At 37.8% G+C, this 115,343-nt stretch carries 87 protein-coding genes and 2 pseudogenes (2 of these 89 only partly in view); 12 read left to right on the plus strand and 77 right to left on the minus strand.

Going from position 1 to position 115,343, the window contains the following annotated elements; genetic code table 11:
- Nucleotides 1-2,177: the 5' portion of a hypothetical protein gene (locus EFT72_RS07510; protein ID WP_124066295.1), read on the minus strand. The gene continues 88 nt to the left of window position 1, outside the view; 2,177 of the gene's 2,265 nt are visible here — the first part of the coding sequence; the start codon lies at nt 2,175-2,177; the stop codon falls past the left edge of the window.
- Nucleotides 2,164-4,353, minus strand: coding sequence for an MMPL family transporter (locus EFT72_RS07515; protein ID WP_124066296.1), 2,190 nt, complete (start codon nt 4,351-4,353; stop codon nt 2,164-2,166). Before EFT72_RS07515 ends, EFT72_RS07510 begins: the two co-directional genes overlap by 14 nt.
- Nucleotides 4,354-4,559: 206 nt before the next feature.
- Here EFT72_RS07515 and EFT72_RS07520 point away from each other — a divergent pair, with 206 nt between their 5' ends.
- Together EFT72_RS07520 and EFT72_RS07525 are read left to right on the plus strand one after the other, a co-directional pair.
- Nucleotides 4,560-5,135 carry a TetR-like C-terminal domain-containing protein gene (locus tag EFT72_RS07520; RefSeq protein WP_243109973.1) on the plus strand — a complete coding sequence of 192 codons (576 nt, stop codon included), beginning with the start codon at nt 4,560-4,562 and terminating at the stop codon, nt 5,133-5,135.
- A gap of 128 nt (nt 5,136-5,263) precedes the next feature.
- Entirely contained in the window at nt 5,264-6,232 is a 969-nt protein-coding gene (locus tag EFT72_RS07525) for a hypothetical protein (RefSeq protein ID WP_164473113.1), read from the plus strand.
- Nucleotides 6,233-6,277: 45 nt separating this feature from the next.
- Here EFT72_RS07525 and EFT72_RS07530 read toward each other — a convergent pair whose 3' ends face one another.
- From EFT72_RS07530 to EFT72_RS07550, 5 genes are read right to left on the minus strand one after another with little or no spacing between them, the layout of a single operon-like run.
- Nucleotides 6,278-7,627 carry a GH1 family beta-glucosidase gene (locus EFT72_RS07530; protein ID WP_124066299.1) on the minus strand — a complete coding sequence of 450 codons (1,350 nt, stop codon included), beginning with the start codon at nt 7,625-7,627 and terminating at the stop codon, nt 6,278-6,280.
- Nucleotides 7,628-7,639: 12 nt separating this feature from the next.
- Nucleotides 7,640-8,476 (minus strand): carbohydrate ABC transporter permease, encoded by an 837-nt coding sequence (locus tag EFT72_RS07535; protein WP_124066300.1) that lies wholly within the window; start codon nt 8,474-8,476, stop codon nt 7,640-7,642.
- On the minus strand, nt 8,476-9,411 hold the full coding sequence (locus EFT72_RS07540) for a sugar ABC transporter permease (RefSeq protein ID WP_124066301.1): 936 nt from the start codon (nt 9,409-9,411) through the stop codon (nt 8,476-8,478). Before EFT72_RS07540 ends, EFT72_RS07535 begins: the two co-directional genes overlap by 1 nt.
- A gap of 54 nt (nt 9,412-9,465) precedes the next feature.
- Nucleotides 9,466-10,866, minus strand: coding sequence for a carbohydrate ABC transporter substrate-binding protein (locus tag EFT72_RS07545; RefSeq protein WP_124066302.1), 1,401 nt, complete (start codon nt 10,864-10,866; stop codon nt 9,466-9,468).
- Between the two features lie 28 nt (nt 10,867-10,894).
- Complete coding sequence (locus tag EFT72_RS07550; RefSeq protein WP_124066303.1) at nt 10,895-11,911, minus strand: LacI family DNA-binding transcriptional regulator; 1,017 nt, start codon at nt 11,909-11,911, stop codon at nt 10,895-10,897.
- 301 nt (nt 11,912-12,212) lie between these two features.
- Here EFT72_RS07550 and EFT72_RS07555 point away from each other — a divergent pair, with 301 nt between their 5' ends.
- Nucleotides 12,213-14,648 carry a glycosyl transferase gene (locus EFT72_RS07555; protein WP_124066304.1) on the plus strand — a complete coding sequence of 812 codons (2,436 nt, stop codon included), beginning with the start codon at nt 12,213-12,215 and terminating at the stop codon, nt 14,646-14,648.
- A gap of 76 nt (nt 14,649-14,724) precedes the next feature.
- Nucleotides 14,725-15,276 (plus strand): nitroreductase family protein, encoded by a 552-nt coding sequence (locus EFT72_RS07560; protein WP_124066305.1) that lies wholly within the window; start codon nt 14,725-14,727, stop codon nt 15,274-15,276.
- A gap of 61 nt (nt 15,277-15,337) precedes the next feature.
- Here EFT72_RS07560 and EFT72_RS07565 read toward each other — a convergent pair whose 3' ends face one another.
- From EFT72_RS07565 to EFT72_RS07615, 11 genes are all read right to left on the minus strand, one after another.
- A complete protein-coding gene (locus EFT72_RS07565; protein WP_124066306.1) occupies nt 15,338-15,874 on the minus strand; it encodes a PadR family transcriptional regulator in 537 nt (178 codons plus the stop codon).
- A 126-nt stretch (nt 15,875-16,000) separates the two neighbouring features.
- On the minus strand, nt 16,001-17,017 hold the full coding sequence (locus EFT72_RS07570; protein ID WP_347561854.1) for a winged helix-turn-helix transcriptional regulator: 1,017 nt from the start codon (nt 17,015-17,017) through the stop codon (nt 16,001-16,003).
- A gap of 31 nt (nt 17,018-17,048) precedes the next feature.
- The gene (locus tag EFT72_RS07575; protein WP_124066307.1) at nt 17,049-18,668 is read right to left on the minus strand and encodes a glycoside hydrolase family 43 protein; all 1,620 of its coding nucleotides are present in this window, start codon (nt 18,666-18,668) and stop codon (nt 17,049-17,051) included.
- Between the two features lie 4 nt (nt 18,669-18,672).
- Nucleotides 18,673-19,518, minus strand: a complete 846-nt coding sequence (locus EFT72_RS07580) for a carbohydrate ABC transporter permease (RefSeq protein WP_124066308.1) — start codon at nt 19,516-19,518, stop codon at nt 18,673-18,675.
- A gap of 2 nt (nt 19,519-19,520) precedes the next feature.
- Complete coding sequence (locus EFT72_RS07585) at nt 19,521-20,417, minus strand: sugar ABC transporter permease (RefSeq protein WP_124066309.1); 897 nt, start codon at nt 20,415-20,417, stop codon at nt 19,521-19,523.
- Nucleotides 20,418-20,443: 26 nt separating this feature from the next.
- The gene (locus EFT72_RS07590) at nt 20,444-21,808 is read right to left on the minus strand and encodes an extracellular solute-binding protein (RefSeq protein ID WP_124066310.1); all 1,365 of its coding nucleotides are present in this window, start codon (nt 21,806-21,808) and stop codon (nt 20,444-20,446) included.
- A 62-nt stretch (nt 21,809-21,870) separates the two neighbouring features.
- Nucleotides 21,871-22,836, minus strand: a complete 966-nt coding sequence (locus EFT72_RS07595; RefSeq protein WP_124066311.1) for a family 43 glycosylhydrolase — start codon at nt 22,834-22,836, stop codon at nt 21,871-21,873.
- A gap of 181 nt (nt 22,837-23,017) precedes the next feature.
- Nucleotides 23,018-23,476 (minus strand): chemotaxis protein CheX, encoded by a 459-nt coding sequence (locus EFT72_RS07600; protein WP_124066312.1) that lies wholly within the window; start codon nt 23,474-23,476, stop codon nt 23,018-23,020.
- Entirely contained in the window at nt 23,467-24,330 is an 864-nt protein-coding gene (locus EFT72_RS07605) for a response regulator (protein WP_124066313.1), read from the minus strand. The genes EFT72_RS07600 and EFT72_RS07605 overlap by 10 nt, the downstream gene beginning before the upstream one ends.
- Nucleotides 24,331-24,556: 226 nt before the next feature.
- A complete protein-coding gene (locus tag EFT72_RS07610; RefSeq protein WP_124066314.1) occupies nt 24,557-26,380 on the minus strand; it encodes a family 43 glycosylhydrolase in 1,824 nt (607 codons plus the stop codon).
- Nucleotides 26,381-26,397: 17 nt separating this feature from the next.
- Nucleotides 26,398-27,252 carry an AraC family transcriptional regulator gene (locus EFT72_RS07615; protein WP_124066315.1) on the minus strand — a complete coding sequence of 285 codons (855 nt, stop codon included), beginning with the start codon at nt 27,250-27,252 and terminating at the stop codon, nt 26,398-26,400.
- Between the two features lie 101 nt (nt 27,253-27,353).
- Here EFT72_RS07615 and EFT72_RS07620 point away from each other — a divergent pair, with 101 nt between their 5' ends.
- Complete coding sequence (locus EFT72_RS07620; RefSeq protein WP_124066316.1) at nt 27,354-28,658, plus strand: glycoside hydrolase family 27 protein; 1,305 nt, start codon at nt 27,354-27,356, stop codon at nt 28,656-28,658.
- Nucleotides 28,659-28,709: 51 nt separating this feature from the next.
- Here EFT72_RS07620 and EFT72_RS07625 read toward each other — a convergent pair whose 3' ends face one another.
- The 15 genes and pseudogenes from EFT72_RS07625 to EFT72_RS07690 all read right to left on the minus strand — a co-directional run bounded on the left by EFT72_RS07625 (nt 28,710) and on the right by EFT72_RS07690 (nt 48,371).
- A complete protein-coding gene (locus tag EFT72_RS07625; protein ID WP_124066317.1) occupies nt 28,710-30,215 on the minus strand; it encodes a glycoside hydrolase 43 family protein in 1,506 nt (501 codons plus the stop codon).
- Between the two features lie 49 nt (nt 30,216-30,264).
- Complete coding sequence (locus tag EFT72_RS07630) at nt 30,265-31,431, minus strand: Gfo/Idh/MocA family oxidoreductase (RefSeq protein WP_124066318.1); 1,167 nt, start codon at nt 31,429-31,431, stop codon at nt 30,265-30,267.
- 1 nt (nt 31,432) lies between these two features.
- Nucleotides 31,433-32,539: a Gfo/Idh/MocA family oxidoreductase gene (locus tag EFT72_RS07635; RefSeq protein WP_124066319.1), complete on the minus strand. Its 1,107-nt coding sequence runs from the start codon at nt 32,537-32,539 to the stop codon at nt 31,433-31,435.
- Nucleotides 32,523-34,535: a TIM-barrel domain-containing protein gene (locus EFT72_RS07640; protein ID WP_124066320.1), complete on the minus strand. Its 2,013-nt coding sequence runs from the start codon at nt 34,533-34,535 to the stop codon at nt 32,523-32,525. Before EFT72_RS07640 ends, EFT72_RS07635 begins: the two co-directional genes overlap by 17 nt.
- A 91-nt stretch (nt 34,536-34,626) precedes the next feature.
- Entirely contained in the window at nt 34,627-35,772 is a 1,146-nt protein-coding gene (locus EFT72_RS07645; RefSeq protein WP_124066321.1) for a glycosyl hydrolase family 8, read from the minus strand.
- A 15-nt stretch (nt 35,773-35,787) separates the two neighbouring features.
- Nucleotides 35,788-36,711 (minus strand): carbohydrate ABC transporter permease, encoded by a 924-nt coding sequence (locus EFT72_RS07650; RefSeq protein WP_124066322.1) that lies wholly within the window; start codon nt 36,709-36,711, stop codon nt 35,788-35,790.
- Nucleotides 36,712-36,725: 14 nt separating this feature from the next.
- Nucleotides 36,726-37,670 (minus strand): ABC transporter permease subunit, encoded by a 945-nt coding sequence (locus EFT72_RS07655; RefSeq protein WP_124066323.1) that lies wholly within the window; start codon nt 37,668-37,670, stop codon nt 36,726-36,728.
- 73 nt (nt 37,671-37,743) lie between these two features.
- Nucleotides 37,744-39,420, minus strand: a complete 1,677-nt coding sequence (locus EFT72_RS07660) for an extracellular solute-binding protein (RefSeq protein ID WP_124066324.1) — start codon at nt 39,418-39,420, stop codon at nt 37,744-37,746.
- A gap of 254 nt (nt 39,421-39,674) precedes the next feature.
- Complete coding sequence (locus tag EFT72_RS07665; protein ID WP_124066325.1) at nt 39,675-41,369, minus strand: endo-1,4-beta-xylanase; 1,695 nt, start codon at nt 41,367-41,369, stop codon at nt 39,675-39,677.
- A 41-nt stretch (nt 41,370-41,410) separates the two neighbouring features.
- Nucleotides 41,411-42,925, minus strand: a complete 1,515-nt coding sequence (locus EFT72_RS07670) for a glycosyl hydrolase (RefSeq protein WP_124066326.1) — start codon at nt 42,923-42,925, stop codon at nt 41,411-41,413.
- Nucleotides 42,926-42,957: 32 nt separating this feature from the next.
- Nucleotides 42,958-44,424 carry a family 43 glycosylhydrolase gene (locus EFT72_RS19465; RefSeq protein WP_206426621.1) on the minus strand — a complete coding sequence of 489 codons (1,467 nt, stop codon included), beginning with the start codon at nt 44,422-44,424 and terminating at the stop codon, nt 42,958-42,960.
- 66 nt (nt 44,425-44,490) lie between these two features.
- Nucleotides 44,491-46,212, minus strand: a pseudogene (locus EFT72_RS07675) (family 43 glycosylhydrolase); the annotation flags it as partial.
- A gap of 336 nt (nt 46,213-46,548) precedes the next feature.
- Nucleotides 46,549-46,809, minus strand: coding sequence for a hypothetical protein (locus EFT72_RS07680; RefSeq protein ID WP_124066327.1), 261 nt, complete (start codon nt 46,807-46,809; stop codon nt 46,549-46,551).
- A gap of 52 nt (nt 46,810-46,861) precedes the next feature.
- Nucleotides 46,862-47,953 (minus strand): M56 family metallopeptidase, encoded by a 1,092-nt coding sequence (locus EFT72_RS07685; protein WP_124066328.1) that lies wholly within the window; start codon nt 47,951-47,953, stop codon nt 46,862-46,864.
- Nucleotide 47,954: 1 nt separating this feature from the next.
- Nucleotides 47,955-48,371, minus strand: a complete 417-nt coding sequence (locus EFT72_RS07690; protein ID WP_124066329.1) for a BlaI/MecI/CopY family transcriptional regulator — start codon at nt 48,369-48,371, stop codon at nt 47,955-47,957.
- A 285-nt stretch (nt 48,372-48,656) separates the two neighbouring features.
- Here EFT72_RS07690 and EFT72_RS07695 point away from each other — a divergent pair, with 285 nt between their 5' ends.
- On the plus strand, nt 48,657-48,902 hold the full coding sequence (locus EFT72_RS07695) for a hypothetical protein (protein WP_124066330.1): 246 nt from the start codon (nt 48,657-48,659) through the stop codon (nt 48,900-48,902).
- A gap of 92 nt (nt 48,903-48,994) precedes the next feature.
- Here EFT72_RS07695 and EFT72_RS07700 read toward each other — a convergent pair whose 3' ends face one another.
- The 5 genes from EFT72_RS07700 to EFT72_RS07720 are packed head-to-tail and all read right to left on the minus strand — an operon-like array spanning nt 48,995 to nt 55,768.
- Nucleotides 48,995-50,755 carry a glycoside hydrolase family 13 protein gene (locus EFT72_RS07700; protein WP_124066331.1) on the minus strand — a complete coding sequence of 587 codons (1,761 nt, stop codon included), beginning with the start codon at nt 50,753-50,755 and terminating at the stop codon, nt 48,995-48,997.
- The gene (locus EFT72_RS07705) at nt 50,752-51,594 is read right to left on the minus strand and encodes a sugar ABC transporter permease (protein ID WP_124066332.1); all 843 of its coding nucleotides are present in this window, start codon (nt 51,592-51,594) and stop codon (nt 50,752-50,754) included. The genes EFT72_RS07700 and EFT72_RS07705 overlap by 4 nt, the downstream gene beginning before the upstream one ends.
- The gene (locus tag EFT72_RS07710; protein ID WP_124066333.1) at nt 51,591-52,481 is read right to left on the minus strand and encodes a sugar ABC transporter permease; all 891 of its coding nucleotides are present in this window, start codon (nt 52,479-52,481) and stop codon (nt 51,591-51,593) included. Before EFT72_RS07710 ends, EFT72_RS07705 begins: the two co-directional genes overlap by 4 nt.
- A gap of 19 nt (nt 52,482-52,500) precedes the next feature.
- A complete protein-coding gene (locus tag EFT72_RS07715; RefSeq protein WP_124066334.1) occupies nt 52,501-53,742 on the minus strand; it encodes an extracellular solute-binding protein in 1,242 nt (413 codons plus the stop codon).
- Nucleotides 53,743-53,788: 46 nt separating this feature from the next.
- Nucleotides 53,789-55,768, minus strand: a complete 1,980-nt coding sequence (locus tag EFT72_RS07720) for an alpha-amylase family glycosyl hydrolase (protein ID WP_206426617.1) — start codon at nt 55,766-55,768, stop codon at nt 53,789-53,791.
- 182 nt (nt 55,769-55,950) lie between these two features.
- Here EFT72_RS07720 and EFT72_RS07725 point away from each other — a divergent pair, with 182 nt between their 5' ends.
- Complete coding sequence (locus EFT72_RS07725) at nt 55,951-57,003, plus strand: LacI family DNA-binding transcriptional regulator (RefSeq protein ID WP_124066335.1); 1,053 nt, start codon at nt 55,951-55,953, stop codon at nt 57,001-57,003.
- A 65-nt stretch (nt 57,004-57,068) separates the two neighbouring features.
- On the opposite strand, the gene EFT72_RS07730 is transcribed toward EFT72_RS07725, so the two are convergent.
- From EFT72_RS07730 to EFT72_RS07815, 18 genes are all read right to left on the minus strand, one after another.
- A complete protein-coding gene (locus EFT72_RS07730; RefSeq protein WP_206426618.1) occupies nt 57,069-58,778 on the minus strand; it encodes a glycosidase in 1,710 nt (569 codons plus the stop codon).
- Nucleotides 58,771-59,724 carry an adenylylsulfate kinase gene (locus EFT72_RS07735; RefSeq protein ID WP_124066336.1) on the minus strand — a complete coding sequence of 318 codons (954 nt, stop codon included), beginning with the start codon at nt 59,722-59,724 and terminating at the stop codon, nt 58,771-58,773. Before EFT72_RS07735 ends, EFT72_RS07730 begins: the two co-directional genes overlap by 8 nt.
- Nucleotides 59,725-59,769: 45 nt before the next feature.
- Nucleotides 59,770-60,564, minus strand: a complete 795-nt coding sequence (locus tag EFT72_RS07740; RefSeq protein ID WP_124066337.1) for an alpha/beta hydrolase-fold protein — start codon at nt 60,562-60,564, stop codon at nt 59,770-59,772.
- A gap of 34 nt (nt 60,565-60,598) precedes the next feature.
- Complete coding sequence (locus tag EFT72_RS07745) at nt 60,599-61,453, minus strand: polysaccharide deacetylase family protein (protein ID WP_124066338.1); 855 nt, start codon at nt 61,451-61,453, stop codon at nt 60,599-60,601.
- Nucleotides 61,450-62,646 carry a GDSL-type esterase/lipase family protein gene (locus EFT72_RS07750; protein ID WP_124066339.1) on the minus strand — a complete coding sequence of 399 codons (1,197 nt, stop codon included), beginning with the start codon at nt 62,644-62,646 and terminating at the stop codon, nt 61,450-61,452. Before EFT72_RS07750 ends, EFT72_RS07745 begins: the two co-directional genes overlap by 4 nt.
- Nucleotides 62,647-62,661: 15 nt before the next feature.
- Nucleotides 62,662-63,486 (minus strand): Nif3-like dinuclear metal center hexameric protein, encoded by an 825-nt coding sequence (locus EFT72_RS07755; RefSeq protein ID WP_124066340.1) that lies wholly within the window; start codon nt 63,484-63,486, stop codon nt 62,662-62,664.
- A 68-nt stretch (nt 63,487-63,554) separates the two neighbouring features.
- Complete coding sequence (locus tag EFT72_RS07760; protein WP_124066341.1) at nt 63,555-64,445, minus strand: carbohydrate ABC transporter permease; 891 nt, start codon at nt 64,443-64,445, stop codon at nt 63,555-63,557.
- Nucleotides 64,446-64,454: 9 nt separating this feature from the next.
- The gene (locus EFT72_RS07765) at nt 64,455-65,381 is read right to left on the minus strand and encodes an ABC transporter permease subunit (protein ID WP_124066342.1); all 927 of its coding nucleotides are present in this window, start codon (nt 65,379-65,381) and stop codon (nt 64,455-64,457) included.
- 16 nt (nt 65,382-65,397) lie between these two features.
- On the minus strand, nt 65,398-66,927 hold the full coding sequence (locus EFT72_RS07770; protein ID WP_124066343.1) for an ABC transporter substrate-binding protein: 1,530 nt from the start codon (nt 66,925-66,927) through the stop codon (nt 65,398-65,400).
- A gap of 196 nt (nt 66,928-67,123) precedes the next feature.
- On the minus strand, nt 67,124-68,704 hold the full coding sequence (locus EFT72_RS07775) for a helix-turn-helix domain-containing protein (protein WP_124066344.1): 1,581 nt from the start codon (nt 68,702-68,704) through the stop codon (nt 67,124-67,126).
- 24 nt (nt 68,705-68,728) lie between these two features.
- A complete protein-coding gene (locus tag EFT72_RS07780; protein ID WP_124066345.1) occupies nt 68,729-70,438 on the minus strand; it encodes a histidine kinase in 1,710 nt (569 codons plus the stop codon).
- Nucleotides 70,439-70,629: 191 nt separating this feature from the next.
- Complete coding sequence (gene larA / locus EFT72_RS07785; protein WP_124066346.1) at nt 70,630-71,904, minus strand: nickel-dependent lactate racemase; 1,275 nt, start codon at nt 71,902-71,904, stop codon at nt 70,630-70,632.
- Nucleotides 71,905-71,930: 26 nt separating this feature from the next.
- Nucleotides 71,931-73,328, minus strand: a complete 1,398-nt coding sequence (locus tag EFT72_RS07790; RefSeq protein WP_124066347.1) for an FAD-linked oxidase C-terminal domain-containing protein — start codon at nt 73,326-73,328, stop codon at nt 71,931-71,933.
- A gap of 36 nt (nt 73,329-73,364) precedes the next feature.
- The gene (locus EFT72_RS07795; protein WP_124066348.1) at nt 73,365-74,564 is read right to left on the minus strand and encodes an electron transfer flavoprotein subunit alpha; all 1,200 of its coding nucleotides are present in this window, start codon (nt 74,562-74,564) and stop codon (nt 73,365-73,367) included.
- Between the two features lie 16 nt (nt 74,565-74,580).
- On the minus strand, nt 74,581-75,369 hold the full coding sequence (locus tag EFT72_RS07800) for an electron transfer flavoprotein subunit beta/FixA family protein (RefSeq protein ID WP_124066349.1): 789 nt from the start codon (nt 75,367-75,369) through the stop codon (nt 74,581-74,583).
- A gap of 218 nt (nt 75,370-75,587) precedes the next feature.
- Nucleotides 75,588-76,283, minus strand: a complete 696-nt coding sequence (locus EFT72_RS07805; protein ID WP_124066350.1) for a FadR/GntR family transcriptional regulator — start codon at nt 76,281-76,283, stop codon at nt 75,588-75,590.
- Between the two features lie 330 nt (nt 76,284-76,613).
- The gene (locus EFT72_RS07810) at nt 76,614-77,792 is read right to left on the minus strand and encodes a hypothetical protein (RefSeq protein ID WP_164473114.1); all 1,179 of its coding nucleotides are present in this window, start codon (nt 77,790-77,792) and stop codon (nt 76,614-76,616) included.
- Between the two features lie 32 nt (nt 77,793-77,824).
- Nucleotides 77,825-78,031, minus strand: coding sequence for a hypothetical protein (locus tag EFT72_RS07815; protein ID WP_124066352.1), 207 nt, complete (start codon nt 78,029-78,031; stop codon nt 77,825-77,827).
- 355 nt (nt 78,032-78,386) lie between these two features.
- Between EFT72_RS07815 and EFT72_RS07820 the strand changes: the two genes are divergently transcribed.
- Complete coding sequence (locus tag EFT72_RS07820) at nt 78,387-79,217, plus strand: undecaprenyl-diphosphate phosphatase (protein ID WP_124066353.1); 831 nt, start codon at nt 78,387-78,389, stop codon at nt 79,215-79,217.
- A 58-nt stretch (nt 79,218-79,275) separates the two neighbouring features.
- Here EFT72_RS07820 and EFT72_RS07825 read toward each other — a convergent pair whose 3' ends face one another.
- Together EFT72_RS07825 and EFT72_RS07830 are read right to left on the minus strand one after the other, a co-directional pair.
- Entirely contained in the window at nt 79,276-79,746 is a 471-nt protein-coding gene (locus tag EFT72_RS07825; RefSeq protein ID WP_124066354.1) for an AAA family ATPase, read from the minus strand.
- Nucleotides 79,747-79,775: 29 nt separating this feature from the next.
- Nucleotides 79,776-80,696 (minus strand): NUDIX domain-containing protein, encoded by a 921-nt coding sequence (locus tag EFT72_RS07830; RefSeq protein WP_124066355.1) that lies wholly within the window; start codon nt 80,694-80,696, stop codon nt 79,776-79,778.
- A 331-nt stretch (nt 80,697-81,027) separates the two neighbouring features.
- Between EFT72_RS07830 and EFT72_RS07835 the strand changes: the two genes are divergently transcribed.
- From EFT72_RS07835 to EFT72_RS07850, 4 genes are all read left to right on the plus strand, one after another.
- The gene (locus EFT72_RS07835) at nt 81,028-81,567 is read left to right on the plus strand and encodes a ClbS/DfsB family four-helix bundle protein (protein WP_124066356.1); all 540 of its coding nucleotides are present in this window, start codon (nt 81,028-81,030) and stop codon (nt 81,565-81,567) included.
- 152 nt (nt 81,568-81,719) lie between these two features.
- Entirely contained in the window at nt 81,720-82,046 is a 327-nt protein-coding gene (locus EFT72_RS07840) for a winged helix-turn-helix domain-containing protein (protein ID WP_124066357.1), read from the plus strand.
- Between the two features lie 99 nt (nt 82,047-82,145).
- Nucleotides 82,146-82,700, plus strand: a complete 555-nt coding sequence (locus EFT72_RS07845; protein ID WP_124066358.1) for a flavodoxin family protein — start codon at nt 82,146-82,148, stop codon at nt 82,698-82,700.
- A gap of 25 nt (nt 82,701-82,725) precedes the next feature.
- A complete protein-coding gene (locus EFT72_RS07850; RefSeq protein ID WP_124066359.1) occupies nt 82,726-83,295 on the plus strand; it encodes an NAD(P)H-dependent oxidoreductase in 570 nt (189 codons plus the stop codon).
- A gap of 289 nt (nt 83,296-83,584) precedes the next feature.
- Here EFT72_RS07850 and EFT72_RS07855 read toward each other — a convergent pair whose 3' ends face one another.
- The 19 genes and pseudogenes from EFT72_RS07855 to EFT72_RS07945 form a co-directional block, all read right to left on the minus strand.
- Nucleotides 83,585-84,040: a hypothetical protein gene (locus tag EFT72_RS07855; protein WP_124066360.1), complete on the minus strand. Its 456-nt coding sequence runs from the start codon at nt 84,038-84,040 to the stop codon at nt 83,585-83,587.
- A gap of 533 nt (nt 84,041-84,573) precedes the next feature.
- Entirely contained in the window at nt 84,574-85,470 is an 897-nt protein-coding gene (locus EFT72_RS07860) for a metallophosphoesterase family protein (RefSeq protein WP_124066361.1), read from the minus strand.
- Between the two features lie 129 nt (nt 85,471-85,599).
- Nucleotides 85,600-85,935 (minus strand): annotated as a pseudogene (locus EFT72_RS07865) (helix-turn-helix transcriptional regulator); the annotation flags it as partial.
- A gap of 107 nt (nt 85,936-86,042) precedes the next feature.
- Nucleotides 86,043-87,575: a kelch-like protein gene (locus tag EFT72_RS07870; RefSeq protein ID WP_124066362.1), complete on the minus strand. Its 1,533-nt coding sequence runs from the start codon at nt 87,573-87,575 to the stop codon at nt 86,043-86,045.
- A 723-nt stretch (nt 87,576-88,298) separates the two neighbouring features.
- Nucleotides 88,299-88,976: a hypothetical protein gene (locus EFT72_RS07875; protein ID WP_124066363.1), complete on the minus strand. Its 678-nt coding sequence runs from the start codon at nt 88,974-88,976 to the stop codon at nt 88,299-88,301.
- A 1-nt stretch (nt 88,977) separates the two neighbouring features.
- Nucleotides 88,978-89,304 (minus strand): PadR family transcriptional regulator, encoded by a 327-nt coding sequence (locus tag EFT72_RS07880; RefSeq protein ID WP_124066364.1) that lies wholly within the window; start codon nt 89,302-89,304, stop codon nt 88,978-88,980.
- A gap of 520 nt (nt 89,305-89,824) precedes the next feature.
- Nucleotides 89,825-89,980: a hypothetical protein gene (locus EFT72_RS19470; RefSeq protein WP_206426619.1), complete on the minus strand. Its 156-nt coding sequence runs from the start codon at nt 89,978-89,980 to the stop codon at nt 89,825-89,827.
- A 43-nt stretch (nt 89,981-90,023) separates the two neighbouring features.
- The gene (locus tag EFT72_RS19900; RefSeq protein WP_347561855.1) at nt 90,024-90,398 is read right to left on the minus strand and encodes a hypothetical protein; all 375 of its coding nucleotides are present in this window, start codon (nt 90,396-90,398) and stop codon (nt 90,024-90,026) included.
- 156 nt (nt 90,399-90,554) lie between these two features.
- Nucleotides 90,555-91,913, minus strand: coding sequence for a 23S rRNA (uracil(1939)-C(5))-methyltransferase RlmD (rlmD, locus tag EFT72_RS07895; protein WP_124066365.1), 1,359 nt, complete (start codon nt 91,911-91,913; stop codon nt 90,555-90,557).
- Nucleotides 91,914-92,022: 109 nt separating this feature from the next.
- Nucleotides 92,023-92,316 (minus strand): DUF4366 domain-containing protein, encoded by a 294-nt coding sequence (locus tag EFT72_RS07900; protein WP_124066366.1) that lies wholly within the window; start codon nt 92,314-92,316, stop codon nt 92,023-92,025.
- Between the two features lie 141 nt (nt 92,317-92,457).
- Nucleotides 92,458-94,749, minus strand: a complete 2,292-nt coding sequence (gene pcrA, locus EFT72_RS07905) for a DNA helicase PcrA (RefSeq protein ID WP_124066367.1) — start codon at nt 94,747-94,749, stop codon at nt 92,458-92,460.
- Nucleotides 94,750-94,777: 28 nt separating this feature from the next.
- Nucleotides 94,778-95,638 carry a patatin family protein gene (locus EFT72_RS07910; protein ID WP_124066368.1) on the minus strand — a complete coding sequence of 287 codons (861 nt, stop codon included), beginning with the start codon at nt 95,636-95,638 and terminating at the stop codon, nt 94,778-94,780.
- Nucleotides 95,639-95,697: 59 nt separating this feature from the next.
- Complete coding sequence (locus tag EFT72_RS07915; RefSeq protein ID WP_124066369.1) at nt 95,698-97,473, minus strand: ABC transporter ATP-binding protein; 1,776 nt, start codon at nt 97,471-97,473, stop codon at nt 95,698-95,700.
- Nucleotides 97,464-99,191, minus strand: a complete 1,728-nt coding sequence (locus tag EFT72_RS07920; protein WP_124066370.1) for an ABC transporter ATP-binding protein — start codon at nt 99,189-99,191, stop codon at nt 97,464-97,466. Before EFT72_RS07920 ends, EFT72_RS07915 begins: the two co-directional genes overlap by 10 nt.
- Nucleotides 99,192-99,625: 434 nt before the next feature.
- Complete coding sequence (locus EFT72_RS07925) at nt 99,626-100,840, minus strand: serine hydrolase domain-containing protein (protein WP_124066371.1); 1,215 nt, start codon at nt 100,838-100,840, stop codon at nt 99,626-99,628.
- A gap of 59 nt (nt 100,841-100,899) precedes the next feature.
- Nucleotides 100,900-101,688, minus strand: coding sequence for a class I SAM-dependent methyltransferase (locus EFT72_RS07930; protein WP_124066372.1), 789 nt, complete (start codon nt 101,686-101,688; stop codon nt 100,900-100,902).
- 34 nt (nt 101,689-101,722) lie between these two features.
- Entirely contained in the window at nt 101,723-103,687 is a 1,965-nt protein-coding gene (locus tag EFT72_RS07935; protein WP_124066373.1) for a carbamoyltransferase C-terminal domain-containing protein, read from the minus strand.
- A gap of 29 nt (nt 103,688-103,716) precedes the next feature.
- Complete coding sequence (locus tag EFT72_RS07940) at nt 103,717-108,447, minus strand: beta-ketoacyl synthase N-terminal-like domain-containing protein (protein WP_124066374.1); 4,731 nt, start codon at nt 108,445-108,447, stop codon at nt 103,717-103,719.
- A gap of 52 nt (nt 108,448-108,499) precedes the next feature.
- On the minus strand, nt 108,500-115,343 hold the 3' portion of the coding sequence (locus EFT72_RS07945) for a non-ribosomal peptide synthetase (RefSeq protein ID WP_164473115.1). Its footprint extends 3,395 nt past the window's final position; the window shows 6,844 of its 10,239 coding nt (coding positions 3,396-10,239); the start codon falls outside the window, past its right edge — the gene reads right to left on this strand; its stop codon occupies nt 108,500-108,502.

Raw genomic sequence — 115,343 nt, forward strand, 5'->3', positions numbered from 1 at the left:
TCTACTTCCTGTGTTTTAGCATTTGCATCTATTTTAATTTCTTCTGTTCTTAAAATCATCTGTATGCTTTTTGGAGCAGGGTTTTTTTCCGAGGTCATTGAGATTGGAAATGCCTTCCAATCACTATTTAATATGGTTGTATCTTCTTTGGTGTATTCATCCCATTTATCATCAAGAGTTTGTTTGATGGTGTCTTTGGCATTCTTTAGGACCTCTGTTTGATCCAATCCCTTACCCAATCCATCTAAGGAACCTGCCAGTCCATTTAAGGTTGTTTTACTGCTCTGATTCAGCGATTCCCCAACAATCTTCATCTGAATTTCCATAGAATGAAACAATACATTTAGCGAGTCTACCGTTCTAGTGGCATGATCTGTCATAGCTCCAAGATCCGTTAGGGTACCAATCATTTCCTCGTGATGTCGATTTAGTACCCCGTTTAATTCATCTACTTCACTAATTAAATTATCAGCAGTATCGCACAAGCGACCGAGTGAATCTGCAACGTCTGCTGTATCTTCAACCGTTCGGTTTACATGATCTTTCACTCCATTTAGATCGGAAAGAAGTATTTCTGTCATCTTTAGCATTTGTTCTAAGTCTCTGGTAAGACCCGCGCCACTGTTTACAAGGGGCGGCAGAAGCTGTGCCAGTGGAAGCGCTTTTTCCATCATTTCCTTTGATGCTTTTTTTGATGTAGTTCTAGATGCTGCGCTAGGCGTCGCCGTCTTGTCTGTTTCCAAAGTAGACGTCAAATAACTGGTTAAGCTCTTAATTTCTGTAACTGAATACCCTTTTTCATTAAACAAGTACGAAGAAATCTCATCTTCATCCATTAACCCCTCTTCTTGTATCTCTTCCATCAAATCTTTTAAATCAGCATCCCCACTTAGCCCATCCGCCGCAAGATCAAGCGTTTTAGTTCGCATCGACAGTTCAGGAAGCGCCTGACCCAATGTGGCAAGTCCTTTTGCCAGAATGGTTTGCTGCTGTGTCAGTGTGCCCAGCCGTTTTCGCACCTGTTCCACCTGATTAACAAACGCCTGAGCTTTTAAGTTGGCTTCCGGTCCACTCCCAAGTCGTTTCAGTTCTCTTAGTTCATCCCTCAAATCTCTGATGTCATCCTGCAAATCCCCTAAATCCGGCGAAAGGTCATCTAACGCTGTAACAATATGATTTGTTTGAGACCGCATATCATTAAGTGCGGTCTGGGCATTTTGTGCATGATTGGAAAATGGACGAATTGACTGAGACAGACCTTCTAGCTGTGCAAGTGCTTCATCTGCATTCTCATAAACTTTCCCCTTGGAATCTGCAAGAAGCTGTCTGCTCTGATTCAACCCCCTGACCCCCTCTGCCGTATCCTTTATACTTCCTTGCATCTGGTCCATCGTATCGAGAACCGCAGTCAGACTATCGTTGATTGAATCTGCGGAATCTTCCACCGTATCCCTTGCATCCCGTAGATCATTTACCTTATCAAGCTGACTTACGGTCAAAGGTACCATGGCAAAAACAAGTCCTGGAAACTGAAATTTATCGGAACCAATTCGAATGGTATAATGGCATTCTTCCCCAGGAAGTGCAAAGAAAATCATTGTTTTTAGATCCCCTACGGTCTGAATCTGGGTTCCCTCTGCCTCTAAACTTAAATTTTTGTCCATATCTACCACTACACTCGCCATGAGAGTCATATTATTTCTATAATAATCTGGGATGTCTTTGTTTGGAATCAAATCCACATTCACCTCGACCAGACCTTTTTCCCCCGCCAGTTCTTCCGCTTTCTTAATCACTCCATTTAAGCGGTAGCTCACATTAATCTCCCATGGAAGCTGATTTTTTTCCGTCTTTGTCTGACCTTCAAAATAAAACCTACCGCTTCTTTCTTCCGGTTTAAAAGTAACCGAACCATCTTTACCAGAAATCACCTTGGAATGATCCGTTAAATTGATTATTTTTTCATAGGTACCATAATCCACAAATTCATTGCTGCCATTTAATTCATATGTTTTTACAATGCTGCTCTCTTTAATATCCCCATAAGGATCCATCGTAATATATAGCGTTTCATCGCAGGTAGGGACCGTGGTTTCCGAAGCAATTGAATAAAATACAGTCTGTGTGGAAAGAGCCATTACCAATCCTACACTCATTATTTTTTTATAGTTCCTCATGATCAACGTCTCCTTTCGATCTGACCTTGATTTTTCCATATCGCAATCGCCGCTTTTCCCGTCTTTTTCCAGCTCTATTCTGCTGCTTTTGAATCAAATGATCAAAGGCACTTAAAAGTGCGGGAAGAAGAGAAAGGACCAAAATCATACTCAGCAATGCTCCTCTTCCCACCAATCTCCCCACTTGGGAAATTGCCTGAATTGAGGACGTAAAAAACAAAAGATAGCCCACTACAGTCAAGATCCCTCCTGATGTTAATATTGAAAGCATGCTTTTCGATATCGCAGCCATAGCAGCATCGGTATTTTTCATGGTTTTACGGAACCCTAGGTAATTATTCGTCATAAGGATGGAATAATCAATTGTGGCTCCTAGCTGTAAGCAGCTTACGATTATGTATCCTATGTATACCAAACTATCCCCCATTATATAAGGAAGCGTCATGTTTAAATAAATGGCAACCTCAATGGGAATAATTACTAATATAGGCACCAATATGGACTGAAATGTTATGAAAACCACGATCGCCACTCCTACTAGTGATAGAATTGACACCTTATTGTAATCATCCGTTAAAATATCCCGAATATCCATTGTAGTAGGAGTCATACCAATTACATAGGAATCATCCGGATAATATTCTTTGATCACCTGCTCCAACTTTTGACTGCAGGAAAAAGCATAAGCACTTTCCTGAACTGAGTTCACAGAAACCATAAGTCTTGCATAACGATCACTTCTAAGCTGGTCACGAATCTGGTCTGGCAAAAAGCTCTCCGGAACTCCCTTAGGAATGGTTCCTGACATGGAAATCGCATATTTTACAAAATCCAAGTCTTCCAGTGCATCTGTTAACTGTCGTTCTGTTACCACAGATCCATTGGGAACAATTCCAATTATCATATTGGATTTTCCAAATTCTTCATTAATCGCTTTGGTATCTTCATACACCCTGGTACCCGGCCCGGCTCCGATTGCGTCATCACCATAATAAAAGGCATTCATATTCTGCCCGAAGTAACAGGGGACTGCTAATATAAAAGCAATGACAAACATTGGCTTCCGAATACGATTCATCCACCTGGCAAATGGATCAAAAGAAGGCAAAAAGGACCGGTGTGCTGTTTTCTCAATTTTTTCGTTAAAATGTAATATCAATGTGGGCATTAGAAGTAGAACGGTAGCCAGACTGCAAACAATTCCCTTCGTGAGAACGAATCCCACATCCTTACCAATTGTAAAACGCATAAATGCAATTACAAGAAACCCTACAATTGTTGTGGCTCCACTTGCAAGTATAGAGCGACAGGATTCTTTGACTGCCATCTCCATTGCAATTTTAATCTCAACTCCAGTATTTTTATAATGTGTAAAGGTATGTAATAGAAAGATGGAATAATCCATAGACACTGCCAACTGTAAGATGGCTGCCGTAGAAAATGTAAAAAACGATATGGTTCCAAACATTAAATTGGAGCCCATATTTAACACAATCGCTACAATCATAACAAAGATAAATAAAAACGGTTCCATCCATGATGTTGTCGTTAATGTCAAAATCAACCAGATGATAACGAGTGCCATTCCAATTGCCATTGTGATTTCTTTGGTAATGGATTCTTCCCTCTCTTTACTTGAGATTGCACTCCCAGCAAAATATCCCCGATCCATTCCTACAATCTCATAGATATGATCGATTGCCTTTCTAGTGATAGGACTGTCATCTCCATGAACGAAGATGAGGTCCATCAAAGCGTTTCCATCTTGATAAAAATCATCCATAGATATTGAACTGTCCAATGAAAGGCCTGCGAATCCCTGATTCGCAAATGGTGTTCCCATGTACACATCCGTAGTCCGATCTGGTCCGATCACCACATCAACACCTTCCAAATCCGAAATCTTCTCGCGGATACGCTTCGCCTCCGGAAGGCTGACATCCTTCACCATAATCCTTGCCAGCCCCGGATAACCAAATTCTTCTTCCATAACATCAAGTGCCTGTTTGGTCTGAGCAAACTGGGGTAAATATTTACTCAAATCATAATTGACCTTAACAAAAGGAAAACATGCTGCGCAAAGTAACGTACCAAGGAAGAAAATAGTCTCGATTGCTTTCCCTTTATAGACAATAAGATGAACGACTTTATCAAAAAAACGATTCCCTTTTTCCATGTCCTCCTCCATGTTCCATCCCTGTTTAATAATGGATATAATATTGACTTTTCAACATGTGTTTATTATAATACAAGTGTATATAACATTCAATAATCAATCATATCAGATCATTCTACTAGTAATCGCAATTTCAATTTCAGCATAATACTCAACATTTTTTCGAGATTCGTTAATATGATGTAAAATAAACAGGGGGATTGAATATGAAAAAGCAGGATCGACGCATACGCAAAACACAGAAATTGTTAAAGCAAAGCCTACTTGGTCTTATGGAGGAGAAAGACTTTAAAAACATAACGGTAAAAGATATAACCGATCTTGCAGATCTAAACCGATGTACTTTCTACCTACACTATGCAGATACCTACAGCTTACTGCAGGAGATGGAGTCTGAAGTACTAAATGATTTTCAAGATATGGTCAGCAATTACCGTTATGTATTTGAAAGAGATTCTCTACTCCCTATTGTAATTCCCATCATTCAATATATTGAAGAAAACAAAAAGATATGTAAAATCCTATTTAAAAACAGTGTATCCAACGATTTTCTTAATCGTTTTCATACGTTGGTTCAAAAAAATGGAACGGCAATTATAAAAGAGAAATACCCCACCGCCAGTCAGGTAACACTGAATTATTTCCTGGATTTTATTACATATGGCCTGACGGGAGTACTAAAGCAGTGGTTGGATAAGGAAATTCCGGAACCCAAAGAGGAAGTGGCAGAATTCGTGGATAAAGTAATCACGGGCACTGCCATAAAGCTCCTTGTTGTTTAAACAATTCCTCATTTTGATCTATTTTGACTTTAATCCTTATTTTTCGACACATATCTACCGATATATGGTTAAGTGATACAAGCTCATAATCAATATCCAACATGAATAAACATATAAAGGTGATAAGTATGCCAATCTTTAAAAAGATACCAAAAGAAACAAAAGAGAAAACAAAGCAGAAAAAGACGAAAGCAGTCAAGACAAAGGAGAAAAAAGCAAAGCAGCCAAAGATAGCAAAGAATAAGAAAGCCTTAATCCTATTAGTGGCCGTTCTGATTATTGTTATCTTAGGTTCTGCTCTGACTATTTTTATATTAACTTTGAAAAAAAAGGATACAACAAAAGAGCAGCCCCCTAAGGCTCCAGATTATTATTTTTCCAAGGATGAGGATATCTCCTCCTTTACAACGATAGTAGGGAACCGTCATTACGCCCAGGTAACCAGCGATTCACTAGCCAGCGAGCATAACGAGGAGATAGAGAAAGGCAGTACCAAATATCAATATGAGATCAAGAAAGATTCCGATGATTTGGAGCGTTATAAGAAATATTTGGAAGATGAAAAAAACTTCATTGATGTAACTGGTCTTTCTGAAAGCACTAAGCCCTCCAAAGAATCCGATGACGATGAGAAAGAGAAAGAAGAAATGGTCTATCAACTGGCAGGTCCTTGCAAGGATTCCAGTTCCTATCTTTCCATTCTTCTAAAGACTCATAATAACAGACTTACAGTGGAAACAAGTGAGGAGAATCAACCCTATAACATGTATTTAAAAGATCAATGGGCAAAGCAAATTCAAGTAGTAAGCGATTTAAAGAGTACCTCTAAAGCTACGAATTCCATTGAACAAGCTGAAAATTCGGTTCGATCTCTTGGAGAAAAGTTAGGTCTTCCCGAAAAGCCTGACTCTTATGAATACATTGCAGCTCCTGGAATCTCCTATATTGATGGGAAAAATTATTATACAGTCCGTACCTATAAGCGTCAGCCTGATGATACACTCGCTTATATTGCTACCTACCTCTGCGATTACAGTACAAACAGTGTATCCCTCCAATACAATGAGTTTACTGGAAAAACCACTCCACTTGGATAAAAAAGAAGGCAATACCATTCTCTTTCGAACGGTATTGCCTTCTTTTTATTGATTGGATCGTATGAATTCCTGATACCAGTAAAAACTATCTTTGGGAATGCGACGTTGACTTTCATAATCAACATATACGATTCCAAATCTGTCATCGTATCCTTTCTCCCACTCAAAATTATCCATAAAACTCCAGAGAAAATACCCCTCTACCTCTGCCCCGTCCGAAATCGCTCGTCTTAGTTCATTGAGATAACGGGCAAGATAATCGATACGGCAGGGATCATGAACAAATCCATCTAAGGAAATTACATCAAGCGCAGACATGCCATTTTCTGTTATAAAAAGGGGAATGTGATAGGTGTCTGAAAAATTACGAACTGCCCAGTACATTGCCTTCGGAGTGATACCCCAGCCCATTCCAGTTTTCCCATGTCCAACTGGCAGCTTGCCAAGAACAACCGTTCCATTTTCATCGAAGCTTACCGAGGTTCCCTGATATAAATTCATACCGCAAAAATCCAGGGGCTGGCGTATTAAACTTTGTTCCTCGCAGGTAAGAACGGGAAGATCAGAACCAAACCATTCGCTGCACTGTTCCGGAAATCTCCCTCTTATGATTAATTCATTCCAAAATACAGAGGAGTAAAGCCAGCTATCTTTTTCGATTGAATTTTGCAGCTCTAATGTTTTTTCGATCAGCTCTTCTGTCTCCTGTAACGGCCAAAAAGCACTGCCGCAAGTGGGGGCATACCCCACTTTGCAATCCTCAATTACAGACCGAAGTCGTTTGACCGCCATTCCATGGGCAAGCGCTACATTCCGGCACATAGACAAAATCCTTCGTCTGGGATACTGAGTCCCTGGTGCATGGATGCACTTGTCGTAACCTAACCAAAGAAAAACCTGTGGTTCATTAAATGTGAAAAAATGTTTCACCCTTCCACCAAGAGCGTTTGCTACTACTTCCGTATAATCTGCAAACCATTCTGGACTTTTCTCATTGAGCCAGCCACCCAAAAGTTCCAGTTCATAAGGATAATCCCAGTGAAACAAAGTAACATATGGGGTAATCCCATGCGCAAGCAGTTCATCCACAAGATCGGAATAAAACTGAATTCCCTTTTCATTCACTTCTCCTATCCCCTTCGGGAAAATTCTCGTCCACGAGATAGAAAAACGGTAAGCTTTCACTCCTAGCTTTCCAAGCAGCTCCACATCCTCTTTCATATGATGGTAATGATCACAAGCAATCTCTCCCGTATGCCCTTCGAAAATTTTGTCCTTTTCCCTGGAAAAAACATCCCAGATAGAAAGCCCTTTTCCATCTTCATAAGCGGCTCCTTCAATCTGATAGGAGGAAGTTGCTGTCCCCCATATAAAGTCTGTCTTAAAGTCTCTCATAAAGTCTGTCACTTATCCTTTCACGCTGCCTGCTGTCACGCCGCCAATAATAAATTTAGATAAAAGTAAATAAATCACTGCTACTGGAACAATGGCAATTGCGATCAGCATATACACCTGCCCCATATCAAACTTCAAAAAATCAGCACTCCTTAACTGTGCAATTAAAATAGGGAGCGTTTTACTTTCATTGGATTTTAACACCAATGAGGGGATAAAGTAATTGTTCCAGGAAGCAACAAATGCAAAAATACCCTGTACGGCTAGTGCCGGTTTTACAATAGGAATTACAATGGTGTTAAATGTATAAAATTCATTGGCTCCATCGATTCTTGCCGATTCTATGATTTCCAAAGGAAGATTACTTTCAAAATAGGAAATCATAAAGTAAAAGACCACCGGAGCTGCCATAGAAGGCAAAATCAGAGGAATGAAATTATCCATAAGCCCCATCTTACCAATCAGTCTTAAAAATCCTAAAGTCGTTACTTGGTTGGGTATCATCATAATCAAAATAATAAATAGATAGACCGCTTTTTTAAACTTGAAATCATACGCATGAATGGCAAAAGCTGTGAGTGCCGATACATAAACAGACAACAACGCTGAGGTACTGGCAATAAAAAAGCTATTGAATGTTCCACGTAACACGGGTAAATTTTCATTATGAAGTACATTATTTAAGTTAGAGCCAAAAGATTTACCAGGCAGAAAGGAAAATCCTTTTGCAATTTCCGGATGAGATCTCGTCGCATTGATAATCAAACAATAAAAGAAAAAGAGACACAAAAATGACAGAAGGGAAAGTGCCACGTAAGCAACCATCTTTTTAAAATTTCTCATGTCCATTAGCGAAAGCCTCCTTTCTTTTCTCCTGTGCCAGTAAGTATAAAGAATACCACAAGGCTAAGTATAGCTGTTATTATAAATAAGATTACAGACAATGCTCCCGCCATCCCATAATTCTTGCTGTATAGATGATTATTCAAAAACATAATTAGTGTCATGCTGGTTCTGTTTGGGGTTCCTTTTCCATTGGTTAATACCTGGGGAACATCAAACATCTGTAATCCTCCGATCAATGAAGTAATTAGTACATATATAAAAATCGGCCGGATGGTCGGCATGGTTATTTTCGTAAATATCTGAAATGGCTTTGCTCCATCAATGGCGGCGGCTTCAAATAAGGAACCATCCACACCAAGAATCGCAGCCATTAACAAAATGGTGGTATTTCCAAACCACATCATAAAATTCATCAGGCCAATCAAGCCTCTGGTCCCCCATACAGTGGACAAATAACGGATTGGACTATGTATAATTCCCATATTCATAAGCAGGTGATTCATCGGCCCTTCATCTGAAAACAAAGCGAAAATCAGCATGGCGAATGAAGCGGCCATGATAACATTAGGAAGATAAATTACAGTCTTAAAGAAAGTGCTTCCTTTTAAGCGCATCCTAAAATCAGCAAACCAAACCGCTAGGATTAATGATATTACAATCTGCGGAATGAATCCAATGACCCATAAGATTATGGTATTTCCAAAATACTTTAGCAAATCACTTTGGAAAATTGAAACGTAGTTCTTCATACCTACAAAATTAGGCCCGATCTGGGTTAATCCAGATCGATAATTTTCAAACACACTATTATAAAATGTATTTACCAAGGGAATAAAGGAAAATATAAAATAAGTGGCAAAAAACGGGATCAGAAAAATATATCCCCATTTCGCATAGCTGACCTTTTTTCTTTTCTTCGCCTTTTCTTCTTTTACCATGATGAAACCTCCTGTTTCCATGCAGGGCGGTATTACCGCCCTGCCGTTTAAAAACTACTCAATCTTTAATTCTGGATATTTTTCACTGATTGATGTGTAGAAATTTTTGAGTGCTGTATCTTTGTCTACACTTCCATCAAAATAGTCATGCATTGCATTCTGGTAGCTTTCATTGATACCCTGATCATATGGAGAAATCTTACTCATATCAATTTTTTCAGCTGCATCGCAGTACATCTGAAGCGGATTCTGTCCACCTAAAAATTCTGATTTATAATCACTTTTTGCCAGAGACTCCATAACTGTCTTGTTATTTACGAAATCATTCTTCTCTTCCACGATTTTTTTCATGGTATCATCATCACAACAAATTGTTTTCATAATATCTGCTACAATATCAGCATTGTCGCTTCCTTTAGCCGCACACAGCCAAGTACCGCCCCAGTTATAAGATTCTGGTCCAGTGGTTGCAGCCCAATCTCCATAACTTCCGTTTCCAGCTTCCTGTTTCCCGCCGTCTGCTTCTGCTTTTTCCAAAGAGTTCCCTGCCATTACAAAATCAACACCCCAAGCTGGCATGAAATAACCAAATACTTTTCCTTCTGGTCCCTGTCCGGCTGCCCATTCAGATGCCCATAGAGTTGTTTTCTGATTGTATTCTTTGTCTGTATATTCTTTCGTCTGATCAACCCATCTCTCCAGATTAGGATCAATCACTACTTTATCCCCGTCTACCCAGGGAGCTTTCACATTGTTGGAAAATGTACGGTATGTATCATCATAACCAGATACCATAAAATATCCTTTTTCTTTCATCTTAGCTGCTGTTTGATCAAACGTATCCCAGTCATCGATTGACTTTTGAACTTCAGCTGGATCATCGGTTCCTAATACATCTTTTGCAATGGAACGACGGTAAATATAGAGTCCTGGACACCCCTGCCAAGAAATCCCTTTCTGCGCTCCGTTTTGATCCTGTGCGATTACTTTCGTATAGTCATACTGCTTTGAAAAGTCTTCGTCTGTGATACCAATGTCTTTTAAATCAACCGTTGCATCAGAATTAACATATTTTAAAATATAATCTGCTTCAACCAGGAACATATCTACTTTATCATCCGCTTTTGCGTTATCCTGATTTAACAGTGCCTCGTCAAGCGCATTCTGATAAGCATTGTTTTCACTGGGTGTTGTAACAAAGTTAACCGTATACCCCTCTGGAAGTTTAGATGCATAATAATCGTCGTATCTAGCCTTAAATTCGTCGTTCCAGACGTAGATATTAATAACCTTCCCTTCCCCGCTGTCTGCCTTTTTTTCTGTGTCGGCTACTTTGGCAGTGCTTTCTGGAGCGTCACTTCCACTCACATCTTCGGCTTTCTTTGTTGAGCAGCCGGCTACCATAGAAACAGCCATTGCTGCACACAATAATACACTTACTACTTTCTTCTTCATATTACCCTCTCCTTTTCTGATATTACTATCATGAAATATTAGCATTTCCAACCGATTCGCCTTCAAGCAGTTCACCTTCTACAATGATCTGTTCTACAAAAGTTGTCTTAGGCTTTTCGATGGTGCTTATCAGTTTTTTAGCGGCTTGCATACCAATATCAGCCGTATTCTGACTTATGGTAGTTAGCCTGGGGTTCAATAGCTGTGATATCCGGCTGCCATCGTAACCGGCAATGGAAATATCATCAGGCACCCGTAAGTCTCGGGCACGAATTTCATTGAGCCCTCCAATCAATGCAGTATCGTCGGGATATAAAATACAAGTAGGTGGATCTTTTCTGTCTAAAAGTTCTTTGGTGCACACCATAGCCTGCGTGACATCCAAATAATCCGCTTCCAAAACATATCCCTCCGGAATTGAAAGCTTATGGCTTTCTAAGAAACGATAAAAACTAGTCAGTCTTGCCTTTGTAACTGTAGTGCCTTGCCCATGTATGTACGCAATCTTTCTGTGCCCCTTTTCATAGATATAATCCATCAAAATCTGAATTCCTTTAATATTATCGGATAAGACGGAGGAACAGTTCTCATGGATATGATCTACCGTAACAACCGGTATCTTACTTGCCAGGAGATCAATCACTTCTGGATTATCGAAATTCACACAAGCTATGACAACTCCATCTACATTTCTATACTTGCAGTGATCCGAATAAGGAACTTTTCTTTTTCCTATCTGTCCATTGATAAACGTGATATCATACCCCTGTTTTTCCGCTTCTACTTTAAATCCTTCTAAAACTGCAGCAAAATATTCATGGGTCAACCCACTATTTGCTTCATCAATAAACAGAACGCCTATGTTGTAGCTTTTATTTGTTTTTAGGGATCTTGCGGCAGCATTTGGATAATAGCCAAACTCTTCCGCCGCCTTTTTGACTTTTAATTTGGTATTCTCCCCGATGTCACTCTGATTATTAAGTGCCTTACTAACTGTGGCAACGGAAACCCCACAGTGCTGGGCCAGTTCTTTCATAGAAATCATATGTCTCATCCTCTTAACTTAATCGTTTTCGTAATTACACTATACCTCTATATTTCAAAAAAATCAATATGTTTTTAAAATTTTATCTAGTTTATGCTATTTTAGATCTATTTTTTTGTACATATTTGACTATGTATATTATGTAAAATTAAAATTCTGATTGTTTTTTTAAATTTTCACTTGTTTTTTTATTATAACTGCGCTATTATGACCGTACAACTCCCAATTTTTAACTTAAACGTTTTCGAAAAATGTCGTTTTATGGAATTTGGGTCATCCACACAGGAAGGAGTTATTCAACATGAAATATGGATATTTTAATGATCTGGAAAAGGAATACGTCATCACATCGCCAGATACCCCACTTCCGTGGATTAATTATTTGGGAAGTGAAGATTTTTTTTCACTGATTTCTAATACAGGAGGCGGTTACAGCTTCTATAAAGATGCAAAGCTATTGCGATTAACACGGTACCGTTATAATAACGTCCCTCTAGACAGCAACGGACATTACTACTATATCAACGATAATGGAACCATCTGGAATCCCGGGTGGCAGCCGACTAAAACCCCCCTTGACTTCTACGAATGCCGTCATGGGCTTGGAGTAACCCGTTACATGGGAAAGAAGAATGACTTGTCATCACTCGTTACGGCATTTGTTCCTCTGGGTGACACCTGTGAGATCAATCAGGTTACACTGAAAAACGAAGGTGAAACCCCGAAAGATATTACGCTTTATTCTTATGTAGAATTCTGCTTATGGAATGCGATGGACGATATGACGAATTACCAGAGAAACCTAAATACTGGAGAAGTCGAAGTAGAAGATTCTGTGATCTATCACAAAACAGAATATAGAGAACGTCGAAATCACTACGCTTACTATTCTGTGAATGCAGACATTGATGGATTTGATACGGATCGGAATACGTTCGTAGGAGGATACAATTCCAATCAAAATCCGGATATGGTTTTCCAAAATAAATCTGGAAATTCCATTGCAAGTGGTTGGTCTCCCATCGGTTCCCACCGCCTGTGCGTACATTTAGAACCAGGTGAAGAACGAAATTTCATTTTTATTCTTGGATATGCAGAGAATAAACAAGAGAAAAAATGGAAGGCTCCTAATGTAATCAACAAAGAGCCCGCAAATGCTGTACTTCTAAAATATCAGACAACGAAACAGATTGAACAAGCGCTTTTGAAATTAAAACAATACTGGGAAAGTCTACTCTCCACTTATTCTGTAAACATGGCAGAAGAAAAAACATCTCGTATGGTTAATATCTGGAATCAGTATCAGTGTATGGTAACCTTTAACATGTCACGTTCTGCTTCCTACTATGAATCAGGAACCGGGCGTGGAATGGGGTTTCGGGATTCCTGCCAGGATCTTCTTGGCTTCGTCCACATGATCCCAGAACGTGCAAGAGAACGGATTATTGATATTGCCTCCACGCAATTTGAAGACGGAAGCGCCTACCATCAATATCAACCACTTACTAAAAAAGGTAATATGGACATCGGCAGTGGATTCAATGATGACCCGCTCTGGCTGATTGCTGGTGTATCCGCTTACATCAAAGAAACGGGTGACTGGGACATTTTAAAAGAACAGGTTCCATTTGATAACGATGAAGGAAAAAGTCAAACTCTTATGGAACATTTGAGGCGTTCTTTTGGTTTTACAAAGTCTCATCTGGGTCCTCACGGACTTCCTTTAATTGGTCGTGCAGACTGGAATGACTGCTTAAATTTGAACTGCTTTTCCACGGAACCTGGAGAGTCCTTCCAAACCTCTGGTCCATCGGAAGGTCCGGTTGCCGAGTCCACAATGATCGCAGGTATGTTTGTAAAATATGGGAAAGAATATGCCGAGCTCTGTCGACTCACCGGACTGGAATCAGAAGCCAACGATGCAGACGCTTCTGTGAAACAGGTGTATGATGCTGTCATTGCATCTGGATGGGATGGCGAGTGGTTCTTACGTGCCTACGATGCCTATGGTAAAAAAGTGGGTTCCAAAGAATGCGAGGAAGGTCAAATCTTTATTGAACCGCAAGGTTTTTGTGTGATGGGCGGAATTGGATTGAAAGAAGGTCTCGCACAACAAGCATTGGACAGTGTAAAGGAAAAACTAGATACTACTTACGGAATCGTTTTGCTGCAGCCTCCTTATCAGAGTTATCATGAAAATCTGGGAGAAATTTCATCTTATCCACCCGGATATAAAGAAAATGCTGGTATCTTCTGCCATAACAATCCTTGGATCGTCATTGCTGAAACTATGATTGGAAGAGGCAACCGTGCTTTTGAGGTATACAAAAAAACGGCTCCAGCTTATACGGAGGATATTAGTGAGATACACAAGACAGAACCTTACTGTTATTCTCAGATGATTGCAGGAAAAGATGCCGCTAATTTCGGCGAAGCAAAAAACAGCTGGCTCACTGGAACCGCAGCATGGACGTTTGTTAGTATTTCCCAGTACATCTTAGGAATCCGACCTGGTTTTCACGGATTAATCGTGGAACCTTGCCTACCGGATTCTATCCCTGAATTCAAGGCAGTTCGCAAATTTAGAGGAGCCGTCTATCATATTGAAGTGACGAATAAGGGGAAATCCAGGAATGGTACTACCTCTTTCTTAGTAGATGGAAATCCAATTTCAGGGAATGAAATTCCGTACGAAGACGGAAAAACAGACTACCACGTATCTATAGTAATTGGTTAAAAGTGAAGATTAATGTGTTTCCTATTCTCTCACATTATGTTATAGTGAAAGAATATATTGGAAAGGAGATAGTTACATGAATTTTCTACAGTTAGCCAAAGAACGATATTCTGTTCGAAAATTTACCAACCAAAAGGTAGAAAAAGAAAAACTAGATCAGATTATAGAAGCAGGTCGGGTTGCTCCAACAGCTGTTAATTACCAGCCTCAGAGAATCCTTGTGATAGAAAACAATGATTCGCTAGATAAGCTAAAAGAATGCACCCACTATCATTTCCATGCGCCCATGGCTCTTCTAATCTGTTACGATAAAACAGCCAGTTGGAAACGGTCCTATGACCAAGAAGATATGGGAATCGTCGATGCCAGTATTGTCACCACACAGATGATGTTGCAAGCAGCAGATTTAGGTTTGGGCACCACATGGGTTGGACATTTTGATCCAGAAAAAATCAAAAAGGCATTCGCCATTCCAAGTGAATTGGTTCCTGTGGCACTTCTTCCACTTGGCTATCCAAGCGAAGAAAGCGTTCCTCACAAGATGCACCTTACTCGCTTTGATCAAGACCATACTGTTTTTTACAATACTTTTGAAGGTCTTTCCGATACAAATAAAGATAAAAACTAAACTACATAAGAATCCCCTTCTTTTTGTCAATTGTTCGTAGATGGAAAAAGGAGGGGATTTCTTATCTATTTGACTCCATTTGCTTTAGGGATTCTTCTGCCCAACGAAGTTCAGTTTCATAATGCATCCGATGGTGATTAAAGATTAGATTAGTAGTCAGTTTCCGGTCAGTTGAAACCGTATTTAATATAGTGGATCTATGTTCATCCAATTCAGTAATCGATTGTTTTAAATCTATGATGTACTGATTCAGACTTTCTTCCAACTCAGATACTTTTATATACTCAGAAAAATACAAGGCGGCATCTATATCAAATACCAATTGATAGCTGATATCAAGAGTTTTTGTAAGTAACTGCTTAAACTGACTAGCTCCTGTTTTTTCAACATAGTAAACTGTTTTTTCTGGACGTGCCTCCTGCTTCTCCCGAATGGCAGCCAATATTCCAGAAGACTCCATCTTATCAAGATGGTAATAGACATTAGACAATTTAATCTGTGTGAATCCTTTTAATTCTTGCTCTATGAGCTTTCTTATCTGATACCCATGTTGTGGGCCAAATCGCAGCAAAATACCGAGTATATAAAGTGGAATCATTGGTTCTTCCTTTCTTTTAATAGTCAGTACTGACTATATATCTCTTCCAACTTGCTCAGTACTGACTAAAACGACCGGAACGTATCGCCTCCGGCCGTATCCATTTCCCCTCCCCCTTTTCGGGGATTATTCTTGACTTTCAGCCTCCTGGCTGATTGGTACATAATTAACACGCACTTTAATATCTTGATTATAATTCCCGAAACGACTTCCATAAATAGTCAGTCCGCCAGCATTCACCGCATCTTCCTTCACCTGAAATTTCAGTCTCATTGGGCTGCGTCTATCAAGTTTTAGTTCGTCAATGGTAACAGAGGATATTTTCAACCCATCAATATAAGTTCCATACTGATTGACTACCACCATCTTCAAAAGACCATACTGGTTCCAGTTCGGAAACCACCAATCCGGAGTGAAAATCCCAGGAACATCCCCAAAATCCCCAGGGCTGGTCCACGTCCCAAGATCCACCTGGTTCACACTGATGGTAATATCAGAAGGCCAGTCACTGTTCACACCCGGTGCTTCACTTCCGATCTCCATAGAAAATGTGATCTGACTGACTTTTTGTAGAGGAGGCAGCAAATTGGGAATCATATATTCCAAATATCCTTTGGTAAACCACACAATCTCTGCCTGGAACCGATCCGGATGTGCGAAGTAACGAGGATCGTCCACCACACCGATAATCGACTTACCGCTTGCCAGTCCACAAGTCGGGAGAATGTCATAATCGGTAAAACACCCCACTCGGATATCCGTTGTGTATGTGTTTTTTCCATCGTTACTATATTTTGGCTCAATATCCACCAGAAGCTTATCCACGTTCACCCGGCATAGCTTCTGGTTTCCATGTCCATTGTGTTCTGAAATCACCCGTATAATCCCACTGTCCTCCAATTTTTTAATATGACTGGTCAAGGCACCATTGGTCACACCGAGACTAGTCGCAAGTTCATTCATATTCATTTCCTTGTTCTCAATCAAAAGCTTTATGATTTCAATTCTGAGTTCCGATCCCAGAGCTACAAAAACCTTTAAGCCTTCTTCTAAATTCTTAATATGCAGCATGGCAATCCCTTTCATATATGCAGATATGGTTTTCATTATAAATCTAAGACAAATCCAAATATCATCATACATGAATTATCCAGAAGTTACAATACCTGACTCTTTATTCTTTCTTACTCCCCCATACACTGGTATTATTATTACCTATTGCCGTAAATGTCATTACTTGAGTGGGATTTTTCGATACATTTTTTTGTCGAAAGAATACCCCTTGGTATTGGGTTCCATCCATGTTAATTACAATATAATCGTAATTGTCTCCTCTGATCTTTTTAAAGGTTCCTGACCGATCTCCCTGTATGGTACCATCTGCGTTTAGAGTTATGTTTTCCATCTGAACCATATCAGAAGAGGTTTTCTGTCCATGATTGCAGAATTCATACGAACCAAGTATTTCTCTGTCTTCATAATGTTCGATCATTTCGTTTCTGTTCTCATAAACAGCGGTTACTGGCCAGCCCGTCTGACTCAAAAACTGTTGATGAACCCGGACTTCGTGGTATTCACTGCCTTGATCAAACCTCTGGTGGTAAACCAGATACCGCTGTCCATTGTAAATCAGTGCCGAATTATGTCCGGCCGCTTTATATCCAGTTATCCCATCTTTGAAACGATAATTCCCGATTAGTTTAATTCCGTACTGGTCATTGTTTCTGCCGCTGTCAGCTGCATTTCTTCCAGCCCCGTCCAGATAGGGACCTGTTACATTCCTAGACCGAAACAAGCGCATGTTGTAACCACCATTCGCAGTCAATCCACCATAAGTTTCATATAGGTAATAATATTCAGATTCCTTATCATAAGTAATATAAGGTCCTTCACCAGATTGGTGATTCCCTCCAGCCAGATGGATTCCAAAGTAACGGTCTATGTAATTATTGCTGACTCTATCTACGGCATCCGTACCCGGATAGATTACCTGTCCCGTCTTCTGGTCAAGTTCCAAAAGATAGATTCCACCAGACCAAGATCCATAGGTCATATATAATTTTTGCCCACTGGCATCAAAAAACAAGGTTGGATCAATGGCATTTGGACCATAATTATGATTCCAATCATTCCCTTGGAACCACCGGTCACTGATTCCGTTTTTCAGGGTTTTGGACTGAACCAGTTTTTTTAAATTAAGATAATTATTATCCCATTTTGTATTTCTAGTGCTTCTCCCATCGGTTCTTCCGTCTTTTGTAAATCCAGAGTAGATAACTGTATCTACATAAGTATAAGGACCTTCTATGTTTTTTGAAATTCCATATCCAATGCAAGATCTACGCCATGTTGAGGAAGCACTGTAATAAATCATGTAAACTCCTTTTGATCCATCTTTGTTCACATAATAAGGATTCCATATCACATCTGGCGCCCATACCGCATACTTTCCCCCAGAACAATCTCCGTCATTGTACCCGGCCCATTCAAAGGATTTTGCTAGATTTTGCTTTACATTCCCATAGATCCAGTTATTGGTGACATTACTATAATCACTTCCAAGAAGGGTCCAGTTCTGTAAGTCCCAGGATTTGGCTCCTGCCAGGTGGGACCCAAACACGTAGTACGTTCCATCTTCTGCCCGAACAATGGATGGATCATGAACAGAAACCCGACTTGGGCTTTTTAGGAGTTCTTTTCCTTCTGCCGGAATAGATCCAGCTGCCCCCAGTACCACTAAAATCCCAAATACAAAAACCCCAAAAGCCTTCATTCTCTTAATCTCTTTAATCATACATTCACCCCTTTACCGCACCAGTCGTCATACCTTCAATAAAATAGCTCTGAAAACATAAGAATACGATTAATACCGGAATAATCGCAAACATAGAACCTGCAATCAGCAAATCGTAATTGTTTCCATAAGGCGTTAATAATGTATTTAGTCCTATGGGAAGCGTAAATTTATGTGCTTCCCGGTAAATCAGCATCGGCCACAACATATTGTTCCAGGAACCCATTGCACATAAGATTCCCATAGCCGCAAACGCAGGTTTGGTTATCGGAAGCATGATTTTAATGCAGATTCCATACTCTGTCGCTCCATCAATTCTTCCCGCATCCAGTAATGCTTTCGGTAAAGAAATCATATACTGTCGAAAGAAAAATATGGTAGAAGCACTGCATAGTCCCGGCAAAATCACACCCGTTGTCGTATTCATCAGCTTAAGATGAATCATTTCCTGATAAAGCGGCAGCATTAAAATTTCAAATGGAACCATCATAGTTGCAATCACAAGAAAAAATAATAGATTTTTAAATCTGTATTCATACATGCTCAATCCATAAGCAACAAAATAGCATACAATCAGTGTTAGTAGTACCGTAAGCAGAGTCAGCATCATACTATTTCCAAACCACATAAAGTATTTGCGAGAGTCTACATTTCCCGAAAACAAATACTTGTAATTATTGAAGCTCATAGTAGATAAATCCAGATTAATGCTAAGTCCTCTCCGAATCAGTTCTCTTCCGGGACGAAACGATGCAAACAGCCCTGCTACAAGAGGAAACATGACAAGAAGACACAAACAGCCCAAAATTAGATTCATTATAAATGCAAGAAGTTTGTTTTTACTTTTCATGATCAATTCTCCTCCTTTTTAAACGTACCGTTTAGAATAAGCTGTGCCACATTAATAAGCAATGCAATTCCCAGAAGAACCAAACCTACAGCAGAGGCATATCCCATCTGATTTTTTTCTATTCCTCTTTTGTATAGATATCCAACAATCGTCAAACCAATATTTTTGGGTGATGCGTTCCCCGCCCACAACATAAAGCTTTCCAAGAACATGGCGAGTCCTGCATAAACACTAATGGTCAGCACATACACGGTGGTTGGCTTTAATAATGGGATGGTAATGTAACGAAACCGCATCAAAGGAGATGCTCCGTCAATGGAGGCCGCCTCATACAAATTTGTGTCAATGCTTTTTAAGCCTGACAAAAAGTATAGCATGTTCACTCCCGTCCATCTCCAGCAGCAAAGGACCAGCAACGCACACATAGCATAATTTTTCTCTTTCAACCATGCAACTGGGACTTTCCCAAGCAGATCCATCAAAAGGTTCATCTGACCTGTTGGTAATTCAGAGAACATAAGACGAAACAAAGTTCCCGAAATTACCACAGATGTCAATGCAGGGACATACAATACTCCCTTAAAGAAACCTTTTGCCTTCACCAGATTGCTATCCATCAAAACGGCAAACAGCATAGGAAACGGAATTAATAAAGCAATAGAAAAAATCATATAAACAAAACTGTTCCGGATTGCTGTATGAAACGTGGTATCTTTTAATAATTTCGCGTAATTTTCAAACCCAACCCACTCAATCTGCCCTGGGAGTATGTTCTGAAAACTCATTTTCACGGTACTAAATAGTGGATAGATCCAAAACACCAAAAAACTTAACAAAAACGGCAGTACAAAAAGAAAAGGAGCTGCTTTTTGTGAATATAGGATCCGCTTTATCTTCATTCCATCCCCTCCATTATACAAACAATTTACTGCTCCAGCTCTAGATAATCCTGTGCTCCTTGTAACGCATCATCAATATTGTCTTCGTCTTGCAACACTTCGTTTAACGTAGTCGTACAGAAATAATCGTTGATTCCTGGGGTCATTTTTGTAACACTTAATGTGCTGATTTCTGATTTTACTTCATTTAAAACATCAAATGGATTTGTCACAAAATACCCAATGTACTGATTGCTTGTATCTTTTGTAACGGTTTCATCGGTCCAAAGATCTGTATTGCACACATCAAATCCTAGCTGCTCCCATATCTGACGGGCACCTTCCGAGGAACACTTCGCAAAAGCTATGAAATCTGCTGCTAGTTTTGGATCTGATGACTGTTTTGTTACTACAGTCCCAGTTCCCCCGATTCCTACAGACCGATTTTGACCCTCTTTAAAAACAGGAAGAGGCGCTAACGCAATCTTTCCTTTCATTTCCGGCATATAATTTAGGAAACGGCTCATAAACCACATTGCTTTTGGAAATGAAGCAATGTTACCATCTAAAATATTTTGATACCCTTCTTCTAAGTCCACATGACCTGCAGGAGAGATCATTGCAGTACCATCTTTGAGCCAGCCTTGCTGCATTGTCAACATTGCTTTCACAGAATCCAGTTTCACATCTATTTTATCTTGAGCCGCCCAATCTTCTCCATACTGGGCCATCGCAATCGTCAACCAGTCAACCCCTGCAGTATCTACACTGGTCATCATAACCGTCCCATCCGAAGCTTCTTTTAATTTTTTCCCCGCTTCCGTATAATCATCCCATGTTTTAATTTTTGTATAATCAATCCCGTATTTTTCAAAAATTTCTTTGTTGTAATACATAACGGTAGCTCCTACGTGGGTAGGCATTCCGTAATAATTACCATCCTTTGAATACGCATCTAATCTTGACTGCACCAGTTTATCCTTATAAGGTGCTACGGCATCATTTAAAGGAAAAAGTGGAACCTCTCCCTGAAGAAAATTAGGAAACTGGCCAATTTCAATATCGCAAAGATCCGGTGCTCCCTCCCCGGTCTGCAGTGCCATAATCATCTTATTGTGCATATCCGCAAAGGGATATGTGGTAAATGTCATCTGAATCTGTCGATCTGGATTCTCCTTATTCCATTTTTCAACCATGCCCCCATAAAAAGTGTTATGTAATTCAACAAAAGACCACATATTCATGTGTGTTCCGGATTCTGGGCCTACAACTGATACCTCTGCCTCTTTCGTCTCACCTTCTAAAGTTTCTTCTGCTTGCCCGTCTCCCCCTGATGTAGAGGAACCACAGCCAGTTAATATCATAGCAGCTATAGCAAAACCACCTAGGATACCGAATATTTTTCTTTTCATAAAGCGCCTCCTTTAATATGCATTATAATATTTTACGTTTTTCTAAACATTAGATCAAATCGCTAATCCTCATACGAAAACAACGGAACATTTTCTCTCCACTTAACCTTCATTACCATGGTATGGCGGTTTGGGTCAAACAGTGGATCCCCCTTAATTTCTCCATATTCTCTTGCATGGTAAATGCAATAATCCGTCTCTCCATCCTCCCCCTTAACAAAACTATTATGCCCAGGTCCATAAATACCCCTCTTCTTATCTGTTTCCAATATAGGGGTAGGGCTTTTCTTCCAAGCTTTGGGATCCATCACATCCGCTTCACCTCCTATAGACAGCATCCCCATACAGTAATTCCGGCCCGTATCACTGGCTGAATAGGTTATAAAAATGGTTCCTTTATGCTTTAGCACTGCAGGACCTTCATTCACCCAAATACCTTTTCGCTCCCATTCATAATCTGGAGTTGATAATAGAACATGGTTCCCAGCTAGTTTCCAGGGAGTCTCCATCTTTGACAGATAAAGATTGGAAATCTGCATATTTTTGCCTGTTTTTTCAGCCCACACCAGGTAATCTTGATTTTTATGTTGAAAAACTGTGGCATCTAAAGAAAAATCATCAAATACATATGGATCCTCGGCCGATTCTATTAGTCTCCCTAACTCCTGCCACGGACCCTTCCTCGGATCTTTTCCAGTACACTTTAACAGGTAAGGCCGTATGTTCCATACATTCTCACTGTCACTTGCTGCATAATAAAGATACCAGGAACCATGGAGATAATGCAGCTCTGGTGCCCATATAAACCCCCCCTGCTCTCCGCTTCCATGCTTTTCCCATATGACGTATTCTTCTGCTGTCTGTAGACCCAAGATGGTATCGGATTCACGTAGTATGATTTTGTCATATTCCGGAACAGAGGCAGTAAAGTAATACGTTCCATCTTTATGCCTATACATATAAGGATCCGCTCTCTGACGGATCAAGGGGATACCGAGTGGAAAATCTTCTATTTTTCGTCGTTTCATATATATCTCCTATGTATTTTCTTTTTATTTTGTCTATATTATACAACATGCATTGTTTTGTTTCAAGCTATATTTTAAAATAATATAAAATATTATTTATTTATCTAAATATAAGTATATAGATAAAAGCAAAACGGAGTTCCTTCTAATAAGGAACCCCATTTATCTTGAACTTATTTCATTATGAAAATGCAATATTTACTTCAATTGGAATATCATCTGCCTTAAGAGGGATACAAAGTACCTGGTGGGAACTCATCTTTACAGAAACATTATTTCCATATAGAAGAGTTGGGGTAGAAATATCCACAGAAAGTCCTATTTTCTCAAAATAGGTAGCGGCATTGGCTGTTAACATATTGGCAAGTTCTGAAACTGCACTTTGAGACATCTCATCAAATTCCTCCACCGGCATTCCCATCATCATGACAGAAGCCACTTTCTTGGCTTCTTCATGTCCCAGAAAATAAACAACATTTCCTTTGATTTCTCCTACAATGCCTACGGTCAAAATCACACCTGTATAGGAAAGATTCTGATCTTTTAAACTGACGCTCTGTTTCTCAACCTTTTGAAATCCTAGTTGGGGCATAACGGTATAAAAAGCTTCTATAAATGGGTTAATATACTTTACATCCACTGTCCATCACCTCTTTGAAATCCAACATTTAATAAAATATCACCATATTCTGTCTCAGCCTTAACGGTAGTAGTCGGAAAATCTGGAGCTGTAATATGTACACTTTCCCCATGCATAATAGTAGGTGGGGCCACTCTCAGTCCCAGCGCCTTATTCATCCGGTTTAATATCGAGCAGGCATTCCCTGATACAATATTAGTAAATTCTCCAAGAACCGCAATTACTTCATCATTATTCTTGGGTTCTTTCCTCATAATTGCAGTGGTCATCTTAAACGCAGTTTCCATCTTTAAATCAATTAACATTCTTCCTGAGAATTTTCCTATGATTCCTACAATAATAGACAAACCTTCTGACTCGAATTCACGATTGCAAGTGGACTCCTCCTTAAAATTAAGGAGTGTTTTCGTCATTTTATTGGTTCCATCAAGCAATGCCTCTTTGAAAATCCGAGTATATTCGTTTGATAAAAACCGATACAATTCATTTGATGCCATAACCCGGTTGATTGCTGTCATTAATGCATCTTCATCAATCGGTTTTTGAACATATCCTGATACTTTATTTGCCTTTGCTTCATTTACAATTTCATCATCCATCATAGAACTGATTACTATTACCTTAATTTTATCATCAATTTCGTGAATTGCACGGGTACATTCCAATCCATCGGTTCCTGGCAATGTCATGTCCATCGTCACTAGTTGAGGCCTCGTCTCATGAATTACTTGCTTTACTTCATCTAAATTACCAGCTTCCCCAACAACCTCCAGACCATTCCTCTCCAGAATTCCCCTGATAAAAGCAATTGAAAAAGGGGAATCATCTACAATCACAACTCTTATAGCTGCCATACACTTACAAGCCTCCTATTTCATTATTTCAAATCATATCTGCATTTCCATCCGTCTAATACAGACTTTTTGATTTTCTTTATTATAACATATATTTAGTAAACAATATCACAATTAGTCGTATTTTGTCAAAAGTTTTTCCCAAATAAATCAACTAACGGAAAGAAATAAAAATAACCGCACCTTTTGATTGATTCGATGCGGCATTTTTGCTCAATTGTTCTTATTATTTAACAACAACTCTAGTTGTTACCTTCCTAAGTTCTGGGTTTAAATCCCGTTCTGGCGAAAGGGAAAATACCGGATTGCCCGTTATATCAAAATGGACCCTGTGAATTCCTGAGCATCGGAGATGATCCTTTAAAGATTCCACCCCATGATAAGCAATCATCAAATTACCTTCCGGATCTACAAAAAAGGAATTATGACCTGGGCCATATCTGTGCTCCAAAGAATAATAAGAAAGTACCGGTGTACTGCTTTTATTCCAGTTCTCTGGGTTTAATAGATCGTCCCCTGTATGTGCTTTTAAAAGTCCCAATGCATAAGTATAACCATTGGCAGCACCACCGGAATAGGTAACGAAAACAGTTTTATCCGTTACAAATGCATAGGGTCCCTCGTTGTTAATGGTTCCTTCCACATTTTCCCAACCATAAAGGGGGCGGGATATTAACACCGGATCGTTGGTTAACTGCCATGGTTTCTCTTCCTCTACGGTGGCGATATAAAGCATAGAGCCAGTATCTAAATCCGTACCAATCCATTCTCGGTAAGACCATATCAGATACGAGACACCCCTTACCTTTAAATAAGTCATATCCAAAGTAATTCCCTTATCTGTCAGCCATGATCCATCTCTTTTCTGTATTCTTATGGGTTTTTCCCAGCCGTTTTCATCCAGAATTGATCCCTCTTTTTTTAGCTTCATCAAGTGACACTGAGGGGCCCACTTTTTTCCACCAACTGCGAACAGGATATAAAGCTCACTGCCAATCATATGAAACTCCGGCGCCCAAAACGTCTGTATGAAATCATTTTCTTCATTGTAATCAAGAATCAGATGATGCTTCGTATCCTCATGAAAAAGTTCCTCCGGAGTATCTGCCTGGCGAACGAAAAGACCCACATCATTTAAATTATCATTGGTTGAGATAAAATAATATTTTCCTTTCCACGGGAAAACAACTGGATCTGCAAAGCCTTTTGTAAGGGGAAATGGATACTTCCTGTCTGTTACCATCCCATGAATCATATATTCCCCTGGTTGGTTAAAATCTACCGTGTTTTGATCCCAACAGATTAATTTGGACACACTAGACCCATCCGAATACAGAGCCGTTGCATGGATCTGGTTTAGATCTTCCTCAGAGGAAATCTCTACCCTATCAGAAACGAGAATTTCTGTATTTTTGACAGGTCTCCATTTCCGTACAATCCGATCGCAGAATTTACTTGTTATTTTCATGCAATTGCCAGGAACTGCGCCTTCTAACCCACTGACCTTAAAAGGTTCTATCCTACCAGAGGCTGGTTTGGGAACAGAAATCTCTGCAGGTTTGATTATATCTGAAGTAGTATTATGAAACAGGTTGCCTTCTTTATCTTCCCATAAAATTTCATAAAGACCTAATGTCTCATGATACTGACACGATACACGCCCTATCGAACGGTCCGTCCCCAGATTTATGTGTCCCTTTTCCTGAAATTCAATAAAATCTTTTGTAGTCCAGACGAAAACACCACCAAGACTTTCTTCGTCTGTACTTCCGTCCTCATTCACGCGAATTGCCAGAATTCCATAGGTGTCGTCAGACATCTCAAATACCCATGGATTTTTTAACCCCTTTGGGCAAATGGTATTGTTCTCTCGAATCACAGCGTTTGCAAACAGGATTCCATAATTCCGATTTAAAGCCTGATAGCCTATTCCATCTCTGCTCCATGCAAAGTGAATGCTTCGTGCCAGTCCAGCTGGATACCGTTCCTTGTCTGGCTGACGGGTATAGATAAGTAGCTCTGCCCCTTTTTGTCTATAAATCTCCTTCATTTATCTTCTCCTCCTTTTTAAACCCATTCTCGCCTTTTCCTTCTATATTCCATGGGGGACTCCCCTACAACTTTGCGAAATACTTTACAGAAATAGTTCCCATTGGAAAAACCATTTTCTTTCGCAATTTTATCCATCCCGTAATCTGTATTTAATAGATGATTCATTGCATTTTGTATTCTTACGTTTGTCAAATATTGGACCGGTGTAATTCCTGTCTTTTTCCGAAACGTTCTGCTAAAATGAGAGGGTGACACCCCCATTTCCGCAGATAAGGATTCCACACCTTCCAGATCTGAAAAGCCTTCCTTCATAAGACGCTTCGCCCGTTCAACCAAAGAGCTGTTCTTTTCTGTTCCCGGATGTTCCAGTTCGCGTAGGAGTGCACTTAGAAAATGATACAGCAATTCTCCTCCTTCATACTTTTCAAGTCGATATCCAGAGATAATCTTTTCCTGGATCGCCATTGCAATTCGCAGGGGTTCACTCCCTTTCCAGAGAGAAAAGGGGCTTCCTCCCAGGCGTTCCACTTTTTCAATAAAAGGGAACGCCGCAATTCCAGAGAAATGAATGTATAAAAATTCCCATTCCTGTTCCCCCACTTTAGGCAGAAAATATCGGCTGTCTTCCGGAACAGAGACCAAAAAACCATGTTCCTCTGTCATTTCATAAGATTGTCCATTTTTTAAAAAGCAGCCTTTTCCTCGAAGTGTATACTGGAACACATACCCTTCATAGCCAGGTCTTAACCGATTGTTATAATCGTAAGACTCGTTTCTTCTGCATTCAATCCCTCCATCCAATAAAAGCAAAGGGCTGTCGTTCCTATCATCTGTATCCAACACTCCATAAATTCCTCTTTGATATTCCATCAAATTTTTACCCTCAAAAGATCAAATTTTTATTCTTCCTATTCTTCCAGACTCCTATATAATAGAAGGATCAATACAACCTATCTAAAAGGAGGATTTTCATGTACAAAAATGATTTTGCCCCATATCCACCCATGGGATGGAACAGTTATGATTATTATGACACAACCGTAACAGAGGCAGAGATAAAAGCCAACGCCGATTACATGGCGTCCCATCTTAAGTCATTCGGCTGGCAGTACATCATCATAGATATTCAGTGGTACGCAAAAGATGCAGGCTCCATGCGCAGCAAATTCCAATACATCCCCTTCTCTCCACTCAACATGGATGAGTACTCCCGGCTCCTTCCAGATCCAGAACGATTCCCCTCTAGCAGAAACGGAGCGGGATTCGCTCCCTTGGCAGATTATATTCATCGTCTTGGTCTTAAATTTGGTATCCATATTATGCGGGGAATTCCACGGATTGCAGCCCATCTTCACGGAACCATCAAAGGAACAAACGTCACGGCTGATATGGCGGCAGATCCTTCTTCTATCTGCGGCTGGAACCCTGATATGTATGGAGTTAAAAACACTCCAGCGGGTCAGGCATACTACGATTCTCTCTTGGAACTTTACAGTTCTTGGGGCGTGGATTTCATAAAATGTGATGATATTTGTAATACCAATCTATACCCGAGAGCACCCTATTCAGCAAGATATGAAATTGAGATGCTGGCGGCTGCAATCAGTCGGTGCGGACGCCCCATAACCTTGTCTCTGTCCCCTGGACCCGCTCTGATTGAACAGGCCTGGCATTATGAGACGTATGCTAACATGTGGCGGATTACCGATGATTTCTGGGATTGTTGGGACTCTTTGAAACATATGTTCACGCGCTGTGAATTATGGCAAAACCATGTAAAAAAAGGCTGTTATCCAGATTGTGACATGCTTCCCATTGGGATGGTGGGCAAAGGCTTCGGGGAGGAACGTAAAACCCGATTTACCAAAGAAGAACAGCGTACTATGATAACACTCTGGTGCCTGTTTGGTTCTCCACTGATGTTAGGAGCAGAATTGACTAAACTGGATGACTTTACCCTTTCCCTTCTTACCAACAAAAGAGTTCTAGATCTCCTTGATCCCAAATGCTGTCCCCACCAAGTTTCGAAAAATGACTCACAAGTGGTTTGGACCGCAAGGAACGAGGAAGAAAACACCCTATACACTGCACTCTTTAATATAAGCGATCAGGAAACAGAATTAGCGATTCCAGTGACCGACCTTACTTTATTGGAAGCAGAAGCTGCACTCATAGATCTTTGGTCAGGAGAGGATTTTTCCCATCCCATCAATACAATTCAATGCATCCTTCCTCCTCACAGCTGCAGACTTTACCAGGTTTTACCAATGAAGTAACATTGATAACCATAAGCCACTGCCAAATGGTGGCTTATGGTTTATTCTATATTAATCCGTATAATGATATTGGAAATCCATGAAATCAGCGATTCCGCCTGTCTGCTTGGTGGAATAAAGATATAAACCAGCTCTGCACCCAGTAAAGTGATCCAATTTAAAATATAGTTTTTGTGTTATTCCAAGTTTTTTCCATTCTGATCCAGACAAATAGTAAAATTCAACTTCATCTTTCATCTGCTGGAAATTGGCTACAAGTTTAAGAGTCACAGTTTCCTGATTGACCGGAATACGTGCATATTCCTTTCCCTGATCCCCTTCTTGCCTGCCAATCATAACCAAATACCGTCCCCATTCTTCTCGCTTCATTCCAATCAATCCAAAACACCCCTGTAATGCGCAAAGTCCAGCATAGTCTCCAGGTTTTAATTGACTTCCATCTAACGTAACAATAATTTCACACCCAGGAAACTTCATTCGCTGTGTCAACGTATTAACTGCTTGTTCCAATCTATCAGATATCTTACCAGATTGAATCCGGTATGCACCGGGTCTTTGCGTAACAGACCATAGACGCGAATCCGGTTCATGATTAAATTCCCAAACATCTTTTAGTTTGACGTTTTGGTCTCCGCTTTTCGGGTAATGAAAATCATCACTGCTGTATAATGGTTTATATTTATAATCTGGTCTTGTACTTTTTGTAACAATGGTATCTGGCACCTTTCCGCCAATGCCGAAAACAGGAAAATCATCCTTCCAGGTTACTGGTACAAGAACTGGAATCCGTCCAACCGCTCCCCGATCCTGAAAGAGAATGCCATACCATTCCCCGTCTGGTGTGTCTACAATTCCACCTTGAGCTACTCCTTGGTTTCGATAGCCGATATCATCTCTTAGCACATCGCGTCCTCTAAACTCTCCTTCCAGAGAATCCGAAACAAATGCCGCCTGAGTCCGAAACCATCCATACCCTGGAGAATGGATGAGAAACACATAATATTTCCCATTGATTTTATAAATATGGGCTCCTTCATACCCTAAGGTGTATTTCCCGGTCTCTTTTATAATCACTCGGTTTAAACCTCCCGCTTTGGGTCCGCTTAAATCAGATTTTAGTTCCGTTAGATGAATTTGAGTCCCTCCATACACAAGGAACACCCGGTTTTCATCAAACAAAAGGGAACAATCATGGTAAAACCCTTTTATATTTTGTTTCTCCCAGGGTCCTTCCACATTTTGTGCCGTATAAAGGTAAGTCTTACCAGTATCATTGGCTACAAATAAGACATAGAATGTGTGATTATGATACCGTATAGTAGCTGCCCACATTCCTTTCCCATATATGTTACTGTCTCCCGATAAAGTCTGTCCTTTGGTACTGTCCAACTTATCATAAATATGACTTGCAATCTCCCAATGGATCAAATCGAAGGAACGAAGTATAACTCCTCCCGGCATAAAATGCATGGTAGTGCTTACCATATAATAGGTGTCCCCAACGCGGATCACATCTGGATCTGGAAAATCCCCTTTTAAAATCGGATTGACGCTCATACCTTTAATCCCCTTTCCTTACATTACAGCTAGATCTTGCTCTCTATAATTATCGTTTATAATTTCCCAGAGTAATTTCTGTATCTGAAAAGTTATCAACGGAATGACTTTTTTCATGAAAGCGAATGGCATTCTTTAAAAGCCCCTCAAAAGTATAATATTCATCATCAGCCAGAATGGGAAGTCCCACTTGTTGTTTGGAACAGCCAGCTTTGTAAATAGCAGTGATCAGTTCCACTGTTTTTCTTCCATCTACACCGGTAATCATAGGTCTTTTCCCCGCTTCCAAAGCACTTAATACATCATCAATCTCTCCGGTATGACCTTCGTATGTAAGATCCGGGATCTTCTTATATGTCTCTTCTATTTGTTTCATGAGATCCTGATTTCCATCTTTCATTCCAAACCCATTGGATCTTGTTTTTTCTGCCTTCAAATCCCAGGGTGCTGAAATTTTAGCATCGGCGCACTGAAGTTCTACTCCCTGCTGCTCTCCATGATGAACCACAGAACTAGTTACCTGAGCCATACTACCATCCTGGTATTTCAGCACAGCCAGAGATAGGTCCTCAACTTCCGAATGATCATGCATCACATTGGTAAGCATTGCCATTACCTCCACTGGCATCTTCCCTTCGATCCAATTCAGCATATCAATATGATGAACCGCATGATTGAGTGTCGGCCCGCCCCCTTCCTTTTCCCAGGTTCCTCTCCACCATAAATCATAATAACAGTCTCCCCTCCACCATAGGGAATTAATATGGGCACAGCATAATTTCCCCGCCAGTTTGCTGTCATATACTTGTTTCAATTTATGGATTTCATTCCGAAATCTATTTTGCGCTACACATGCCATAATTACCTGGTTTCTTTCTTCTGCCTCTAACATCGCATCGCATTCTGCCAGGCAAGTTGCCATGGGTTTTTCTACCAGCACATGGCAGCCAGCGTCCATGGAGTGAATGGCTATTTCTGCATGAACATAGGGCGGCGTACATACATGAACCATATTGATTGGAATTCCAGAATCCAGCATCTTCTGGTGATCATCAAAAATCTCACAATCCAAGTGATGTTTTTCCTTTAACGCTTCTGCTTTCTCTGGGTAAATATCACACAAGGCAACCACCTTACATCGTTCTGGAAATTTTGACAATGCTTCCAAATGTGCCACAGAGATATTACCAGTTCCTACAATTGCTACCTGTATCATTTTACACGGTCGCTCCTTCCCTGTTATAGTGGATCTCTACTGCCTGGTTCTCTGCTCTGACACATAATTCTGCTGCTTTCAATGCATGTTCTTGTGTCATGGCATGCTCTGTCCGGTGGATGCAATCTAATATTAGCTGACCAAAGAACGGATATCCTACTTTTCCTGTCACTTCAAAATGCTGTTCCCCATTATGATTCACCAAAAATACATGATCCGCACTACCATCATGCATTCCAATATTTACGTATTTTCTAAGTTCGATATACCCCTCCGTCCCCAGTATAAACGTCCTGCCATCTCCCCAGGTTGATAATCCATCTGGAGTAAACCAATCCACCCGAAAATGCTGCGTTGCTCCATTGTCTCCTAGCAGCACAGCATCTCCAAAATCTTCCAGTTCGGGATGATCTGGATGCCCAAAATTCCCAACCTGAGAATATTGTACTTTTGCATCTTTGACTCCACAGAAGTAGAGAAATTGTTCAATCTGATGGCTGCCGATATCACACAAGATTCCTCCATACTGTTCTTTTTTAAAAAACCAATCCGGCCGTCCTTTTGGATCTCCCACCCGGTGTGGTCCGAATCCATCAATATGTATGGGTGTACCAATGGCTCCCTGTTCAATTAACTGCCCTGCAAATACGGCCGCTTCTACATGAATTCGTTCGCTATAATAAACCATGTACTTCTTACCTGTACGTTTCACCATTTCTTTGACTTCTTCCAACTGCCTTAAAGTCGTTAATGGTGCTTTATCGGTAAAATAATCCTTGCCGGCTGCCATAACCCTTAGCCCAAGGCTGGCACGCAAGCTGGTGACGGCCGCACTACAGACCAGTTTTACCTCTGGATCATTAAGGATCTCCTCTTCAGACTGCGCTGCTTTTGCTTCTGGAAATGCTTTTATAAAACCAGCTATTTTTCCTGGGTCCTTATCATAAACCCATTTTACCGAGGCTCCTGCCTCTGTCAGCCCATTGCACATCCCATAGATATGTCCATGGTCCAGTGCAATGGCTGCAATCTTAAATTCTCCTTTTAATACAACTGGATCTGGCTTCCCTTTAGGGGCGTAATTCATTCCATCATTTTTGTTCTTCATGTATTGTTCTCCTTTGTTCGTAAAATGCCTCGATTACTGGGCTTCCCTCTTTAACAAACGCAACAAATTGATGAATCTTTGCAGAAATAATAACTTCCTGATTTCCACCATAGCACTTTTGGTCTTTGATGCACGTCCATGTCCCTTGTGGCAAATAAACCTTCCTTTTTGTCTGTCCTGGCTGTAAAATTGGTGCAAACAGAATGTCTTCTCCAAACATATACTGATCTTCCAGTGTATAGCACCTCTCATCTTCGTAGAAATCATAAAACATCGGTCTCATAATCGGGGAACCCGTTTTACTGGCAATGTCCATATACTTTTGAATATATGGTCTTAATCTTTCTCGGACTTCGATCAGATTCTTTATAATCTCATAGTTTTTTTCTCCAAAACTCCAGATTTCGTTGGGACCACCACTCCGCTCAATGATACCGGGATTTTGATCTTTCTGATCTTTGGTCCGCTTTCTGGCCCCATGTAGTCTCATGATAGGGGAAAACAACCCGAATTGGAACCACCTAGCAATCAATTCTCTAAATTCATCACTTTCGGTATCTCCACTCAAGAACCCACCGATGTCACTGTTCCACCAAGGAATTCCGCACATTCCCATGGACAATCCACTGGTTACACTCTGACGCAGTGCCGCCCAGTCGGAAACAATATCCCCATTCCAGACCGCCGCCCCAAATTTTTGACTTCCTGGATAGGCTGCACGGGTCAAAAGAATGATTTCCTCTTCCCCCTGCTCTCTCAATCCGTCATAGAACATTTTAGCATAATAATATGGATATAGCATTGCAGTTTGAGCTCCATTTCCCAAATAAAAATGAAGGTGCCCGAATTGCTGAGGATGTACCTCTGGCTCTGCTTCATCAAGCCAGAAATTTTTAATTCCCTGTTCATAGTAATTCTTCTTCACTCTCTCCCATACATAGGAACGTGTTTTGGGATTCATGGGATCAATAAACGTCTGCTGCCCATAAAAGGAAAACGTACCATACTGCCCATTCTCTGTACGGATGAGCATGTTTTGTTCGTCCATCTTACTATAATTTTCACTATTGGGATTTATCGTTGGCCAGATGGATACGATAGGTTTTATTCCCATTGATTCCAGTTCCTTGCACATAGCGTTTGGATCTGGCCAGTATTTGGGATCAAATTTCCATTCTCCCTGTTCGGTCCAGTGGAAATAATCGATTACAATAGCTGAGATCGGGATTCCCCTTTTTTTGTATTCTCTTGCTACTTCTAATAGTTCCTCCTGGCTTTCATATCTTAATTTACATTGCCAAAAACCAGAAGCCCAAGCTGGAAACTTAGGGGCATACCCCGTTAAATCAGAGTAAGTTTTCATTGCATCCGCTGGTTTTTCACCTGCAAATACCAGATAATCCGCCTGATAAGCACTGTCCGCACACCACAAGGTGTGATTTCTCGTGGTTTCGCATCTACCCGGAGATGGATTATTCCAAAAAAAGCCATACCCTAGAGAGGAATATACGACAGGAAGCGTTGATTTCGTATTGTAATGGATTAGATTACAAGTACTTCCTTTCCGATCAAATGCATCTTCGGTTTCCTGTCCAAGCCCATAAAAATGTTCTGAAGGATTGGCATCAAACAATACCTTGATCTGATAATGATCTCCTTCTACATGGATAAAGCGGTTTACATGATCTCCTTCAAATCTCCCATGCAGTATTCTTTCCCCATTCCTATAATAGCTGATAATGCCACCATACCAGGGTTTTCCCTCTTCTATGGTTGCAGAAACCGCTCCATTTTGAATCGTTGCAACCGTTTCATCCCCTTCTATGAAACACTCATCTTCCGTTGCTGGAGGCAAAAGGGTCCAGCTTTGTTCCGATATCGTGCTATTTCTGGTTGAACGGCATCGCAGACAGTTTTTCCCATATGCTTCTATTACCGTTATTTCATCTTTTCTTTCAAAAACAATTCGTTTGTTTTGTTGATCCAATTTTATCATATTTGCTTTGCCCCCCATTTTATTATTTTTAAAAATAACTCCCATGTATACAGATTTACATGAGAGTTATTAAAGGCATGTCAATGTTTCACTATTTCCAGATTCGATATCGCCCGCTTAATGCCAGAAGTGCAAAAAAGTACAGGCAATTGTCGTAATACCGTTTTTCTCCCTTTCTAAGCGGTGTCTCCCAGAACCGTTTGACGCATTCTTTCCCATACTCACCTTTACTTGCCAGGGATCCCTGTGCATTGGTGGCTACAATGGCGATTGGATGACGGGCAGGCTCCTTAAGTACAGTTCCATCGATTAGATATACTCCATCCATACGGCCTTTTTGCGTTTCACAAAAGAATTTTTGGATTTTTTCTACGTTATCACATTCCCATTCATCTTTGGCGAACCACAGATAATCCAAGCCCAAGTTTGCGATAGTTCGATACGCATCACTGTAATACCAATCATGACGCTGACCCGCTATATGATCTGCTTTAAGAGGTACCCCTTCATAATCTGCATATTCTCCACACAAACCAGTAACCGGGTGGCATGCCTTTTTCAAATATTCCCGACTCGCCGCAGCCGCATCTTTCCAGAACCTCTGATCTTCTTCCTTTGCCCAAAGAGAGAACAACTCATAAAAATGGGGCAGATGATAAGAAGGATCGGTAAAGTCACATTCCGTGATAAATTTAATCAGCTTACGTTCAAGATCCCACATGGGTTTTCCGGTTCCTTCTGATTCTCCCTTATGTAGACAGGCCGAAAGGATCTCCCTCGCCTGTTCTTCATAGTTGAATATCCCAGTTCCATTCCCCCACCGATTTGCTGCAAAGAACAAAGCCATGGCAAAATATTCCTCTCCATCCGGAGCAGGACCCCAAGCGTTTTTCGTACCATCTAGTTGACACGACCAGGCAAAATACTCTTTATTCTCCCCTTTGTCCATATACATATAAGTTTTGGTCCACTTCCAGATTCGATCGAACTCCTCTTTCTTATCCATCTGGACACACATCATCATACCATAGGACATACCTTCCGTTCTTACATCAATGTTTCCAGTGTCTTCTATGTAACCCATATCGGCACCAACTGAATGATAGATCCTTTCCTCTTCTGACCCATAAAATAGAGTTTGAAACGCTTCTTCCACCTTACGATCTATCTCTTCTTGCTTGTACCCGTATTCTTTCCATACATTTTTATAAATTCCGGTAATAAATGCACCCTGCATCAAATTGCCTCCTTTTTATTCTTTTACCCCACCAATGGTTAAGCCGGTTACAAAATAGCGCTGTAAAAACGGATATAAACATACAATTGGAAGCATGGTTAATATTGTTGCCGCCGCACGTACAGAAGTCGGTGTAACAGCAGCTGTCGACAGTGCATTTTTCATCGTTTCTACATTGCCCCCCTGATTGCTAACAGATGAGAGTAACTTCATTAGCTCATACTGTAACGTTGTATACTGAGGACTCATCCGGTTATACAACATAGCGTCAAACCAGGCGTTCCACTGTCCTACAGCAATAAACAATGCAACGGTCGCATAGACTGGTTTGCAAAGAGGGGATATGATTTTTGTGAAAATAGTGAAATATCCAGCCCCATCCAACTGCGCCGATTCCTCCAAGCTGTCTGGAATTCCCTGCATATACGTTCTCATAACTAAGAGATTAAAAGCACTTACCATGCCGGGAACGACATAGACCCAGAAATTATTAGTTAGACCCAATTTTTGAAACAGCAGGAATATGGGGATCATTCCTCCATTTACATACATGGTAATGACCCAAAAAAGGGAAAGCTGACTTTTAAATAGAAACCGTTTTCTACTTACAATGAATGCCAAAATTGCATTGGCCGCCAGGGCAGAAAATGTTCCAATTACGGTTCTTGCAATGGAGATATAAGCCCCTGTTATCAAGTTATCTTTTTTCAATACCGTCTTATAATTCTGTAGTGTAAATCTTCTGGGAAGCAGATGAATCCCGCCTCTTAATGCATCGGTTCCATCATTAAATGAAACTGCCAAGGTGTTGATTACTGGATACAAAGTTATCACCACAAACGCAATCATAAATATTGTATTTAGTATAACAAATATATGGTTAGAAAAAGAAGTTTTATATTTTGTCTTCTTTACTACAAATTTTTCTTTCTTATTCATCTTCTTTATCCTCCTTAGAACAACCTTTCTTCACCAGATCGTTTTGCCAGCCAATTTGTGAAAACGATCAATATGATACTAACTACGCTCTTGAAAATACCAGCCGCAGTACCAAGAGAATAATCAAGCTGGCTGATTCCCCATTTCAACACGTAAATATCAATGGTTTGGGAAACCCTTTGCACCAATCCATTTCCCAATAGATACTGAACCTCAAATCCTGCATTGAGAACATTACCTATGTTTAATAGTAGTAGTATCATAATTGTTGGTTTGATTCCAGGTAGAATAATATATTTGATCTTTGCCCATCTGCCGGCTCCATCAATCGCGGCCGCTTCATACAATGTTGGGTCAATTGCTGTGATTGCTGCGAGATAGATAATTGCATTCCAACCTGTTTCTTTCCAAACATTTGCAAATCCTACGATCCACCAGAAATAAGGAGGATGCGCAAAGAAATTCAAAGGCTGAGTTAATATACCAAATTTCATCAGTAATTCATTGACGATTCCGGTTCCAGACAAGATATCATTTAAGATACCGGTAACAACAATCCAAGAAAGAAAATGTGGAAGGTAAGATATGGTCTGTACCGACTTCTTGCCAAATTGGAATTGCAATTCGTTCAGAAGAATTGCAAATGCAATGGCGGTCACAAAAGTAAATACCAGATTGATAACCCCCATGGCGAGTGTGTTCCGGATAACCCTGAGGAATGTAGCATCCGAAAATAACTGCGCAAACTTAGCCATTCCCACAAACTCGGACCCAAAAACCCCTTTTGCCGGTTTATAGTTCTGAAAAGCCATCAGCCAGCCAAATAACGGTACATAACAAAAAACCAACCCATAAACAACAAATATTGCAGACCAAATCATTAGAACTTTTTGTCTTTTAAATTCTTTCCAGTTAAACTTTTTAATTGGCGCCTTCGCCTTTCCCTGTGATGATACCATACAGCAGCTCTCCTTTTCCAGTAAAAGAGGCAGCCTAGTTTTACAACGAACCTAGCTGCCTGCTTATTATCTCTTACTTCGCATATTTCGCAGCATTCTCAATTCTGCGATCCAGTTCTTCCTGCATTTCCTTTATAAATACATCCGGTTTTCCATCTTGATAAGCATTCATATATTCATTCCAGCCTTGTGTAAAATCACTGCTCATAACAACCTTTGGAAGATATTCCTGCTTGATTTCTCTCATCTTGTTCCATGCCATGCCACCTTCCGTGGCCGTAGTCATCGTGTTTGAGAATGAATACATCGGAAACCATGGTCCTGGTACATCATCCATCGGATCCATCATTTCAAGATAGGTCTTGCAATCATATTCCTTGAGACATTCCTGAACGTCTACGGGAAGACTCTTGGCAAATTCAGAAGGCTGTTGTTTTGGATCTGATGCATTCTTCTCATCAACTAGAACTCCAGTGTAGTTTGGCAAATATCCATATGCACATATATGGGAAGCTTTATATGCGGAATCGGTGGAATTTTTCCACTGTTCTTCGTTCCGGTAGAATAGACCGTCTTCCCCTTCTTCGTAGTCAACACCTTTGATTCCCCATCCCCGAAGAATTCTTACTTCTGGACTGAGAAGATCATTTAAAAACTGTAGCACTCCTTCGGGATCTTTGCAGCTGACTGTAATTGCCAAACCGCTCCCGACGTTAATTGCAGCCTTTGTGTTATAATTCGGTGTTACCCCATCGTCTACAGTCAGTCCAAGAGGAACGTAACTGCACCCCTGTTCCGCTAGATTCTGTTGATCAATGCTGTCTCTGGCTGTCTGAAACTGCCACCACTGATCGACCATCCCAAGGACACGTCCACTGGACAATTTCGCTATGTACTCATCATAACTTTGTGTAAACGCTTCTGGATCAATCATTTCTTTTGCATATTCTTCATTGAGAATTTTGAAATATTCTTTGGCTTCATCAATCGTATTATAGTCTACAATTTTTTTGGTTTTCGGATCTACAATTACAGATCCATCATTGGGATATCCAGCCAGGAACTGAGGTGGATTTTCCAAACAGAAGTAACGCCAGTCATCACACAATATGGTGTATGGAATATTAGTTGTTCCATCTTCCATCGTAGGATTGGCCGCATTATAGTCTTCCAACAGTTTAAAATACTCTTTCAGCGTTTTAATCTCAGGATATCCAGCCCATTTTAATACACGGGTCTGAATCCAAAATGCCTCTGCAGGTGTGGGAGACATATCTTTCTTGTATGGATTTCCAAACTGAGGAATCCAGTAGATATGCCCATCAGGCTGACGAACCTTATCCCAATTTTCCTCTGACCAGAAGTTTTTCAAATTTGGATACTTATCCAGGTAATCATCTAGTGGAATCAAAGCTCCTGCATCGTATAATTGGGAAGAGCCGTCACCTCCGTCAATCATATCCGGATACTCTCCGCCTGCAATCATGGTACCCACCGCCTCCGAAGCGCTCTGCCCGGTCAGCCAGTTTTCTTTCACTTTCGCACCGGTAATTTCAGCAATCTTCTGCTGAATGACATTATCATCATTCAATTCTATCCCTGAAGTTGAAAAGAACGCTGTATATTCCCGAATTCCATCTTTTTCTTCCCCTTTGGAAGCTGTTTTCCCATTGGAATTGCCACAACCCCCAAGTAATGACGTAACCATCGCTGCCGCTGACAGAATGGCTACTGCTTTGAATCGTTTCATAATGTATTCCCCCTTCTCATTAAAACCACATTCAGCTGAAACATGAATCTCTTCTGTACTGTGATCGATTTTAGTACTTTATACCTATATTTTATCAATATTTATCGAATTAACAACCGGACAAAGAATAGGTGAAATCATGGTATTTTATATAATATTTTTATCGAAACAGAGGAAAAACATGTGGAATTCGCCAACCGTTTGCACTCTCCTTGATTTTATACCTGTTATTTTTCACATATTCTAATTCGATTTTAATCCTTTAACAGGAGATTCCCCCACCGGGCTGTTGACTGCCAGGAATTGTCAGAATCATCATTAAATTTGGCTACGCTGATTCTCTCACCACGTTCATTGCTGTCGTTGATTTGAATATCAAATCCCATCACATTGCCTTTTTTCGCTGTGCTCGTTAACGGTATCCTTGCTTCCACCAGATATCCATCCCCAGTCACTTGTATCGCTGATTTAAAACCATCTCTCATTCCATTGCTTCCAAACGTTACTACGTTTTTACAAGACACACGAAACTGTCCATCATCTTTCTGATAATAGTAGGATTTGTCATTGTTCTCGTCTAAAAACAGTTCTACCGAATCCTGCTCGTAGGCATTTTCACTATCCGTATTTAATGTTTTGTCTTTGACATGAACAAGAACATAAATGTTTTTTTCATCCCAAAGTGTTTTCACGGTACCAGTCGCACCCTGCCAGGCCATTGTCATAATGCGAACCGATTCTTCCTTTGCCTGATTCCAGATTTCGTCCACAGTTCCATCGATTACTGGTGTCCCTTTCACAGCGCTTATGGTATTTGGTTCTGGAGTTTCCTCTAGTGGGTGTTTGTTCAAATATCCATCAGGGTCTGCAACTGCATAATAAGCTTCTTTGGCTTTGTAATTCCCATCAAATAAACAGGGGAAATTTTCACTTCTCCAGCTTTTGGTATCTACATATCCCCAAAATGTTACTCTTTTTATAGAATCTGAGTATTGATTGTAAAGTTTGAAAAGCTGGGCATACATTTGCCCCTGAGCAATCTCCTGATCCTTTGTAAGCCCGGAAGCCTCTGCCTTACTAACTCCTACATCTAGTTCTGTTATTGATATTTCAGCTCCAGCCTTTTTAAATAGTTCAAGGGAATACTTTACTGTAGCAATTGGCAATGTAGTGCTGTAATGCGCCTGCATACCGATCCCATCAATGGGAATGCCCTTTTTCTTTAAATCTGAAAACATAGCGGCTGCAATTTCAGCTTTGTTGTTGTCATTTAGATTGTAATCGTTATAATACAGTTTTGCACTTGGATCTGCTTCATGGGCAAACTGAAAAGCCAGTTCAATATAATCATCCCCAATATTTCTAAGCCAAGGAGTATCCCGCAGGCAGGATTTCCAGTTTCCATCTTCCGGGAGTCTGGCTCCATCTTTAATTGCTTCGTTTACCACATCCCAGGATAACAGTTTCCCATTGTAATGTCCTGCAACGTTTGCGATGTGATTCTTTAGCCTCCCAATCGCTTCTTCCCGACTGCATGCGGCATTCATCCAGTCCGGTGTCTGTCCATGCCAAGCCAGCGTATGCCCCACCGTCTGCAAGCCATTCTCCTGACAGAATCCAGTCATGGCATCTGCGGATTCGTAAGTAAATACTCCCTTTTTCCGCTGCATGGCATCTGGCTTCATCATATTTTCCGGTGTAAGCACATTGTAATGATGTAGTATGATATCTTTATCCACTCCTGTAAGGTTAATGCTATTATAAATATTTCCGATGAGAAATTTCCCCTTATAAATATCCTTTATAGGTGTAAGACTCTCTATCTTAACTTCCTTCTTCTCCTGGCTTTTTGCTGCTTGATCGTTTGCCCAAACCATTCCCGTTGACATATTTAGACAAACCATGATTCCCATGCAGATAGCTCCTGCTTTCCCCAATAACCTTCTCATTTCTTTTCCCTCCCATAATTGCTGCAGACAGTTCCTTTTGCTTATAAGTACTGCATCACTCGTTCATAACAGTATCCACGGTCACTGTACTTTCCCACAAGTTTTAATTCAAAATAGATTACCCCATTCTCTTTTATTTGAAACGATACTCTCCCCCCTTCCTCATTTGACAGCATCCTTTCGCTGCTCACAAACGGTCTAGCACTTTCTTTCAACAGTTTTACCTGTTCTTTTGTCAAGCTGGCAGGTTCCCCCATATCATGCCATAGTTTTAATGGATTGCACGTTTCTTCATCAACGGTTTTTGTTAATAGAACATACTCTCCTTTCGGAACTGGGAACGTAAAGTCAAGTTTAATGACTTTCCCTCTCCGCTTAAGGCAGCTGTGAAACGCCACCCCACGATAGCTTCCATCTTTCTGTTTTACAATCACTGCCTCCTCAGATTTGTGCACGCAAGTTCCAGTTAATTCTTTGTAAAACTGAAACGTCCAGAACGTAGGTTTGGGAATGCAGCCATTTGCCACCAAACCAAATCCCCCATGAAACGGAGTAAATGGAACCCCATTTTCTTCAAACACATCACCAAATGTCCAGTAAGAGTACGACTGGTTGTCATCCCCCAACTTGGAAAGTTGATGTGCAATATAAGCTGCATTCTGATTGGTATCATGAATGGGACAGTTGGGTATATAAGAAGTGTTAAATTCTGTTATGTAAATATCACGCCCCTTATATTCGTTGAACCCATCGACTATTTCTCTGGTTTTGTGGAGATTTTGGAAGCCATACTCTGATTCCGAAAGCTTTGCATATCCGTAATGCCCTACTTTTTCGGGAAGTTCTGTTGTATAATGATGTCTTGTGACGAAATCCAAAGGAATTGTTTCTCTGCTGCAAAACTCTAAGAAAGAACGGATCCATCGTTCATCGTCCACACCACAAATGGCAGGTCCCCCCACCCGAAACTTAGAATCTACTTCTTTTACCGCATCAAATGTTTTTCGAAACAATCGGAAATATTCTTCCATATCCGCATGTTCCCAGAATCCAGGCAGATTTGGTTCGTTCCATACCTCAATGGGCCATTTGATCACTTCCTCTGTTCCGTACCGTTCTAGCAAATGTCGAAGAGTAGCCTGAACCATGTCACACCATGTTTCATAGTCTTTGGGCGGTGTTACATTGCCTTTCCAGTAAAAAACCGTCTGGTTACCGGATGCCATCTGTTCCGGCATAAATCCTAGTTCCAAAAAAGGCCGGATGCTCAATTTTAAATAATGATCCATCACTAGATCTAAGTAGGTGAAATTATACTCTGCCCTTGTTTCCCCAGACTCATCTTTATATTCATGATAAATTGCCATATCATCTGAAAATAATCCATGTCCCCGTATATGCCGAAATCCTATTTCTTCCTGCACCAAAGCCAGTTGATCCTGATATTCTTTTGTTAAAGCAAGCCCCATACGCCCCGTTCCAACGCAGTCATCTGCGTGATTTTCAAATGGGATGTGTGCATCTGGGTCTACTACGTAATTTTTCGATACAATCATACCTCTTCTCCTCTTGTTATTTTTTCCAGTACTCATTCCTCTTTTTTAAGAGTAAATGCTTTTAAGTTCGCACCTCCTGTTCCAGAATATTCCAAATATAACGCATGTATCCCATCTGGTATGGTTATCTCAGAGGTATAAACTACCCAGATGTTGGAAGATACGACAGGAATCGTTCCAAGAACCGGACCATCCCATGCGGTTTTAACAAGAAATTCACCATTGCAGTACCCCCGAACGCTTACCGATACGCTGCAAATCCCTCTACAATCAAAGTATTTAAACCCTGCATTGGCTCCATCTTGCATATTCGCAATGTATCCGGTTTCTTCATCTCCATCCTTGCCGTCCTGGGTAATTTTGGGAAATCTACAATCCATAAAAAGTCCGGGGCCTCCCGTATAGAATGCTTCCTCCTTACAAAACAAATTGCATGCCAGATAAGCTGGGAACGTTCCCTGTCCTTTTAATGGTCCACCATTTGCACCACTCGTTGTCATCTCCGACTGAAGAATGGTTCCATCTTCTAAAATGGTGATCTCCTCCATACAACCCTGACGGCTGAAATTCGTTCCATCGGTATGTCTGTGGTAGAATATATACCATTTTCCTTTGATTTCTACTATACTCCCGTGGTTATTCCCCCCATAATACATTGGTTTATCCGCCGGTTTATAGGAATCAATATGTAAGTCGTTGTTGCTGATGATTACTCCGCCATAAGTGAACCCCTTCACGGGATTTTTACTGGTGGCATAACACAGTTCGTGCATTTTAATGGAAGAATAAATAAAGTAATAGGTGTCTCCTATTTTCCTCATAGAAGGTGCCTCAAAGAACGCATGGCCTTCATATCCACTTCCATTGCTATAAGGTTCACTGGGAGCGATTGTAACCGGTCCTTCCTCTAAGGTTAACATATCCTCCCCGAGTATTGTCACCATGGGACCGCTTCTTGATTTGTCACCAATTGCACAAAATCCAGTATATAAATAAGTCCTTTTTCCCTCGGTTAAAACGCCCGGGTCAAACTGGGGTTCGTCGGTTTCCTTCTCACCCAGCCTGGTTCCATCAAAATAATGCACATAACCATAAAATTCATACGTTCCTGCTGGGGTATCACAAACAGCCACCGAAACCACCGGCACTTTATCCAGAACATAATATAGATAATATCTTCCATCTGGTCCAACCGTTACATCCGGAGCATACAGACACATATGACCATCACGGTTCATAGGATCCTGGATCTTTTTATATATAGTTCCTTCGCATCTCCAATCAGACAAATCATCGACAGGTGCTGACCAGCATACATAATCCTTTAGACAGTAAGCATTCCCTCGAAACCGGTCATGGGATCCGTAAACATAGACTCTGTCCCCAAAGACATAGGGTTCTCCATCCGGAATGTATTCCCAGGATGGGAGGTATGGATTTATTGCCTGGTTTTGTTTATCAAACCCCCAATCGCTGACTTTATTAACAATAACTTCCATCGTGACTTCCGATAATTCGGGCACCAGATCCCTGTCTTCGGTTAAATCTAATACTGGATAACCATCTATGTCAAAATGAACTCTTCGAATTCCAGAACTTCTAGGACCGTCTATCCCAGGACGAGCATGATAGGTATTCCATAAAAAACCATCCTCATCTGTTACATATGCATTGTGACCTGGACCGAATTCTCCTTCCTTACTTCTAGAAGATAGAAGTGGATAATTCTCTTTGATCCAATTGTCAGGATTTAAAGGATTTTCCCCTACAGCTAGGCTTAGTAGACCTACGACATAAGTACTGTCAACCGCTGCACTGGAAAAAGTCAGGAAGATCCGATTCTCCGTGACAATGGCAAATGGTCCTTCATCTACGAAGGTATGGTTGTTGGCCCAGCCATACTCAGGTCTGGATAAAAGAACAGGATCCGTGAGAAGTTTAAAAGGTTCATCTGGATCAATCTCTGCAATGTATAAAAATGCTCCTTGATCTACAGGGGAAAACTGACGTTGAGACCACACTGCATAAAAACGTTCGTTTGCCTCAAACACCGTCATATCTAAGGTAATTCCCTGCTCGCCATAGAGAGGAGATCCATCCTTTTTCAGCACTTTTACTGGCATCTCCCAGTCTGAGGCTTTTAAAGGATCACCAAATTCTTTCAGTGCCATAACATGAGATTGTTCCTTTTTAAATTCTCCTGGTGTTCCTGCATGGAATATGTACAATCTATCCTTAATGATATGAAACTCGGGAGCCCATAGAAGTCCACCTAAATGAGAATACATCGTTGTATCCAGTATCTTAACTTCCTGTGATGTTACCAATCCCTTTATGGTATCTGATTTGCGAATATAAAGAGAGTGGTTATTGTCAAGATCATTGGTGGCAATAAAGTAATAACTGCCATTCCATTTTCCAACACAAGGATCCGCACGATGCCAGGCCACTGGGAATTCATAATGGTCCTGATGGATTCTTCCGGTTATTTGATAGGTTCCTGATTTCTCCCAATCAATCCCTTTGTCATCCCAATCCACTCTCTTATAAACGCTGGTCCCATCACTGTATCTGGCAATTGCTTTGACTTTATGAAGCGCCTCAAGGGAGGAAACCTCAATTTTCTCCGGCAATTCATTGGAAACATTCACAGGTGGTAACAGCTTTTTCTTCAATCGATCTGCCAACTCCCCAGAAATCTTGATGGTATTCCGGCAAATAGCCCCTTCTGGAACTTCCTTATAGGTTCCTACGATATCCTCTTTGGTGATCGGAACGATTGTTCTTTTATCAAATGGTTTGTTGCCATGTTTTAAATCTTTAAAACATGCCTGGAACCATTCTCCCTTGTCTTCACACCATGTGAGAAGATAGGCTTCCTTCCCTGTATCGTAACGACAAGCCGCATCTTCAATCCTGTGATTGCTATCAAGATCAAAAAGAGGCTGTTCCTCGTAATGCAGCAGATCAGAAGTGGTAAAAAGGAGAACTTTACCTCTGGCAGAAATATCTTCTCCCCCATCTGGCTCAATTCGTTGTGCAATCACTCCAAAGGTCTCGTCTGCCATCTGAAACAACCAGGGATTATTGAGACTTTTCGCCTGAAGTGTCCCATCTGGATTTTCCACTGCTTTTGCATACAGAATTCCAGAATTATGATTCAAAGGAATCAATTCCCCCTCATCTCCTACAACGGCCAGGTGCATACTAAATGCAAGTTTGTTGGAATAGATGCCATCCTCTTTCGGCTGTCTTGTATAACACATAATCTTATGTTCCATATCCATATTTTTTCCTTCCTTGTCTTACGATTATCAGCTATGGGTATCTTATAGTATCATTCTATCAATTTGTGACTTTTTCACAACCGGAGAAATCATATAAAAAATCATGATATATTATATAATTTTGATGCTGTATTTTATTTAAAAACACCACAATCGCATCTTTCCCCCTTTCGTTTATGTGCTTATTTCCCATATAATCTTTATTTTATTTTTATATTTTGCCATTTTCAACATATGGAGGAATATTAAGATCTTTTAACAGTTAGAACTTTAATTTTTAACAAAAAAAAAGCCTGTCCCATTATAGGACAGACCTTCTCATAAACTATTTGCTTATTAACACGCTTCCCATTCGCCAAGCCACATCTGTGCTGAATAATCATATTGGCGTCTATATACATACCCATCTATCGTTTTATAACGCCAACCAATGGCATGAGCCATAATAATTGATACATATTCCTGATTATTGTTCTCCACCGAATCCAAGTTAAGTTGTTTCTGATCCATATGGGCAGATGCTACCATAGGAAATGCCAATACCCCCAATACCAATCCTGTCAGTGATGCAACCATTTGTTTCCGTTTACTTTTCATTAATAAGTGCCTCCTTTTTATTCTTATAAATAGGCAGATTAGAATAGGACTCTTACATTCCCTTAACCTTGCCAAAATACCTGTGATTAATATATAGATCATACCCCCCATGGTGATCTACAAGCAAATACGATTTTTGATCTTTCAGTTCTATGGTTTCATGCTGAACTTCAGGATCAACGGCATATGGTTCTATGACTACGAATGAGGAAAACAAAAAGACAGACATAATCACCATTGCAAAGAAACATCCTTTGATTCCAAATTTTCGTTTGAGATCATGGTTTAACACAATATGAAACCGTTGCGATAAGACCGATACGTTCCTGCTGTCAAACGCAAGTGAAAAATCACTGACCTGTGGGGGCGCACTATTCTTTGCAATTTTCAAAAGGCACTCTAAATATTCCAACTGATCAGATTCTGTCATAAACTTAGTAGCCTTTAAATCCACTCGTATTTCGAGAACCTTGTCAATCTGTTGCTTTAATATGTACAACAAGGGATTCCACCAATAAATCACACTAATTATTTCAACTAATAATTTTATCCATAGATCGTGATGGTAATAATGTGTGACTTCATGCAAGATAATAGAATGCAATTCCTTTTGGGTTAGTTCCATCTGGGGCAAGATGATTTTCGGTTTAAATAAGCCGAAAACCAACGGTACCGAGATGATATCTGTCTGAACTACACGAATCTTGGAAGAAATTCCATATCCGTCTTCTATATCCTTTATTATGTACGTAATCACACCATCATTCACGCAAGCTTCTTCGTCTAGCAATCTTTTGAATTTTATATAAGCCAAGGTTGTCCTAAATCCGAAGCAAACAATTCCTACCATCCATATAATCAGAATCACATGGTACACATATACAGTAAATCTATGAAAATGATGGATTGGATGATAGAAAAAAGGCAACAAACTTGGCAATAAATGTTTCACAAAAATCGTCTGCTGAAATGTAAATTCAAACGGTACCATTAACCGAATATAAATAAGAAAAACCCCCAACAGCAATAAGCTGATGCTTATCTGATGGATTCTCTTGTGATTCCTCAAGAAAATCCATACTGCCACAATGGATAAATTACTGATCAAAGTGATGGTAATTAATGAAGAAATAGACGCTACCATACTATTCCCCCTCTTGATTTAGTGTTTTCTTCCTCTCTTCTAATACGGTTTCTAATTGCTCGATAACTTCTCTTTCATTCTTTTCGTGTTTTAATAATGTCGTTACAAGGCTGGGAATGGGAATCTTATCCTCATTCTTTTTGAATTGACCTACAAATTGCTGAATCATCAACTCTTTTTTGGATATAGTCGGAGCGTAGCTTCTTGACAAAACAGTGCCACTATATACAATATCTGCGACCTTGATATAATCCTTACTTAAAAGTTTCCGTATTACAGACTGTACCGTGTTTATATTCAACGATTCATCTATTTTTGTGATTTCTGAAGCGACCAGTGGCTTCTTACTTTCCCAAAGTATTTTCATTACATCCAATTCTCTTTTTGTCAATGACAACTCATATTTTCCTTTTGGCATCTCAATTACTCCTTACGTCAAACTATTTGTACTTTAATATTATATCATCCTCCATACATTGTCAATATCTTGTTTAGAAAATATTATATAACTTGTTTAGAAAATATTATATAACAAATTTCAGGGACATCCGGATCTGGCCTCTGTAATTTATTTTTAATCCTGACAATATCAATTTATGAGACGCTTAATCCCTACTAGGAAAATTATGGTGGTATTTCAACAATTATAATAAACCCTGCTTACATTTTAAAATACAAGGATACTATATTTGGAGGATTGGTTATGACTAAGTTCAATTTAGTTGTCTATATAGGTTTTGCATACTTACCTTTGATATCAATAATAATAAGCATTATTTTCTTTATAGCTGGTGCTATTTTAAAATACAAAAAAAGATCCATTTATAAGAAAACATTGATAACCGGAGGAATCTTTTTAGCAATTTTCATCTTGTGCCTTATGGCTGTTATGTCTATGGGGTTTATTGGCGTGGGGCCTGGAATGAATAATAATCCCAATAAAAATTAACATAGGGATTATTACTCTTTACTCCCCCCGAACGATAAGGAAAGGGCGCGGCTATGCTTTTACAATATCCAAACAATAGTAATACCAAAGAACTAAATAAGATATATTTTATACCCCATCGCTTCAAGAAGCTCTTTATTTTTTGAGGAGGCGAGAATCATTTTTCCCTCTTCCCTTTTCCATTCCTGACTGGTCTCTGTAATATTCAGACTTACGAATAACCTCCCTTTCCTTCCTTCTCTCACAAAGGTAAACACTTGTTCATCGGTATCTTGCCATAATACTTCATAGGAAGTACTTTCCTCTATATACTCCTTCCTTATCTCTATCATGTTTTGCACAAATTCACATAACTGCGAATTTTGTTTCCATATCATGGGACTCCTATATTCATTTTCCTTAATTCCGCACATTGCCTGTTCATCCCCGTAAAATAAGCTAGGAACTCCCGGAAACAGCATAAGCAAAATAAAAGCCAGCTTCCATTTTCTTTGATCCCCCTTACAAATCGATAAAAATCTGGGTACATCATGGCTATCCAAAAGATTCAACTGTCCGTTTACAAGATTGGTGGGATATCGAAGCCTCATTTGTTCCAGCTGTTGAGCCGCAATTAAAGCATTTTTATGATCACCAATTATATAATCACGGCAAATTCTTCTAAATTCATAATTCATTGTAGAATCAAAAGCATCTCCGCGAAGCCAGCTTTCTGCATTCTCCCACACTTCCCCAATGAGTATTGCTTCTTTATTTTCTCTTTTCACTGACTCTCTGAACTTCCTCCAAAAATTCCGGTCAATTTCATTCGCTACATCTAATCGCCATCCATCCAATTTGTACTCACGAATCCAATAAGCGCCTACATTGGCAAAATATTTTTGTACCCCTTCATTTGAAGTATTTAGTTTTGGCATCTTGCGCTCATAAGCAAAGCAGGCATAATCCGGTTTTTCCTTTTCTGACTGCGGCCGGCGAAGCGGAAGCTCTAATTTATAAAACCAATCTAGATACTTCGATTCTTCTCCCTTTTCCATTACATCTTCAAAGGCAAAAAACTCCCAGCTGCAATGGTTAAAAACTCCATCAATAATGATCTTCATTTCTCTTTTGTGAAGTTCTTCCACTAAGCTTTTAAATTCCTCATTTGTTCCAAAACAAGGATCAATATGATAATAATCAATTGTATCATACTTGTGGTATTCACCTGCTGCAAATATCGGATTAAGATAAATACAGTTAAAGCCAAGTGCCTGGATATAATCCAGATTTTCAAAGATTCCTTTCAGCTTTCCCCCTAATCTTGATTTACATACCTTTTCATTTTCTAAAACCACTTCCTTGGGCTGTTCGGGTGGGTTATATTTCCCACTTGCAAAACTATCAGGAAATATATTATACACAACTGCCTTTTTAAACCATTTCGGAACATCTAGTATCTCTTCTTTCAATATGTAAGGGTATTGATAATACTCACTTCTTCCTTCCAAAATATCCCCTTCAAAATAAATATCAGCAAGCTCCTTCGTAAAACGTTCTGAGTAATAGTATATCCACTCTCCTTTATTATGTAATTTAAAATAATAGCAAACACGCGGAAACGGCGTTTCAAAAGTTGCTTCATAATAGTCAAAATATTCGTCCTTTGCTTTTATTGCCATCAAAACTTCGTCAAAAACAACGGGCGTAGTAGTACAAGCCCTATCACCATAGTATAAGGTACACGCTGAGATATTGTCTTTTTGCGTGCGTATTCTTATGGTCAATCTATTTTCAGAATTGGCAAATGCGTAATTTGATAAAGGTATATGCAAGACTGCTTCTCGATTTATTTTCATATTGTTTATCCTCATCCTTTTACTCCTCCTGCTGTCAGTCCTGATACCATGTATTTTTGTATAGAAAAAAATACAATCAAAATAGGTATTGAAACTAATATTGCGGCGGCCGAAAATAACGACCAGCTTCTGCTATAATCATTCGCTTGAAGCTGATAAAGCCCACCTGCAAGGGTATAGTTTTCCTCATTCATTATAAATGTAGTTGCAAAAAGATACTCATTCCATACAAAAATCAACACCATAACCGCAGTCACGATAATGGACGGTCTGGCAAGTGGTAAAATAATTTTCCAAATAATCTGACCAGAACTCCCTCCATCAATTCTTGCTGATTCTTCAATTTCAATTGGTATGGTATCAAAATATCCTTTCATGTTCCAAATGCTGAATATGCACATGCTTCCTGCATAAATCAGGATTAATCCGATGTAATTATTTAAAAGATTCATATTTTTAAATAATCGAAAAATAGCAAACATGGATAAAATCTGCGGGAAGGCATTTAGTATTAATAAAAGCTTTAACATTTCATTCCTTCCCCTAAACCGAAAACGAGAAAATGCATATGACGCTGTCACCGAAGTTCCCATTGCAAGTATCATTGTTCCCAGACTAAGAACCACAGAATTCTTAAGCCATACTAAAAAAGGCTCTTCAAAGAGAATTGCTCCATAATTTTTCAGGGTAGGATGCTTCGGTAAAAGGAATCCTGTTCCAAATGCTGTACTTTCATTGCTTATGGAAAGCAGAAAAGCATATAAAATAGGAATCAAGGTAATAAAACATAGCACTATAAAAAATATATTTAAAATATTCAAACCGGCTATGCGTTTTATTGTTTTTTTCTTCATACATTTTCCTTCCTAATCCCACGATTAATAAATAGAGAAAATAAAATAATAAATCCAAATATCACAATAGAAACAGCCGATGAAAGCCCATAATTATTCGATACAAACGCTTTTTGGTGAACATATGTAATAACGGTTTGCAGGGTTGCTCCTGTAAGAGAACCTTTTTGCATCGTCAATAAATAGATAATATCAAACTGTTTAAAAGTGGTAAAGGTTGTCATAATAATCGAAGGTGCTAAAATAGGCTTAATAGAAGGGATTGTTATGAATAAGTTTTGTGCCAACCATCCAGCTCCATCTAATCTTGCACTTTCATAATAGCTAATATCCACACTCTGTAATGCACCATCCATCATCACAATAAGAAATGGAAGCGCCATCCACAAGTTCAATACCATACAGGAAAGAAAAGCCGGAATGTTTTCTGACAAAAAATCCACTTTAGATAATCCCAATGCGGAAAGCATTTTATTTAATAAGCCATACTGCGGATTATACATCACGACTCTCCATAATAAAATTGACACGTATGCCGGCATCGCCCAAGGAAACATCAGCAATGTCTTGTATAGCCTTGCCATTTTAAGTCCTTTTACATTTAATCCCAATGCAATCAAGTACGCAGCCAGAATCTGAATAACCATATTTAATACCGTCCATATGATTGTAGTAAATAATGCTGACATAAATCCTGTATCTAATTTAGTTAATGCACGTCTGTAATTATCGAATGCTATGAATTCATAGTCCGTCCAATGGTACAGATTCATATTCGTAAACGAAATATATATGGTATAAATAATCGGAAAGACCACAATCAAACCAATTAATAAAATAGAGGGAAAACTATATCCCCATGGAAGAAATTTATTTTTGTTTTTCATAAACTGACTGCTCCTAACTTTACTGCATATCCGCTATTGCAGTTTCTGCTTCCTTTTGATATTCTGCAGCAGCAGTGCTTAAATCTTTGCCTGATTTGTTTACTGCTGCAAGAAGTGATTCTGTTGGCCCCCACATTACACTCATTTGTGGAATATTCGGCATTGGCTCTGCAGTATCAGCAGTCCTCCTCATTGCAGCTATCATTTCATCATTTGCTACAGCTGTATTACTGTAAGATTTTTGATTCGCCGGCGCACATCCTGAATTTTCTGCCAGATCAATTCCAAGCTGCGGATTTGCAATTACTTCCAGCACCTTTGCTACTGCATCTTTTTTGCTTTTTGCTGCATGCTTCATAACACCGATTCCCTGCACGCCTGAATATGGTACCAGTGTATTTCCGTTTGGAAGCATAAAATCAGATAAGGATTTTATTCCATAATTGATTTTAGCAGCTTTCACTCCTGATATTAGCCATGGTCCTCCAATAATTGCTGCAGCTTTTCCTTCATTAAAAAGGGCATTTACCGTATTGTAGTCCCCGTCTGCTTCTAATTCTGCAAACTTCTTATTATATTCAATTGCCTCCTTGGTTTTTTCGTCACTTAACCCTGCCTTAGCCTGCTCATTTATAATAAATCCCCCAAATCCATTAATAAAGGGAGCTACATTATATGCAGTTGAATGTTGGTTCACTAAAGCATAGGTTCCTGCAGTGGTATCTGTATGGCTTTTCATATAGGAATAAAGTTCTTCTGTGGTAGAAGGCACTTCTCCCTCCCACAAATCCTTATTATAAATAAAAATCAGTGTTTCAAAATAGACAGGCATAAGATACTGGGAATCTTTATAATTCCCTGCTTTCCGTGTCATGGGAAGCATATCCGTATAAACGGTTTCGTCAATAACATCGGTGATTGGTGCCAAAGCTCCCATTTCAACAAACATTCCAAGTGAGTCATGAGCATACATATACATATCCGGACCGTTTGCCTCATCACTTCCATATAGTTTAATCTGATCTGTCAAGCCACTTTTTTGCTCAAATTTAACGGTGATCCCATCATCACTTAAAGCCTCATTCATACGATTTTCCATCATCTGTATGATTGCCTTATCTCCATCATGCCAAATACGGATTGTCGTTAATGATTCCGTATTTTCCCGCTTTGTTACAGAACTTTCCGTATTCTTACTGCATCCTGCAAAACACATGGCAGCCATTGCAACACACAAAATCAGTGCCATCTTCTTTTTCATATCCCATATCCTCCATTCAAAATAATGAGACTATTTTATGAATCTTTTACCAATCAATACTTACGTTTCCTGAATCTGATAATGGTACCGTATAGCTATGGTTTTCACCGCTTTGCCATATGACATTACCAGCCGCATTCTTCTTGACCGCCTTAAATTCTATTTTCTGTCCTGCCGGAAGATATACGGTCAAATTCCACTCAGGATAATTAGGGCAGACTGCCGGCCCTGCCGCTTTACTTGGATTCCAGTTTCCAAGTTCCCCGCAGTTTCCTAGAATATAAATACTTTGTCCCCAGTCAGTAGACGCATTGCGAATATGAATGGTCACTGGAATTGTCTTATCTGCTTCTTCATCAACCGCATATATTTTAGAAGTGTCTCCGTTTAGTGTTATTGTAACTTTCTTATCTTGCGATACTGTTATTTTATCATTCGGATTCATTACATTTACTAAAGTAGTTCCTGCCGTAATCGTGCTTTCGGCACGTAACGACATTGTTTCGGTATCTGTTCCTTTGGAATTATGAAACGCACAAATTAGTTCTTGCCCCTCATTTTCTTTGCTGTCCATTCTTCTTGAAAAAACATAGGTATGCATTGAGGTCCACATTTCACGCTGTGTTCCAAAACTTAGTGCTTCAAATTTTCCACGAAGTTCATTCAAAGTCCGAATAAGCTGATATGTATCAGTCGATGTATTAAAATAGTCTTTTAATACATTGCCGTTATTATCCTTAGTCACCATCGACCAACGATTCCAAGTATCTGCAATTCCATTGATTCCCTGACCATTCGCATTTCCTCTGTTTTGCTCCGTCCCCTGGAATACGACCGGAGTCCCTCTTGATGCAAAAATAAAAGTCAATGCATTCTGTAGTTTATCAACATCTCCCCCTGCTTCTGTTAGAAAACGATTCCGATCGTGATTGTCAATAAAGGTAACCATATCATTCAGATGAGTTCCGTAAAGATGATCTTGAGCTAAAATGGATTGAATTGATATTTCTGATGTATTGTTAAAATTCTTTCCATATGCAAAATCATTTACAATTGCCTGAAACAGTGGAAAATCAAGCATTCCTGTTTCAGCGTTATCTCCAACCCAATTCTTTATAAAGTCCACATGCATATCAAAATTTTCGCCAAACGTTGCAACCCCCAGGTATTCCTGTAATTCATGAATATCGGAAGGTTTCATGCATTTTGCTGCGTCAACTCTGGCAGCGTCTGCCCCTGTATAGGTAATCCAGTTTTTAATTGAATCAAACATTGCACGCTTGGCATCCTTATTATCAAAGTCAATATCATCCAAACCACCCAAATCATGATCTTCAAGCATCTGTATACTTGAAGACGTATGAGGATGCTCTTTGTCAAAATTGATATCTCCTTTATTGTGATACCATGAGACATTATTAAACGGCGCCGCCGGCTGCAATTGTGTGCCCTCTTTTAATCCTGTGCCATTGGTATAATGAGCATTGCCTCCTATTCCCTGAAGGTAATCTCCTACATGATTGGGAACAATATCAAAAATAACCTTAATTCCATTATCGTGGCAAACCTCTACTAATTCCTTTAGCTTATCCTTGCTGTCTTGTGGATCTTTCGAGCCAAAATAGCGGTTAGCACGATTCGGATCAAATACATTATATCCGTGATAGGCAGTTGGCCACTGCTTGCCAGTGGAATCAGGTATTCCAAAAAGCTGGGGATCTGAGACTGGTGAAATCCAAATTGCCGTATATCCCATATCCTTAATGTAAGAAATCTTATCTATGATTCCTTGCCAGTCCCCGCCATGCATATAACGAAAATCTTCTTGTGAATTCTCTGCATAGCGAAAAGCATCGCCTGTTGCATTATTCGTTTTATCCCCATCATAAAAACGGTCAACCATAATTTGATAAATTGACTCTCCCTGAAGACTTTCAGATGCATTCACCTTCATTAAAGGGAAAAACGATACTATCATAAACAAACAAAGTACAAAGCTTATCCTACATTTTAATAATTTTTTCACTATCTTGCCCCTCTCTTTTCTACAAATGCTATTTCAATTTACTATTTTCATAAAACACCGGTATTTATAAGTAAATTATAACAATACATACCCAAATAGCAAAGTTTTTTTATACATATTGCTTGATTTTTTTAAGTAAACGTTATACTATACTAATACGATTCAAAAGAAAGGGGATTGCTATGGCTGTAACAATAAAAGATGTTGCCAGAGAAGCCGGTGTTTCCACGGCTACGGTTTCTAAAATACTAAACAACAAACCTTACATTTCAGAATGTACCACTCAGCATGTAAAAGAGGTAATGAAACGTCTCAATTATCATCCAAATGCACAAGCCAGTAATTTCAAATATAAGCGTTCTGGTAACATTATCTTTCTTGCTGTTACTGAATTACATACTGCATTTTATAATCCTCACATGTTTGAAATACTATGCGGTGCACAAAATGTAATTCGGAATAAAAACTATAATTTGCCCTTCATGGGTGTTTCTGATACTCAAGATGCTTATGAAGCAGTGAAGAAAATTGTAGGATGTAATACTGCTGATGGTATTTTGGTACATGGCTCTGCCACCTCTAGACTATTGGTTGATTTCTTAGTAAAAAACAATTTTCCGCACATTATTATCGGAAGACCTCCATTTGCCAGTTCCTCTTGCTGGATTGATACCAACAACCGAGTATCCGGACAAATGGCAATGGAATATCTAGAGGAATGTGGCTATTTACAAATCGCATTTATAGGTGGCCCTAAAAGTGATGAAATTTCAAGGCACCGCCTTCAAGGCTTTTTATCCTATATGAATATAAATCGTCTCACGATACAAGATGAATATATAAAATACGGCACCTATACAAAAGAAAGCGGATTTTTAATGATGGAGGAACTGTTATGTCAACCCACTCTTCCCGATGCCGTTATCTGTGAAAACAATCAGATTGCAATGGGAGCCGTTCGTGCCGCAGAAAAACACCAATTAATAATACCAAAGGATATGGGACTTATTACTTTTGACGATTATCCTCTTTCGCAGCTCATAGATCCTCCTCTGACTGTTATTGACATAGATGTTCATGAAATGGGAAAACAGGCAGCATCCATATTATTGCAGAAAATCAAAAATCCGGCTCTTCAAGTTCAATCATTTGTAACCCTTCCCAATCTTATTATCCGTTCATCAACGCAATATCAAAATAAAGTGTCAAAATCTTTGCACCAAAAAAGGAACTGATATTCTAAACTTAGTCAGAATATCAAATTCCTTTATCGTTTTATATTGCCAAATTTGATCAACTTCTAGATCGATAATTCAAATATACAATTCCCTTCTTTGTCTTCCCCTGCCATCTGTAATGAAACCGTATCTAAATCTGCTTTTAGATACGCAGTATAACCATCTTTTTTCCAGATAAATTCTAACTTCTGTTTATCGCTTTTTACTTCCATATGAGAATCAAAGGAAAAGGCAGGAAATGTAGTTCTAAAATTTAACATAGCAATTTGTTTTTGTACTACATCTGTTTTCATTTTCTCTTGTATCTGTTCTTTTGTCAGGTTGGTACGATTAATTTCTTTATGTCCGCCTGCTCCAGCTTTTTTCATTCCTTCTATATCATTTATACCTGCAAAAAGATCAAGATACCATACCTGCGGCTTCCCTGGCATAAACAGCTGCAATGCACGAGCCAACAACATCTTTTTATCGTCTTCCCCCAATGCACTGTAGTAAGTTGCATTTACCTGATAATACACATTCTTCTGCCCATGGAGATTTTTTATATAACCATTCCGGTCAACAATGGTTTTCATTAAAACATCAATTCGTTCCTCAGGAATCATTCCTTTTAGGTCTAAGAGCGGTATTCCATCATGACATCCAAGCATATTGACAACGCGTATCTCCTTTTCCTGTAATTCCAATGCCCAGGAAGCCAACAGTTCTCCATTTTTACTCTCGAGTGCATCAATGATTAATCCTGGGAGGAAGAAATCATAAGTCATGTACCCTTTTTGAGCTAAATGTTCATAAGTTTTCGCTTCATAGCTTGCATGAATTTCAGGAAGAAGTGTCAAATTATATTGATCCGCCAAGCCTTTTACTTTTTCTAATACCTCCCAGGTTCCTGGCTCATTTAAGAAATTTTTCTCTCCTGCTTCTTTCGGTGCATATGCAAATGCATCCAATCGAACTATTTTGGCTCCATATCCAGCCAAAGTTTTTAATGTTTCATCATAAAATTCCCATACCAATGGAGACTTGATATTTAAATCCATTTGACCAAGATATTTTCTGTTCGATTCTAATAATTCAATGACTTCTTTTTTGTATTTTTCATAAATACCAAATGGTATCTCAAAGAGTTTTTCCCCGTCTTCTATGGATGCATTTACAATCTTTGCCAATGTGTCAGCTGATGTATATTGAATGTTCGTTACCCTCATGATGTCTTGTGCATCCACGTTTGGATATTGAATCTCTTGATAAAATGTATTCCAATAAGGTACATTTGTGCCGTCTGGCATACGTACCATTAGAATAGGCAATCCCGATTTACGAAAAAACATATTCTTAATTAGCTCTGGATACGGTTGTATGTACCCCTCCTCCGTCATCTTGCCATGACCTTCCCAAAATTTATTCCAGTTAATAAAAAAATCTTTATATTTGGAGTTTTCTCCATGTCTCAAAATATCTTGAAACTGTTTTGATAAGACAGAAGCATGATTTAGAATAAAATCTAACTTTAAATCAATATTTAATTCTTCTAATGCTTTTAATTCATCGTTTTTTACAAATAATTCATTTAAACTATAATCAATTACCGAAAATCCACGATCCAAATCTGTATTAAAAATACTTGGAAGAATATAGAAAGATGAAAAAGCATTCTTAAGCTCAGGCTGCTTTAAAAACCAGACAATATCTTCTAATGTTCCACCTATGCTGTCTGGATAAGCATTTAACATCGGTCCATTATTTGCTATTACATCCATCTCTCTATTCATTTTCCTGCTCCTTTGCCTGCCTCATCAAAGCGTCATACTGATCATAATTCAATAATCCGCCTTGTTTTGCAATAATAATCTTTGCTTTATGAGCCTGACTTTCAAGCATTGACTGTTCAATTTCTAAGATCCTTGTTGTAAATGCACTATCCGTTTTTCCATCTCGGTTACGAGCTGTTCGATGCGCCAGTGTTTCCTGCGGAGTGCTATTTAATAGGATTGGTATATCCACCCCTTGATAATAATCGCTGTTTCCATGTGTCCATTCAATCACTAAAATACTTGTTTTACTGAAATCTACCTTATCATACCACAATTCTGTTTCTTCTCTACCCATTCGCTTTAACCAAATCTCATTTTCTCCATTTTTAAAATCAGAAACAATTGAACTTAACTGATCAAATCCAATTTCTTTTGGAGTTCCAAGGTATTTTTGCAGACCCTTTTTTCCACCATCAATATAAGAAGCGAACCATGGCCACTTTTCTATATAAATGGGATTAGCGTCATCACCTGCTTTTTGCAAATCCTGAATTATCTGAAATCTTTCTTTCCTATAAACCCTATCTTCTAGCATACTCTGAATGCCACTTTCACGAAATATACGCAGACGCTCCGCATCATTATACTTAGGTATTCTATGTGGGTAATTATCTCCTGACAGTGTGTAACTCTCCACTCCTATGGAGGTAAAATAATAAGAAATCAATGACGCAATTTCTGATTTACCTACCCCTGACCCACCACATACCGTAATAACTCCACGGTGAGCTGCATTTTTTTCTAATATGTCTGGTAATAACTTTAATAATTCCGGAAAAATAACACCCGCTTTTTTAATATGTTCTTCTCCAATGTTTACCTTGTCCCCTGGCATATCTCCATGTGGGATTCCTTCTTTCAGTTCTGGTGCTTTAAAAGATCCTGTATTCTTTATTTCACTCATCTTTATTTCCCTCTATTATATTGTTTATTTATTTAACCTAAATTACTAGTTCAACATCCACTTAATCGCTGGTTCTAGATACTCATTCCAGAATTTCCAATCATGAATTCCTGTACTTTCCTGATAGGCTACATCAACCTTTTCTTTTACTAAGAATTCATGAAAACTTCGATTTTCCTGTAATAAAAAGTCCTCTGTACCACAAGCCATAAAAAGAGGTGGAAGTTGTTTGCCTTCTTTAAGAATTTTTTTCACTAAGAATTCCGGGTTATTTTCACTATCCTCTAGTTGCTTCAATTCACCAAATATTAAATTATAGTAATCATAGTCTGCAATGGCATCCTGATAACCTGGTTCTTTATTTTTAATATTATTAATAATAAGAGCGGAAGACAGAGCAAACACCTTTGCAAATGTATTATTATACTTAAATCCAGTATGAATTGCTCCAAATCCACCCATAGATAAACCACCAATATAAATGTCTTCTTTTCTATTTGATAATCCAAAAGTCTTAGCTATATAATTGACCAATTCTTCTCCAACCAAACGACCATAAGCTCTGCCTGTTCCTTTTGCATCCAGATAAAAGCTATTGTCTCCTGATGGCATAACGATTGCTAAATTATATCTTATTGCTATTTCCTGTACTTGACTTCCTGACAGCCAATCCATTGCACCACCTGAAAAACCATGCAGTAAATAAAGTGTCTTTGTTTCTCTTTTATAATGCTCATTTCCCTCTACCATAATAGGCAGCAAATCATTTGGTAAAATCACTTGAACTGTTGTAATCTTCATTAAAGCTCCTGAAAAATAATTCACTTGAATTTGTGCCATATCTTAATTCCTTTCTATTTTATTCTATTCATTTTTATTCATTCGAATTAGTTATTAATTTCTGTCCTGAAGCAATGCAATAGACTTCATCATCTATCGATAACCATAAATCATACGCAGTTGGATTGTATATGAAATTCCCATCTGCGGAAAATTTTAGTCTCTGAAATTGCGTCACATAATTACATATTTCTCTATTGGTCGCCCTCCATATTTTGTCTCTGAACGGATCCATATAGGAAAATGCCTCCTCTATAACATTCCAATTATCTTTCTGGTCAAATTCATACGCATGTCCCCATAGATAAAATAATTGTGGTTCTCCAAATAACCCCTCTTGACTTGTAAACTTTTCTATTAGATACATGAAGTCTAAATCATTGTGGTGACAGGTAGGGTGCCACGTCAGAAAATCCTTTGGTAATTCGAGTCTTCCAGTTCGCTCAACCGTTCTTGCATATTCAATTCCACAATTCTCTAATACCTGAACGACTTTACTATCATAACATCCAAAGGGATAAGCAAATCCCTGTACAAAGTCTCCTGTTATTTGTTCTAAATTTTTTCTGTCTTTTAAAATCTGGTATGCTGCCGTTTGAGATGAAATATCAGTAAGCTTCATATGAGTAAGTGCATGGGCGGCTATTTCTTGTCCTTGATAGATATTTTTAATTTCTTGTTTCTCGAATTTCGAAATATCTGTATCATAATTGTCAATCACTGCTCGTTCCCTGATTCCCAACAGATCTGAATTCAAATTAAAGGTGCCCTTAATCCCATACTTTTTCATCAGCCTAAGTAACCGCTCATCCTGCCTTACACCATCGTCATAGCTTAAAGTAAATGCTTTTCTTTTTCCCTCTGGAAAAACCAATTGAACTATTTTCATTCTACTCCTTCCAAAATATATTCCATTGGAATCGACTCTGCCATTACGATACCGCCTTCCCAATTTGGATGGAGCCCATCGCCAATGTGAAGGTCTTCTCTCATATATTCCGGATTTTCTTTTTTCTCTATCTGTTTCGCAAAATCAACTACCCCATCTGCAATTTGCTGATTCCTTATCCACTCATTGAATGCAAGCCTTACCTTTTCACTTTCAGGTAACCATTCCAAAGCAATATCCCGAAATGGCATTACCGTTCCAAGATATACCTTACTTCCTTTTTTATGGGCAACTTGAATTAATCTTTCAATTCCTGACTGCAATTCTTTTGCTGTAACAATCTCTTCCTCGTTGCCAAACAAATAGGGATGCAGCATATCATTGATTCCTTCTAATATGATTACGGATTCTGGACAATCACTTTCATATACATCTTTTTCAAACCTTTTAATAGCCGCTGTCCCAAAGCATTTTCCATTCCCGGGCATATCAGAAACATAGGTTGCATCATTTAAAATGCGATTCCCGCCAATTCCACGATTTAAAATGGTTATTTTTCCTGAAAGCAATGGATAAACTCGTTGTATCAATGCATCACTATAATAAGACATATGTGTAATAGAATCTCCAAAGAGAGCAACCATCTTAACTTTCTTATCGGTATAAAGCTTTATTTCAGAAACTCCAACCAAGATATTGGCCTTGTTTGCATCTGCGTCCACATAGGGATAGATTTCCTTACTTTCTTTTTCAGTAAACTGCTGTTCATAAGTATAATCTCCATTCACGCCGTATACCGTATGCCAGCCCTTCGCAGACCAAGTAGAGCATGCAGACTGAATATTGGTTTTTTCTCTCAAATATATAGATATAACAAACTCCGTCTTTGCCTCTATATTCCACAATATTTCATCGCTATAAAATTCTTGTCCTGCTTCTATCACAATTCGATTGTTACCCTGATGGGTAATATCAATCACTTCTTCGATTTGTTCATCATTTGGCTTTCTTTGTCCTACTACCACTTTTTCCAGTACCAATGTTTCATTCGAGTACAGATTGGAAAATTTTATTTTTATCTTTTTACCACTTAAGTTATTTTGTATATAGGTCCGTTGCGTCATTTTCTCTACGGTACCAATTGTAGTATTATAATTAATCGGAAGATAACTCCAAGCTGTTTTCCATTCCATATAACTAACTCCTTCTCATAGATAAGTAAATGGCTCTTTTGAATCAATAAATTGTATCTCTATCGATCCCGTAATATCTTTCATCCAGTCTCCTAAGTATTTCATTCCCATCTCTTCGCTTTTTTCATGTCCTAAGACAAGCATCGCTTTATTAAAACCAAGAGACGCCGCATCTCTTACATAAGCACTAATGGTCCATTCTGTAATATCACCACAAACAAGCAAATCTAAATTGCTCTCATGCATTAATTTCATCGGGCGTTCTTCCACTCCAAGTCCAAGACTTCCTCCCCCCACCAAAACACCGACTCTTTCAATTGGCATATCTGCATTCCCAACTATTTGGATGACATCCATTTGGAGTGTTTCTTTAAAAAATCCACATAGTTCACCTAAGGATGTTTTGGGAATCTGATAGCATTCTCCAAAATGCTCCATACCCGGTGCACCTGCACTTCTATATTGCTCCCATTTTGTTTCTATATTAAACCCTCGGTATATTCCATCTTCCGCTCCCATATGCATATGATCATGAAATCTCCATATTGCTATGTGATGTTCTTCAATTAACTTTTTCTTCTCTAAGTAAATTGGGTCATTTTCTAACCACTCTATCCCATCTGCACCTGTAAACCAAGTTGGTTCATGTGTAATAATAAAATTTGCTCCAATCTGAATCGCTTCTCTTATTACATCTACAGTTGCCATAAATGTAGTTACTATTTTTGTTACTTCCGTATCAAACTCACCTGTCATTAAGTGATCACAGGTTTTTTCATAAGGTAGTGGTACTAATCCTGTCTTTTTAATCATTTCATCAATTACTTGCTGAACGTTCATCTTTTTTCCTTCCTTTTAACTTTCTTTTAAGAAAGGCATGTCATTCCAATGAATGCATGCCCAAATAACTAACCTTTTACTGCACCAATTACTACACCTTTTATAAAGTATTTTTGTACAAATGGATAAATGAATAGAATTGGTAATATGCCAATGACTGCCATTGCCATCCGAACGGAAGATCCAGGTAAATTCATATTGCCAGTCCCTAATAGATTTGAAGAACCTGATTTTAAAAATTCAATATTATTCATTATTTTAATTAACAGGTTCTGTATGCCAAAAAACTTTGCATCTCTAATATAGTACAAACCATTCACCCAGTCATTCCAATAGCACAAACCTGTGAATAAACTAATCGTTGCCACAGTAGGCACAGACAATGGTAAAATGATTCTCCAAAAGATTCTAAGTTCTGTTGCTCCGTCAATTTGTGCGGATTCAATTAATGCCTCTGGAATATTGTTGGAGTAAAAATTTCGAACTAAAAATACGTTAAAAGCAGTTACAAAGTAGTTGGGAAATATAAGCGCCCAAACCGTATTTTTAATATGAAATATATTTGACCACATCATATAAGATGCTACAATACCACCATTAAATAGCATGGTTAAAAATACAAAAAAGGATAATACGTTTTTATACTTAAAGTTTTTTCTAGACATTGGATAAGCTAACATGGCTGTTACTAGCACGCTTCCAACGGTTCCAGTTATGGTAACAAATAGAGAGATGCCGTAGGCTCGAACTATGGTTTTACCTTGATTGAACATATAGTAATAGGCATCTAAACTCCACGCCTTCGGAAAATAGGAATATCCGTTGGCTAAAAGGGCCTTTTCATCGGAAAAGGATGCGATTACAATCATTATAATAGGCATTAATGCTATGATTGCTAATATGGTAAGAAACACCGTTCCCAACCTATTGAATTTTATTTCATCTGACATATTTTTCATAGCACCCTCCTAGAACAATGCATTGTCACTGTCGATTTTACGAACAATGGTATTTGCCGAAATAACTAGTATAAATCCAATGACTGACTGGTATAATCCAGCTGCTGCAGACATGCCAACATCATTCAATTCCATTAGACCATGATATACATAGGTATCAATCGTCTGCGTAACATCATAGAGTGCACCCGAATCCATTGGCACCTGGTAAAACAAGCCAAAATCGGAATAGAAAATTCGTCCCACCGACATTAAAGTCAAAATAACGATCGTTGGTTTCAGTAATGGCAATGTAATATTTTTAATCTGCTGAATTTTTGTGGCTCCATCAATTTTGGCGGCTTCAAATATACTCTTGTCGATTCCAGATATGCTTGCCATATAAATAATTGAGCTATATCCTGCATTTTTCCACAAATAAACTATAATTAAAATTACAGGCCAATACTTTTTTGTTGTATACCAGGCCACTGGGTCCTGCCCAAGCAATCGAAAGATTGTATTGTTAATAAATCCTGTATCTGAATTCAAAAAAGCATATCCGATAAATCCGATAACAACCCAGGACAATACGTTTGGCAAAAGTAATGCAGACTGAAAAAATTTCACTCTGGCTTTTTCTCCAAGCTCACATAATATTACGGCTATGAATATAGCTGCTATGGTACCGATCACAATAAAAGCCAAATTATAAAGAAGGGTATTTCTCGTTATGATATATGCATCCTGACTAAATAAATATTTGAAATTCTTAAATCCACTCCATTTACTTCCAAATATTCCCTTTACAAAGTCATACTCTTTAAACGCAAGGAAGATTCCAAACATCGGGATATAATTGTTGATAATTAAGTATAATATTCCTGGTAAAGCGATCAGGAGAAGGGGACCACTTTTCGTGGTTCCCGTATATTTTTTCTTACTTAAAGCTTTCATTGGTTCCTCCTATATCCTATTTACTAGCCACCCATTTGTCTAACTGTTCTTGCTTTGCATTGAGAATTTTTTCGTAACCGGATGCATTTAACTTCTCTACAAATTCAGGAAGTACAGTCGCTGGATCCACACTGCCACAAGACAATCCAGGCAAATATTGACTGATTATATTGCTTACTGCAGTATATTCTGTCTTAACTTCACTAGAATCAAAGGTGAATCCCATTGCTGGTGATGTCTTTGCTTCTACGTTTTGTGCTTCCTCCCATGCAAGTGACTCTTTGTTTGTTCCAATCATAGGATACATGATGAAATAGTTTCCTAATGTACCGCAACTTAACTGAGCCGTATATGGCACAGATGCGGCGTCTTTCCCTTCTGGATATGACACATAACCGTCTGCATCTTTTACATAATCTCTTCCTTCTATTCCATAAATCAAAAGATTTACGATTTCCTCATCTGTAAAAGTTAGATTCATAAATTTTAAAGCTGCCTCAGGAGCTTTTGATGTAGATGATACCATCCAGCTCACAGAATTGATCGAATCTGTTCCTAAGTATGCTTCTCCAATTTGTACTGCTCCCAAATCCATATTTCCACATTGCGCCGCTAAAGATGCCGCTGTATCTTCTTCTGGATAACTATAAGAAGCAATGTAACAAAAGCTATTGCCCGATGACATTAATTCAGTAGCTGTACTGGTTGTAGTGGCTGCATCCCGCATGATTAAGTTTTCGTTATACCAGGTTCTTGTCAGATCACAAAGATTAGCAAATTCTTCTGTATGATAAAGATCTGTTACTGTTGTATCATCACCAAGCAAGACTCCTTTTGGTGCAAACAAATCATCTGTTAAATAATCTACATCTGCTAAGGTTCTACCCATGCCGGAATCCCCTGATTGTGCCGGAATCAAAGGGGTCATATCCGGATATTTTGCTTTCACCTGTTTTAATATATCTGTTAATTCATAAATATTCTTTACCTGCGTCATATCAATTCCCAGTTCATCTGCAATGTCTTGTCTATAAATAATCATGGGTGTAATCGCATATGGTTTATACGTTGGAATCGCATATAAACTTCCATCTTTGGTACATGACTTAAGGAATTCATCCCCAATTAATGCCTTAGCCTCTGGAGCATTGCTATCAATAATATCTGTTAAATTATATGCCATATTGCTAGAAACACAGGTATTGAAATCTCCTATGCTCTGGAATACATCAATTTGATCTCCCCCCTGCAGACCAAGACTAATATTTGAGGAATAATCAAAGATAGATACAGGCATTAACTCTACTTCAACACCGATTTTTTCACGTGTTATGGTATTAATAGCCTCCTCCACCGTATCAAGCGTATCCGAATCTGGAATATTGTTAAAAGTGGCATACGAATAAACGATTTTATCATATTTTTTATTACTTGCTGCGTTAGATTGTATGGTACCCCCTCCATCTTTTGAGCTCCCACAGCCTGCAAGTCCTATCGCCATAGAAACGGTTAATAAAGCTACTGTTATTTTTTTTCTTTTATTCATGTTAAGTCCCCTCCCTTTTTCTACTATTATTATATCAATTATTTTTGTTCCTATCTTTTAAAAATAAGCACTGTTTTTTCGATTTTGAGACATCATTTTGATTTCTTTTCATTCAGGACTTGCTTCTATAACAAAAAAGCAGCTGTTTTATTGTTTCCAATAAATCTAACTGCTTTTCCTTGCAACTATGAGACTGTCACAAATTTCGATATTCTTTTGGGGATACCCCTGTTATCTTCTTAAATAGTGTAGAAAAATAAGAGAAATTGTCAATTCCTACTTTTTCAGCTACATCCCCCACATTACATACTCCAGATTTTAAAAGTTCCTTTGCCTTTTCTATCCGGTACTCGTTAATGTAGTCTTTTATGTTCACTCCTGTTTTACGTTTATATAGCTTTGCTAAATAGGAAGGTGTTAAGTAAAACTCCCCTGCAATCTCATTTCTTGTTATCCCTTCTCTATAGTGTTTATGAATAAAATCATTGATTTTATCAATAATGGTTACGGACTTGGCGATCTCTTCCTCATACTCAAAAGTTTTCCCTAGAAGGTAATTGACCCACCTTATCATGTCCACGGTAGACTCTATCGCCTGGTCAGACATTTTAATGGACAATGTGTCATGGAATAACTTCGTTGCCTGAATTCCCTGCTTCATTAAATCTGCATATACGACCTGGACAATTTCTTGTTGCATAAGATAAAGAGAATGCTTATTTAAGTTATTATATGCAGACAATTCAATAAAAATATTTTTGAAGTAATGCAAAACCTTAGCTTTTTCTTTTTTTTCTACCAAATCAACCAGCTTCTCTAGATTAATAATCTGGATTTTGTTATCCGTCGGAAATTCCACTTCATTTTCTAAAAACACTTTTCCAAAGTGGCTCACATAATAGCTAAAAAGCTGCTCCAAATCCACTGCAACTTTAGGCAGTTCCATAATATCATAAAAATTACTGATACAGCAAGTAAGCGTTCCCTTAAAATAATACTTGCACATAGCAATCAACTTATTACAGCCTTCTCGAAGTTTTTCCTGGCTTGTTCCCTGGGATACGGTGATGAAGTTTAAAGTACTTCCTGCATATAGCTTTACTACACTTTCATTTTCTACTTCCCCCATCAATAACTCCGAATGGAACCCTTCTAATATAAACTCAAAGACACTTTTCCCAAAACGCTCTATATCCGCATCAATATTGCTCAGCTTCGAAAAAACCAGTGTATATGCTACATCCGTTGCAATGTTTAAATGTCTGTCTTCTATCTCATGTCTTAAATGATTTCTATTACTAAAGTCACCCTCTATTACCCTTTTCCAAAAATCAATTTTCATGAGTCTAAGATTTTTTTCCATCCATATTCCATACTCGCTGCTTATCTTTAAATTTCGCTCATCCACTAATTTATCGACTATTTTGCGTAAGGTCATTTCCATAATATCAATATCAAATGGCTTGGTTAAATACGCTGCAACTTTCAATTGGATGGCATCTGCCGCATAAGAAAAGCTTTCATGACAAGTCAATAATAAGAATTCCGAATCTATCTTTTTCTTTCTTACCCACTTTAGTAAATCCAATCCACTTTCTTTTGGCATCTCTATATCACTGATTATAATATCTACCTTTTTTTCCTCTAATATCTTTTTTCCTCCTGATACGTTATATGCAATATACACTAGATCGATCCCTAGTTTGTCCCATTTCGTAGAATCTTTTATTACGTCGACTGTAGCCACATCGTCATCTACAATTAGTACATTTATCATTTTTAATCCTTTCTCACACCTAGATCAGAATTGTTCAACTTTTCGTTCATGCTTCACTTTTTGGGGGACATAGATTTTATTTAAGCAGCCATGAGGCGTAATATTCTCAAGAACAACCAGTCCACTTCTGTCATACATGAGTTCCATCATACTTTTAATCCCCCACAATCCAATCCTTGTTCCTTTATCCGTCGTCTTTCTTGTAACACCATTCATGTAGTCAAGTACTTCCTTGGGATATCCTTTTCCATCGTCTTCAATTTCTATTAAAAGCATTTCTTCATTATCAAACGTTTGCTTACTGATTTTTATTAAAATCGTCAATGTCTCCTCTATGGAAACTGCATATTTATACTCATTTTCAATAAACGTATGAATTAGCATCTGAGGGATTTTCCATCCTTCTAGTTCTGAGGGCAGATCAATTAAATAAAAAATACAATCGGAATATTTGAGTTCCTGCATTTCAAAGTAATTTATGATATGCCTGATTTCTTCTTGTACTGTAACAGTATGAAATCCAGCCCGAAACATATATCTGATATTTCTAGATAGCGAATTGATGTATTGCCGGATTTCTTCGTTCTTCTTCTGACTACTTAAACTGGAAATTGTAGTTAAAGCATTTAAGAAAAAATGTGGTTTTAGCTGCAGGCGAATACTGTATAATTCCATCTCCTGCAATTCAATTTTCTTTTCGTAGCTTTGTATTTTTAATCCCACTATTTCATCGATCATTTGATTGGAAGTATCTTTAAGCATTTGAAATTCTCTTGTGCTGAATTGCGCTGTTATACGATTGTTATATTCCCCATCTTTAATTCTTCGCATGTCATGATTCATGATATTCATTGGCGTGGCGATTTCTTTTTTTGTATATTTTAAAAGGAATAATATAAATAGAAACGTGCTAAGGGATACAATGATCACTAAAATCATACTTGAATGTGTCTGCAAAAAGAGATCATATTTGCTTTTAAAGCAATACATAGTAAGTTGATTTTCTACAATACTTTTATGAATGCTATAATAATTATTGCTGTTTATCTCCACAATATTATGTCCCGCAAGAATATCTTTTGTTTCATTTCCCCATATCTTACCAATAGATCCAGCCTTATTCACAAGCAGCATAGAGCGATTTCCGTTCTCTTCTTCCCTAAGAGCCGTCAATAGATTATTGGAATTCACATAGACTGCAATTGCCTGATCACTGGTTTTCATTATTTTATACAAATATGTTTTATCATATAGTTTCACAAAGTTCCAGACATTACTTTCTATTGTTTTGTCCTCAATTGACTTAGCAGTATACTCTCTCAATTTTTCCTTCTGATCGTATGCCACACTTGATCGAACCACATCAAGGCAAGTTCCATTATTTTTTTCAAACATGATGATAGCATCTGCCACATTATTATTCGCAAATAAAATTTTCAGATAGCTATGTAACGATATTCCTGCTAGACTTCTCTCATTTTCATTCCTACTTTTTATCTTGGCTATCTCTACTTTTTGGGATGCGATACTTTTTAATAATCCATTTAAATCAGAAATGCTATTATCAAATTCATTGCTATATATTGTTAAGAAGGCATTCGAGGATTCTTTTATTTCATTCTTTAATATTTCAAATGAAGAAATCATAAATATCCCGATGACTGCAAGAATTAGACCTGTTAATGCGATCAGGTATTGTAAAAATATACGAATAAATGATTTTTTTTCTACCATTTTGCCTCCCAAACATATATTATTTATATATTCTTTATTTTAGCATATATTTTCCCTATTTACTATTTGTAAAAAAGCAGGAAACGATACTCCAAAAATGAAATCAAAAAGAGACCAAGTTAATGGGCACTATTTCCACTACTCAGTCTCTTTTTATACTTTTATACAGTCTAACATACTGTCGTTTTCTTTTACTTCACTACAACGCTCACTCCATCAGGAATTACCGTTATGTCCGCGTCCACACCTTTTATCTGAAACGCTCTCTTAAGCGCTTCGTCAAACGTAAATGCATGCTGCATATGCATTCTCTTTATCATCTCTGGGTCACATAGGTCTGAAACAAGTATGACCGTATGTTTATGGAGGATACGGGCAAGTATCTGAAATTCCCATTGATCCGGTATTGTTTCCGTTCTTCCTGTTTTCATAACACGATGAAGCACTTCTTCCGGGCTACCTGCATTGGCCATAGTTTCATAAAAGGATTGACCTCCATGCCCATCATTGCAGGCAGACACCATGATTATAACCCCGCCATCCTTGCAGGCTGCTTCTGCCGCAGTCATGCCTTTTACAGATTGGTATACATTCTGATCCAGAGGATATCCTCCATTCGAGGTTATGGTAATATCCGCTTTTACTGCCTTCACCGAAGCAAGTTTCATAACAAATTGACAGCCTTCTGCGTGAGCCAGCTCACTATCTCCTGCAAAAGCATTGATTATGTTCTTCTCACTGTCGATTACAACATTAAATATGAAAGCCAGCTTTGCCTGCCTGGCTGCATAAAGCATATCCTTATGGATGGGATTGTTTTTTATAACTCCCGTCCTGGCAAATTCGCTTGCTATAAATTCAGAGCAATGGTTGGCCATCACTGTTTTCGCTGATGCGACTCCTGGAAGAACACTCTTTCTCCCCCCTGAGAAACCTGCAAAAAAATGAGGCTCTATAAATCCTTCTGAAATCAATAATTCTGTCTCCATAACCAGCTTATTAAGCCACAGTTCACCGCCAGAAGGCAGCGTTCCAACTCTTACAACGCTGTTTTCATCCTCTGACAAATGGTTGATGATCACTTCATGATCTACAATTTCATGACCAAACTTCTGAATCATCTCTTCTGTGGTATCAGGTCTGTGAAAACCGGTTGCAATTAATATTTTAATTTTAATTGCTGGGTTTGCCTTTCGAATTCTCTTAAGCAGTATTGGCATTGTTACTTTACTTGGTACAGGTCTTGTATGATCACTGGTTATGATCACCATGTTTTTCTTGCCCTGTACCAGTTCTTCCAGAGGAACGCTTCCTATTGGATGATCCAGGGCTCTATTTACGATCTCCTCCTGGCTGCACTCCGCCTGATACGTATGTGCTTTTGATTCTAGTATTGCAGCCAAATTATGATCTGGTATGTAAACTTCTAACCGTTTATTGGAATACGGTATCTTGATTTTGGCCATAAGATTTTCTCACCTCATCTGACTTTTTACTGAAAAATCTTTCCTGGATTTAATATATTTTTGGAATCAAACGCTAGCTTTATATTTTTCATCAGTTCCACATACTCCGGGCTGTATTGCTCTAGCATATACGCTTTCTTGGCAAAACCAATTCCATGTTCTCCGGATACCAGGCCATTTAGTTCCCTTGATTTGCTGTACATTGCTTCAAATACTTCCGACAGTTTCTTCTTCCACGCTTCCTCTAAAAGTTCATCCTTTAATACATACACATGCAGATTTCCATCCCCTGCATGACCGAAGCTTCTGATTCTTACCTGAAATCTCGTTTGAAGTTCATCTGTATATTTAATAAATTCAGCAATTCTATTTCTAGGTACCACAACATCGCATTCATCCATATCGGTTGTTGATGCTTTCACCGCTTCCAAAAACGCTCCTCTCGCAGACCAGACAGCGTCTTTTCTTTCATCTGTATCAACAATAAAGACATCGACAGCTCCTTCTTTCAGGCAAATATCCGCTACTTTTTCATATGCATGTTCGATCTCTTCCCTGCTGTTACCGTCAAAAGTTAATAAAAGATATGCGTCAGAAGAATTGTCAGGGAATTTCTTTCCGAGGTACTCCTCGGCTGCCAGAATCACTTCTCTTTGCATGAATTCTATGGCAGTTGGGGCCGCTTTTGATTTTACGATCTTTGGAACGGTACTGATTGCCATATCCAGAGTGGGGAAGGGGATTAACAAAGATATTGCTTTTTTGGGCAAAGGAACTAGCTTTAAAATGGCCTTTGTTACAATTCCAAGCGTACCCTCTGATCCACATATCAGGTCTTTTATGCTGTAACCGGTGGAGTTTTTTACTACTTTCCCTCCAACTTCTAAGATATCCCCGTTAGGCAGCACAACTTCCAGTCCTCTCACGTAATCTCTGGTAACTCCATACTTAACCGCTCTCATTCCACCTGCATTTGTATTGATGTTACCGGCAATTGTGGCTGATTTTTCACCTGGATCAGGAGGATAAAAAAGATCATGTTCTTCTACAAATTCACTGATTTCCATTAGTAAAACACCTGGTTCCAGAGTCAGGGTTAAGTTTTCTTCATCGATTTCCAGTATTCGATTCATTTTGGACATATTTATCATAATTCCACCGTGAACAGGGACGGAGGCACCCACCAATCCGGTTCCTGATCCTCTGGCTACAACAGGGATGGTATGGTCATAGGCATATTTCATGATCTTAGATACTTCTTCTGCGTTTAAAACTTCCACTAATACATCCGGCATTCGACTGATTCCACCCATTTCATCATGACTGAAATCATCATTTATTTCGTCCATGGTAAATACTCTCTCCCTGCCTAATACAGATACCAGATATGCAACATCTTTGGCATCGATTTTTTTGTAATCCATACAATCATTCCCTCCTTAATTTGGAATTTAAACTTTCTATTGTTCTACACCTACACATTTTAGTTCATTTACTAATTGTGGTACGATTTCATAAATATCTCCTACAATTCCATAATGGGCGGTTTGAAAGATAGAGGCATTTTCATCTTTATTAATTGCAAAGATACGATCTGATTGATTCATCCCAGCGACAAACTGAATCGCTCCGGATATTCCAAGGACTATGATCAGCTTTGGCTTCACCGTTCTGCCAGATAGACCAATCTGCTTCTTTGCCGGAATTAGACCTGCTTCCACAAGAGGTCTCGTACCTGCGATCTGTGCATGAAGCAAATCGGCCAATTCTTTGACCATACCCATGTCTTTTTCTGACTTTACAGCCCTGCCAACCGCAATGATCACCTCTGCATCCGATATGTTTTCTTCTATTTTCTTCTTCGTAACCTTTAAAACCTCGATGTTGGATTTTAATTTTGCCTGGTCCAGCTCACATACTGTTATTTTTCCGTTTGGATCGCACTGTCTTTCCGGTGCATTCATAATCTTATATCTGACCGTTGCCATCTGGGGTCTTGTATTCGGACATATAATCTGAGCCATAATATTACCGCCAAAAGCAGGTCTGATCTGAACAAGATCTGTGTTTTCTTTCATTTCAAGTATGGTGCAGTCAGCCGTTAAACCGGTTCTAAACCGAGTGGCCACTCTGGGAGCAAGAGATCTGCCAGTCGTAGTCGCACCAACCAGTATGGAAGATGGCTTTACTTTGTTTATAAAGTCTTCCATGGCAGCCGTATACGTCTCAATCCTAAAATCCTCCAATTCTTTGTAATCATATACAAATATTTCATCCACTCCATAATGAAGCAATTCTTTTGCTTTGTTTTTTATATTGTGCCCAACAAATACACAATACACTGGAAAATCAACAACTGCAGCAAGCTCTCTGGCTTTTCCGATTAATTCCATTGTCACTGGGTGAATCACGCCTTCTACATGATCTACATAAACGGCAATTCCTTTCCACAAGCTCTTATCCACCTTTTTTGTTTCTGTTTCAACGAATTCCATTACCCCTTCAGGGCCTTTTTTCACACATATCTTACACATTTTACAGCCTGCATTTACCTGAACTTTTCCTTCTGTGTATTCAATTGCTCCAAATGGACAAACCTTTATCAATTCATCTAGATTTGACTGATTAACTTTCTCCTGATTACATACTAATTTACCCATAGAACGCCACCTTTCTTTATATAAATTTTAACTCTTTCAGTTTTGATGCCATTTTCAAACTGAGTTTATCGACAGTGTCCGTCCATATTTCTCTGTCATCGTTGACGGATGGCGGAAATATTCGTTCAACCTGAGTAGGCGAACCATTTAATCCGTATTTCATCTCATCTTTATCCTCAAAATCATCCATTGTCAGAATCTTGATTTCTTTGTCTTTCGCTGCAAGCTTTTTCTTATAAGATGGCAGTCTTGGCTGAACGATATCTTTTTCTACCGTTATTAAACATGGAAATTGGATCTCTGCGACTTCAATCGTGTCGGGCATATCCATTTCTACTAGGATTGATTTTTCATTTAATTCTGCAATCGTTAAAACGTTTGTTATATGCGGTATCCCAAGGTATTCGGCCATCTCCGGCCCTACCTGAGCAGTATCACCGTCAGTCGTTTGCTTTCCGCATAAAATAAGATCAAAATTACCCATTTTTCGAATCCCCTGGGAAATGGTGTAAGAGGTAGCAAGCACATCTGCCCCTGCAAACTTTCGATCTGTTATCAATGCTCCTTCATCTGCCCCCATCATATAAGCTTCTCTAATCACCTCTTTGGCCTGGGGTGGCCCCATAGTAATGACCTTTACCAATCCGCCCTTATGTTCTTTCATCTTCAATGCAGTTTCTAAAGCATACAAATCATAGGGGTTCATTTTTGAATCTACACCATCTCTTTTTAAAACACCAGTCACTGGATCCACTTCAACTTTTGAAGTATCTGGAACCTGCTTGATACAAACTAAAATATCCATACATATCCCTCTCTTTCTATGTATTAAAACTAGTGTGGCAAATCATACAAACATAAAATGACTTTGCATCGTTTTAATTGGTATAATGGTCTGACCACTTATAGCCATAATAGCACAATGAAAATAAAATATCTATACCTTTTAAAAATAAAATTAAAAAAAATAATGAAAAACACAGGTAAGCATCGTATTTACGATCCTCTCCCTGTGTACCAATTTTATATCAATTTACTATACTTATTCGTATAATCTAAATGTTGACGCATGGCTTTTCGTGCAGCGACAGAATTGTGCTTTTCGATCGCCAGATAAATCTCTTTATGCTGTAACAAAAGAATCTCTTTGTTTTCCTGGTCTGCAATGATTAATTTCCTTGCATCTTTAATGAAATCATCTACCAGCAGTGAAACAGTTCTAAGAATATTAAATAGTAATACATTCTCGGAACACTCCGCAATCTTATAATGCAGCTCTTTGTCGATCATAGCATTCATTTTTTCATCCACACTATTCTCGAATCGTTCCATGATCTCTTTTAATTCTTTTAATTGTTCCTCGGTGATTCTCTTAGCGGCGAGACCGGAAGCCTCAACCTCCATGATTTTTCTTAGTTCCAGTATATCTTCCGGATTGGTTCCTTCTAACATATACATAATTGATAAGGGTTCGAATAAATTATCTTGAAAGCTTGATTTAATAAAATTCCCTTCCCCTTGTCTGCACTCGATTAATCCAATGACTTCCAATGCACGCAGTGCTTCTCTGATCGATGCTCTACTCACCTGTAATTGTTCAACTAAATCTCGTTCAGAAGGGAGCTTGTCCCCCTTTTTTAAGGCTCCATTATCAATCATTTCTTTGATTTGATCCATTACCTGTTCATAAACCTTCGTGTTTTTGATTGGGCTAAACATCTTACCCTCCTGCTTCTTATCGTGTTTCATACCACAATTGTTCATTGCTTTATCTTACATGTTGATTTATATATTATATATTTAAAACCATATTATCTCAACACCATTCATTAAAATCTTTAAAAGCATTCAAATCTGATAATTTTGAGCATATCACATGCAAACTGTTCTGCAAGTCCCAGATCTGCCTGCATGATCTGTTTTGTTCGATATCTTATTAATGCACAATGAATGCACTTTTCTAATGCTATATAATTACCGTGAATATCTGCTAAAACTGCTATATCGATATTAGTGCCTTCATAATCGTTTAAAATTTTTTCCTATTCTTTATCGTTCATTTGCCTTGGAGTTCAGCTTGTCTTTTACACTTTTATTATACTCGATAAAATCATACTTATCAAACATCTCTTTACTCCCGTTGTCGTTACCAATGTCTCTAAGCCAATGATCAAAATAATTTAATGTGATCTCTATGGTTGTTTCCATTGGCTTCTCTCCCTTTGAAAATAAGGGACTAAATAGGATCAAATCGGTAAAGCTATAATGATTATACCCATCCATAACAGCAAAACCAACGTCTGCTCTACTATGAGAGTATGCCTTCTTAATGTTTTCCAAAACCGAGCTAACAAAGATTCCCCGTTCCGATTTTTCGTCTTTCCTATAATCAAGCGTATTCTTTGCTGACAAATATAGAAATGGTTTATCAAATCCTTTTTCTACTATTGTTCCCCATAATCCACCATCATAGCTTAATCCTGCAATAATCGATTCATCAACAGCCATTAATTCTGCAATGGTTGCTCCACCATATGAATGCCCGAAAGCACCAATATGACTAAAGTCAATATTATCAAGTATCGCTGCATCAACAAGACCATCATTCTTCCTTAGTTCTTGCAATACAAAGCTTAAGTCTTCGGTACGAATTTTGATTTCTTCTTCATATAGTTCTAAGCCGTCTTTCCTCAGAGATAAATCTCGTTTCGCCACTGTACCATCTAAAAATTCCACATCATATGAAGTATAAGGGTGATCCACGCCCACAACCGTATATCCTTCACTTACTAATCGCTCAACAACTGCTACATTTTGATATCTCGTTGAGTTATTGCCCGGTGAGTATAAAATGAAAGGACTCGATTTTGACAGGTCCGCAACAATTCCTTTTTCATATATGTGGGTTTTGATTGGCTTAATATGATATAGCAAAATTTTTGGCAATCCCAATACACTGCTTATAGCGGAAGTAACCTCTTCCGGATATTCTTTCGATTCTCCAAGCGTTTCTTTCATTGGATACCATATCGTCACCATAACTTGTCTGTGATCCCCTGGTTCTGGTGTGTAGACCTCGAATCGGTTAAAATCTTTTAATTGCAAACGAACTTCACCAATTCCAAATGCACCTTTCATAACAGGTAGACTGATTCTCGGAAATAAATACACTTTTAAACTCGCAAGAATAACAACCACGAGTATTAGTAACCAAATTATTTTATTCATTCTATTACGATCCATCTCACTTTCATATAGTCCTATTTCTCATATGAATCAACTTCTTCTTTATCAATTTTTTCCCCTCGATTTATATAATCAAAAGTCAGTTTCATTACTTTTTTTATAGTTCCCCAATCATTTGTATACTTACCTGATGATATTATTTGATTGTGTTCATCAAAATACTTGCCTGTAACGCCTTTTAATAAAGGATCTGTTGCCAGATAGGTATATGTCTCAGCCATTTTTTGGGGTTCAATGGCTTTTTTACTCTTCAGACGATAAGCAAATCGCTATCTGTATGGCCGCTTCCCGCCCTATACCGGAATTACCACCAGTTATAAAACATATATCCTTCATACATTCACCTCATTAAGTCTATCATAGATTTAATAGACCATACCTTTATAGGATTACAAAATAAATATCATAATATTCTCTAACTAATAGAATTTCGCACATATTTTATGCTGCCAAATGATCCTTGCTATTGGTGATCATACCATATATAATTAACGCATATTGTATTTTAAATAAAATTTGATAATATAAAATCCGCCTCTAAAAAAGGGGACGTTGTTGTGAAGGAGAAATGAACGAATGGGATTTGATTTTATAGAAATTTTGAAGGTTGTTTTTCTTGGAATTGTTGAAGGTATTACCGAGTGGCTCCCCATTAGCAGTACCGGGCATATGCTTCTAGTGGATGAATTTATCACGCTTAATAGGAGCGACGCATTTAAGGAAATGTTTTTTGTTGTAATTCAACTTGGCGCTATCCTTGCTGTTGTCATCATATTTTGGGAGAAAATGTTTCCGTTCCAGTTTAAGGACCAAACACAGCCTATTATCAAAAAAGACACGTTTTCTCTTTGGTTTAAAGTCGTTTTTGCCTGTATACCTGGGGCAATTATAACTCTCCTATTTGACGATTATATTGATGCGCATTTGCACACCCCGATCGTAATCGCGGCCGCACTTATTTTTTATGGAATTGCTTTTATTGTCATTGAAATATGGAATAAAAAGCAATCACCAACCACTTTAAAACTAGAAAACATTACCTATCATACTGCCTTTTTAATCGGACTGTTTCAAGTCCTTTCCATTATTCCAGGTACCTCTCGTTCCGGCGCCACTATTTTAGGCGCATTGCTGATTGGTGTATCTAGAGTTGCGGCAGCGGAATTTACGTTTTTCCTTGCCGTTCCTGTTATGTTCGGTTTAAGTGCTATTAAAATATTGAAATTTGGAATTTTCTTTACAAATTCAGAACTGCTCACCTTACTAATCGGTATGGTTGTGGCTTTTGCAGTATCTGTGTTCGTGATAAAATTCCTTATGGGATATATTAAAAAACATGATTTTAAATTGTTTGGCTGGTATCGAATTGTATTAGGCATCGCTGTTTTGCTTGTGTTTGCAATGTAATTAAATCTAAAAAGCGTGGGGGCCAATATCAACTCTCACGTCTTCCTTCTCCTAATCCTCAATCCAGTATCTGTATGAAATCGATTTCTTGTTTCAAAGCATCAAAGTTATCATCTAAATCTTTTGCTCCATCAATTATTATCTGATGGCACGATAACAGCTGCTGCCAGTCATCATGCTTGGCCTTACTACGCATATCGATGCTTCGATACTCTCTTTTGTGAAGCCTATCTATTCTAATGTCTGTATCCGTAACTACCCGGATTACCAATGTAAATAGTGGTATTAATTCATCTCCCCAATCAACCAATGAACCAGAAATAACAACATTTTCAAATACTTTAATATCTTCTCTCATCAGGCGTAGGCGTTCATTTTTCTCTCTTTTAGTCGTAAATCTGGGATTCGTAGGCATCCAGAAATAATCATCGGTATCCATAAAACGATATCCAAGTTCATCGCATATCTTCTTTCCTATTGTTGAAGTTCCAGATCCAGATGCTCCATATAGATGAATAATTTGTTTCATAGTCTAAAATACCCTCCTAAGCTTTCACATCATATGAACTCTGCCAGCCTTTTCATTACCAGCGTTTCTCTTTCTACCCATGGAATATTATCATAATTCTCAACTGATTCATTACGCTCAATTGCCTCACCAAGTGTCATCCATCTTACCTGATAATCATATTCTTCCTCATAGTCATCTAGATTTCTATTCCCTGCAGCTTCGCTAACATCACAGTAAAAATAATGAGAATCCATAATCATCAAATCATCTGGATGCCCCTTTCTTTTTTCAAATACTACGGGGCCTTCCATAATCGAACTTACATCAACAACGTAACCAGTTTCCTCCTGCACCTCTCTTACAAGTGTCTGCTCAAATGTCTCACCAGCGTTCATTCCACCGCCTGGAAATTTATGATCTCCATACTTACTATATATCAATAAATATTTTCCATTTTTTTGTATGATCCCTCTAACTGCTGTCCTTTTAAATACACTTCCACCTTCAATATAATTATGTACGTCTATCACTAGTTCATTCTTCGTAATGAAAGACTGATCTATGTGTTCTAATTCAGAAAGTAACGCTGGTATGAGGGCTTTATAAGTCAGTTTGTCTGGTAACTGTTCAAATGTTTTTACTTCCTGCATCTCACTTTCAGGAATGTTACCTAACTTAAAAATTTCCGCGGTAAAAACCACGCCTCCATCTCCATGAATCAAATCCGCTTCCCCTGCCCAGTAATCGCAGAATGGAGCTATGGTATATTGAAGTGCTCCTGATTCTTCATACAATTCGCGTTTAGCGGCTTCAAGTGGAGACTCCCCTTCTTCAATGTGACCCCCCTGATTTTCCCATGTATCACGTTCCTTATGCTTGCTCAAGAGTATTTTTCCATTATATTTTGACAAGACAACTACATACTTGTACTTCTTTAATTCCCCTACATTAAAAGTTTTACATACCATAATTACTTTCCCCCTTTTCATTCACAATCTAGTATCAAAGCCGTTGATATCTAGTACTGGTGATTTAATATCACGTCAGAACCTAACTAAACTACATGTATGCGGTATATTCTAACATATGAATTTTTCATACGCAATAGGTCTATATGAATATAGTATCCTCTTTATTCCCCTTATACTGGGTCTCACCTAACAGTACAAACCTTGACATACAGTGTCCTGGTTAATATACTATAATAGTGACATGGGAGGAAGCTTGAGGACTCATGGCTAATTGGGTATCGCTCAATTTATAAATTGAATTATCAATAATTTCAGGAGGATAATAACAATGGGCAGAGCAACGACAAAGACAGATATGATAACAGCAGCAATTAGCAATTACGAGAAATTAAATATGCTTATTTCTGAATTGACAGAAAAAGAGTTGTCAACTTCATTTGATTTTACAGCAAATGATAAAAAGAAAGAGGCTCATTGGGGCAGGGACAAAAATCTTCGAGATATTCTAATTCATCTCTATGAATGGCACCAACTGTTGCTTAATTGGGTTCAATCAAATAGAGCTGGAGAAAACAAACCGTTTATTCCAGAACCCTATAACTGGAAAACTTACGGAGATATGAATGTTGAGTTCTGGAAAAAGCATCAAAACACATCATTAAACGATGCAAAGTATCTGTATGGAAAATCCCATGCCAAAGTTATGAAGTTAGCTGAAACATTTACAAATGAAGAGCTGTTTTCTAAAGGTGTTTATAAATGGGTTGGCGGAAGTACATTAGGCTCTTATTTCGTGAGTGCCACGGCAAGTCATTACGATTGGGCTATGAAAAAGCTAAAGGCACACAAAAAGTGTTGCCTCATCTAAATTTGCAGTGCTTTATTTTTAGTCTACTCCCTGCTATAATTGTAAATTTATATTTATATAGGAGGACGATAAAATATTCAAGTATGTAAATTATAAAATTACCATTGACAAGTGCATATATGTGCATATATAATATACAAAAGGGTGAGAACATGAATAATGAAGATTTACTACTAGATTGTACCAGACAAATTGAAGAAAGTATTGATTTTGACTTTTTCAAGGCACTATTTGACCCAGTTCGATGTGATATTATGAAATATCTGGCGATAAATGGCAGAAAGAATATAAAAGATATTTCCGAAAATTTCACACAGGATCGTTCTGTTATTTCCAGACACCTGGATTTGATGTACCGATATGGGATCGTTGATAAAATAAAAGAAAGCAGAAATATTTTTTATCAACTAAATGATAAATACATTCTCGAAAAATTTAAAATGACAACGGACAATTTAAAAAAAATAATACAGGTATAGTTTAAAAAGGCTTTCAGCCTTTTTAAAAATAGCAATTCATGCATTAATGTGCATTTATACATTACTGCTCGCCCCATTCAATTGAAAGGAATAAAAATCATGAATGTACTAGCAATACTAGCAAGCCCCAGAAAGCAAGGCAATACAGCAGTTATATTAGATAAGTATTTGGAAGGAGTAAAAAATCTGACTCCACCACCTCAAATTGAAACCATTTATCTTCAATCAAAAAATATACAGCATTGTAAAGGATGCAATGTCTGTCAGACAAGCCCTCAAAGTCCTTGTATCATCGACGATGATATAACAGAGATTCTTAAAAGTGTAGAAAAAGCAGATGTTTTAGTTTTTGCTACTCCTGTGTATGTTTTTAATATGACTGGTCAGCTAAAAACTTTTTTAGACCGGCTCCATGCAGTGAATTATGAAACGTTATCAAACACAAAAATTGTGTTACTCACCACTTATGGAGATATCAATGAAACCAGTGCAGGTGTTACGAATGTCGTCCACTCTTTGGAGATGCTTTCAAAGTATCTTGGGATGGAGCTAATACAAAATCTAAATGTAAGCACATATGAGAAAATGGTTACTAATAATGTACAGGCAAAAAAAACTGCCTATACATTAGGAACAGAGATTATAAAACAATGAAAACAATTATGGAAAGGGGATTCTCATGGTAACAATTATTTTCGCCCACCCGTGGCATGGAAGCTTCAATAAGGCAATACTGGATACGGTAACAACTGCTCTTGAAAAAAAGAGTAAAAAATATCATATCATTGATTTAAATAAAGATAATTTTAACCCTGTTATGTCGGAAGGGGAATTGGCTTTGTTTTCAAAAGGTCAGCATAAAGATCCTTTGGTCACAAAATATCAGGATACATTAACAAAATCCGATGAAGTTATTTTTCTATTTCCTTTGTGGTGGTTTGATACTCCTGCCATATTAAAAGGTTTTTTTGATAAAGTGATGTTGAAAAATTTCGCATATACGGAATCAAGTACCGGCTTAAAGGGGAAATTAACCCATATAAAATCTACAAAAGTGATAACAACCGGTCAGTCTCCCCGTTGGTATTTGAAATATTTTGCGGGAAACCTAATTCAGAAAACATTCATCAATGCTACTTTGAAAGGAATTGGTATGAAACATGCAAAATGGATTCACTGCGGAGATGTTTCCAAAGGTGCTCAGGCAAAACGAGAAAAATTCTTGCAAATGATTTCAAATGACATATAAATCTTTCATCCGCCGCCCTGTCAGGGCGGCGTAGGGCATCAATCTTTCCTTATTCGAGCGATAGGTAATTGAAAATCCAGTCTGTAAAACTTTCTCAATATATCCAAATTGCATGTGATCCTTTGTGTATTCCCATAATAATTTCCGATTGCTTGTTCCGTACTACAACTCCGCTTACCATCTGGGTGTGGGAAATTCGTTTCAAATACGTTCAAATCTTCTTCTGGCATTATATGAAGATCACTCGTATTACACAGTTTTTCAACAATCGTATCCAGATTTATATCAACTACATTTTTAAGTGCCGGATAATGCTCGCTTTCAGGCGAGCCAACAAAGTGTACCGGCAATGGTTCCCCAAGTTCCAGGTTGCCGGGTCAAATGATGCCGGTTCAAATAATGTTGGGTCATAGTCGGGATAGCCATTAAGAAGTGTTTTTCCGTACAGCTTATGCTTGACTTTCAACTCCGCCGCCTTTTGGTAGATATCGTTATTTTTGTCTGCATATTTGAGTAAAAAGGTAGAAAGGCATTTGGTCACTCCGATGTCTGCTCCCATGGCTTTCTTCCTGTCATAATGAAACCATGGCATATGAGCGAAATTATTGTTCGTGGGAATTCCTTGCATTCCTACCCAGCCATTTTCTAACAAATATGTACCAAAAGCAAGATATTTGATGATACCCCTTACCATCATGTCTTTTCTATTACTAACAGAATCACCTGCCGTATCCAAATTATCCAATGCAATGCATACCGTATAGGGGGATGAATTAGGATTCCAGTTATTGCATTCAATGTTATATCCAAAACCGCCATCCTCATTCTGGTAACTGGATAGTACCGAAAGGAAATCCTCACAGCTTCCGTTTTCAAAAAGATAGTTCCACTTCTTCCCTCCGCATTCGATTCAATTTCTACAAGACATGCTGATTCCTGCTTAAAAGTTTTGAACTATCTTTTTATTCCATTTTTAAAAGCTCCTTCTGGAATAACCGCTTTTACTGATTTCCTCTAAGCCTTCGTCTGGAATGATACCAATTCCTTGTCCAAGAATCCCTTGCGAAAACACTCCGTCATTCAATTTCGCTTAATGGAATTACTTTACCTGTAATCGGCATATAAACGCTTTTCCTGCTTCTGAATTTCTGTTTAATCAAGATCTGTTCCATTAGACTTTTTGTACATATTTAACAAAGGGAAACAAATCACTTTGCTGACTTGTTACATTTTTAAAGCATCATATTTCTGATGCTAAGAAAGTTGCTGTGACCATACCTATTTCCTTCTATCATATGTTTCAATGGGTTCCGGTCCTCTTACCACGGTACGGTGAACTCTAAGACCTCCCTCCTCATCTGCGGCTATTCTCCAGTCCACCAGCTGTATTTCTCCATTTATTATTTCTATTCCGGAGATTCCCCTGGTTCTGGTACAGCAGCCCGTATTAAAATATGGAAGCTCATCTGTTTTTGGAAATTTGGGTCTGTGCGTATGTCCGCAGATCAGCATGACTTTATGCCTATCGATCCATTCACCATAGATTCGTTCTATTTTATGACGTTTAAATAAATTACGGGCAGGACTTGTTGGATTGTCAAACCCCACAAGATGAAGATATCTCCAGAAATACCGAAGCAGCAGCATGGACAGAAACCAGAGTTGGTCATTCATAAAGTCACCCTGATGTCCATGCAGTACAAAAATCTTTTGACCCGTGTTCTTATAACGAAGCACCAGAGCCTCTTTTGGCCTTATTCCTTTGAATAAATCCACCGTCTTTTGATTATATTCGTCATAATATTGATAATAATTCGATTTTACGAAACGTTTAGATTTTAGATAGATATTATGATTACCATATAGTGATAGAAATCGTCCAGAATCATAAAACTTCTTCATTACTGTAAACACATCGGTATGGGCCAGACGTATGACACTGAATTTCTTATACTCCCACAATTCATCTCCATCTCCCACCTCTACATATACATAATTTTCTTTATAATAGTAGTTTAATGCATGTAAAAAGATGTTCTGGTTTCTGATAAATTCGTCCGAAACACTGTCATCACCACGGTGACAGTCGCTGAAGAATATATATTTAGAATTTTTATCAAAAGTTATGGTCTCGGCATGCTTAAATACTTTTGTCAGTCTTTTATTCGCATTCATTCTTAGCTCCATTTTTACTTTTTTTATTAGTATTTAACTTATTTAATATTTTATACCGTTCAAAATCGCAAAAATGGAAGAGACAAAACTGATTGTTCTATTAAATAGATTTTGCTAATAAAAATTTTTTAGCTCCTCATTTTTGTATTCATTGGCAAATAGCATTGCTGCATAAAAAGATAAATTTACATACTCAGTCTTAGAGCCATATTTATACATCAATTTTTCAAATTCCTTATCCCCTAGTTCAGTAATGATATAATTATGAGTCTCCCTCGTATTGTCAAATTGATCAACTTTTTTAATATATTGTTTTTCCTCTAATTGTAGAAGATTATAATAGAATGACCCCTTAGTGAAATTTATTATATATTTATAGTGTTTCTCTTTCATTAAGCCCAATAATTCGTATCCGTAAGAACCCGGGTATTGTTTTAATAAACCTAGAATCAGTAATGGTATCAAAAAAACATTTCCTTTCTTATAAAATCAGCAACTTTATCAAAAACGGAAAATTCCAGTTTCTGATTTGGCATTGCTGGTCAGAATGAACAAGCAGTTTTCAACTTCTTCTATGGTGTGTATTCTTCTACTGATGCTACTGGGCAAGGCATTTCGGAATCAATACCCCCTCCTATTATATAAACAGTGTCATGAAATAATATAGCCGAATAAGTACCATCACTAAGTTGATTCATACTTGCTTTCTTCGTCCAATCATATGTTTTTGGATTATATTCTTCTACCGATGATAGGGATACCACATCAGCATTTTCGTCTTCATTTACTCCCCCCATGACATAAAGTTTTCCATTTACTACAATTGCAGTATGATCAGTCCTTGCTTCCTTCATACTTGCCTTCTTTGTCCATTGATTTGTCTTTGGATCATATTCTTCTACTGTTTTTAATACACCTTCCTTACCATATCCGCCTAATACATATATCTTTTCGTCTAATACTACTGCGCTACTTTCATATCTAGGTTCTTTCATACTTGCTTTCTTTGTCCATTGATCTGTTTTGGGATTATATTCTTCCACTGTTGCTAAAGACTTGCTATCATTATTTAATCCACCCAATACATAAAACTTTCCATTTAATACTTCTATTGTAGCATAATAGCCTATTCCCTCTATATCTGACTTCCTACTTGATTTATTTGTCCACTTATCTGTTTGTGGGTCATATTCTTCTACAGATAACAAGCTTTTATCATCACCAGATTGTTCAAGTACATATATTTTTTGATTGCTTACGACTGCTGCAAGTGCCTCTCTTGATTTTTCCATACTTGCTTTCTTCGTCCATTGATTTGTTTTGGGATTATATTCTTCTACCGTAACTAATGAGCCTTTTTTATTCTCTCCACCAAATGTATAAATCCTTCCATTTAGTACAGAAGAAATAAAAGCGGATTTTGAATCATTCATACTTGCCTTTTTCGTCCATTGATTTGTTTTAAAATCATATTCTTCTACGGTTGATAAATATTGGTCATCTTTATTTATTCCTCCCATTGCATACATCTTTCCGGATAATACCTCACAAATCGGATTCATTCTTGGCTCATTCATACTTGCCTTTGTAGTCCATAAATTATGTTTTACATCACTGTCTACCGTTTTTGTATCTTTTTTTTCTTCAACATTTTGTGTAGATGCATTTTGCGTTATTTTGTTGTTTTCTTTACTAGTTGTTTTTGTGGAAGAATCGCTAGTAGTAATTACTTTCATCAAAACAAAATCATATAAACTACCCTCTTCTTTTTGAACGCCATACCAACCAATTGTCGCTGTATGATCATTCATATCGTCAAAAACCTGAAACACATAATATTCTTGTCCTTCGGCCTCATCAGTATGATCCATAGTAATTACTAGGTTCGGATCATTATCTTTAGAAATCCCTATGGTTTTTAGATAATCGCTAAGTAATACTGCCGCTTTATCCTCAGTTATTCCGGAATTTATCTGAATCTCTTGTTCGTCCGTAACACTTTCATTCTCAACAGTAACGTCAAGTACTGTTGTATCTTGGCTTTTCCCGCAGCCACTCATTATTAACGCTAGCAGTAGTACAAATAACAGACAGAAATTTTTCATTATTTATTATCACCTTCATCTTTCTCACATTGTTAATTACGATTATATTCCGTTTGCCCATTCCATCAAATCAACCGCTTCGTTGTAGCCCCTGACGAACTTTACACAATCTACAGTGTACTTCCATAAGTTCTTTTTCTAATTGTTACTATATAGGAAAAATTAGATTTTGTGACATATACTTTCCTCCATATAATAAACTTAGTTTCATATCAATTTTATCATACGCTTTTCCATTTTTCTACCAAAAGGATAAGAAAAAGACCAACCAGAAAATTCATCCCCAGTTGGTACCTTTTCCTACTCTTCTATTGAAAATTAGGGACTACCATATCCCACAGCTCAACTAACGCACCATGATCCTTGAATATTTGTCCTAATACGCCTATTTGATTTTCTAAACTTTTTCAGAGTAGGTTTACAAGCCAATCAAATTCTTTTTGCAGTGATAAACCGTAAGAAAATGATTTGTTGATGCCAGAAGTATGATTCATATAGCTTCTCCCTGCAAATTCTAATTTTTCAAACTAAGCACCATCATATTTCACTTATCCAAGTTTACCCCTAGGGTAAAATAAGTTTCCGTGGACTAAAAATCACTATTGAAAGCACACAACCATTTCTCTCCCAAAATCCCGAAAAGCCGCCTAGAATCAAGCTTTCTGCTCCAACACCACCACCGTCTCCACATGCGTGGTGGCGGTGATAATGATGTCGTTGGCATCATGCTAAAAGTGACAGCACCTTGTGCGCAATATAGAGTATAGCTACAACAGCTAGAGCGATAAAAATGTTTACGGTAAAAAGTGTAGCTCGTCCCAGCCACGCAATGAGCAGAAAGACTGCCATCAGTCCGCCCCCTACTAAAAAAGCCTTCAGCCGATCGTTCTGCTTTTTTTTACCAATCAGAAATACATTTTTCATAACAATATCTACAATGGCAATGGCTGCTACAACAATAATGTCGACGGATATGACGCTTCCAAGCGAAACAGAAATATTGTAGTTCAACTGCTTTCCAGCGATAGCATTGCGGATCAGAGGAATGGTTTCTTCAGCCATCACCATGTTTATAACACCTAGCAAGGACAGACACAAGCACACAAGATCAAAAAAATCAATCATTTTTTGCTTAATAGTTTTCGAAGGCAGACTAGCAATTACATTATCACAAAACGCTTTATAATCCTCTCCGATAACGGAGCTAATATTTTCTCCTCTTTGCTGTGCGGAAATCACCATTTCTGTTAAATCCTGACGAACAACCTCCTGATCGTATTCCGATATATTGCCGACACGTAGGTAACATATCATGTCGGTAAATGCCTCCCTATTTTCAGGGTTCACCTGTTCATCTAAAGAATTGTTAATCCGATTCAATTCTTTTGTTTTTTTGTTCATATTATTGTCCTCCATCTTGAAATAGTTTGTTTACTGCATTTTCAAGTTCAATCCAGCTGGAATAGAAACAGTCCATTTCTTCCCTTCCAGATTGTGAAAGGGAAAAGTATTTTCGCTTGGGACCGACCGGAGATTCACGATACTTTGCAATAACAATTCCATTTTTCTCCAATCGCAGCAAAAGCGGATAGATTGTCCCTTCTGAAATATTTGAAAATCCATATTCCTGCAGCTTTTCGGATATCTCATACCCATAAGTCTCTTTATGGCTGATTACTTTCAAAATACAGCCCTCCAGTGTTCCTTTTAGCATCTGTGAAGGAATCATTGTTTCACCACCTATCTTGCATTGCAATGTAGTCTTTCTATATTGTAATGCAAGATAGCGATGATGTCAATCGATATTTGTCGTTTAAGTTTGTTGCCGCACTCTGAATTGTTACCAGCGGCTGTCACATTTAATGACGACAATATAGTAATATCTCACCCACTAAAGCCTTCTAAACTCAAAAATATTTCTGATGAAAAAATGATAGAATGTTTTCATAAAGCTGAGGCCGTAGGAACATTTATCAAAGTTGGGGGGGTAGACCGTAATGCAAATTCAAAAAATCGTACTATACAGAAAAAATAATCAAAAACGTATTTTAAACCTAAACCTTGGACAACTCAACGTGGCAGTTCATGTAATATAGCTATGCTGCACGCCGGAGATTCTTTCCGCAATATGGGCAAATCAGCATTCCGCTCAGCGGATATCGGTTCTGGTATTTCTCAGTACCGTCAGCAGCAATATTCCGTTCAAGCATATTTTTGAATATCGCATTATATCCATAATTATAACAAATTCAGTTGGATTGAAACTTATATATATTTTTAAACTCAATCTCTGTTCCATCCAAAAACACTACCATCAGCGTTCCGTCCTCAAACACTTTGATATGGTCCAGTGTCTTCAACATGAAATCCGTTTCCAGCTTCTGTATTGGCTCCGCTCCAATCACAAGTTCAATGAACCTCTCTGCCCTATATCCTTTCAGCAGGTTTTCACTTTGCTATGAAATCCTCCCTGTTTTCCAGAATGGAATTCCAAGCCATCACATAGGCTTTCTCCAATGTAGTTTCCTCCACATGTCGGTTCCCACACCCCATTATGACCCTTACCTTGTAGCGCTCACTGCATTGCCATATTTTCCGGTCAACTCCTGTGCTGCTCCCGCCAGCCCTTTCTGGTAAACACCTTATTACAGCACCACACACAATTCTTGATGCAAAAGGATTTGTTTCTGGTCGGTGGGAATAAGAGTTTGTTCCATGCTCCTCCAGATATTCTTTTCTCCGCTGGACAAAAATACCGACACCCAATTCTTTCAGCTCTCTTGCAACTTTCAGAACGGTGACGGTATTTCTCGCAAATCTCAATATTGACTTTGTTATGATAAATTCGATTTCCCCTGCCTTCTAGACACGCTTTTTCTTTTTTTGGTATGCTAATGCCACTGACACTACGGCTTCAAAAAGGGTTGACAAATGGTTGACACTTTCAACCTATGCTAACGTACCAAACCACTTAAACCCTTATTTTATATGGGACAGCAACACAACTGTTTCAACGTTCGCCGTGGAAGGAAACATGTCCACGCAACACACCTTTTCCACCTGATACCCCCGTGCCTTAAGAACCACCAGATCCCTTGCCAGACTCGTTGGTTTACAGGAGACATAAACCAGATGCTCCACTCCATAATCTATGATCTTTGATAATGCCTTTGGGTGGATTCCATCTCTGGGAGGGTCAAGTATGATCAAATCCGGTTTATCTGTGATTCCATCTATAACCTTTAGCACATCCCCAGCAATGAATTCACAATTATTAAGACCATTGAGCTTTGCATTTTCCACTGCTGCAGCAACCGCTTCCTCTACAATCTCTACACCCACCACTTTTTTTGCAACCGGAGCTACAATTTGAGCAATCGTCCCGGTTCCACTGTATAAATCAAATACAACTTTATCCTTGGTTTCACCTACGTAATTTCTTACCGTATCATACAGAACCTCAGCTCCCAAAGAATTGGTCTGGAAGAACGAAAACGGGGAGATCTTAAACTTCAGTCCCAGCAATTCCTCATAAAAATAATCCTGTCCGTATAATACTTCTGTCCGGTCACTTTTTACCACATCCGCCAGACTGTCATTAAATGTATGAAGTATCCCAACAATCTTTCCATTTAAATCAAAAGCTAACATACGGTCTAAAAGAGGCTTCAAATCAAGGTCTTCCTGAGTCGTAGTCACTAGATCCACTAGTATCTCACCTGTTCTTGTTCCCCTGCGAATCAGAAGATGACGCAAATAACCTATATGCTGCATCTTTTTATAAAATCCAGTTCCCAGTTGCTCAAAATAGTCCTTCACTACGCTTAAGATATCGCAAAAATCCGAATTGACAATCTTACAATCCGTAGTCGTCACTACATCATAAAAACTGCCTCTCTTGTGCATACCAAGAGCCAGAGGACCGTCTTTGAATTCATCTCCAAAGGAAAATTCCATCTTATTCCGATATCCATCCTCCAAAGGACTTCCTTTGATTCCTTCAAAAATATAAGATTCAATGACTCCATCAAGAAGATCCTTAACCTGTTCCTCCTTGATTTTTAGCTGATCCTTATAAGGTATCGTCTGATAGGTGCAACCGCCGCATTTGCCAAAATGAGGGCATGGATCATTAGCTGTTTCCAGTTTGGAGGGCTCAAGAATTTCAAGAACCCTGCCTTCACATCTCCCCCCTCTTTTCTTATTAATCATCACACGTAACTTTTGTCCAGGAAGCGCATGTTTCACTGTAATATTACCTTCTAAAAGCTCAATGATCCCTTTATCCGGAAAATCAAACTTACCAATCGTACCTTCATATATCTCGCCCTTTTTCAATGGTTGTAACTCCTATTCTTTCTATTTTTAAATGAATGCCAAACAAACTTACATTCAGAGAAAAAGCGTGTCTCAAGTATGAGGCACGCTCCTTCTTTTAATGCCAGAATTATTCTTCCGATCCTACATCCGTATTGTCTTCTTCAAAGAATTCATCATCAAAATCATCGTCAAAATCGTCTTCGAAATCTTCCAGATAATCCGGTGTAAAGAAACGGTATACGGTATAGGCAATTCCTGCTACCGCTGCCACTGCTCCTATGATTGCCAGCATCCAAAGGATACAGTTTTTCTTTTTCTCATCCTGTTCTTTTTTATGAAGCAATTCATTCACTCTGCTTGAGTTCATAAGATCTTCCAGTTTGCTCATAGCTTCTTTGCTCATTGCATCAAATCGGTTCATTTCTCCACGTCCTTTCTGAGAGCTTTGCTTTTATTCCTAGCTGTTCGGCAAAGCTACCATCTCTTTGCCTGTAGGAGTTATTATACCATTATATTGCTGTTTTTACTATTATTTTGATAAAATTATAAAATTTATGTATCACTACTTACCAACTGGTTTTAATTTTGCAAAAGAAGCAAACATTTTTTTCACACCAGCCTTATCAAAATTGACCGTAACTTCAAAATCTCTACCCCCATCTTTGATTTCCAGTACTTGCCCTTCTCCAAACTTAACATGGTTCACCCGATCCCCTTTTTCAAAATCTAAAGAATCCGGTTTTTCTACTGTGAATGCTTTTCCAAAACCGGGCTTTTGCGTCGGCATTGCAGTTTTCGATGCATACGCATGGCTGCCTGGTCCAAAGCTGCTTACTCCCCCATGGTATCCTGCTGTCGTTCCTGTCTTATTCCATGGAAGACTATCATCATTTGATTCTGAACCTCTCTTGCCTGCTAATCTGGATTCCAACTTTACAGAATCCAAAAGATGACCGGGAATCTCCTCTACAAAACGGCTGACTTTAGAGTATCTGGTCTCCCCATTGATCATCCGCTGCCTTGCCGCCGTTAACAGAAGAAACTTCTGTGCCCTTGTAATGCCCACATAACATAAGCGGCGTTCCTCTTCCACCCCATCTTTATCATCTGAAGAAATCGCCATCATACTGGGGAATAACCCATCTTCCATACCCGTTAAATAAACCCTGGGAAATTCCAATCCTTTTGCACTGTGAAGTGTCATAAGCGTTACCCTGTTTTCCGACTCATCCATCCGATCGATATCTGCCACCAGAGCTACTTCCTCTAAAAATTCAGTCAAACTGGGATTCTCGTGATCCCCTTCAAAGCTGACCGCCTTATTCATCAACTCTTCAATATTCTCCAAACGGGTCTGATATTCAATCTCCCCTTCTGTTTCTAGATCTTTCTGATACCCTGTTTCATCAAGAATATCCTCGATCAGCTCATGAATGGTATAGGCTTCTTCCGATAAACGGTTACGAAAATCATGGATCATTTCTGTAAATGCAACAATCTTTAAAGCCGCTTTTCCAAGTCCAGGAACCGCTTGTGCACGGCAGAACGCATCATAGATTCCCATCCCATGTTCAGAAGCAAATGCCTGTACCCTTCCAAGACTTGTGGCGCCAATCCCACGCTTTGGAACATTAATGACTCTTAATGCTGACAGATCATCCATTCCATTTGCAATGGTTTTTAAATACGCAAGCACATCTTTAATTTCCTTCCTTTGATAGAAATTTACACCTCCTACCATTCGGTATGGAACATTTTGCTGCAAGCATTTTTCCTCTAAGAGACGAGACTGGGCATTGGTTCGGTAGAGTACCGCACAGTCCTGATAATCAGAAGAACTATTTAAAATATCACGAACTATCGCATCGGCTTCCTCCGAAGCATTATCAAACTGTTTAAACTGAACCAGTGACCCTTCTTCATTGGCAGTCCAAAGCGTTTTATCTTTTCTACCTCTATTATGCCGTATCACTTCATTTGCTGCATTTAAAATACTTTGACTGGATCTGTAATTTTGCTCTAGCTTTATGACCTTAGCTCCGTGATAAGCCTTTTCAAAGTTTAAAATATTCTCAACATTTGCCCCCCGGAATTTATAGATAGACTGATCATCATCCCCCACAACACAGAGGTTTTTCTCTTTACCAGCTAGAAGATTGACAAATTGAAACTGAGCGGTATTGGTATCCTGATATTCATCTACCATAATATAACGAAACCGCTCCTGATAATAATTTAAAATCTCCGGGTTATTTTGAAACAACACCACCGTTTTCATAATCAGATCATCAAAATCCAGTGCATTATTCTTTTTGAGCTGACTTTGATATTCCTTATAGATCTGGGCTACTTTTTTCTGTCTGAAATCTCCAGAGGCATTTAATTCAAACTCCTCAACAGATACCAGTTCATTCTTCGCAGTCGAAATAAATCCCAACATGGCCCTTTCCTTATAAACCTTGGTATCCAAATCAAGTCTTTTAAGGACATGACGCATTAACGTTTTTTGATCATCGGAATCATAGATCGTAAAATTGGTGCTATACCCCAGACTCTCTATATGCCTTCTTAAAATCCGTACACAAGAAGAATGAAATGTTGACACCCAGATACTCTCTGAACCAAACCCCACCAGCCGGTCAACACGCTCCCGCATCTCACCTGCCGCTTTATTGGTAAATGTAATCGCCATAATATTCCAAGGATTGATCCCTTTTTCTTCTATTAAATAAGCAATTCGGTGTGTCAGCACTCTGGTCTTTCCAGAACCCGCCCCAGCCAATACAAGAAGCGGTCCCTTCGTATGAAGTACCGCCTCCTTTTGCATCGAATTTAATGTATCATATATACTCATAAATTATACCATTCTTTCCTTTCGTTCCTTACTCTTTGATTCCCAGATAGTCTCTAAGAGAAACCAGGCGAGATTCCGCCAGACGACGACCATCCTGATAAAGAGCTTCCAGTTTCCGTTTATCCTGTTCTGTTCTTCGCACCGTAACATGAGAATCCGGACGAATGACATAAATCCTACCCGCTTGCTCCAGGCGGTCGATTTCTTCCTGCATATGATTATAACGGTCAGGAACATCAAGCAACGCCTTTAAGAATTTAGGTAGGGGAGCAAAATAACGCTCATATCCCCTTCGCGTCCATTTATCAAGGAGCGGTTTCCGATACCCCTGTTCTCTGGTAAGAACAAGAACAATCTTTTCATATCCCAAATCTATGGCTCTCTGATAAGCAATGGGCATAGAACAGCCTCCATCCAGATATTTTTTTCCATCTATAGAAATCATACTAGAAAGGATTGGAATGCTGCTAGAAGCCTTTACTGCACCAATAAAATCGTTGCAATCTTTTTTATTAAAATATTCAGGCTTTCCAGTCTTGCACCGAGTCGCAACTACCTCAAAGGTCTGTTCCGACCGTTCAAACGCTTCGTAGTCAAATGGTACCAAATTGTTACTCAATTCTCCAAATAAAAATTCAAAGTTAAAAATAGAACGGTTCTTAACCATATTTCGAAAACTCATAAAGCGTTTGTCATTTACATAATCCATATCCACTTTAATGGTCCGGCCAATTTGCTTACTGATATAACTCATCCCAGACATCGATCCGGCGGAAACCCCATTCACATAGGACATTTCCACCCCCTTCTCCATCAAAACATCCAAAACACCAGCTGTAAATACACCTCGCAGCGAGCCTCCTTCTAATACCAAAGCACCTTTTGTCATTATTCTCACCTCGCCTTTTATTCTATTGCATTTTATCGGTCTGGTCAATCCCTTTCCTATTATGAAAACTGGCTTTGGTATAATTTATAGTAAGCTCCTTCTTGTTTCATCAGTTCCTCATGGGTTCCTGCCTCCATAATATTTCCCTGATCTATAACAAAGATCCGGTCTGCTTTACGAATGGTAGAAAGACGGTGTGCGATAATAAATGACGTTCTTCCGCGAAGTAAAACATCGATGCCCTTTTGCACTAAGAGTTCCGTATGGGTATCAATACTGGAGGTTGCTTCATCAAGAATTAAAATACCAGGCTTTGAAACCATTGTCCTTGCAAAAGCCAGAAGCTGCCTCTGTCCGCTAGACAAACCGGCTCCTCGTTCGCTGACCACCGTGTCATACCCCTTTTCTGTTTTCATTATGAACTCATGGGCATTTACTGCTTTTGCAGCCTCGATTACTTCCTCATCCGATGCCTCCAAACGTCCATATCTGATATTTTCTCGGATGGTGCCAGAGAACAGGAAATTATCCTGTGTCATAATACCCATCTGGCTTCTTAAGCTATGAATGGTTACATTCTTAATATCATGGCCATCAAGCAATATCATTCCCTTTGTTGTTTCATAAAACCGGCTGATCAAATTGACAATTGTTGTCTTTCCGGCACCAGTAGGCCCAACCAGTGCTATGGTCTCTCCAGGTTTTACCGTGACATTAACATTCTGAAGTATCATACGGTCTGGCTCATCACTATAAGAAAAGGAAACATTTTCAAATACCACTTCTCCCTTTAACTCTGGCAATTCTTCTGCACCTATTTTATCTATAATCTCGGCTTCTGTATCAATAATGTCAAAGATACGTTCCGCCGCTGAAATATTGGTTATTAGTTTATTATAGAAGTTCGCCAGATTTCGAATTGGACTCCAGAACATGGCAATGTAGGTAGAGAAGGCCAAAAACGTCCCGATTCCGATATTCTCCACACCCACAATGCGAATTCCGATAAAGTAGAGTAAGAAACCACCTAGTCCCCAAGTAATCTCTACCAGTGGTCCAAATCCATCCGCAACAACAACCGCATCGATAAATGCTTTGTTATGCTGCCTTACCAGATCGTAAAACTCCATTCTGGTTTCCGGTTCTGCAGCAAAACTTTGAATCACTCGAATTCCTGATAAATCTTCATGCACATAGGCATTGAGATTTGAAGTCTTTTTTCGAAAAATCTGCCACCGTTTGTGAACGGTAGTTTCAATCAATAACATCCCCACTGCCAAAATAGGTAAGGTCAAAAGAGCTGCCATTGCCAGACGGTAATTCTTGATTACCATGATGACGGCTACGCAGATCACCGTCAAAAGATCTGGGATCAACTGGGTTACGCTATCTGATAGTACATCTTTTAAAGAATTTACATCTCCTATAATTCTAGCCAGTACCTTACCAGTTGGCCGACTGTCAAAAAACGCAAATCCCAATGCTTGAATGTGATCGTATAATTCCTGTCGAATGCGAAGAAGTACATGGTTTGATACTTCCGCCATAATCCGCATCCGAATCTTCGTTCCAATCAAAAACAAGAGGAAAAGAACCACTGCTCCTGCTCCCAGCCATAATAGTCCTTCCTTATCCTTTTGCGCCACACATACGTTGATGGCATATTCCATTATAAGGGGTCCAATTAAACTGATGGTAATGGTCCCTGCCATAATAAACAGTACAAGAATGATTTGTTTTTTATAAGATAAGAGATATCGAAACAGGCGAATCAATGTGTCTTTTTTGAGAACTTCTTTCTGATATTCATCTTCCCTGCTGGTATTTACTGACATATTGTTTCCTCCTCTCCATACTGTACCTGATAAGTTTTGTAATACTGTCCCCGCATTTTCATTAATTCCTCATGCGTTCCTCGTTCCATGATCTGTCCTTCACTCAAAACTAAGATCTCATCAGCACTACGCACTGCAGAGATTCGATGGGCAATTATGATTTTTGAACTGTTAACCTGTTTTGTCAGTCTTGCTTCGATCTCCTTTTCTGTCTCCATATCTAGTGCCGAAGTGGAATCATCAAGAATTAGAATTGGAGTTTCTTTCGCAATAGCTCTTGCTATGCTGATCCTTTGCTTCTGTCCTCCAGAAAGCCCCACTCCACGTTCCCCAATTACTGTCTCATATTCTTCTGACAAGCGTTTGATAAAACCATGAGCACTTGCAGAAATCGATGCCTGCTGCACACTCTCCCATTCAGTTGCATCCTTGTTTCCTGTCTTAATATTATCTGAAATACTATCAGAAAAAAGAAATACCTCCTGGGAAACAACCGATATCTGACTTCTTAACAGAGGAAGCGACAGCTCTTTGATATTAATGCCATCTATGGTGATCTCTCCGCTAGATACATCATAAAAACGTTCAATTAAATTAACCACCGAACTTTTCCCTGAACCAGTCATTCCCATGATTCCAAGAGTTTTCCCCTCTTTTAAGGTAAAGTCTATATTTTTTAATATCTGTTTATCTGATAATTCAAAATCCACATTCCGAAATGTCAACTCACCCCTGATCTTATCCGGATTTACCGGTTTTGCAGGGCTTGTGATTACTGGCTGTTCCTCCATGACTTTCTTGATCTTTTTATTGGACGCTACCGCAGCCGCAATATCGTTACTAAGCCAACCAACCATTTCCATCGGCCAGATAATATTATTGGCATATTCTGAGAATGCTCCAAGATCACCAAGAGACATTTTTTTATTAATTACTAAGATTCCACCAATTACTATGACAGCCATCACAAGTATCTTGGATAAAAAAGAGATATTTGGCTGATAACGAACAATTAAATTTGCCTGACTCATATTTAAATCATAGTATTTCTTGTTGTGTTTATTAAACTTTGCAATTTCATGTTTTTCTCTTGCAAATGCCTTTACCGTACGAACGCCTGCAAGATTTTCCTGTGCTACGGTATTTAATTCCGCTGTTTGTTCACTGATCTCATCATAAACTTTTCCCAAACTATTTTCCAGCTTAATGGCATACCAGGCGATGATAGGCATAATCAAAACAGGAATCAGCGTAAGGGATGGACTTAATCGAAACATACAAACCAAAACAATAATGGTATGTATGGTGCACTCCAACACAAGCATTCCTACAAACCCAAACGCATTCCAAATCCGCTCCGTATCATCTTTGATCCTTGCCATCAATTCCCCAGTGTTATGACGATCAAAATATCCCATTGATAACGTCTGAATATGATCAAACAAGTCTCTTCTTAGTCTGCAACAGATTCCTGCTGAAGCATAATCAAATATAAATTCCTTTGTGTACTGAAAGATGGCCCTGCCAAAACCAATCCCGATCAGCCCAAGAAGCAGTTTCATAAGAATCTGCATCTGACCATCTACGATTACGTCGTCAATAATATGTTTTGTGATTTGTGGTGCCATTGCATCTAACAAAACACTGATAATCGTTGACGAAATCGCAAGGATGTACAAAAACCAGTACTTTTTGGCATACTTCCATAAGTTGTTCATACTTCTCCTCCTTAATTGTTGGGGGAACCCCGTATATTAAAAAAACCGAAAAAAACAGCATAAAGCGGTCTTTTCCGGTAAATTCGCAAAAAATAACCGCAGTTCATTCAGACTGCGGATAGACTCTCATAAAAATATAGCTCAACATACAAGCATTCGAACCTTTCTGTTACAAATAGGTTCTGTCTTTCATGAGGCAGACTGAATAACAACAAAATAAAACAGTGTTTAAATCTTTTTCTTTAAATGATCGAATACGAATCATAATCTCTGCCTCCTTTCTTTGAATGTTGTTGATTACTTTCACATTAATTAGAATACTTCCAATTATTTCATATGTCAAGTATTTTATGAACTTTTATTCTCCTAATATCTCCTTTTGTTTGGATTTTGGTAATTTTGACAAAATTAGGTGATAGGGTTTTTCTACCCATTTAATCTGTTAAAGCGGAATAAACTATATTGGAAAACTTATCAAATGGATTCTTTTTATCATTTGCGAGCACACCAAAAAATGCACAGCTTAACCCATTTTCAACATCTATGAATATCCTAGCACCCCCAAACGCTATATGATCAATTGTAGAAGCGGACCTCATTATGCTAAAGTCATCTAATTTAGTACCACGATAATTAAAACCAAGTGTCCGGGCATCAAGATTACCAGGCATATCTCCATTAAAATTTTGCCTCATTGTCCTAACAGTAAAAGGTGATAGGACACGTACTCCATTAAATTCACCTTCCTGCCTTATCATTTCACAAAAACGGATTATATCATTAACTGTTGTTTTTAGTCCACCTGAACCCCCGTCGTTATTAAACCACTCTGGACTGTTTAATATAGGATATCCTTCATATTCTTTTCCACGTCGCGCCATCCTATCCCACTTCTCTTTCGGTAGGATAAAATGACTATCTTTCATACGAAGTGGATTGAATAGTTTCTCATTTGCAACTTCATTTATAGACTTTCCATAAGCTCTGATTATAATTTCTTTGCAAAGTTCATAATTATAGTTACAATACATCATAACTTCTCTAGATGATCTCACAGGCGTTATCCTCAAGGCTAAGTAATTCCAAGTATCAATCGGCGCTCTATCCCTCTTTACAGGTAACTTTAGTATCTTAGAAGCATGAATCAGTTCTTTCATAAATGCACCTTCCTTAGGAACATCTATTTTTAGCTCGCTCTTCAAATAACCTCTTACATCCCGATCTATTTCATCATCCTGCAATCCACTCGTATGTGTTAACAAATGCCATATCTTAATTTTCTCGTTTTCAGTTTTTGCATGATTCTCATTAAAACACTGAAACTCTGGAACATATTCCTCAACATTATGTGTTATGTCAATCTCGCCGTCCTCATGCAACTGCATAATCAATGCTGCAATGATTGGTTTTGTAATTGAACATACTGGAAAAATCATATCCTGCTTCTGATTCGATGTACAATCACCCGGTTTTGATAAGCCATATGCCCCTTCAAATATGGATTGTCCATATCTCATGATTTTTGTCTCGATACACTGCTCATATCCCTCTTCTACAAACTGTATAAGTTTTTTCTCCAGCAAATCAAATCGTTCTGGAAGTATTTTCAGTTCGTCAGCCTTTTCACGACCCAACTCAGTAATTGGCATGGTGTTTCCTCCTTAGTCCGACTACAACAGTAATACAGTATGTACTATGTTGTAAGCTCCTATTTAATGGCTATTCTAAGATTGTAAGAAAATACGATATCAAATTTTTCTTTACATCTAGATTTCACAACATCATAGAATTTATCAATAGCTGTTTGTATTGAACTATCCATTTTTAATGCCTGTTGTATATTTCCTTGGGTCATTACAATACCAAGCAGTCGCTCACGCGTGCAGGTCTCAACACTATGACAAGTGATTTCTTTCACAAATATGAATTTACCATAAACACGGAACGTATCAATACGGGTACTTTTATTATTACGATTTGACGGTTTTTCCTTTCTTAAGGCAATGCGGTCACATTTTGCTCGTAATAAATTAAATTCCTTCTCGACAATCCAATCGACTGATGGTGGCGCACAGTCATAAACTGCAAATACCCCATCTGTGCCAAGTATCCTATATACCTCATCAAAAGTGCTATCAATGTCCATCCAGTGAAGTGCTTGTGAAATCGTAACAACATCAACAGTTTCAGAAATCAAACCAGTATCATTAGAAAAACCTTTTTGAAACGTAATATTATCTGATTTCACACTACTTTCAGCAGTTTTTCTCATATTATCATCAGGCTCTATTCCTACTACCTTTGGTGCTATGTGCTTCCAAATGAACGTTGAAAGTCCCGTGCCACTACCAATATCCACCACTAGCCGAGGTTTTGTAGATGAATACATCTGTATGATATCTGTGATAATTATCGGAGGAACAGGTCTATTCAAATTGTATAAATCGGCAAATCCACCATATCTATCTAAATTTTCATTCATAATTTTATCGCTCATCTTATCTTCCCTTTGCAACTTATTGTTTTTAACATTATGGTCTTAAAATAACAAGTCGTCTCTCCCATAATTTCTTTATATCTTCCCACACAACAGCTTGATTAATCGTGTGATCAGATTGTTCAAATAAGTCTTTTAATTTTATTTCTTTATTTCCAATTGTATTTAATAATAACGATGTCTCTTGAGATATCTTTTGCGTATAAGAATAGTTGTAATTAGGTCTAACCAAGTATTCTGTCCTTACATCATTGTATGATGTATATTTACAGAATTGTGCTAACTCAACATGTGTAGGTATGCTTATTCTCAATTCTTCTAACTGATTCATAGAAATATCATTCCTAGTAATCAAGTAATTACCAATAACTAGATAATGCAAACTTGTTGTAAGGAAACAAACGATTGCATCTAAAACAGAATCTACAATTGGCTCAGCAAAATTATTAAATGAGGTATTTAATAAAATTGGTACACCTGTATTCTTATAGAATTCATTCAACAAATTCCAAAATACTAGATTTGTTTCTTTATTTACTGTTTGTAATCTTGCAGTACCATCAATATGTGTAATTGCACCAAGACCAATCCGTTTTTCTTCTTTTACATTGATGACATAATTCATAAAAGAATAATTGCTTTTTGTTTTAGGACAATCAAAAAATTCATTTATGTATTCAAGCATAATAGCAGGAGCAAATGGTCGATATGCTTCTCTTTTTTTTACCATTAAGTTAATAATATCTTTATTTTCAGTTGGTCTTGGATCTGCTAAAATGCTCCTGTTTCCCAGTGCCCTTGGACCAAACTCAGAACAGCCTTGTACCCAACCAATAATACCACCTGATGATAATAGAGATGCTACTTTTTTCGATTTATCATTCATATATTTATACGATATGTATGGGCTCCAACACTCTAATTCTTTTTCTATTTTTTTATCGGCTCCAATATCCAATCCCCAATAAACATGTTTTAGCGCAACCGATTTTTTGGGTTCGCTTACATATAAAGCTGCGCCTAATGCACAACCAGCATCATGTGATGCAGGTTGAACAAAAACTGAATCAAACATGTTAGAATATACAATCTTCCCATTACTTGAACAGTTATGTGCAACTCCTCCTGCGAAACAAAGATTTTTCTGTCCAGTAGTTTTTTGATAGCATGACAATATATGTAATACAATTGTTTCTAATGTCTCTTGTAATGCAGCCGCAATATCTTTATGAACTTGAGAAAAAATCTCATTTTTTTGTCTTGGTTTTGTAATCGTATGCAATAATGGTATATGGTTATGTTTCAAAGTAAATTTTCCGTCTGGAAATAGAGTATAGAACTTTTTAAACATTCTTCTATACTTTGCTGCATTGCCATATGGAGCTAGTCCCATTACTTTGTATTCATCAAATAAATCATATCCCAAGAACTTCGTAACATCTAGATAAAAAAAGCCAAGACTATCCGCTATAGGAATTTTGTATAATAACTCTGATTTTTCCCCTTTTCGACTTAAAACCACTCCTGCCGAATCATCACCAGCTCCATCTAAAGTTACTACTAGAGCATCTTCAAAACCAGACATTCGGTAAGCACTTTCCGCATGTGCTAGATGGTGTGACACAAAGAAAATCTTGTCTTTGTCAATTGTTTCATTTAATTGAAATTGCAAATATCGATTTATGTAGTCGCGGTAATCATCGAAATACTCCTCTTGTAAGTCATATTTCATAATATCATAGGTACTATGTTCAAAATAGATAGCAATCTTATCAATGTCACTTAAGTGTAAACCATTGTTCTCTAGGCAATCTTTAACTGCATGTACTGGTGCTTTATTGGTATGTTTTATTCTACTACGGCGTTCCTCCTCAATTGCAGATAATACTTCACCATCTTTCAAAAGTACAGCTGCTGCATCATGAAACATTACAGTTCCTACATCTAACTTGCTTTCAAACACTAACGATGGACCACCTGATAAACCCAATACTAACATAAAAACGCTCCCTTCTCTTGATTACTCAATTACTTTATTTTTATATTTTCAATTATAGAAAACTGCTTATTAAAAAAATCATTTTCTAGCGTAACGATTCGTTTCATTTCCTTAATCGTAGTAGCCAATGTATCTTTCCTATAAATTGAAGTGTAATTACATTTTCCAATTTTAACTCGTATCTTATTCCACGATATAATAATATCTTTAATCAAACTGACTAAATCATCTTGTTTGTCACCAAATAATCTCAACCATCTAAACTCTTCTATTTTTTTCGCATTGATTATATGGTTAATTGAATCGAATAATATGTCGGCACTTTTCTTGTATTGTATCTCATCTGAGATAAAACCTGGATAATCTTTCGCAAATTGTTCTAGTTTCTTTAAACCATTATTTACCATAGATTTATTATGAATCATGTTTTGCACAAATGTGTATCTATAATCCTTGGTTTCTAGCAAACTATCATTTAACTTGGGAGAAAACTCGTAATAACTATACTGTGTTTCATCCATGTTGTAATAATCATTAAAACCTATATAAGCATTGACTAGTTCCTGATATCCAACCATCTTTTCGGTATATTTTAAGCTATCATGTGATTGATGTTCAATAATATGAAATGTTTTACTCACACTGTCGACCCCCTTAATAAGCCATGTATGAGCTAAATGATTTTTATTAAAACAATCCTCTCGTATAGAGGCGTAGTAACAATCTACATATAGCAGAACTGGTTTTTTATTCGATATGGAACGAATAATATCTTGTTCAACATTACTAACATAATAATGAGCTGTAAATTTTAAACCAATGGTATCAATTAATTGTTCAAATGAGTTTATTTCTGTGTAATTTATATCTAATATATTCGTATCTTGTTCATTCAATAGGTATTCATACGTTATGATATCATTTGATAAAAATGCAGTAATATCTTTATTAAAATGATCAATGATTGGGAATAAGGAATTATAAAAACAACTCTTGTAGAATATGCCATAATTACCCTTTAAATTATCTATTTTATACTTTATATCACTGCTTGTTCCTGAATGTTTAGTTTGATTCGACTCAGACTTTTTATCGATAGTAAGTCTCTCTTTATCTTTTTCTAGAGTTACTCCTTTAACAAATCGAGCAATTTCTGCTACTGTATTATAGTCATATATATCACTACTTTCAAATGGTATTCCAAGACTTTCAAAATCAGCCTCTATTTTAATTGATGTAATAGAGCTTCCACCTAGATCAAAAAAGCTTTCATTAATATCTATTTCATTAACTGCTAATACATTTCCGATGACATTGGCAACAATTTGTTCCGTTTTTGAATAATTACCATCTTCTCTGCCTTTAATCGTAATATTAATATTCTTACTCTGTTCTTCCACTTTATTAGCATTAATTTCTTCCTTCAGCTCATGTGATAGCTTAAAAGGTAATTTTTCACCTAACAAGAATAAATCACTCTTTGAGTTCATCTTACCAACAATACATCGAATCATATTTGTGTTTAAAGCTTTATCAAGTATTTCGATAGCATCTTTGGTTACAAAAGGCAAAAATAAATGATTATCGTTGACTGACGATAATGCGATATCACTCCATGTTGGCCAATCAATCGTGATTATTTTGTTTCCTTTTTCTTCACCATAATATGCATACGAATCAAGATATGTATTGCTAGCAACATAAGCCGCCGCTCTGTTGCCACCCATAAGCGTGATTGCAGATGAAAAGAGTACAAGAAAGTCTAATTTATCGTCTTGTGTAAGTTTATCAAGAAGCCAAGTACCCTGGATTTTCGGTCCCATCGTATAATTAAGCTTTTGAGGTTCTTCATCTATAATTCTTAAGCCTCTTTTACCAACTCCAATTGCAGCACAATGAAAAATCCCATGTATCATTCCGTGTCTTTTATGTATCTTATCAAGAATTACTTTTAATTCATCCTCTTTTGTAATATCACCTGTATAAATCTCGATATTGCTACCATTTTTCTCCAGCTCTCTATATGTTTTTATTTGTTTTACTAATTTTTCATTGTCCTCATCATTGACTTTATCCCATAAACTTTTATCTAAAAAACCAGATCTATTTATTATCATAATGTTTGCATGATTTTTAGATGAAATATATTTACAGACTTCCATACCAACATTCCCTAAACCACCTGTGACAACATAAACTCCATTTTCCTTTATCTTTATGTTTCCTTGTTTATATAAATCCATATTAGATCTTTGAATTTCTTCAACATATCTTTTATTCTCTCGATAAGCCACGCTATAATCATTATTTTTTGCTAGAATTTCATTTATAACATTGTCTATTGTTGTATCTTCATCAACATCGATACATCGACACGTAATATTATGATCTTCATTATGTATATTTTTTCCGAATCCAAACAATACTGCATTCTCCGGAATCATACACTTCTCCCTTTTTGTAATATGATAAGCATATTCAGAAATTAAGACTAAATCTATCTTTTGTTTCAAGTGACTTATCTGTACTAATATTCTTTGTAAACTATATACGCCTTTATCTAAGTTATCTTCTAGTTCTCTAATACTATTAGTCTCATTCCGATTTTCTTTTATTGTCGTACAATGGAGTACCTGTATTTTTTCATCTTTCCATGTTTTTAAAATATCTACTAAGCTAACGATATCTTTATCTCTGCTGCCCAGAATTTCTTTTACATAAAAACCATAATTTTTCAATTTCTGTGCAATTTCTTTTTGTTTATTATTACCGTCATGAAACATAAGAATGCTACCACAGGTAAATCGATCTGTAATCTTATCTACTTCTTTTTGTATCCAATTTGCTTCATAAAACATATCATTTACGTCATTATTTACATTATTTTTTATGTTACTTATCTTATTATGTATGTCTAGCCAACACCTCGTTTTTTCAAAACAATAAGTTGGTAAACTTAACTTATAGAACTTTTCACCGCTGTAAATTTCATCCCAATTGATTTTTACACCTGCTATATAGAGATGACCCAACTCATTCATGTAATCTTGATTATGACCATCGTATGAGGCTATCTTAGTAATATCGTTAGAGTCTATCATACAATCGGAATTTTTCTTAACTTCACCACAATAAATATCATTAAGTAAGAACTGTTCTAAATCAGAATCGTAAATCACTTGCAAATTCGTCAATAAGTTTGTTATATCAGTAGCGATAATTGCAATTCGATGATTATAATGCCCTCTTCCAGTATTTGCAGTAAAACATAAATTTCTTATATCAACAGTTGGATTCCTTTTCAAGAAATCAATGTAACATGCTACTAGCTCTTTTAATGAATTTTTACTCTTTGCTGATAAAGCTAATATATGGTAATTACTTTCAGCACTACATATATTAGGTGAGGGTGCTTCTTCTAGTACAACATGACAATTAGTTCCACTCATACCAAAGGAACTTACTCCACACCTTCTAGGAAACTTTGTAACTTTCCATGGACGCAATTGATTGTTAACATAGACTGGACTATTTGCAAAATCTATGTTTCGATTTGGTGTTTTAAAATGAATTGTTTGAGGTATCTCCTTATTTTTTAATGAAAATACAGTTTTTAACAAACCAACTAATCCAGAAACACTATCTAGATGATTAATATTGGATTTTACGGAGCCTATTGCACAAAATTGTTTTTTGTCAGTATATCTGCTAAATGCTTTTTGGATACCTTCAATTTCAATAGGATCACCTAGTTTTGTACCAGTTCCATGCGCTTCAATATAAGATATCGTATTCGGATCTATATTTGCATCCTTCCATGCTCTTACAATTACATCTTCTTGAGCAGCTGGATTTGGAGCCGCCATACTGATTGAATTACCATCATGATTTACGGCACTTCCTTTAATTATGGCATATACATGATCTCTGTCTTTTAGTGCTTTTTCTAATGGTTTTAATATAACAGCAACCGAACCTTCCCCTGAACCCATTCCATCTGAGTTGTCATCAAAAGTTCTAGTTTTTCCATCCGAAGATTGAACTCCCATATCTCCATTCTTTTTTATTGGAAGTAAGATAAGTTTAATTCCTCCCACTACTGCTTGACTGCATTCCCGGTTCTTTAGTGATTGACATGCAATATGTAGCGCTACGAGTGCGGAAGAACAAGTAGTATTAATTAGTAAATTAGGTCCTTTAAAGTTCATAATATAAGAAATTCTACTGGCAATATTCGGCGCAATATTGCCGATGAGTGAAACTGATGTATAAGAAGGCTCAAACGTGTTTACAAACATTTGATATTCTGAATCTGAACCATATCCTAAAAAAACACCTGTACGACTTCCTATCAGATTATTACCTCCATAGCCAGAATCTTCTATTGCACCCCATACTGTTTCTAGAAATATTCGTTGATTGGGATCCATAAGACTTGCCTCTCTATGTGAAATACCAAAGAACCCGAAATCGAACTTATCAATATTAGAAACATAAGCTAGTTTTCTATATTCAACATCAGATATCTTAAGTCCAGCAATTAAGTCGTCTAAATCTTTTTTTCTATCGTTTGGTAGTTTGCTGACACAGTCACATCCGTTCCTAATATTATCCCAAAATTCCTGAGCGTTTTCAGCCATAGGTAATTTTGCCGACACTCCTATAATCGCGATATCTCTTATAATGTCATCTTCAACTGCTATAGAATTATTATTTATAGTCTCTGATTCTTCAGACTTTAAGTTTATTAGTTTCTTCATATTTCAACCTTATAAAATGAAAACAAAATATTCATATTATCCTTTCCTTAACTTATAGATCTTTGTAATCCAATGCATATGTTTCTATAAGTTTTAAATATTTATTAACAATACGATCACTTTCTACTTTTAGAATTTTTCTACTGATATTGCATCTCATCTTTATTTCATCTTCAGAACTTTCAAACTCAACAATCATATGAAAATGTTCCATTAATTCTTCTTTATTACCTACTTTCTTAACAAACAATGGAATCACAGGGAAATAAGTATCATCAAAACTTTCTACTGTCTTAATATCTCTTAATTCCGCCAAACTTTGAAATTCATAATTATACTGATTAATAAATCCTATTAATTCTTCTATACTATCTATATTTCTAAAATCAACATGTATAGTTGCAAAGAAAGAATTTGTATTTAGTAATACGTTTATTCCAATTTTCTCTTGATCTGTAATATCAGCTAATAAATACATAAAAATACCGAGGAACACATCCGATAGTTCAACATTTTCTTTTTTAACTACTAATTTTATCTTTCTTATAATTTCATGGTCCATTGAAAAACTGTATGTCATGTAAGAGAAATGTAAAGCGTTACGGTCTAAGTACTTAACTGGAAACATAACCGTTGCAATGTCTTTATTAACCTGGTTACTACATTTTTCTTGTATAAATGTTGCAAGTCCTTTGATTGAATGATATGTAAACAAATCTGTAACTTTAATAACTCCGGGATATCTCATCTCAATATACTTATGAACTTGTACAATACTAAGAGAATTTCCTCCGACTTCAAAAAAAGATTCATTTACTCCCACTTTTTTAATGCATAATACCTCCTTCCAGATAAAAACCATCTCCTTCTCGATATCATTTGCAGGAGCTTCATATTCAACTCCTGTATAGATCAACCCACCCGGTTCAGGCAATGCCTTTCTGTCCATTTTTCCATTGCTCGATAATGGAATTTGATATATATGGATGAAATATTGTGGCATCATATAATCTGGTAATTCTTTTCTTAAGTGGTATCTTAGTTTGGAACTTGGTATATCATAATCAGAAACAAAGTATGCACATAAGTATTTATTACCTTTACGATCCTTTTTATCTATTACAATAGCCTCATTTATACCCTCATACCTTACGAGTACAGATTCTATTTCCCCAAGTTCTATTCTAAATCCTCTTATCTTTACCTGTTGATCTATCCTTCCAAGGAACTCTATATTACCATCTGGCAGCCATCTTGCTAAATCACCTGTATGATACATTTGTTTGTATATAGGATCATCACTACTTGCATACGGATTATCAACGAATTTTTCCATAGTAAGCTCAGGTCGATTTAAATATCCTTTTGCGAGACCAATTCCAGATACACACAGTTCTCCAGCTACACCAATCGGTTGTAAATGACTGTACTTATCAATTATATAAACCTTAGAATTTTGGATCGGCTTTCCAATTGGATTTATTTTGTTCTCTTCGATATGTCTAAATACCGTTGTTACTACACAGTTTTCTGTTGGACCATACTCATTTACTATTTCTGTATTTGGACATTTTCGTTTGCTTATACTCACTATATTTCGTGTCAATCTTTCTCCCGCAAGCGTTATACTACGTAAACTCAATAATTCTTGATTCTCAATATTCTCAAGAATTACTGAATATAAAGAAGGAATTGTTATAAAGTGAGTAATATGATATCTTATCAAATCATTTACAATTATTTTAGGATCTTTTAAATCATCATCATCCACAAATACATTAGTAGCACCAGATATTAATGGTGAATAAAAGCTTGTAACAAAACCATCAAAACAGAATGAGAATAATTGCAGTATTGTATCTTTACTAGAAAAACCATATTCTTTCTTTCTCCACTGTATCGTATTTGACAAGGATCTGTGTCTAATCAAGACCCCCTTCGGTCTACCTGTAGTACCCGATGTGTATATGATATACGCTAAATCATCAGGAGAATTTCTGCTCAATAAGTTGTCAGAACTCTTGTTATATAGATCCTTATTTTCTAGATTTATTGTAGGAATATCATCACTCAACTTACCTATGAATTGCCCTTTGATCAACAAGCTATTTATCTTACTATCTTGAATCATAAAGTCCACTCTATCGATAGGATAGTTTGGATCTATCGGTAAATAAGCTCCACCTGCTTTGAGTGTTCCTATAATACCTATGATCATTTCCAAAGATCGCTCTACCATGATACCGACTATCACATTCGAACCAACACCCTTATCACGTAAGAATTTTGCCAAACTATTTGCTTTTTGATTTAGCTCACTATACGTTACCTGCTGCTCGCCAATTACTACAGCTATCTGATCTGGTGTTCTCTTCACTTGGTCTTCAAACAACTCATGCATTGATGTAAAAATTGGCTTTTCTTCTTGTTTTTTGTTAAATTCGTAAAGTAATTTTATCTTTTCTTCTTCCCCTAAGATATCAAGTTCACTCAAACTTGTATCAACATTCTCTACGATTCTTTCAAGAAGATTTTTCAAATGAACTTTCAATCGCTCTATAGTCTCTTTCTTGAACAACTTTGTGCAGTATTCTATGATACAATGTAATTCATCTGATTCTTCACCTGCTATCAAGGTAAGGTCAAACTTCGATATCTTACTTTCAGAACTATATGGTTCAATATCAAATTCCTTAAACCCAATATGTTTGGTTTCTAAGTTTTTCATTACAAACATAACATCGAATAAAGGATTTCTGCTCACATCCCTTTTTAATTCAAGTCTGGACAGCAATTCTTCAAATTGGTAATCTTGATTTTCGTATGCATTCAATGCGTTCTCTTTTAACTCTATTAAAAATTCCTTGAACGTTTTCCTTCCTTCCGGATAATTTCTCATAGCCAGAGTATTCACAAACATACCAATTATATCTTGAATATCCTCGTGGGTTCTTCCCGAAATAGGTGATCCAACAACGATATCTTCTTGACCAGTATACTTATACAAAAGTACATTATATGCTGCAAGTAATACCATATACATCGTAGCGTTTGTGCTTTCCGCTATCTTTTTAAGATCTTGTGTCAACTCTCTATTAATCACAAAACCTATCCTGCCACCTTCAGAGCTCTTGATTGCGGGCCTCCTAAAATCAACTGGAATATTCAGCAAAGGAGTTTCTCCTTTAAAAACTTCTAACCAATATGATTCCTGTTTCTTAATTAATCCATTTTTAAAAATCTCGTTTTGCCATTGTGAGAAATCTTTATACTGTATTCTTAACGCAGCCAAGCTTTTTCCTTCATATATGGCTTTTATTTCATTAAGCAATATCCTCATCGACTCGCCGTCCGCTATTATATGATGCATATCAAGCATTAAGATATGCTCTTCTTGGTTATTTACCAAACATGCCCTTGCAAGTGGGTAACCACTTAAATCAAATGGACGAATAAATTCACAGATATATTCCTGTAAGATTTCTCCCGATCTTTGCGTGTCTTCTAATTCTTTGAATTCCATTTTAAAGTTTGCATCTTTATGAATACGTTGAACGATATCTTCATCAACTACTTCAAACGAAGTCCGAAATGAGTCATGTCGCCTTACGATTTCCTTAAAAATATGTTTAAGCTTTTCTTTATTAATATTTCCTTTTATCTTATATACACAAGGAATATTATAAGTAGTATTCTCTTTATCAAGTTGATTTAATAAATACATCCTTTTTTGAGCCGATGATACAAGATAATATTCCCGTTCTTTTACAGGCTCAATAGATACATATTTACTTTTTGTAGCCTTACTAATGTATTCTGCTTGTTTCTTTATTGTTGTTAGGTGAAATATTTCACTTAATGGAATTTCTACGCTCATTTCCTTATGGATTTTGGACACAAGGGATACTGCTTTTAATGAATGTCCTCCAATATGAAAAAATTTATCGTTTATTCCTACTTTATTAATACTTAATATTTCCTGCCAAATGGCAACCAATTTCTTCTCAATGTCGTTTGTTGGAGCCTCATACGCAACTCCTGTATATATCATCCCATCTGGTTCAGGCAATGCCTTTTTGTCTATCTTCCCATTGTTGGTTAATGGCATTTTATCAAGCTTTATAATACATGACGGTACCATATAATATGGTACGGAATTAATCATAAATTCCTTAAGCACATCTAGATTTACTTCTTCATTCAGTACCACATATGCACATAAGTATCTCTCCCCATTTGCCTGGGTGTAATCCACTGCTACCACGCCCTTTACTGCACTATGTTTCACAAGACAAGCTTCAATTTCTCCAAGCTCTATCCTGTACCCTCTTATTTTTACCTGCTGGTCTTTTCTTCCAATAAATTCTATATACCCTTCATTGCGCATTACTCCATAGTCGCCTGTTCTGTACAAATACCCCAAATTAGGGTGATTGATAAATGCATATCTTGTCTTTTCTTCATCATTTTGATACCCCTGTGCAACCCCCTCTCCTCCTATGTAAAGTTCTCCTTCTACTCCTATAGGACAAAGCTTTAAATGCTTATTAAGTACATAGTATGTCTGATTTGCTAGGGGCATCCCATATGGTATGCTCTTCCATTCATCCTTCACTTCTCTAATAGGGTAATATATAGACCATATAGATGCTTCAGTCGCACCGCCTAGGCTTATTACTTGTGAATCAGTGAATCTATCCCTTATCTTATCTGGCAGTACTACCGGTATCCAGTCTCCACTTAAAAGTACTAGCCTCAATCTATTCTCATACCCGTTACTAAATTTATCATCAATATACTCAATAATCATATCCATCACTGCCGGTACAGAATTCCATATAGTTATTCTATTTTTAATCAACACATCTAATATGTGTTTTACATCTCTCAAATCAGGGATCATTACAAGAGTTGCTCCTGAAATTAATGCTCCAAATATATCATATACTGATAAATCAAAGCACATGGATGACAGCCCTATAATTCTATCCTCTTTACACACTTTAAACCTATTATTTATATCTACTATTGTATTAACTGCAGATCTGTGGCTAATCACCACTCCCTTGGGTCTGCCTGTACTTCCAGAAGTATATATCACATAAGCGATATCACTTGATGAACTGGAATTCTCGTTGTTATTATCCGGACAATTTTCGATTTTTTCATTTAACTCTTCATCCAGTACAATATCCAAGTTACTGTTTTTTATTATATATCCCCTTCTATCTTGAGGATATTCAGGATCGATAGGCACATATGCTCCTTCAGCCTTTAGAATACCAATAATATTAACAATGGTGTTTATATTACGTCGCACCATAACACCAACCAGCTTTTGTCCTCCTATTCCTTGGCCCTTAAGATAGTTTGCAACTTGATTGGCTTCTCTATTGAGTTCCCCATATGTTATGCTTTCATCTTCAAAAATCACTGCAATACTATCTGGGGTTCTCTCTACCTGCTCTTCAAAGAGTTTATGTATTGTCTTATCCCTCGGATACTCTGTCTCAGTATCATTAAAATCATATAATATCTGCCTGCTTTCTTCTTCTGATAGCATCTCTATTTCAGATAGTTTTACCTTAAGATCTCCAATTGTCTCATTAAGTATATTCTTAAAATGTCCTGCAAACCTTTCCATTGTTTCCTTCTTGAAAAGTTTTGTACAGTAATTAAGTGCAAACCATATACTTCCTTCTTTTTCCTCTGCATTTAAAGCTATGTCAAACTTCGATACCTTGTTTTCCATCCCATAGGAACTAATCTTAAGCCCTTCTATTTCCATTACCATATTATCCGTATTCTGCATGACAAACATTGTATCAAACAGAGGGTTTCTGCTCCTATCCCTCTTTATGTCTAGTTTCTCAATAAGTTCCTCAAACTGCACATCTTGATTTTCAAATGCGTTTACCGCATTTTCCCTTACCTCAATTAAAAATTCTTCAAATGTCTTTCTTCCTTTAGGATAGTTCCTAAGGGCAAGTGTATTTACGAACATGCCTAAAACATTCTGAATCTCCGTATGGGTTCTTCCGGATATAGGTGAGCCAACAACAATGTCTTCTTGTCCAGTATACTTATACAAGAGCACATTATATGCTGCAAGTAATACCATATAAATCGTAGAGTTTGTGTTTTCTGCTATCTTTTTTAATTCTTTTGTCATATCTCTGTCAATCTCAAAATCTATCCTGTCACCTTCAGAGCTCTTGATTGCAGGCCTTTTATAATCAACTGGCATGTTCAGCAAAGGAGTTTCTCCACTAAAAACTTCTAACCAATATGATTTTTGTTTTTTTATTAACTCATTTTTGAAAAGCTTATTTTGCCATTCCGAGAAATCTTTATACTGTACTCTTAATGAAGCCAAACTTTTCCCTTCATAAATGTCTGCAATTTCATTAAGCAATATCCCCATCGACGCACCGTCCGTTATTATATGGTGCATATCAAGCATTAAGATATGCTCTTGATCTTGTTTATTTACCAAACAAGCCCTTACAAGTGGATATTCACTTAAATTAAACGGACGTACGAATTCTCTTATATATCCCTGTAATGTTTCTTCAGAAATTGCAAAGTCTTTTAAGTCTTTTATTTCTATTTTAAAATTTGCATCTTTGTGTATCCGCTGAACTATCTCTCCATTAACTACGTCAAACGAAGTTCGAAACGAATCATGTCTCTTTACTATTTCTTGAAAAGTATTTTCAAGCTTTTCTCTATCAATAATGCCTTTTATGTTATATACCACAGATACATTATATGTAATACTCACTCCATCAAGTTTGTTTAATAAATACATCCTTTTTTGTGCCGATGATGCAAAGTAATATTCTCGTTCCTTTACAGGTTCAATCGATACATATTTACTTTTCGTAGCCCTACTA

Source organism: Clostridium sp. E02 (genome assembly GCF_003833015.1).
Lineage (GTDB): Bacteria > Bacillota > Clostridia > Lachnospirales > Lachnospiraceae > Lacrimispora.

Coding starts and splice junctions, on each gene's coding strand:
- EFT72_RS07825 (WP_124066354.1), bottom strand. CDS start 79,746: ATGAAACAAATTATTCATCTATATGGAGCATCTGGATCTGGAACTTCA.
- EFT72_RS07790 (WP_124066347.1), bottom strand. CDS start 73,328: ATGGATTACAAAAAAATCGATGCCAAAGATGTTGCATATCTGGTATCT.
- EFT72_RS07615 (WP_124066315.1), bottom strand. CDS start 27,252: ATGGAATATCAAAGAGGAATTTATGGAGTGTTGGATACAGATGATAGG.
- EFT72_RS07850 (WP_124066359.1), top strand. CDS start 82,726: ATGGTAACAATTATTTTCGCCCACCCGTGGCATGGAAGCTTCAATAAG.
- EFT72_RS07640 (WP_124066320.1), bottom strand. CDS start 34,535: ATGATAAAATTGGATCAACAAAACAAACGAATTGTTTTTGAAAGAAAA.
- EFT72_RS07690 (WP_124066329.1), bottom strand. CDS start 48,371: ATGCCAAAAGGAAAATATGAGTTGTCATTGACAAAAAGAGAATTGGAT.
- EFT72_RS07575 (WP_124066307.1), bottom strand. CDS start 18,668: ATGATTAAAGAGATTAAGAGAATGAAGGCTTTTGGGGTTTTTGTATTT.
- EFT72_RS07910 (WP_124066368.1), bottom strand. CDS start 95,638: ATGACAAAAGGTGCTTTGGTATTAGAAGGAGGCTCGCTGCGAGGTGTA.
- EFT72_RS07685 (WP_124066328.1), bottom strand. CDS start 47,953: ATGGTAGCGTCTATTTCTTCATTAATTACCATCACTTTGATCAGTAAT.
- EFT72_RS07940 (WP_124066374.1), bottom strand. CDS start 108,447: ATGAAGAAACTAATAAACTTAAAGTCTGAAGAATCAGAGACTATAAAT.
- EFT72_RS07770 (WP_124066343.1), bottom strand. CDS start 66,927: ATGAATAAAAGAAAAAAAATAACAGTAGCTTTATTAACCGTTTCTATG.
- EFT72_RS07650 (WP_124066322.1), bottom strand. CDS start 36,711: ATGAATAAGAAAGAAAAATTTGTAGTAAAGAAGACAAAATATAAAACT.
- EFT72_RS07570 (WP_347561854.1), bottom strand. CDS start 17,017: ATGTATGATGATATTTGGATTTGTCTTAGATTTATAATGAAAACCATA.
- EFT72_RS07880 (WP_124066364.1), bottom strand. CDS start 89,304: ATGATTCCTTCACAGATGCTAAAAGGAACACTGGAGGGCTGTATTTTG.
- EFT72_RS07695 (WP_124066330.1), top strand. CDS start 48,657: ATGACTAAGTTCAATTTAGTTGTCTATATAGGTTTTGCATACTTACCT.
- EFT72_RS07730 (WP_206426618.1), bottom strand. CDS start 58,778: ATGAATAGAGAGATGGATGTAATAGCAAATAATGGACCGATGTTAAAT.
- EFT72_RS07550 (WP_124066303.1), bottom strand. CDS start 11,911: ATGATTTCTATGAAAGAACTGGCCCAGCACTGTGGGGTTTCCGTTGCC.
- EFT72_RS07805 (WP_124066350.1), bottom strand. CDS start 76,283: ATGTTTAGCCCAATCAAAAACACGAAGGTTTATGAACAGGTAATGGAT.
- EFT72_RS07870 (WP_124066362.1), bottom strand. CDS start 87,575: ATGAAAAATTTCTGTCTGTTATTTGTACTACTGCTAGCGTTAATAATG.
- EFT72_RS07590 (WP_124066310.1), bottom strand. CDS start 21,808: ATGAAAAGAAAAATATTCGGTATCCTAGGTGGTTTTGCTATAGCTGCT.
- EFT72_RS07715 (WP_124066334.1), bottom strand. CDS start 53,742: ATGAAAAAGAAGATGGCACTGATTTTGTGTGTTGCAATGGCTGCCATG.
- EFT72_RS07745 (WP_124066338.1), bottom strand. CDS start 61,453: ATGAAAATAGTTCAATTGGTTTTTCCAGAGGGAAAAAGAAAAGCATTT.
- EFT72_RS07835 (WP_124066356.1), top strand. CDS start 81,028: ATGGGCAGAGCAACGACAAAGACAGATATGATAACAGCAGCAATTAGC.
- EFT72_RS07610 (WP_124066314.1), bottom strand. CDS start 26,380: ATGAAGGAGATTTATAGACAAAAAGGGGCAGAGCTACTTATCTATACC.
- EFT72_RS07635 (WP_124066319.1), bottom strand. CDS start 32,539: ATGAAGAACAAAAATGATGGAATGAATTACGCCCCTAAAGGGAAGCCA.
- EFT72_RS07545 (WP_124066302.1), bottom strand. CDS start 10,866: ATGAAGAAGAAAGTAGTAAGTGTATTATTGTGTGCAGCAATGGCTGTT.
- EFT72_RS07935 (WP_124066373.1), bottom strand. CDS start 103,687: ATGTTAGTATTGGGTTTATCAGGTGGTCCATCGTTAGTGTTTGAAAGC.
- EFT72_RS07915 (WP_124066369.1), bottom strand. CDS start 97,473: ATGTCAGTAAATACCAGCAGGGAAGATGAATATCAGAAAGAAGTTCTC.
- EFT72_RS07810 (WP_164473114.1), bottom strand. CDS start 77,792: ATGAATAAAATAATTTGGTTACTAATACTCGTGGTTGTTATTCTTGCG.
- EFT72_RS07795 (WP_124066348.1), bottom strand. CDS start 74,564: ATGGGTAAATTAGTATGTAATCAGGAGAAAGTTAATCAGTCAAATCTA.
- EFT72_RS07830 (WP_124066355.1), bottom strand. CDS start 80,696: ATGGTATGTAAAACTTTTAATGTAGGGGAATTAAAGAAGTACAAGTAT.
- EFT72_RS07525 (WP_164473113.1), top strand. CDS start 5,264: ATGCCAATCTTTAAAAAGATACCAAAAGAAACAAAAGAGAAAACAAAG.
- EFT72_RS07765 (WP_124066342.1), bottom strand. CDS start 65,381: ATGAAAGCTTTAAGTAAGAAAAAATATACGGGAACCACGAAAAGTGGT.
- EFT72_RS07755 (WP_124066340.1), bottom strand. CDS start 63,486: ATGAACGTTCAGCAAGTAATTGATGAAATGATTAAAAAGACAGGATTA.
- EFT72_RS07875 (WP_124066363.1), bottom strand. CDS start 88,976: ATGAACAAAAAAACAAAAGAATTGAATCGGATTAACAATTCTTTAGAT.
- EFT72_RS07775 (WP_124066344.1), bottom strand. CDS start 68,704: ATGATAAATGTACTAATTGTAGATGACGATGTGGCTACAGTCGACGTA.
- EFT72_RS07725 (WP_124066335.1), top strand. CDS start 55,951: ATGGCTGTAACAATAAAAGATGTTGCCAGAGAAGCCGGTGTTTCCACG.
- EFT72_RS07760 (WP_124066341.1), bottom strand. CDS start 64,445: ATGAAAAATATGTCAGATGAAATAAAATTCAATAGGTTGGGAACGGTG.
- EFT72_RS07800 (WP_124066349.1), bottom strand. CDS start 75,369: ATGGATATTTTAGTTTGTATCAAGCAGGTTCCAGATACTTCAAAAGTT.
- EFT72_RS07780 (WP_124066345.1), bottom strand. CDS start 70,438: ATGGTAGAAAAAAAATCATTTATTCGTATATTTTTACAATACCTGATC.
- EFT72_RS07580 (WP_124066308.1), bottom strand. CDS start 19,518: ATGAAAAGTAAAAACAAACTTCTTGCATTTATAATGAATCTAATTTTG.
- EFT72_RS07925 (WP_124066371.1), bottom strand. CDS start 100,840: ATGCCAATTACTGAGTTGGGTCGTGAAAAGGCTGACGAACTGAAAATA.
- EFT72_RS07625 (WP_124066317.1), bottom strand. CDS start 30,215: ATGAGCGTCAATCCGATTTTAAAAGGGGATTTTCCAGATCCAGATGTG.
- EFT72_RS07645 (WP_124066321.1), bottom strand. CDS start 35,772: ATGCAGGGTGCATTTATTACCGGAATTTATAAAAATGTATGGAAAGAA.
- EFT72_RS07665 (WP_124066325.1), bottom strand. CDS start 41,369: ATGAGAAGGTTATTGGGGAAAGCAGGAGCTATCTGCATGGGAATCATG.
- EFT72_RS07515 (WP_124066296.1), bottom strand. CDS start 4,353: ATGGAAAAAGGGAATCGTTTTTTTGATAAAGTCGTTCATCTTATTGTC.
- EFT72_RS07930 (WP_124066372.1), bottom strand. CDS start 101,688: ATGAGCGATAAAATTATGAATGAAAATTTAGATAGATATGGTGGATTT.
- EFT72_RS07595 (WP_124066311.1), bottom strand. CDS start 22,836: ATGAAACGACGAAAAATAGAAGATTTTCCACTCGGTATCCCCTTGATC.
- EFT72_RS07750 (WP_124066339.1), bottom strand. CDS start 62,646: ATGGAATGGAAAACAGCTTGGAGTTATCTTCCGATTAATTATAATACT.
- EFT72_RS07555 (WP_124066304.1), top strand. CDS start 12,213: ATGAAATATGGATATTTTAATGATCTGGAAAAGGAATACGTCATCACA.
- EFT72_RS19465 (WP_206426621.1), bottom strand. CDS start 44,424: ATGGAAGTTATTGTTAATAAAGTCAGCGATTGGGGGTTTGATAAACAA.
- EFT72_RS07740 (WP_124066337.1), bottom strand. CDS start 60,564: ATGGCACAAATTCAAGTGAATTATTTTTCAGGAGCTTTAATGAAGATT.
- EFT72_RS07920 (WP_124066370.1), bottom strand. CDS start 99,191: ATGAACAACTTATGGAAGTATGCCAAAAAGTACTGGTTTTTGTACATC.
- EFT72_RS07845 (WP_124066358.1), top strand. CDS start 82,146: ATGAATGTACTAGCAATACTAGCAAGCCCCAGAAAGCAAGGCAATACA.
- EFT72_RS07815 (WP_124066352.1), bottom strand. CDS start 78,031: ATGGCTGAGACATATACCTATCTGGCAACAGATCCTTTATTAAAAGGC.
- EFT72_RS07585 (WP_124066309.1), bottom strand. CDS start 20,417: ATGAAGATAAAGCGGATCCTATATTCACAAAAAGCAGCTCCTTTTCTT.
- pcrA (WP_124066367.1), bottom strand. CDS start 94,749: ATGAGTATATATGATACATTAAATTCGATGCAAAAGGAGGCGGTACTT.
- larA (WP_124066346.1), bottom strand. CDS start 71,904: ATGGCCAAAATCAAGATACCGTATTCCAATAAACGGTTAGAAGTTTAC.
- EFT72_RS07900 (WP_124066366.1), bottom strand. CDS start 92,316: ATGAACCGATTTGATGCAATGAGCAAAGAAGCTATGAGCAAACTGGAA.
- EFT72_RS07560 (WP_124066305.1), top strand. CDS start 14,725: ATGAATTTTCTACAGTTAGCCAAAGAACGATATTCTGTTCGAAAATTT.
- EFT72_RS07535 (WP_124066300.1), bottom strand. CDS start 8,476: ATGGACATGAGAAATTTTAAAAAGATGGTTGCTTACGTGGCACTTTCC.
- EFT72_RS07565 (WP_124066306.1), bottom strand. CDS start 15,874: ATGATTCCACTTTATATACTCGGTATTTTGCTGCGATTTGGCCCACAA.
- EFT72_RS07630 (WP_124066318.1), bottom strand. CDS start 31,431: ATGATACAGGTAGCAATTGTAGGAACTGGTAATATCTCTGTGGCACAT.
- EFT72_RS07670 (WP_124066326.1), bottom strand. CDS start 42,925: ATGATTGTATCGAAAAATTACGTAGTAGACCCAGATGCACACATCCCA.
- EFT72_RS07655 (WP_124066323.1), bottom strand. CDS start 37,670: ATGGTATCATCACAGGGAAAGGCGAAGGCGCCAATTAAAAAGTTTAAC.
- EFT72_RS07700 (WP_124066331.1), bottom strand. CDS start 50,755: ATGAGGATAAACAATATGAAAATAAATCGAGAAGCAGTCTTGCATATA.
- EFT72_RS07840 (WP_124066357.1), top strand. CDS start 81,720: ATGAATAATGAAGATTTACTACTAGATTGTACCAGACAAATTGAAGAA.
- EFT72_RS07520 (WP_243109973.1), top strand. CDS start 4,560: ATGAAAAAGCAGGATCGACGCATACGCAAAACACAGAAATTGTTAAAG.
- EFT72_RS07710 (WP_124066333.1), bottom strand. CDS start 52,481: ATGAAAAACAAAAATAAATTTCTTCCATGGGGATATAGTTTTCCCTCT.
- EFT72_RS07680 (WP_124066327.1), bottom strand. CDS start 46,809: ATGAAAAGTAAACGGAAACAAATGGTTGCATCACTGACAGGATTGGTA.
- EFT72_RS07860 (WP_124066361.1), bottom strand. CDS start 85,470: ATGAATGCGAATAAAAGACTGACAAAAGTATTTAAGCATGCCGAGACC.
- EFT72_RS07735 (WP_124066336.1), bottom strand. CDS start 59,724: ATGAGTGAAATAAAGAATACAGGATCTTTTAAAGCACCAGAACTGAAA.
- EFT72_RS07620 (WP_124066316.1), top strand. CDS start 27,354: ATGTACAAAAATGATTTTGCCCCATATCCACCCATGGGATGGAACAGT.
- EFT72_RS07820 (WP_124066353.1), top strand. CDS start 78,387: ATGGGATTTGATTTTATAGAAATTTTGAAGGTTGTTTTTCTTGGAATT.
- EFT72_RS07530 (WP_124066299.1), bottom strand. CDS start 7,627: ATGAGAGACTTTAAGACAGACTTTATATGGGGGACAGCAACTTCCTCC.
- EFT72_RS07660 (WP_124066324.1), bottom strand. CDS start 39,420: ATGAAACGATTCAAAGCAGTAGCCATTCTGTCAGCGGCAGCGATGGTT.
- EFT72_RS07705 (WP_124066332.1), bottom strand. CDS start 51,594: ATGAAGAAAAAAACAATAAAACGCATAGCCGGTTTGAATATTTTAAAT.
- EFT72_RS07540 (WP_124066301.1), bottom strand. CDS start 9,411: ATGGTAAAAGAAGAAAAGGCGAAGAAAAGAAAAAAGGTCAGCTATGCG.
- EFT72_RS07605 (WP_124066313.1), bottom strand. CDS start 24,330: ATGGCAGCTATAAGAGTTGTGATTGTAGATGATTCCCCTTTTTCAATT.